This window comes from Lactimicrobium massiliense, from assembly GCF_900343155.1.
Lineage (GTDB): Bacteria > Bacillota_I > Bacilli_A > Erysipelotrichales > Erysipelotrichaceae > Bulleidia > Bulleidia massiliensis.
Map to the genome: position 1 here is coordinate 57,672 of NZ_OUNG01000005.1, position 115,343 is coordinate 173,014.

101 protein-coding genes, 1 tRNA gene, 1 riboswitch and 3 other annotated features (2 of these 106 cut by a window edge) are annotated in these 115,343 nt (G+C 48.5%); of the genes, 50 read left to right on the forward strand and 52 right to left on the reverse strand.

Annotation, left to right across the window (positions count from 1 at the left end; translation table 11 throughout):
• From DHU66_RS09575 to DHU66_RS09640, 13 genes are all read left to right on the forward strand, one after another.
• Window positions 1-271, forward strand: partial view of a tetratricopeptide repeat protein gene (locus DHU66_RS09575; RefSeq protein WP_135358357.1) — the 3' end only. 683 nt of this gene lie to the left of the window's left edge; 271 of the gene's 954 nt are visible here — the last part of the coding sequence; the start codon falls outside the window, past its left edge; it ends in the stop codon at window positions 269-271.
• A gap of 156 nt (window positions 272-427) precedes the next feature.
• A tRNA-Gln gene (locus DHU66_RS09580) sits at window positions 428-500 on the forward strand.
• Window positions 501-1,122: 622 nt separating this feature from the next.
• Entirely contained in the window at window positions 1,123-2,676 is a 1,554-nt protein-coding gene (locus DHU66_RS09590; protein ID WP_108775736.1) for an ATP-binding cassette domain-containing protein, read from the forward strand.
• Window positions 2,677-2,763: 87 nt separating this feature from the next.
• A complete protein-coding gene (locus DHU66_RS09595; RefSeq protein WP_108775737.1) occupies window positions 2,764-7,395 on the forward strand; it encodes an MSCRAMM family protein in 4,632 nt (1,543 codons plus the stop codon).
• A 59-nt stretch (window positions 7,396-7,454) separates the two neighbouring features.
• Window positions 7,455-7,554, forward strand: a riboswitch (purine riboswitch).
• A 72-nt stretch (window positions 7,555-7,626) separates the two neighbouring features.
• The gene (locus tag DHU66_RS09600) at window positions 7,627-8,997 is read left to right on the forward strand and encodes an NCS2 family permease (RefSeq protein ID WP_108775738.1); all 1,371 of its coding nucleotides are present in this window, start codon (window positions 7,627-7,629) and stop codon (window positions 8,995-8,997) included.
• Window positions 8,998-9,100: 103 nt separating this feature from the next.
• Complete coding sequence (locus DHU66_RS09605; RefSeq protein ID WP_167836357.1) at window positions 9,101-10,057, forward strand: HD domain-containing protein; 957 nt, start codon at window positions 9,101-9,103, stop codon at window positions 10,055-10,057.
• Window positions 10,050-10,649 (forward strand): XTP/dITP diphosphatase, encoded by a 600-nt coding sequence (locus DHU66_RS09610; protein WP_108775740.1) that lies wholly within the window; start codon window positions 10,050-10,052, stop codon window positions 10,647-10,649. The genes DHU66_RS09605 and DHU66_RS09610 overlap by 8 nt, the downstream gene beginning before the upstream one ends.
• Window positions 10,633-11,334, forward strand: a complete 702-nt coding sequence (locus tag DHU66_RS09615; RefSeq protein WP_108775741.1) for a TIGR01906 family membrane protein — start codon at window positions 10,633-10,635, stop codon at window positions 11,332-11,334. Before DHU66_RS09610 ends, DHU66_RS09615 begins: the two co-directional genes overlap by 17 nt.
• The gene (locus DHU66_RS09620) at window positions 11,331-11,879 is read left to right on the forward strand and encodes a tRNA (cytidine(34)-2'-O)-methyltransferase (RefSeq protein WP_108775742.1); all 549 of its coding nucleotides are present in this window, start codon (window positions 11,331-11,333) and stop codon (window positions 11,877-11,879) included. Before DHU66_RS09615 ends, DHU66_RS09620 begins: the two co-directional genes overlap by 4 nt.
• A gap of 21 nt (window positions 11,880-11,900) precedes the next feature.
• Window positions 11,901-12,098: a hypothetical protein gene (locus tag DHU66_RS09625; RefSeq protein WP_108775743.1), complete on the forward strand. Its 198-nt coding sequence runs from the start codon at window positions 11,901-11,903 to the stop codon at window positions 12,096-12,098.
• 14 nt (window positions 12,099-12,112) lie between these two features.
• Window positions 12,113-12,571 (forward strand): RidA family protein, encoded by a 459-nt coding sequence (locus DHU66_RS09630; RefSeq protein ID WP_108775744.1) that lies wholly within the window; start codon window positions 12,113-12,115, stop codon window positions 12,569-12,571.
• Entirely contained in the window at window positions 12,540-13,004 is a 465-nt protein-coding gene (locus DHU66_RS09635) for a competence protein ComK (protein ID WP_167836358.1), read from the forward strand. The genes DHU66_RS09630 and DHU66_RS09635 overlap by 32 nt, the downstream gene beginning before the upstream one ends.
• 21 nt (window positions 13,005-13,025) lie before the next feature.
• The gene (locus DHU66_RS09640) at window positions 13,026-13,919 is read left to right on the forward strand and encodes a YitT family protein (RefSeq protein ID WP_245309507.1); all 894 of its coding nucleotides are present in this window, start codon (window positions 13,026-13,028) and stop codon (window positions 13,917-13,919) included.
• Between the two features lie 79 nt (window positions 13,920-13,998).
• Here the strand turns inward: DHU66_RS09640 and DHU66_RS09645 are convergent, their stop codons facing one another.
• Window positions 13,999-15,051, reverse strand: a complete 1,053-nt coding sequence (locus tag DHU66_RS09645; protein WP_108773885.1) for an IS1595 family transposase — start codon at window positions 15,049-15,051, stop codon at window positions 13,999-14,001.
• A 127-nt stretch (window positions 15,052-15,178) separates the two neighbouring features.
• Window positions 15,179-16,177 carry a tryptophan--tRNA ligase gene (gene trpS, locus DHU66_RS09650; protein WP_108775746.1) on the reverse strand — a complete coding sequence of 333 codons (999 nt, stop codon included), beginning with the start codon at window positions 16,175-16,177 and terminating at the stop codon, window positions 15,179-15,181.
• A gap of 328 nt (window positions 16,178-16,505) precedes the next feature.
• On the opposite strand from trpS, the gene DHU66_RS09655 reads away from it, so the two are divergent.
• Genes DHU66_RS09655 through recD2 form a run of 3 tightly spaced genes read left to right on the forward strand, consistent with a single transcriptional unit; the run spans window position 16,506 to window position 20,367 of the window.
• Entirely contained in the window at window positions 16,506-16,955 is a 450-nt protein-coding gene (locus DHU66_RS09655) for a Spx/MgsR family RNA polymerase-binding regulatory protein (RefSeq protein WP_108775747.1), read from the forward strand.
• 21 nt (window positions 16,956-16,976) lie between these two features.
• Window positions 16,977-18,128 (forward strand): tRNA 2-thiouridine(34) synthase MnmA, encoded by a 1,152-nt coding sequence (mnmA, locus tag DHU66_RS09660; RefSeq protein WP_108775748.1) that lies wholly within the window; start codon window positions 16,977-16,979, stop codon window positions 18,126-18,128.
• A complete protein-coding gene (gene recD2, locus DHU66_RS09665) occupies window positions 18,121-20,367 on the forward strand; it encodes an SF1B family DNA helicase RecD2 (RefSeq protein ID WP_108775749.1) in 2,247 nt (748 codons plus the stop codon). Before mnmA ends, recD2 begins: the two co-directional genes overlap by 8 nt.
• Before the next feature lie 72 nt (window positions 20,368-20,439).
• Here recD2 and DHU66_RS09670 read toward each other — a convergent pair whose 3' ends face one another.
• The 3 genes from DHU66_RS09670 to DHU66_RS09680 form a co-directional block, all read right to left on the reverse strand.
• Window positions 20,440-21,246 (reverse strand): ABC transporter ATP-binding protein, encoded by an 807-nt coding sequence (locus DHU66_RS09670; RefSeq protein WP_108775750.1) that lies wholly within the window; start codon window positions 21,244-21,246, stop codon window positions 20,440-20,442.
• Complete coding sequence (locus DHU66_RS09675; RefSeq protein WP_108775923.1) at window positions 21,246-22,184, reverse strand: ABC transporter permease; 939 nt, start codon at window positions 22,182-22,184, stop codon at window positions 21,246-21,248. Before DHU66_RS09675 ends, DHU66_RS09670 begins: the two co-directional genes overlap by 1 nt.
• Window positions 22,185-22,262: 78 nt before the next feature.
• Window positions 22,263-23,267, reverse strand: a complete 1,005-nt coding sequence (locus DHU66_RS09680; protein WP_209451805.1) for an ABC transporter substrate-binding protein — start codon at window positions 23,265-23,267, stop codon at window positions 22,263-22,265.
• A 139-nt stretch (window positions 23,268-23,406) separates the two neighbouring features.
• Window positions 23,407-23,605 (forward strand) — a binding site (T-box leader).
• Window positions 23,606-23,805: 200 nt separating this feature from the next.
• On the opposite strand from DHU66_RS09680, the gene DHU66_RS09685 reads away from it, so the two are divergent.
• The 27 genes from DHU66_RS09685 (at window position 23,806) to DHU66_RS09810 (ending at window position 49,462) form a co-directional block, all read left to right on the forward strand.
• Window positions 23,806-25,500, forward strand: coding sequence for an IS1634 family transposase (locus DHU66_RS09685; RefSeq protein ID WP_108775752.1), 1,695 nt, complete (start codon window positions 23,806-23,808; stop codon window positions 25,498-25,500).
• A gap of 141 nt (window positions 25,501-25,641) precedes the next feature.
• Window positions 25,642-25,841 (forward strand) — a binding site (T-box leader).
• Between the two features lie 38 nt (window positions 25,842-25,879).
• Complete coding sequence (alaS, locus tag DHU66_RS09690; protein WP_108775753.1) at window positions 25,880-28,522, forward strand: alanine--tRNA ligase; 2,643 nt, start codon at window positions 25,880-25,882, stop codon at window positions 28,520-28,522.
• A 136-nt stretch (window positions 28,523-28,658) separates the two neighbouring features.
• On the forward strand, window positions 28,659-28,928 hold the full coding sequence (locus DHU66_RS09695; RefSeq protein ID WP_108775754.1) for an IreB family regulatory phosphoprotein: 270 nt from the start codon (window positions 28,659-28,661) through the stop codon (window positions 28,926-28,928).
• Entirely contained in the window at window positions 28,925-29,344 is a 420-nt protein-coding gene (gene ruvX / locus DHU66_RS09700) for a Holliday junction resolvase RuvX (RefSeq protein WP_108775755.1), read from the forward strand. The genes DHU66_RS09695 and ruvX overlap by 4 nt, the downstream gene beginning before the upstream one ends.
• A gap of 36 nt (window positions 29,345-29,380) precedes the next feature.
• Entirely contained in the window at window positions 29,381-29,644 is a 264-nt protein-coding gene (locus tag DHU66_RS09705) for a DUF1292 domain-containing protein (protein ID WP_108775756.1), read from the forward strand.
• Entirely contained in the window at window positions 29,634-30,767 is a 1,134-nt protein-coding gene (gene mltG, locus DHU66_RS09710) for an endolytic transglycosylase MltG (RefSeq protein ID WP_108775757.1), read from the forward strand. Before DHU66_RS09705 ends, mltG begins: the two co-directional genes overlap by 11 nt.
• Window positions 30,764-31,234: an NUDIX hydrolase gene (locus tag DHU66_RS09715; protein ID WP_108775758.1), complete on the forward strand. Its 471-nt coding sequence runs from the start codon at window positions 30,764-30,766 to the stop codon at window positions 31,232-31,234. The genes mltG and DHU66_RS09715 overlap by 4 nt, the downstream gene beginning before the upstream one ends.
• Window positions 31,234-31,866, forward strand: a complete 633-nt coding sequence (udk, locus tag DHU66_RS09720) for a uridine kinase (protein WP_108775759.1) — start codon at window positions 31,234-31,236, stop codon at window positions 31,864-31,866. Before DHU66_RS09715 ends, udk begins: the two co-directional genes overlap by 1 nt.
• Before the next feature lie 37 nt (window positions 31,867-31,903).
• Window positions 31,904-32,380 carry a transcription elongation factor GreA gene (greA, locus tag DHU66_RS09725; RefSeq protein ID WP_108775760.1) on the forward strand — a complete coding sequence of 159 codons (477 nt, stop codon included), beginning with the start codon at window positions 31,904-31,906 and terminating at the stop codon, window positions 32,378-32,380.
• Window positions 32,381-32,414: 34 nt separating this feature from the next.
• Complete coding sequence (locus DHU66_RS09730) at window positions 32,415-32,678, forward strand: hypothetical protein (RefSeq protein WP_108775761.1); 264 nt, start codon at window positions 32,415-32,417, stop codon at window positions 32,676-32,678.
• 134 nt (window positions 32,679-32,812) lie between these two features.
• Window positions 32,813-33,199 carry a hypothetical protein gene (locus tag DHU66_RS09735; RefSeq protein WP_108775762.1) on the forward strand — a complete coding sequence of 129 codons (387 nt, stop codon included), beginning with the start codon at window positions 32,813-32,815 and terminating at the stop codon, window positions 33,197-33,199.
• 50 nt (window positions 33,200-33,249) lie between these two features.
• Window positions 33,250-33,723, forward strand: a complete 474-nt coding sequence (locus DHU66_RS09740; RefSeq protein ID WP_108775763.1) for a ComEA family DNA-binding protein — start codon at window positions 33,250-33,252, stop codon at window positions 33,721-33,723.
• Between the two features lie 146 nt (window positions 33,724-33,869).
• Window positions 33,870-35,639, forward strand: coding sequence for a ComEC/Rec2 family competence protein (locus DHU66_RS09745; protein ID WP_167836359.1), 1,770 nt, complete (start codon window positions 33,870-33,872; stop codon window positions 35,637-35,639).
• A complete protein-coding gene (holA, locus tag DHU66_RS09750; RefSeq protein ID WP_108775765.1) occupies window positions 35,632-36,642 on the forward strand; it encodes a DNA polymerase III subunit delta in 1,011 nt (336 codons plus the stop codon). Before DHU66_RS09745 ends, holA begins: the two co-directional genes overlap by 8 nt.
• Window positions 36,635-37,126, forward strand: a complete 492-nt coding sequence (locus DHU66_RS09755; protein WP_108775766.1) for a DNA-deoxyinosine glycosylase — start codon at window positions 36,635-36,637, stop codon at window positions 37,124-37,126. The genes holA and DHU66_RS09755 overlap by 8 nt, the downstream gene beginning before the upstream one ends.
• Window positions 37,113-39,290 carry a peptidase U32 family protein gene (locus tag DHU66_RS09760; protein ID WP_167836360.1) on the forward strand — a complete coding sequence of 726 codons (2,178 nt, stop codon included), beginning with the start codon at window positions 37,113-37,115 and terminating at the stop codon, window positions 39,288-39,290. Before DHU66_RS09755 ends, DHU66_RS09760 begins: the two co-directional genes overlap by 14 nt.
• A complete protein-coding gene (mscL, locus tag DHU66_RS09765) occupies window positions 39,265-39,663 on the forward strand; it encodes a large conductance mechanosensitive channel protein MscL (protein ID WP_108775768.1) in 399 nt (132 codons plus the stop codon). Before DHU66_RS09760 ends, mscL begins: the two co-directional genes overlap by 26 nt.
• A gap of 91 nt (window positions 39,664-39,754) precedes the next feature.
• Window positions 39,755-42,700: an AAA family ATPase gene (locus DHU66_RS09770; protein WP_108775769.1), complete on the forward strand. Its 2,946-nt coding sequence runs from the start codon at window positions 39,755-39,757 to the stop codon at window positions 42,698-42,700.
• Window positions 42,697-43,668, forward strand: a complete 972-nt coding sequence (ftsY, locus tag DHU66_RS09775) for a signal recognition particle-docking protein FtsY (RefSeq protein ID WP_108775770.1) — start codon at window positions 42,697-42,699, stop codon at window positions 43,666-43,668. The genes DHU66_RS09770 and ftsY overlap by 4 nt, the downstream gene beginning before the upstream one ends.
• The gene (ylxM, locus tag DHU66_RS09780) at window positions 43,658-43,993 is read left to right on the forward strand and encodes a YlxM family DNA-binding protein (RefSeq protein ID WP_108775771.1); all 336 of its coding nucleotides are present in this window, start codon (window positions 43,658-43,660) and stop codon (window positions 43,991-43,993) included. Before ftsY ends, ylxM begins: the two co-directional genes overlap by 11 nt.
• Window positions 43,986-45,182, forward strand: coding sequence for an acetate kinase (locus DHU66_RS09785; RefSeq protein WP_108775772.1), 1,197 nt, complete (start codon window positions 43,986-43,988; stop codon window positions 45,180-45,182). The genes ylxM and DHU66_RS09785 overlap by 8 nt, the downstream gene beginning before the upstream one ends.
• Before the next feature lies 1 nt (window position 45,183).
• Window positions 45,184-46,140: a DHH family phosphoesterase gene (locus DHU66_RS09790; protein WP_108775773.1), complete on the forward strand. Its 957-nt coding sequence runs from the start codon at window positions 45,184-45,186 to the stop codon at window positions 46,138-46,140.
• 185 nt (window positions 46,141-46,325) lie between these two features.
• Window positions 46,326-46,505, forward strand: coding sequence for a hypothetical protein (locus DHU66_RS09795; RefSeq protein ID WP_108775774.1), 180 nt, complete (start codon window positions 46,326-46,328; stop codon window positions 46,503-46,505).
• Window positions 46,506-46,660: 155 nt separating this feature from the next.
• On the forward strand, window positions 46,661-46,789 hold the full coding sequence (locus DHU66_RS12555; RefSeq protein WP_280952641.1) for a hypothetical protein: 129 nt from the start codon (window positions 46,661-46,663) through the stop codon (window positions 46,787-46,789).
• Window positions 46,790-47,114: 325 nt separating this feature from the next.
• Complete coding sequence (locus DHU66_RS09800; RefSeq protein ID WP_108775775.1) at window positions 47,115-47,624, forward strand: pyridoxamine 5'-phosphate oxidase family protein; 510 nt, start codon at window positions 47,115-47,117, stop codon at window positions 47,622-47,624.
• 11 nt (window positions 47,625-47,635) lie between these two features.
• Window positions 47,636-48,973 carry an aldehyde dehydrogenase family protein gene (locus DHU66_RS09805; protein ID WP_108775776.1) on the forward strand — a complete coding sequence of 446 codons (1,338 nt, stop codon included), beginning with the start codon at window positions 47,636-47,638 and terminating at the stop codon, window positions 48,971-48,973.
• A gap of 243 nt (window positions 48,974-49,216) precedes the next feature.
• Window positions 49,217-49,462: a hypothetical protein gene (locus tag DHU66_RS09810; protein WP_108775777.1), complete on the forward strand. Its 246-nt coding sequence runs from the start codon at window positions 49,217-49,219 to the stop codon at window positions 49,460-49,462.
• 150 nt (window positions 49,463-49,612) lie between these two features.
• Here DHU66_RS09810 and DHU66_RS09815 read toward each other — a convergent pair whose 3' ends face one another.
• Genes DHU66_RS09815 through DHU66_RS09860 form a run of 10 tightly spaced genes read right to left on the reverse strand, consistent with a single transcriptional unit; the run spans window position 49,613 to window position 59,113 of the window.
• A complete protein-coding gene (locus tag DHU66_RS09815; protein ID WP_108775778.1) occupies window positions 49,613-50,038 on the reverse strand; it encodes a hypothetical protein in 426 nt (141 codons plus the stop codon).
• Window positions 50,035-50,610 carry an alpha/beta family hydrolase gene (locus DHU66_RS09820; RefSeq protein ID WP_108775779.1) on the reverse strand — a complete coding sequence of 192 codons (576 nt, stop codon included), beginning with the start codon at window positions 50,608-50,610 and terminating at the stop codon, window positions 50,035-50,037. Before DHU66_RS09820 ends, DHU66_RS09815 begins: the two co-directional genes overlap by 4 nt.
• A gap of 20 nt (window positions 50,611-50,630) precedes the next feature.
• A complete protein-coding gene (locus tag DHU66_RS09825; protein WP_108775780.1) occupies window positions 50,631-51,581 on the reverse strand; it encodes a tyrosine-type recombinase/integrase in 951 nt (316 codons plus the stop codon).
• On the reverse strand, window positions 51,568-52,755 hold the full coding sequence (locus DHU66_RS09830) for a DNA polymerase IV (protein ID WP_108775781.1): 1,188 nt from the start codon (window positions 52,753-52,755) through the stop codon (window positions 51,568-51,570). Before DHU66_RS09830 ends, DHU66_RS09825 begins: the two co-directional genes overlap by 14 nt.
• Window positions 52,756-54,402, reverse strand: coding sequence for a DNA repair protein RecN (gene recN / locus DHU66_RS09835; protein WP_108775782.1), 1,647 nt, complete (start codon window positions 54,400-54,402; stop codon window positions 52,756-52,758). It abuts the gene before it with no gap.
• Window positions 54,399-56,258 carry a 1-deoxy-D-xylulose-5-phosphate synthase gene (gene dxs / locus DHU66_RS09840; RefSeq protein ID WP_108775783.1) on the reverse strand — a complete coding sequence of 620 codons (1,860 nt, stop codon included), beginning with the start codon at window positions 56,256-56,258 and terminating at the stop codon, window positions 54,399-54,401. Before dxs ends, recN begins: the two co-directional genes overlap by 4 nt.
• Before the next feature lie 28 nt (window positions 56,259-56,286).
• Window positions 56,287-57,132: a polyprenyl synthetase family protein gene (locus DHU66_RS09845; RefSeq protein WP_209451810.1), complete on the reverse strand. Its 846-nt coding sequence runs from the start codon at window positions 57,130-57,132 to the stop codon at window positions 56,287-56,289.
• Window positions 57,125-57,337: an exodeoxyribonuclease VII small subunit gene (gene xseB, locus DHU66_RS09850; RefSeq protein ID WP_108775785.1), complete on the reverse strand. Its 213-nt coding sequence runs from the start codon at window positions 57,335-57,337 to the stop codon at window positions 57,125-57,127. Before xseB ends, DHU66_RS09845 begins: the two co-directional genes overlap by 8 nt.
• A 1-nt stretch (window position 57,338) precedes the next feature.
• Window positions 57,339-58,739: an exodeoxyribonuclease VII large subunit gene (gene xseA, locus DHU66_RS09855; protein ID WP_108775786.1), complete on the reverse strand. Its 1,401-nt coding sequence runs from the start codon at window positions 58,737-58,739 to the stop codon at window positions 57,339-57,341.
• On the reverse strand, window positions 58,736-59,113 hold the full coding sequence (locus DHU66_RS09860; RefSeq protein WP_108775787.1) for a transcription antitermination protein NusB: 378 nt from the start codon (window positions 59,111-59,113) through the stop codon (window positions 58,736-58,738). Before DHU66_RS09860 ends, xseA begins: the two co-directional genes overlap by 4 nt.
• A 90-nt stretch (window positions 59,114-59,203) precedes the next feature.
• On the opposite strand from DHU66_RS09860, the gene DHU66_RS09865 reads away from it, so the two are divergent.
• Together DHU66_RS09865 and DHU66_RS09870 are read left to right on the forward strand one after the other, a co-directional pair.
• Entirely contained in the window at window positions 59,204-59,767 is a 564-nt protein-coding gene (locus tag DHU66_RS09865; RefSeq protein WP_108775788.1) for a DUF5662 family protein, read from the forward strand.
• A 10-nt stretch (window positions 59,768-59,777) separates the two neighbouring features.
• Window positions 59,778-60,389: an HD domain-containing protein gene (locus tag DHU66_RS09870; protein WP_108775789.1), complete on the forward strand. Its 612-nt coding sequence runs from the start codon at window positions 59,778-59,780 to the stop codon at window positions 60,387-60,389.
• Window positions 60,390-60,476: 87 nt separating this feature from the next.
• On the opposite strand, the gene DHU66_RS09875 is transcribed toward DHU66_RS09870, so the two are convergent.
• The 4 genes from DHU66_RS09875 to DHU66_RS09890 form a co-directional block, all read right to left on the reverse strand.
• Entirely contained in the window at window positions 60,477-61,985 is a 1,509-nt protein-coding gene (locus DHU66_RS09875) for an IMP dehydrogenase (RefSeq protein WP_108775790.1), read from the reverse strand.
• 99 nt (window positions 61,986-62,084) lie between these two features.
• Window positions 62,085-63,893 (reverse strand): ABC transporter ATP-binding protein, encoded by a 1,809-nt coding sequence (locus DHU66_RS09880; protein WP_108775791.1) that lies wholly within the window; start codon window positions 63,891-63,893, stop codon window positions 62,085-62,087.
• Window positions 63,886-65,640: an ABC transporter ATP-binding protein gene (locus DHU66_RS09885; protein ID WP_108775792.1), complete on the reverse strand. Its 1,755-nt coding sequence runs from the start codon at window positions 65,638-65,640 to the stop codon at window positions 63,886-63,888. Before DHU66_RS09885 ends, DHU66_RS09880 begins: the two co-directional genes overlap by 8 nt.
• Window positions 65,619-66,107 carry a MarR family winged helix-turn-helix transcriptional regulator gene (locus DHU66_RS09890; RefSeq protein ID WP_108775793.1) on the reverse strand — a complete coding sequence of 163 codons (489 nt, stop codon included), beginning with the start codon at window positions 66,105-66,107 and terminating at the stop codon, window positions 65,619-65,621. Before DHU66_RS09890 ends, DHU66_RS09885 begins: the two co-directional genes overlap by 22 nt.
• Window positions 66,108-66,297: 190 nt before the next feature.
• On the opposite strand from DHU66_RS09890, the gene DHU66_RS09895 reads away from it, so the two are divergent.
• A complete protein-coding gene (locus DHU66_RS09895) occupies window positions 66,298-67,989 on the forward strand; it encodes a proline--tRNA ligase (protein WP_108775794.1) in 1,692 nt (563 codons plus the stop codon).
• Between the two features lie 301 nt (window positions 67,990-68,290).
• Here the strand turns inward: DHU66_RS09895 and thrS are convergent, their stop codons facing one another.
• The 11 genes from thrS to gmk form a co-directional block, all read right to left on the reverse strand.
• Window positions 68,291-70,045, reverse strand: a complete 1,755-nt coding sequence (thrS, locus tag DHU66_RS09900) for a threonine--tRNA ligase (RefSeq protein ID WP_108775795.1) — start codon at window positions 70,043-70,045, stop codon at window positions 68,291-68,293.
• A 33-nt stretch (window positions 70,046-70,078) separates the two neighbouring features.
• Window positions 70,079-70,285 (reverse strand) — a binding site (T-box leader).
• 36 nt (window positions 70,286-70,321) lie between these two features.
• Window positions 70,322-74,662, reverse strand: coding sequence for a PolC-type DNA polymerase III (locus DHU66_RS09905; protein WP_245309510.1), 4,341 nt, complete (start codon window positions 74,660-74,662; stop codon window positions 70,322-70,324).
• A gap of 100 nt (window positions 74,663-74,762) precedes the next feature.
• Window positions 74,763-76,040, reverse strand: a complete 1,278-nt coding sequence (locus DHU66_RS09910; RefSeq protein WP_108775797.1) for a galactokinase — start codon at window positions 76,038-76,040, stop codon at window positions 74,763-74,765.
• A gap of 16 nt (window positions 76,041-76,056) precedes the next feature.
• Window positions 76,057-76,731: a ribonuclease III gene (gene rnc, locus DHU66_RS09915; protein WP_108775798.1), complete on the reverse strand. Its 675-nt coding sequence runs from the start codon at window positions 76,729-76,731 to the stop codon at window positions 76,057-76,059.
• A 14-nt stretch (window positions 76,732-76,745) separates the two neighbouring features.
• Entirely contained in the window at window positions 76,746-78,749 is a 2,004-nt protein-coding gene (locus DHU66_RS09920; protein ID WP_108775799.1) for an ATP-dependent DNA helicase RecG, read from the reverse strand.
• A 206-nt stretch (window positions 78,750-78,955) separates the two neighbouring features.
• Entirely contained in the window at window positions 78,956-79,237 is a 282-nt protein-coding gene (locus DHU66_RS09925; RefSeq protein ID WP_108775800.1) for a hypothetical protein, read from the reverse strand.
• A gap of 264 nt (window positions 79,238-79,501) precedes the next feature.
• Window positions 79,502-81,088: a glycoside hydrolase family 36 protein gene (locus DHU66_RS09930; RefSeq protein ID WP_108775801.1), complete on the reverse strand. Its 1,587-nt coding sequence runs from the start codon at window positions 81,086-81,088 to the stop codon at window positions 79,502-79,504.
• Complete coding sequence (locus tag DHU66_RS09935; protein ID WP_108775802.1) at window positions 81,085-82,473, reverse strand: glycoside-pentoside-hexuronide (GPH):cation symporter; 1,389 nt, start codon at window positions 82,471-82,473, stop codon at window positions 81,085-81,087. Before DHU66_RS09935 ends, DHU66_RS09930 begins: the two co-directional genes overlap by 4 nt.
• Before the next feature lie 5 nt (window positions 82,474-82,478).
• Window positions 82,479-84,836, reverse strand: coding sequence for a glycoside hydrolase family 2 protein (locus tag DHU66_RS09940; protein ID WP_108775803.1), 2,358 nt, complete (start codon window positions 84,834-84,836; stop codon window positions 82,479-82,481).
• Window positions 84,820-85,401 (reverse strand): TetR/AcrR family transcriptional regulator, encoded by a 582-nt coding sequence (locus tag DHU66_RS09945; protein WP_108775804.1) that lies wholly within the window; start codon window positions 85,399-85,401, stop codon window positions 84,820-84,822. Before DHU66_RS09945 ends, DHU66_RS09940 begins: the two co-directional genes overlap by 17 nt.
• Window positions 85,402-85,493: 92 nt before the next feature.
• The gene (gene gmk, locus DHU66_RS09950; RefSeq protein WP_108775805.1) at window positions 85,494-86,063 is read right to left on the reverse strand and encodes a guanylate kinase; all 570 of its coding nucleotides are present in this window, start codon (window positions 86,061-86,063) and stop codon (window positions 85,494-85,496) included.
• 82 nt (window positions 86,064-86,145) lie between these two features.
• On the opposite strand from gmk, the gene DHU66_RS09955 reads away from it, so the two are divergent.
• Window positions 86,146-87,789, forward strand: coding sequence for an Rqc2 family fibronectin-binding protein (locus DHU66_RS09955; RefSeq protein ID WP_108775806.1), 1,644 nt, complete (start codon window positions 86,146-86,148; stop codon window positions 87,787-87,789).
• On the opposite strand, the gene DHU66_RS09960 is transcribed toward DHU66_RS09955, so the two are convergent.
• The 6 genes from DHU66_RS09960 to trmD all read right to left on the reverse strand — a co-directional run bounded on the left by DHU66_RS09960 (window position 87,738) and on the right by trmD (window position 92,172).
• A complete protein-coding gene (locus DHU66_RS09960; protein ID WP_108775807.1) occupies window positions 87,738-88,499 on the reverse strand; it encodes a pseudouridine synthase in 762 nt (253 codons plus the stop codon). The genes DHU66_RS09955 and DHU66_RS09960 overlap by 52 nt on opposite strands.
• Window positions 88,500-88,509: 10 nt before the next feature.
• Window positions 88,510-88,785 (reverse strand): ParB N-terminal domain-containing protein, encoded by a 276-nt coding sequence (locus DHU66_RS09965; protein WP_108775808.1) that lies wholly within the window; start codon window positions 88,783-88,785, stop codon window positions 88,510-88,512.
• Window positions 88,782-89,648: a hypothetical protein gene (locus DHU66_RS09970; RefSeq protein ID WP_108775809.1), complete on the reverse strand. Its 867-nt coding sequence runs from the start codon at window positions 89,646-89,648 to the stop codon at window positions 88,782-88,784. The genes DHU66_RS09965 and DHU66_RS09970 overlap by 4 nt, the downstream gene beginning before the upstream one ends.
• The gene (locus DHU66_RS09975) at window positions 89,633-90,079 is read right to left on the reverse strand and encodes a bis(5'-nucleosyl)-tetraphosphatase (RefSeq protein ID WP_167836361.1); all 447 of its coding nucleotides are present in this window, start codon (window positions 90,077-90,079) and stop codon (window positions 89,633-89,635) included. The genes DHU66_RS09970 and DHU66_RS09975 overlap by 16 nt, the downstream gene beginning before the upstream one ends.
• Before the next feature lie 67 nt (window positions 90,080-90,146).
• On the reverse strand, window positions 90,147-91,343 hold the full coding sequence (locus DHU66_RS09980) for an anaerobic nitric oxide reductase flavorubredoxin (RefSeq protein ID WP_108775811.1): 1,197 nt from the start codon (window positions 91,341-91,343) through the stop codon (window positions 90,147-90,149).
• 97 nt (window positions 91,344-91,440) lie between these two features.
• On the reverse strand, window positions 91,441-92,172 hold the full coding sequence (gene trmD, locus DHU66_RS09985) for a tRNA (guanosine(37)-N1)-methyltransferase TrmD (protein WP_108775812.1): 732 nt from the start codon (window positions 92,170-92,172) through the stop codon (window positions 91,441-91,443).
• A 164-nt stretch (window positions 92,173-92,336) separates the two neighbouring features.
• Here trmD and DHU66_RS09990 point away from each other — a divergent pair, with 164 nt between their 5' ends.
• Window positions 92,337-92,726, forward strand: coding sequence for a hypothetical protein (locus DHU66_RS09990; protein WP_108775813.1), 390 nt, complete (start codon window positions 92,337-92,339; stop codon window positions 92,724-92,726).
• A gap of 20 nt (window positions 92,727-92,746) precedes the next feature.
• On the opposite strand, the gene feoB is transcribed toward DHU66_RS09990, so the two are convergent.
• A complete protein-coding gene (gene feoB / locus DHU66_RS09995; RefSeq protein ID WP_108775814.1) occupies window positions 92,747-95,092 on the reverse strand; it encodes a ferrous iron transport protein B in 2,346 nt (781 codons plus the stop codon).
• Window positions 95,093-95,296: 204 nt separating this feature from the next.
• On the opposite strand from feoB, the gene DHU66_RS10000 reads away from it, so the two are divergent.
• Entirely contained in the window at window positions 95,297-95,941 is a 645-nt protein-coding gene (locus DHU66_RS10000; protein WP_108775815.1) for a TlpA family protein disulfide reductase, read from the forward strand.
• 19 nt (window positions 95,942-95,960) lie between these two features.
• Here the strand turns inward: DHU66_RS10000 and DHU66_RS10005 are convergent, their stop codons facing one another.
• From DHU66_RS10005 to DHU66_RS10075, 15 genes are all read right to left on the reverse strand, one after another.
• On the reverse strand, window positions 95,961-96,533 hold the full coding sequence (locus DHU66_RS10005) for a manganese efflux pump MntP (RefSeq protein ID WP_108775816.1): 573 nt from the start codon (window positions 96,531-96,533) through the stop codon (window positions 95,961-95,963).
• A 212-nt stretch (window positions 96,534-96,745) separates the two neighbouring features.
• Window positions 96,746-97,312, reverse strand: coding sequence for a nitroreductase family protein (locus tag DHU66_RS10010; protein ID WP_108775817.1), 567 nt, complete (start codon window positions 97,310-97,312; stop codon window positions 96,746-96,748).
• Window positions 97,309-98,655 carry a replication-associated recombination protein A gene (locus tag DHU66_RS10015; RefSeq protein ID WP_108775818.1) on the reverse strand — a complete coding sequence of 449 codons (1,347 nt, stop codon included), beginning with the start codon at window positions 98,653-98,655 and terminating at the stop codon, window positions 97,309-97,311. Before DHU66_RS10015 ends, DHU66_RS10010 begins: the two co-directional genes overlap by 4 nt.
• A gap of 31 nt (window positions 98,656-98,686) precedes the next feature.
• Window positions 98,687-101,362 (reverse strand): magnesium-translocating P-type ATPase, encoded by a 2,676-nt coding sequence (gene mgtA / locus DHU66_RS10020; RefSeq protein WP_108775819.1) that lies wholly within the window; start codon window positions 101,360-101,362, stop codon window positions 98,687-98,689.
• 72 nt (window positions 101,363-101,434) lie between these two features.
• Window positions 101,435-102,223 carry a TMEM164 family acyltransferase gene (locus tag DHU66_RS10025; protein WP_108775820.1) on the reverse strand — a complete coding sequence of 263 codons (789 nt, stop codon included), beginning with the start codon at window positions 102,221-102,223 and terminating at the stop codon, window positions 101,435-101,437.
• Entirely contained in the window at window positions 102,220-103,428 is a 1,209-nt protein-coding gene (locus DHU66_RS10030; protein ID WP_108775821.1) for a glycosyltransferase family 2 protein, read from the reverse strand. Before DHU66_RS10030 ends, DHU66_RS10025 begins: the two co-directional genes overlap by 4 nt.
• 82 nt (window positions 103,429-103,510) lie before the next feature.
• Complete coding sequence (locus DHU66_RS10035; protein WP_108775822.1) at window positions 103,511-105,025, reverse strand: GGDEF domain-containing protein; 1,515 nt, start codon at window positions 105,023-105,025, stop codon at window positions 103,511-103,513.
• A gap of 211 nt (window positions 105,026-105,236) precedes the next feature.
• Window positions 105,237-106,265 (reverse strand): sugar kinase, encoded by a 1,029-nt coding sequence (locus DHU66_RS10040; protein WP_108775823.1) that lies wholly within the window; start codon window positions 106,263-106,265, stop codon window positions 105,237-105,239.
• Between the two features lies 1 nt (window position 106,266).
• Window positions 106,267-107,238, reverse strand: a complete 972-nt coding sequence (gene eda / locus DHU66_RS10045; protein WP_167836362.1) for a bifunctional 4-hydroxy-2-oxoglutarate aldolase/2-dehydro-3-deoxy-phosphogluconate aldolase — start codon at window positions 107,236-107,238, stop codon at window positions 106,267-106,269.
• A gap of 94 nt (window positions 107,239-107,332) precedes the next feature.
• Window positions 107,333-107,947, reverse strand: coding sequence for a PAS domain-containing protein (locus DHU66_RS10050; RefSeq protein WP_135358358.1), 615 nt, complete (start codon window positions 107,945-107,947; stop codon window positions 107,333-107,335).
• Window positions 107,948-108,036: 89 nt separating this feature from the next.
• On the reverse strand, window positions 108,037-108,273 hold the full coding sequence (locus tag DHU66_RS10055; RefSeq protein ID WP_108775826.1) for a hypothetical protein: 237 nt from the start codon (window positions 108,271-108,273) through the stop codon (window positions 108,037-108,039).
• Window positions 108,274-108,495: 222 nt separating this feature from the next.
• Window positions 108,496-109,623 (reverse strand): 23S rRNA (uracil(1939)-C(5))-methyltransferase RlmD, encoded by a 1,128-nt coding sequence (gene rlmD, locus DHU66_RS10060; protein WP_108775827.1) that lies wholly within the window; start codon window positions 109,621-109,623, stop codon window positions 108,496-108,498.
• Window positions 109,623-110,252, reverse strand: a complete 630-nt coding sequence (locus tag DHU66_RS10065) for an HAD family hydrolase (protein WP_108775828.1) — start codon at window positions 110,250-110,252, stop codon at window positions 109,623-109,625. Before DHU66_RS10065 ends, rlmD begins: the two co-directional genes overlap by 1 nt.
• Window positions 110,249-110,929 carry a beta/alpha barrel domain-containing protein gene (locus DHU66_RS10070; RefSeq protein ID WP_108775829.1) on the reverse strand — a complete coding sequence of 227 codons (681 nt, stop codon included), beginning with the start codon at window positions 110,927-110,929 and terminating at the stop codon, window positions 110,249-110,251. Before DHU66_RS10070 ends, DHU66_RS10065 begins: the two co-directional genes overlap by 4 nt.
• Window positions 110,926-114,540, reverse strand: a complete 3,615-nt coding sequence (locus DHU66_RS10075; protein ID WP_108775830.1) for a DEAD/DEAH box helicase — start codon at window positions 114,538-114,540, stop codon at window positions 110,926-110,928. The genes DHU66_RS10070 and DHU66_RS10075 overlap by 4 nt, the downstream gene beginning before the upstream one ends.
• A 269-nt stretch (window positions 114,541-114,809) precedes the next feature.
• Between DHU66_RS10075 and DHU66_RS10080 the strand changes: the two genes are divergently transcribed.
• Window positions 114,810-115,343, forward strand: partial view of an IS4 family transposase gene (locus DHU66_RS10080; RefSeq protein WP_108773886.1) — the beginning only. The gene runs 771 nt beyond the window's last position; the window shows 534 of its 1,305 coding nt (coding positions 1-534); the start codon lies at window positions 114,810-114,812; its stop codon lies beyond the right edge, outside the window.

The window sequence follows — 115,343 nt, forward strand, 5'->3', positions numbered from 1 at the left end:
TGTCAAAGCAGAAGAAACACTGAGAGAACTGCAGCACAGAAACAAAGATACCCGCCGCTTCTTCAAAGCAATCACAGACCAGAAGCTTGATGATTACCGTACGGATGAAATGTCGTGGGGATATGAACCTGGCACTATATCAGAATTGATCACCATATATGATGAATCATCGTTCTTATGGCAGTCAGAAGGGATCATCTCCTATTATCTATGGGCAGCACAGGAACTTAAGCCGCATAGGAAGACAAAGAAAAAAAGAAACTATAGATGACAGAGAATGATTTCTGCAATGATGGAACTGGGGAAGATGCTTGTATGCAGTATCTTCCTTTCTTTATGTATCAGTGACGGTCTGCCTAGATTTTTGTGAGAATGTAAAATACAGCATTGCATTTTCGAAAACCGATGGTACAATAATATCTGCTGTTGGGATATAGCCAAGCGGTAAGGCAACTGGCTCTGAACCAGTCATTTCGGGAGTTCGAATCTCTCTATCCCAGCCTGAAGATTCCTGAGTTATTGCTCAGGAATTTTTATTTTGCAAAAAAGGCTTAAATAAAGTCTTTTTCAGCTGTTTTGGTGTGAACGTGCTACAGGCGGATTTTGGAAAATTTGCTATTATTTTCTATATTTTGCCGAAAAATTTTGACTTTTTTTGTTTCTCTTTTTTTGCGTTTTGGTTTTTTTTGCTTTTTGTTTAAATAGATTGTCAGCACAAAACACGCATCAAAAAAGGCATCCGTCCGGGATTTCGCCCTGGATCAGATGTCTGATTTTCGTTACTTCCACGCCTGCGCGCAATTTATTCTGATCGGAACCGATGTATTGCTGGCAAGCCCTGCTGACCTCAATCATGTTTCATTCGTCTTCATTGAGCAAGATACCGAAGATGCCAGCCAGTTTCATCATTGGATTGTAAACAGTGTGACATGGATCCGCAGAATCGGAAATTTGACACGGTTCTTTTGGTATGGTATAATCTTCGCCCGTAGAAAGGCCTGAGCAATCAGGAAGTGATAGGCATGCGCAATTAAGTTCTGCTGGTAAATGAATTGACTCCTGGCATTTGCCCGCGTAATCTGCTGTGTTTTCAGCTTATTGTGGGAGTAGAACGGAGTGTGCATGTTACAAATCAATCATCTTACAATTATATGCCGCAGTGATCTGCGCAGTCTGGTCACTGACTTTTCTCTTACCCTGAATGAGGGTGATGTATGTGCCCTGATTGGTGAGGAGGGCAATGGCAAATCAACGCTGCTGAAATGGATGTATGATCCTTCGCTTGTGAAGGATTATGCGGATGTATCAGGATCTTTTTCCTGCTCGTTAAAGAAAGGATATCTGACCCAGATTCGAGAACATGATCCTGGCACTGTGTATGAATATCTGTGTGAGGAACCCCTGTTCTGCTATGCAGCTTCTGATGAGATTGCCTCTGTTGCATCCAGTGTGAATCTGCCGGTAGAGATGTTCTATTCTGATCAGATGATGGATAGCTTATCCGGTGGCGAAAGTATCAAGATCCGCATGAGCCGGCTCTTATTTTCAAAAGCACAGTTATTACTGCTGGATGAGCCTTCCAATGATTTGGACCTTGAAACATTAAACTGGCTGCAGAAATTTCTGGTTTCCTGTCCGGATCGTATCATTGTGTATGTATCGCATGATGAGGTTCTGTTGCGCCATACGGCCAACAAGATCGTGCATATGGAACTGTTAAAGGCAAAGCAGACAGCACGGATCACCGTGGCAGGATGCGGTTATGAAGACTATCTGCAGCAGCGTGCATTGAATCTGCATCATCAGGATGCTCTGGCTGTCAGTGATCAGAAGAACTATACAAAAAAGATGGAGAAGTACCAGCGGGTCCGCCAGCAGGTGGAACATGATCTGCGCAATGTGTCTCGCCAGGATCCCCATACCGGTCAATTGCTGAAAAAGAAGATGCACAGTATCAAGGCACAGGGAAAACGGCTGGATCAGGTAAAAGAGAATATGCATCAGAAGGTGGAAACAGAAGAGGCAATTCTGTTCTGTTTTCCTGCAGACACTGCCATTCCCAATGGCCGCATGGTACTGGATCTGCATCTTTCCCAATTATGCATTGATGGACATGTGCTGGCTCAGGATATCTCTTTGACAGTGCGCGGTCCTGCTCACCTTGCCATCATTGGCCGCAATGGCTGCGGCAAGACAACCCTGATGAAAGAGATTTATACTCAGTTGAAAGCAGATCACCGTCTGCGGATTGGCTGGATGCCGCAGAACTATGATGAGGTTTTAAACGAAGACGACACTGCCATTTCCTTTTTGTGTCCTTCTGGCAAAAAAGAGGAAGTGACACATGCCCGGCAGATGCTTGGAGCGATACGGTATACAAGTGAAGAGATGGAACGTCCGATTCGTACTCTCAGCGGCGGCCAGAAGGGTAAAATCCTTCTGCTGAAGATGCAGCTGGAACATGACAATGTCCTTCTGCTGGATGAGCCTACCCGGAACTTTTCGCCGCTTTCAGCACCTGTGATTGCCTCCACAGTGGCATCCTTTCCCGGCACGGTCATCATGGTCTCTCATGACCGCTCCTTCCTTGCCAAAACAGCCAGTCAGCTGTTCAAGCTGGATCTACATGGTCTGCACCCATGTGATCTGGCGGTACTGGCGGACAGTGACGATTGAAATCTCTTTTGGAATACGTATGATGTAGACATGAGGAATCGGAGAAATACCGGTTCCTTTTCTTGTTGTAGGAAAAAGGAGGGAAGTATGCACAAGAAGTGTAAGGGAATGCTGAAAATGCTTGGTGCATTCCTGCTGCTGGGCAGTGGGATGGCACCCATCCAGGCAGAGGAGAGTCCTGATCCCATCAGCTCTTTTCCAGCTGAGCAAAGTCAGGAACAGACACTAGAACAGAACGAACATATGCTCATCCGTGCGGATGGCATCGGTACGATCCGCATTGTCAGAAGTGATGGCTCTGAAGAAGTTCTTTCTGTTTCGGACGAAGTGCCGCTGGATACTGAAATTGCCGGTGCCATGGATGAGGAAATCACAATTTATGCTGAGGGAGATGAAGGTCTTGTGACTGCCATGTGGGGCATGTTCAATAGCGATGGCAGTACAAAGACCATTGGTGATGGCATGGCTGTCAGTGAAGAGGCATCTGTTGTCTTTGGACATACAAAGATGATGCAGCTTAGCTTTGCCACCAAAGAACAATCGCAGGCATTTCACTATGGCACTTTGCCCAGGCGAAGAAGACTGGCAAGAGCATTAGCACCATCATCGTTTGCCAATGCAAAGCAGGGTGATACCTTCACCGGCAGACTCACACTGTCCAATGAAGATATCTATGCCAACCGCTTCCATGTCAGCTGGCTTGATGGCGGCCTGGCAGAGATTTCTCATCTGTTTACAAACGGCGAAATCATGCTGCACTGTCTGAATCCCGGCGGCATTGGACCAACTAAAGATATTTCCGTCTATGGCATGTATGCACCAGTCTATCACACCTACCATGCCGAGATTACCCGACTGGACCGCAGCACCGGTACCATTGCCATCTCCATGTACACGGATCCGCTGCTCTCTCCGCGCGGCCGTCCGCTTACCGGATACAACAATGGTGTCACCGTAAACTATCAGACCGTTGGCCGTACCGTGCAGTATGGCGGCGAGATTGAGCTGACCATGCCGGAAGGAAGTGCAGAAGTTGTGAAAAAAGATCCTTCTGGTGCCGGTGTTGCCGGGGCAAGACTTGGTCTGTTTCAGAAAGATCGCCTGATAGAAGAATGGATCAGCGATGGCAGTGTGCATGTTGTCAAAACCGCACCCGGGACATATGAACTGCGTGAGCTGGAAGTACCCAGAGGCTACATCAAGGCAAAGCCTGTTACGGTTGTGGTCAATGCTGGTCAGACAGCATCCTGCCAGATGAAAGACGGCCGTTTGAAAGTTGTGAAAACGGATGCTGTGACCGGTGAGCCGTTGATTGGGGCTGTCTTTGAAGTGCGCAGGCAAGATGGCAGTGTGGCAGACAGATGGACTTCCGATGGCAGTGACCACTGGGTGGAAAATCTGGAAGAAGGGAACAGATATACACTTGTGGAGACCAGTGCGCCGCAAGGCTATCAGAGTGCACCACCGGTCACTTTTACAGCTGCTTGTGACAAAGAAATTGTGATTCCCGTTGCCAATCAGCCAAAGCGGATCCGTGTTTCCTTTTCCAAACAGGACCGCTATGATTCATCTGTCAAGCTTGCCGGGGCAGAGTTCACACTGTTCCATGAAAATGGCACGGTTGCCACCATGACAAATGGTCAGCCGGCAAGAGCGCTGACTGATGAAAATGGAAACTGTTCATTTGAACTGTATTACCACCCATCCTATACAAGCTTCTACGCTATGGAAACCAGGGCACCGGATGGCTATCTTGGCGACAATGGTGCCAGGATTGAACTGGGCAGTGCTTTGGAGCGGATTGATCATCCTGTGCACAAAGTGCTGACAAATACAGCAGACACATCCATCCAGATTCATAAGGTGGATGCCATTGCCGGCAGGGCACAGGGAGATGCCACCCTTGCCGGAGCCATCTATGATGTGTATGATGCAAAGACCAATCAGAAAATTGATGCACGCATTACTGGTACCAATCAGTTTGTAATCAAAGCGGATGGCTCATCCAACATCATCCGCGGTCTGCCGTTTGACCGTGACTACTATGCCATTGAGGCAAAAGCACCGGAAGGATATCTGCTTTCCCAAGAAAAGATCATGCTTTCTCTTTCCAAGACGGTGAAAGTTGGCAATCGTCGGTCCATTGATGCCCAGGCCAAAGAGAATCCGGTATCTGGAAAACTTGGCATCTATAAGCATTACAATAAGAAACCGGGTTCTGAGATTGATGACAAACCGGAAGAAGGCGCCGTCTTTGCAGTCGTGCTGAAAAAGTATGTCGAGCAGTATGGTTCAGTGTCAGAAGCGATCCAGCACAAGGATCAGTTTGCAGCGATGGAATATGACATCATGACAACAGGTAAAGACGGCCGTGCCGCTTCAAAGGACCTTGCCTATGGCACCTATCTTGCCGCACAGATTCATGCCGTGGATCAGGAAGCAGAAATCTGCCGGGATGTGTATGAATTCCGTATTTCCGGCACCCAGAACAATCCGATTCAGCATGTATCCTTTACCAATGATGAAAAGGAATATGCCCTGCAATTGATCAAGACAGATGGGAAAACCGGCAGGTATATCACGTACCGTTCGGCTGCCTTCAAGATCAAGCAGATCCAGGATGGCTCCGGCAAACCTATGAATGTCTATGTGACCCAGAAAGTCGGCCTGCGCAATGTGGATACATTCCGAACAGCATCATCGCAGCTGTTTCTGCCAACCGGTACCATCTATGCAAGTTATGAAGAAAAGGGCACAGTCACGACGCCACTGAAAGTCAAAGCAGGCATCTATCTGATTGAGGAAGTGGAAACACCGGCAGGTTTTGTGAAAACCAGCCCGCTGCGCATTGAAGTCAAAGCATCCGGCATCAGTGAAATCAAAGAGGATGGAACCCAGATTGTACGCAGAGAGATTGTCAATCAACCGGTCTATGGTCGTCTGCATCTGCGGAAGAAAATCGAAGAGATCAAGTCGGATGTATCTCTTGTCAAGCCGCAGGATCTTTCCAAAGTCAGATTCGGCATGTACGCTGCAGATACGATCATTGATCCGGCAGATGGCAGTATCCTGCTGCACAAGGGCGAACTGTTCTCTTCGTTCTATCTGAACAGTGATGGCACATACCTTCTGGATCAGATCCCGCTGGGCAGCTACGATCTGAAGGAACTGGAAGCACCGGCAGGCATTCTGCTGGAGAAGAAGTCATTTCCCATTGTCATTTCACAGACGGATGAAACCACAGAGATCTATGATGTGCAGCTCCAGGTAACCAATCAGCTGACATATCTGGAAATTGTCAAAGAAGATATGAATGGCCAGGTCTTAACTGGAGCAAAACTGTCACTGCGGCGGGCATCAGATCATCAGGAGGTTGCTGCATGGGTATCGGGCAGGGATCCCTTTGTCATCACCGGTCTTGATCCTCAGGAAACCTACATCCTGTATGAGCTGGAAGCACCAGAAGGCTATGTCCGCCTGAAAGAATTTGATGTCAGCCAGCCAGGTACGCCAGGCCGTCATCGGCTTGCGGTCAAAAACACACAGGTGACAATCTCCAAGGAAGATCTCGGCGGCCAGGAAGTCAAAGATGCCCATATGAGCGTCATTGAAAAAGATACAGGAAAAACAGTTGATGCATGGATCAGTGACGGCTCTTCCCATGCCATCATCAACCTGGAAGAAGGAAAAGAGTATATTCTGCATGAAAATCTGGCCCCGGCAGGATATGCAAAGGCAAATGACATTCCTTTTACGCCTTGCAAAGAGAATCTGCATCTTTCCATGAAGGATGTAGAGACAACGATTGAGAAGATCGATGATGAAGGCAGTCCTTTGTCTGGCGTCACTTTTGAAATCATGGATGAAGAAGGCAATGTCGTTGATACATTCATCTCGGATGGCACAGAGCAAAAACTTTCCAATCTTATCGTTGGCAAAACCTATACGCTGAAGGAAACAGCAGGCCTGAACGGATACTATGGCATCAAAGAAAAAGTGTTTACGGTTGAAAAAGACAAAGATCTGCATCTGGAGATCGTCAATGCAAAGATCCGGTATGACGTTGAAAAGATTGATGATGAAGGCAGACCGGTCATTGGCGCTGTGCTGCAATTGTATGAACAGGAAACAGGAGAACTGCTGGAAAGCTGGCAAACGGCAAATGAGAACCACCGGATCCAGACCGCACTGCAGGCTGACAAAGATTACCGGATTCATGAAGAGAAGATCATCAATGGTGTGTACCGCGCATCTGACCTTTTGTTCCATGTTGAAACGGAAGGTACGGGTGAGCCAATCTGTCTGCAGATGGTAGATGCAATGGCACCAGTTGAAATCCGTAAATGCGATGAGAATGGAAATCTGCTTGCTGGGGCAAAACTGGCAGTGATGGAAATTGATGATGATGGCAGTGAAAAAGAAGCTGTCCGTTTTGAAACTGACGTGCACAACGCATTCGATCTGACATCCTATGTAAGCACGGAAAAGAAGTATGTGCTGCGGGAACTGGAAGCACCAAAGGGATATCTGAAAGCACAGGATATTCCGTTTGTAGTAATGGGAACAAAGGAGAATCCACAGGTGATTGTCATGACAGATGCCTTGGAACCACGTATTCCGGTGACCACAGGCATTTCTTCCCATACGGCATGGCGGATCCTGATGGCAGGGGCATGTGCAGTGCTTGCCGTGGTATTTGTTACAAAACGCCTACATTAATGCAGTACTTTTCTGAAAATGAAGATGTGATTTTCTTGTGAACAGTGGCATGAATGCTATAATACTTGTGTCCTGCATATCGTATATGCTTTCGGATTGGCGAAAGTGTTTCTACCTGGCTGCCATAACAGCCGGACTACGATGTTCACAAGAAACATGAGCTGCGTTATGGGGATAATAGCGCAGCTTTTTTGTTTTTCACGGTATGTCGGGCAAGGAAAGAGGGGCTATATGCTAGAAAAAATCTTCAAACTCCGTGAGAACAACACAACAGTCCGTACAGAACTCATTGCTGGTCTTACAACCTTCATGACGATGGTTTACATCCTGGCACTCAATCCAACCATTCTGAGTGCTTCAGGCATGGATGCCGGTTCTGTTCTGACTGCTACAGCAGTCGCATCTGCCATTGCCTGCTTCTGCATGGCAGCATTCTCCAACAAGCCGTTTGCACTGTCTGCCGGCCTTGGCCTGAATGCTTACTTTGCGTACACCATCTGCGGCACAATGGGCTATTCCTGGCAGGCTGCATTAACAGCAGTATTGATTGAAGGCATCATCTTCATCATCCTGTCACTGACGAACATCCGTGAGGCAATCTTCAATGCCATCCCTGGTCCGCTGAAGGTCGCTGTCTCTGTTGGTATCGGTATGTTCATCACGTTCATCGGCCTGCAGAATGCACATGTCATTGTAAACAATGATTCCACACTGGTCGGTCTGTTCTCTTTCAAGAGTGCACTGGCTGATGGTACCTTCTCCAGCGAAGGCATCACGATTCTGCTGATGCTGATCGGCACAATCCTGATCTTCTATCTGCTGAAGAAGAACGTCAAAGGCTATATGCTCTGGGGCATTCTTGTCACATGGCTGCTTGGCATCATCTGCCAGCTGTGCGGTCTGTACAAGCCGAATCCGGATGCTGGTTTCTATTCTGTTCTGCCGACTGCAATTGTTTCCGCACCAGCTTCCATGGCACCGACAATGTTCAAGTTTGACTTTGCCTTCATTGCCGAACATCCGATGGATTTCTTTGTTATGATGTTCTCCTTCCTGTTTGTCGATGTATTCGATACGCTGGGAACTGTCATCGGCTGTGCTTCCAAGAGCGGCATGCTCGATGAAAACGGCAAGCTGCCTGGCATCAAGGGCGTTCTGCTGGCAGATGCCGTTGGTACAGTTGTTGGTGCCTGCTGCGGTACTTCTACCATCACAACATTCGTTGAATCTTCCTCCGGTATTGCCGAAGGCGGCCGTACAGGGCTGACATCCGTTACAACCGGTGTTCTCTTCCTGCTGGCACTCTTCCTGAGCCCGCTGTTCCTGACCGTCCCGTCCTTTGCAACAGCACCGGCTCTGATCGTTGTCGGCTTCCTGATGATGCAGCAGGTATCCAAGATTGACTGGAGTGATCTGGTTGATGCAATCCCGTGCTTCATCTGCATCACCATGATGGCCTTTGCGTACAGCATCTCTGAAGGTATTTCCTTCGGTGTCATCTCCTGGGTCATTCTGCACCTGCTTAGCAAGAAGACAGATGAGACATCCGTACTGATGTATGTACTGGCTGTCATCTTCGTGATCAAGTACTTCCTGATCTGAGCGGACAAAACATCTGATTATCCAACAGCGGTGGGACAAAATCCTGCCGCTGTTTTATAATGGTCACACGATGGACGAACTGCTTTCTCTATATGCAAACGTGATGCCGGAAGATCTTTATGAACTGGCGGGAACAAATGCCATGCGCAGACTGCAGCGCATTGATATGAACTGCGGTATGAACTACACATCTTATCCGCTGTTTCAGCATATGCATGCATATTCTCGCTATACCCACAGCCTTGGCACCGCACTGCTCGCAATCCGCTTTCATCAAAGCAAAGAAGCCGTATGTGCCTGTCTGTTTCATGACATCTCTACACCGGTATTTTCTCATGTCATCGACTTTGTCCATCAGGACTATCTGAAGCAGGAATACACCGAACAGGCAGGAGAACGGATCATCCGCAGCGATCCTGACATTCCAGCAATTCTTTCCAGATATGGCATTGCTCTTTCAGGAACACTGGACTATCACCGCTATCCGATCTGCGACAATCCAACCGGCCGTCTCAGCATTGACCGGCTGGAATATACACTTGGCAACATGATCAACTATGGCTTTGGCACCCTGTCTGAGGCACAGTGGATTCTGTCTGATCTTGCGATGGAGAAAGATGAGCTTGTCTTTATCCACAGCCTGCCAGCTATTCTGTTTGCAAAGCGCAGCCTGCAGTGCGGTCAGATCTATGCGTCCGATTTTGACCGCTATGCCATGCAGATCCTGGCCGAAATTGTCCATGACGCTCTGCAGGATGGCATTGTCAAAGAAGAGGATCTGTATACAGATGAGCCGGCATTTATTCAGCTGCTGTGCAAAGATGAAACATACCACCAGCGCTGGATCAATTTCTGCCATCTGTCCGCAGTCTATCCATCTTGTGCAGATGATCCCCATGCCCGGTGCATCCCTGCCAAAAAGCGCTGGATTGATCCCATGGTAAAAAACACGGGAAGAGTCAGTCAGATCGATGCAGGTATCAAGAAGGAGATTGCTGCATTTATGGCAGCAGATCAGAACAAATATTTCAGTGACAGAAAGGAACGAACTCATGAGTGAAGAAAAAGTAATTGTTGTCGCAAGTACAAACAAAGGAAAAATCCGTGAATTTGAACAGATGCTGAATCCAAGAGGCTATATTGTCAAGAGTCTTGCTGATTTTCCGGATATGCCTGAAATCGAAGAAAACGGCACGACTTTTGAAGAAAATGCTGTAATCAAGGCAGATGCTGTAACCAGGCGCTATGGCATCATGGCCATTGCGGATGACAGCGGTCTGTGCATTGATGCCTTTGGCGGTGAACCAGGTGTCCACAGTGCCCGGTATCTTGGCCATGATACGCCCTATGACTATAAGAACAAAGTCATCCTGGAACGCATGGCCAATGAAACCAACCGCGGCTGCCACTATACATGTGCCATTGCCGTGACAAGACCAAACCAGAAGCCGGTTGTCTTCTCAGAAATCTGTGAATGCGAGATTGCCAGAGAGCCGAAGGGTGAAAACGGTTTTGGGTATGATCCGATCGTTTACTATCCGCCGCTCCACAAGACGATGGCAGAAATGACCAAAGAAGAAAAGAATTCCATCTCTCACCGCGGCAAAGCAGTTAGCAAGCTGGAAAAGTGGCTTGATGAAGAAAAACTGTAATATCTTTTGCGGTCTGCTGTTCTTTCTGCTTTCTGTTGTTCTCATCCTGAGTGCTGTGCAGATGTGCTGTTTCAGCAGAAGCTTTTATGCCAAAGAGCTGAACAGCGAAGAAGTGGAAGAGAATACAGGCATGGCCAGCAAAGATGTCATTGCCGCTGCTGATGTTCTTCTGGACTATCTTCAAAACAAGCGGGATGACATCATCATTGAAGCACAGGTTAATGGCAGTACGCAGGAAGTCTTTAACGATCGGGAAACAGCCCACATGGTCGATGTGAAAGACCTGTATCAGAAAACACTGCTGGTGCGCAATATCCTTGCTCTCGGTACTGCCGCAGGCTTTGCCATCCTGCTGATCAAGGCAAAGAATGGCCGTCAGAAACTGCTGCAGAAAGGTTATCAGGCAGGCATTTCCCTGACATTGCTTGTGATTGTCTTCCTTGCGATCTGGATCATGGGTGACTTTTCAGATTTCTGGTATGATTTCCATGAACTGCTGTTTACAAAGAATGATTACTGGCTGCTGAATCCCAATTCTTCCATCATGATCAATATGTTTCCGCAGGACTTCTTTGAACACCTTGTCCTGCGCATCTGCGTCTTCAGCAGCGGTCTGCTGGCGCTGCTTGGCATTCTGCTGTGGATGCCATGGCACACACTGTATACAAAGAAGGTGAAAGCATGATCCACGTCGTCCTCTATGAACCGGAAATCCCGCAGAACACAGGCAATATCATGCGTACATGCAGTGCTTTTGGCATCTGCCTGCACCTGATCGAACCGCTTGGCTTCTATATGGATGACAAGCATCTGAAAAGAGCAGGCATGGATTACATCAAAGATCTGCAGTGGGATATCTGGCATGACTGGCCATCGTTTATCCAAAGCCATCAAGGTGCCATGTACTATGTCACCCGCTATGGCTCTCACAGGCCTGACAGTTTTGATTATCGGAAAGATCAGGCGGATGGAAAAGATATTTATCTTGTCTTTGGCAAAGAAAGCACTGGTATCGACAAGCAGATTCTGAGAGAAAATCTGGATCACTGCATCCGCATTCCGATGGTCCCCAATGCGAGAAGCCTGAATCTTGCCAATTGTGTTGCTCTGATGGTATATGCGGTAGAGGAGCAGCTGGATTTCCCGGGCTGTTCACAGACGGAAGTTATCAAGGGAGCAGATTTCCTTGAAAAGCACTCTGATGGACAGCATCACAGTGGTTGGCTATGATGGAAAGGCAGTGAAGGAAATATGCTGGAATCGCTGAATGACTATTTGTCGCTTGCCGTCATGGTGATATTCTGTGTGATCGGCTTTGTACTTCTGGTTTCTTTCCTGCATGGCAGTCATACAAGCAAGTCTAAGAAAAAGAAAGACCGCTATTATGCATTCTGGAAAGATATCAGTGATGGCCGGAATGAGAACGATGACGATCTTTTCTTCTTCTGATCAGGAGGAAACCTATGATATTTGAAACGCTGCAGACCCAGGAGGCACCGCATGTTCAGGGAGCCTATTCACCGGCTCTTTCTGTCTGTGATTACATCTTTCTTTCCGGGCAGCTGCCGCTGGACAATGATGGCGCGATGAGCACGGGTGATATCAGCAGCCAGACCAGACGCTGTATCGAAAACCTGCAGCATCTTCTCGCCCTGCGGGGGCTGGATCTTTCCTATACCGTACAGGTACGTGTGTATCTTGCGGATATGAATGACTATGCTGCGATGGATCAGGTTTACCAGCAGATGTTTAAGGATCCCTATCCTGCCCGTACCGTGATCGGCGTCAATGCGCTGCCCATGGGCGCAAAGATTCAGATTGACGCCAGCGCAATGGACACAAGAGCCATGGAGATTCTGTGTGCGCAGGATGAACAGGAGACCAGCTGTCATGATGGCTATTGCAGCTGCAGGGAGAAGTAATATGGGACTTCCGGTCATGATGCAGTATGATCCTGAGACACAGCGGACATCGTTATTGTTTGAAGATGGAAACAAAGAGACAGTCACTGACAAGCCTCAGGTTTTTTTAGACCATCTGTGCATTCAGTATGGCAGCACCCGCAAGGGCAGGGAAGATGCCTACCGGGCATTGACAGGCTTTCATTGCAAAGCACCGGTTCTGCTGTCAGAGCGCCTCAATACCATTTATTTTCCAACTACATCTCCATCCAATCCGGACTGCGTCTGGCTGGATGCCTCCCGGCTCATTTCCGTCCACACCAAAAATCAGATATCTTCTCTTGTCCTTTTTTCATCAGGACTTAAAATAGAAGTCGGCGTTGATGTCAGAGTGATCCGGAACCAGGTAAAACGATGTGAAATCTTCCTGTCCAGCCTCTATCAGAAACGCTGAAGAATCTGGAAAGGAACCACTATGCGTCAAAATCCGATCGCTGCCGAAATTGACAGAATGCACTTTACCAAGAAGGATATCCAGTACATCGCTGTGATTATTGCCTCCAGCCTGCTGTATGCCTTTGGCATGAATTCCTTCGTCAAAAGCGGCAATCTGTTCCCAGGCGGCTTTGCCGGACTGTCTCGTCTCTTGTCTGCCGTATGCAATACATTTCTGCATATCAATATCAGTTTCTCTGTATTCTACTTCGTACTGAACTTCCTTGTTACCATTCTTGTCTTCCGCAGGATTGGCCACAAGTTCATTCTGTACTCCGTCATCTGGTATACACTGACATCTTTTTTCACCAGTGTACTCAAGCTGCCAGTCATCACCCATGAAATCCTGCTGATTGCGGTGTTTGGCGGACTGATCAACGGTTTTGCCATCGGCCTTGCCCTGCAGTCAAATGCCTCCAGCGGCGGCACTGACTTCATCGCGATCTGGCTGTCCATGAAATTCAACAAGGAAACATGGAACTACATGCTGGCAGCCAATGCGGTGATTCTGGTCATTGCAGGATGTCTGTATGGATGGTCGGTTGCCCTATATTCCATCATCTTCCAGTATGTTTCCACACAGGTCGTCAATATCATGCACCAGCGCTATAAGCTGACCACACTGGATATTGTGACCAATATGCCGGATGAAGTCTGCACTGCGATCTTCCATACATGCCGCCATGGCATCACCAAGATCAAGTGCGAAGGCGGCTTTACCGATCAGGTACACTGGATGCTGATCACGACGATCAATACCTATCAGCTCAAGGAAGTTGTCGAGAATGTACGCAAGGCGGATGAACATGCCTTCATTGCCATCAACAGTGTGGAAAAGATCTACGGCAACTACTACCAGAAGCCAATCGATTGATATTTACCGGCACTGCCGGTTTTTATTTACAAACGCTATTTTCAAAGATTTAGTTGATGAGGCTGTAAACACCAAAATATCATGAGCTATATGCCTCATAGAGGTTAATTGGCATTTTAAGCTTTGGGATCTCCGCACAGGTAAATGGAATCTGTTCAAACATTGTTTCCATGTATGCTTCTGATTTCCATTTGCGCATGTCCAGCCTGTACTTTAAATATTTCTTCATGACGATCCAATTCAAATAACCCTGGAGATGTCTTGTGCTGATACCATGTTTCTGCCTGATCATGTTTTTTAGCTCAGAGTGAAGCTCGTTTACTTCAGATACTGTATTGCCCTTTGGTGTTAAATAACCGTTAGATGGAATAATGTCACTGTTGAAGTGATTATCGCCCACGAAAGTTTGAATGCTATGGCTGTCATCACTGATAATTGTTGAATGCGCTGCGAAGTGAGAGCTGTATTGATTCAGAATTTCTGCACTCTCTCTGCCTAATCCTCCAATTTTAAAGAGAATATTGTCATGCTCATCAATAGCTGTTACCAGGCAGATCTTGTGATGGCTGGTGCCAGGTAAAGCACGCTTGGTTGAATGACGGCGATGCTTTCCACGCTGTTTGCTGAATCTTGGCATTTTATCCTTCCTGGTCCCTTTCAGGTTGATTTTGGTATAAGTAGGATCCAATTCAACATTTCCACTTAAGACCACATTATTCTGAATCTTTGCTGCAGCCTGATATAACTTGTGACGCATGTTGAAGCAGGTAGTAACTGATAAGCCTGTAGCTACACTCTGCTGAGTCAGAGTCATTCCGTTAAGCTCGCCAGAGATAAAAGTAGTCCAGATATCAAAGCTTGTTCTGGAATGAGTAAACATCGTACCTGTTGTTGCCATAAAAACAGATTTGCATTTTTTACATCTGTATTTCTGACGATTATGTGGGTTAAAGCCATTCTTAACAAAGTGAGTTGAACCACAATGAGGACATTTCTCAACATGCAAAGAGAGATTCTCGTAATTTGTTGTCGTACAGTTTACTTTCTCTCTGAATAGCTTTTCTAAACCAACACGAATGAATTCAATTTCGACAGGAGATAAAGAATTCAGGAAATTCTGATTAACGAGCATATCATCACCTCAACTGAAGTCATGATAAGTTATAGATATTAACTTGATGTACTTGTTCGGGTACATCAACTATTTATTTGAAAATAGCGTTTACAAAAAAAAGATCCCCGCAGGGATCTCAGTATGATTACTTGTCAATGATTTCCATGCCGATGGCACGCTGTACCTGATCCAGCTTCTTATTGGCAATCACATTTGCCTTGGCAGCGCCATCACGCAGGGTTGTCTCCAGAATATCCGAAGAAATGATGTCATTGTACTTTGCCTGAATGTTTTCCAGCAGGGCACATACATCATCCGCTACCGCACGCTTGAAGTCGCCATAGCCTTTGCCTTCAAACTGTGCCTCAATCTCACCAAACGGCCTGTCATTTTCCAACGATGACATAATCTGCATCAAGTTGGAGATACCTGGCTGATAGTCCGGATCATAGTGGACATGGGCCTCATTGTCTGTAACAGCACCCATGATCTTCTTTCTGGCTTTCTTGGGATCATCCAGCAGATAGACACAGCCCTTGGCGTTATTGTCTGACTTGGACATCTTCTTGCTTGGATCGTTCAGTGACATGATGCGGGCACCAACCTTACCGATCAGCGGTTCCGGAAGCTTGAACAGCTCGCCATAGCGGTGATTCATTCTGGCAGCCACATCACGGGTCAGCTCGACATGCTGTTTCTGGTCATCGCCAACCGGTACATAGTCAGGATCATACAGCAGGATATCCGCAGCCATCAAAGCAGGGTAGGTATACAGACCGCCGGACAGGTTCTTTTCACCCTTGGCCTGCTTGTCCTTGAACTGGGTCATACGGGAAAGCTCACCCATGTATGTATGGCAGCACATGATATAGCCAAGCTGGGCATGGGCTTTGACATCTGTCTGCAGGAAGATCGTTGCTTTCTTCGGATCCAGACCACACGCCAGATACAGGGCAACACAATCCTTCAGGTTCTTCTGCAGGGTCTTTGGATCCTGCGGAACCGTAATGCAGTGCAGATTGGCAATGAATGCATACATATCATAGTCATCCTGATAATCCACAAAGTGCTTCAATGCACCGATATACGAGCCCAGATGCAGCTGGCCTGTCGGCTTAATGCCGGAAAGCATTCTTTTCTTCATATGATTTACCTCTTTTCCAAAAGAAAAACGTCTCTTCAATGAAGGGACGCAGGAGACTTCTGATGCGCGGTACCACCCGTTCTTATCCACACAATCTGGATCACTCTTGGGATAACGGAACCGCCGTGTCAATATGACAATGCTCCAAGGCTCCAATGTCCGTATGATTGCCATGGCAGCTTTCACCAGTTCTGCCTCGCTGAACAAGGTTCCTATACGGACTGCACCTTTTCATAGCTCCTCAATTATTTCATATTTTTCAACTGTTTTCAATGGGCACGGATTTTCTTGACGCTCATGCTATAATACACGCATAGGGAGAAATGCCATGATTGTTGTATATACATCTCCGGGATGCGCCAGCTGCCGCAAGGTCAAGCAGTGGCTGAAAGACCGCAATATCCCGTTCATAGAAAAGAATATCTTCAAGATCCTGCTGAATGACAGCGAGATCAAGCATTTGTTGATGCGCAGTGAAAATGGAACGGATGATCTGATTTCCAAACGCTCCAAGATTATTCAGGAACAGCGCATCGACGTTGATTCGATGACGCTGGATGAACTGGTACAGTTTGTCCGGAAGAATCCAAGTGTTATGAAGCGGCCGATCATCATTTCCGAGAATAACTTCCAGGTTGGCTATGACGATGAAGAGATCGGTGTCTTTCTGCCGAAGGAGCTTCGTTCGATTGCCGCGCATCAATGTACACCGGACTGCCCGAATTACAAAGCATGCGGACAGGTCAGAGAGGGGAAGGAGTGCGAAAAGAGGCCGTGATGGCTTCTTTTGTTTTTGGATATGAAGAAAGTACTTGTTGGCCTTTCAGGCGGCGTAGACAGTGCCGTTGCTGCCTATCTTCTGCAGCAGCAGGGCTATGATGTCACCTGTGCCTTTATGCGCAACTGGGATTCTGCAGCCGAGGATGACTTTGCCGGCAATCCCACCATCAATGATCCCGTATGCCCGCAGGAAAGCGACTATAAAGATGCCCAGAGTGTCGCCGATGCCCTGGGACTGCCGCTGTTAAGAATTGATTTCATCAAAGAATACTGGGATGATGTCTTCAAGGAATTTCTCTCAGAATACCGTAAAGGCAGAACGCCCAATCCTGATATCCTGTGCAACCGCTATATCAAGTTTGACAGCTTTATGAAATTCGGCCAGAAACAGGGTTTTGATACCGTCGCTACAGGCCATTACGCAAAAAACGGCATCGAAAACGGACACGGCGTCATCCTGAAAGCCGATGACCGCAACAAGGACCAGTCCTACTTTCTCTGTGAAGTACACAGAGAAGTACTGGACCATGTTCTGTTCCCGCTTGGTGGCATTACCAAGCCGGAAGTGCGTGAGATCGCCGCAAAACTGAACCTGTCGATTGCCAAAAAGAAGGACAGCACCGGCATCTGCTTTATCGGAGAACGCCATTTCCGCCAGTTTCTGTCCAATTACCTGCCGATGAAACCAGGTCCGATTATCAATATTGTGACGGGTGAAAAGGTCGGTACTCATCAGGGTGTCCTGTATTACACGATTGGCCAGCGCAAGGGATTGGATATCGGCGGCATCGGTCCGTTCTATGTCATTGGCAAAAATGTTACTACCAATGAACTGTATGTCACAGATGAAGAACATCAGGACTGGCTGTACAGCGATGCCTGCATCGTCACCGGTGTCAATGTGCTGGCTGATCGCACACTGCCAATGGACTGTACTGCCAAGTTCCGCTACAGGCAGAGTGATAACGATGTCCATATCGAATGGCTTGATGACAGCACATTGAAAGTAACCTACCCGGAAACGATCCGTTCTGTTACGCCAGGTCAGGAAGCTGTCTTCTATGATCATGATGTCATGATCATGGGCGGCAAGATTGATGCAGTGTACCGGAATCAAGAAGACCTGATGGCAAAGATCCAGCAGAAGGCTGCAGGATACCACCATGGATGATTCCCTTGAAAAACTCAACGGGAAGCCCGTGCGCATCCTGTTCCGCAACAGTTCCAACTTCTATACGGTCATGCTGTTTCGCACCAGTGATGAAGAAGACAGAACATTGACGGTTACCGGTATCTGTCCCTCGATCCAGACCGATGTCATGTACAACATCTATGGCCGCTATGTCGAGCATCCCCGCTATGGCATCCAGTTTGCCCTGGAACATTACGAAGTCTCTTTGCCAAGTGAAGAGGAAGGGGTGATCCGCTTTCTGAGCGGGCCGTCGTTTCCTGGTATCGGCAAAAAGACCGCTGCTTCCATTGTTGAAGCACTTGGCCCTGACTGTCTGGAAGAAATCCGCCGGAATCCGGAAATTCTGCATCTCAAGACAAATCTCAATGACAAACAGATCAGTGCCATTGAAAGCGGGATGTCACAGTCTGATGAAGGGCTGTCTGAACTGTCACGTTTCCTGAATGTCTATGGCATTGGCTCCCGCAGCATCATCCGCCTCAACCAGGCATATGGCAAAGAAGCACTGCAAGTATTGAAAAATAATCCCTATCAGGCAGCGGAGGAATGCGACGGCTTTGGCTTTGCCACAGCGGATAAGATCGCAGCCTATCTTGGCTTTGCGCAGAATGATGACAGACGTCTGGAAGCACTGCTGATTGCATTAACGATGGATCTGTGTGTACGCAGCGGTGACAGCTATGTCGACAGTGATGATCTTGAACAGGCATTTGCAAAGAGTACAAAAGGGTTTGATGCAGACTATCCCAAATACCTGGATGCGGCAGTGGCACGTCATAAACTGGTCAATGCGGATGGCCATATCTATCCCATCACCCAGTATGAAGCTGAAACCGGCATCACCAATTTTCTCAATCATTTCCCGCTGGAAAATATCGATCCCGCAGATCCGCATACCGTAGAATCCGATCTGCAGTCGATCCAGGATAACTTCGGTATCGAATATGATGCAGTCCAGAAAGAAGCGATTCTTTCCATTCTTGACCATCCGGTACAAATTGTGACCGGCGGTCCAGGCACTGGCAAGACAACAGTGGTACGGGCAATGGTGAAGCTGTTTCATCTGCTGTATCCCGATGCCGCCATTGTCTGTGCCGCCCCAACCGGCAGGGCAGCCAAGCGGCTTTCTGAGCTTACCGGCACACCTGCGGCAACCATCCATTCCCTTTTGCAATGGGATCTCGATTCCAATACCTTTGGCAAAGATGAAGATGATCCCATCCAGGCAGATCTGCTTGTCATTGATGAGTTTTCCATGGTTGATGCATGGCTGTTCTATCATCTGCTCAAAGCAAGTGCACATGTGAAAAGGCTGTGCATCATCGGTGATGAAGACCAGCTGCCAAGTGTCGGACCAGGCTGTGTGCTGCGTGATCTGATTGCCAGTGAACGTTTTCCTTTGCTGCGGCTGGATCACATCTACCGTCAGAAGGAAGGCTCGGATGTGATTGCCCTGGCGCATCAGATCAAGACGGGCCATCCGGATTTCTCATCCCTGCAGCATGATATCGTCTTTTATCCATGCCGGGATGAAGAGATCAAAGACAATGTACTGGCAGTCGTGCGCAATGCCCTGGAGAAAAACTATACGGTCAATGATATTCAGGTGCTTTCACCAATGTACAAAGGAGCAGCCGGCATCAGCACATTAAATAATGCGCTGCAGATGGAACTGAATCCATATGCCCCTGAGAAAAAGGAACTGCGCCATGGCTACCAGATCTTCCGGGTAGGTGACAAGATCCTGCAGCTTAAAAATCAGCCGGATGACAATGTCTACAATGGCGATATCGGTATTCTTACGGATATCCTGGATGCAAAGCAGGTGGAAAGCCACCGCACTACGGTAGTGGTCAGCTTTGGTGATCATGAAGTGGAATACAGTGAAGAAAGTCTGGACCATATCACACTAGCCTACTGTATCTCTGTGCATAAGGCACAGGGCTCCGAATATCCGATTGTGATCCTGCCGATCAGCCGTCAGCATCAGTTCATGCTGCAAAGAAAGCTCATCTATACAGCGGTCACCCGTGCCAGAAGAAGCCTGGTCATCCTGGGTGATGAGGATGCCTTCATGAAAGGAGCGGCGACGCTGGAATACCATCCCCGTAAGACAGGCCTTGCCCAAAGACTGAAAAATGATGAAACAAGTGATGACAATCCATTTTTCACAGATGGCGATGGGGATGATCCCTTTGCAGGTGAGGATATTGCATAGTAATTAAAACAAATGAACGCATCAAAAAAACAGCGGTGAGACAAAGCTCATCGCTGTTTTCATTATGAAGAATTACTGCTGTGTTAACAATGCTTCATCACTGGCAAAGACCGTACCGGAAACTTCCTCAAACTTGGCCAGCAGTGTTTCGACGGTCAGTTTTTTCTTCTCTTCACCGGCAATATCGACAATGATATGACCCTCATGCATCATGATCAGACGGTTGCCGTTCTTGATGGCATCCATCATGTTGTGGGTGACCATCATCGCAGTCAGATGATCCTTTTCAATGACACTGTTTGTCAAAGCCAGGACCTTCTCAGCCGTCTTTGGATCCAGGGCAGCAGTATGTTCATCCAGCAGCAGAATCTTTGGCTTCTGCAAAGATGCCATCAGCAGGGTAACGGCCTGTCTCTGGCCGCCGGACAATAAGCCAACCTTGGAAGTCAGCCGGTCTTCCAGACCAAGATTCAGCGGCTTCAGCAGCTTCTGGTATTCATTCTGTTCCTGCTTGGTAACACCCCAGGAAAGCCCGCGGCGCTTGCCGCGTCTTGCTGCCAGGGCCAGGTTTTCATCAATCTGCATGGTCGCGGCAGTACCGGTCATGGGATCCTGGAATACACGGCCGACATAGGCAGCACGCTTGAAATCCGGCAGACCTGTCACATCATGGCCATCGATCACGATCTGGCCGTCATCAATCGGCCACACACCGGCAACCGCATTCAGCAGGGTGGATTTGCCGGCACCATTGGAGCCGATCACGGTCACAAAATCACCATCGTGCAGCGTAAGACTGACATCAATCAATGCTTTCTTCTCATTGATCGTGCCTTTGTTAAAGGTTTTGGAAATATGTCTGAGAACAAGAGAGTCCATTATTTGTCCTCCTTCTGAAAGCGGGCAGCATTGCGTCCTGCTCTGGCAAAGGAATTACGCTGCTTTGCCTGCAGGTAAGGAACAGCAAGGAAGATGGCAACGATGATGGCTGTAAACATCTTGAGCCAGTTGGAATCCAGCTTGAGCCACAGCACAATCGTCACAACGATATAGTAGATGACACCACCCAGTACGACAAAGACCAGCCGGCCGGCAAAGTTGAGATGTCTGCCGCACAGGGCATTGCCAATCACTTCGCCAATGATGACAGCAGCCAGGCCGATGACGATGGAGCCGCGTCCCATATTGATATCAGAGAAGCCCTGCAGCTGTGCCATCAGGGCGCCGGAGAAGGCAACAATACCATTGGAGAAGGCAAGCCCGAGTACGGTCATGCGGTCAATGTTAATGCCCTGTGCCTTGGCCATTGTCGGGTTGCAGCCGGTAGCACGCATGGCGGATCCGGCTTCAGTACCAAAGTACCAGTACATGATGGCAATCAGAACGGCAGCAATGACCGCTCCGATGGCAATGGTTGGCGGAATGACACGGGATGTCACAACCAGTGCGTATTTATCAGCGGACACTGCTTTGTTGGCTGCCATTCCCATGATAGCAAGGTTAATGGAATACAGTGAGAACTGAGTCAGAATGCCTGCCAGAATGGTCGGAATGCCCAGCTTTGTATGTAATAAACCTGTTACTGCCCCGGCAGCCATGCCGGCAAGGAAGGCGACCAGCATTGCCAGCCATGGATTCCATCCTGCCAGAATTAACATAACGCATGTCGCACCTCCGGTTGTGAAGGTACCGTCTACGGTCAGATCTGCTACATCAAGAAGACGGAAAGTAATATAAACTCCCAGGGCCATAATGCCCCAAATGATGCCCTGGGCAATACCGCCCGGCAGAGCACCAATCAGATTTCCAATACTCATTTTAATTTTGCTCCCAATTGATAAACGCATGACATGGGTGCAGTTGTCTGCACCCATGTAGTTGTCTGCTGTGCTTAATCAGTTTTCAGCAGTATATGCCTGATAGCCATCAGGAACTGTAATGCCAAGCTTTGCGCACCTGTCCGCATCATATTCTTTGACCGGATTATCATAGTATTCAACAGGCATATCACTGATCTTTTCTTCTCCGGTCAGAATCTTCACAGCCATCTTCCCGGTTGTCTGACCAAGTTTGTAATAGTCAATGGACATGGTTGCGATGCCACAGCCGCTCATGATACCTTCCTCACCGGTAATGATCGGTACCCCAGCAGGCTCAGCCACGTTATTGATCGCTTCGGCGCAGCTTGCTGCTGTATTATCGGTCGGAATATAAAGCGCATCACAGTCATTGCAGGCACTCTGGGTAACACTTGCCACATCGTTTGAATCGGAGAAGGTGTATACCTTTACAGTCTTGCCTTCATCTTCCAGATATTTCTGTACCTGCTGAGCCTGATAAACACTGTTGGCTTCGGCGGAGCAATAGAGAATGCCGATGGTTTTTGCATCTGGCAGCAGCTCATCAAACATAGCAGCCTGCTGATCCAGCGGAGCAAGATCAGAAGTTCCGGAAATATTGCCTCCTACTGTGCCGTTGAAATCATCCAGTGAAAGGGCAACACCATATTCTGTAATAGCTGTGCCCAGAATCGGGATTGTGCTTGTAGCAGAAGCCGCAGCCTGCAGAGATGGCGTTGCATTGGCCAGAATCAGGTCCACGCCCTGGGTGACAAACTGATTGGCAATTGTTGTACACTGGGCAGAATCATTTGAGGCATTCTTCAGTGTGACGGTCACTTTGTCACCAAGCTCCGCCTTCAGCTCATCCTCAAAACCCTGACTGGCAGCATCCAGAGCCGGATGCTGGACCAGCTGGATGATGCCAACTGTGTAAGTGCCATCATCAGAGGCTTTGGCATCGGCTGAGGATACAGAGGCAGATGCAGTCGGACTGGATGCACAGCCTGCCAGGGCTGCAGCAAGAACACCTGCTGTCATCATTTTGCAAATATTTTTCATAGTTTTCATCTCCCTGAAATATATTACAGTATGGATGAATTTTATTACAATTAGGGGAAACAGGCAATACCATCCGCTATCGATTTGACTTCAAACCGTATTTTTTTTACGTTAAAGGCAACATTGTGCTAACATAATAAAGAAATCGCTGAAGGGGAAAAGTAGCATTTCTGTTCAGGCTGAAAGAGAGTAGACGGCAGGTGCAAGTCTATAGCCGGCAATGTGTGAAGCTGCCCGTGAGAGCATGTTAATCCATGCCGTATCCTGCGTTAAAGGATGAATTAAGGTGCACACACATGTGTGAACCAGGATGGTACCGCGTTGACAGCGTTCCTGGAAATCTGGAACGCTTTTTTATATTCATCAGGAGGTCCCGTCTTTAGAGCATAGCACCATGAATCTTTAGGAGTCCTTATTAGTCAAATCATTCATTCAGCCCTATTTCATGGGATTTTTTTGATGCGTGAAAATTTGACAAATTTATTTTTTAACTATTCTATATATGGTGTTATGGTGCTATAATATAAGAGGGTGCTTTATGGCCTACTTTCTTAAGAAATCTAACCTGAAAAAAGGTGTCTATCTGCAGATCTACGAGTCTTTCTACAACCCGGAAAGGAGACAGACCTGCCATCGTTCTTACAAGGCTTTGGGCTATGTAAATGATTTGAAGACTGATGAAATTCCGGATCCTGTCACTCACTACAAACAAGTTGTTGAAGAGATGAATCAGGAACGCAAGAAAGAGAAAGTCAAACGCATCTCTACTTCTTCTCCGATGCGCTCTTTAGGCTACTTTCCCCTGCATGCAATTCTCGAAAAGCTGCAGGTGAAAAGATTTATCGATCTGTATCAGCTTACTAATGACTTTCAGTTCAAGATTACGGATGTTCTCTTTTCGTTGATCTATGCGCGTGCTATCAATCCATGCAGTAAATTACGCACTTTCCACGAGGTGCTGCCATTCCTGTTTCAGGAATATGATTACTCCTATAATCAGATGCTCAAAGGAATAGAGTTTCTTGGAAGTAATTATGAAAAAATTGTTGAATTATTTACTGCTCAGGTTTCCGAAAAGTACAGTCTTTCCACTTCGACAACATATTTTGACTGCACAAACTTCTATTTTGAAATTGACCGTGAAGACGATTTCAGAAGAAAAGGGCCAAGTAAGGAAAACAGGAAAGATCCTATCATTGGGCTTGGCCTTCTGCTGGATGCCAACCAGATTCCGATTGGGATGAGAATGTATCCAGGGAACGAATCCGAGAAACCAGTTCTCAGGGATATTATTGCCTCTATGAAAAACAGACAAGGCATTAAAGGGAAAACCATACAGGTAGCTGACAAGGGACTCAACTGCTCTGAAAATATCATTAACGCGGTAAGCAATGGTGATGGCTATCTCTTTTCTAAATCTGTAAAGACACTTCCTGAAAAGGAAAAAGTATGGGTTCTTCTGGAAAACGGATATCAGAATGTTACGAACCCAGATGGAAGCCTTAAATACAAATGGAAGGCATGTGTCGACAAATTCCCATATACCTATACAGACAAAGACGGCAAAAAGCATACAGTCAATTTAAAAGAAAAACGGGTTGTAACATACAATCCGCAGCTGGCTAAAAAGAAGAAATTTGAAATCATGAAAATGGTTGATAAAGCCACCAGATTATCTCAGTCTATGGCCAAGAAAAATGAATATGGTGAATCTTCAAAATACGTCACATTCAAGTCAACCAGTAAAGGCGAAAAGACAGATGACAAGGTGGTTACAGAGATAAATGAAGCGCAAATCGAGAAAGACCTTAAGCTGGCAGGTTATAACCTGCTGGTAACTTCAGAAGTTAATATGGCTCCCAAAGACATCTACAGCACCTATCACAATCTCTGGCGTATTGAAGAATCCTTCCGGATCATGAAATCCGACCTGGATGCACGCCCTGTATTCTTGCAGAAAGAGGACACAATCAAAGGACATTTTCTGGTCTGTTATCTGACAGTTCTTCTGGGCAGGATCCTTCAATTTAAGATTTTGGAAAATAAATACTCTTCATCAGAAATATTCAATTTCATGAAGGAATTCAATGTAGTAGAAGCAGATGGAAAATACATCAATCTGGCAACCAACAGTCCCTTTATAAAGGAGTTTGCAGAGATGACAAAGCTGCCTCTGGATCACTATATATTGAACTCCAGAAAAATAGAAAAAATGCTGAACTTCCGATTCTGATATCGGAGGTTTAGCACCATTTTTTAACGTTAACTTCTAAAGTCAGGTACAATTATGGGAAACAGGCAATACCATCCGCTATCGATTTGACTTCAAACCGTATTTTTTTTACGTTAAAGGCAACATTGTGATAACATAATAAAGAAATCGCTGAAGGGGAAAAGTAGCATTTCTGTTCAGGCTGAAAGAGAGTAGACGGCAGGTGCAAGTCTATAGCCGGCAATGATGTGAAGCTGCCCGTGAGAGCATGTTAATCCATGCCGTATCCTGCGTTAAAGGATGAATTAAGGTGCACACACATGTGTGAACCAGGATGGTACCGCGTTGACAGCGTTCCTGGAAATCTGGAACGCTTTTTTATATTCATCAGGAGGTCATCATGACAAACAAACAGCTGACTGGCAATCAGGTACGCCAGATGTTCCTGGACTTCTTTGCGTCCAAAGGATGCATGGTAGAGCCAAGTGCCAGCCTCATTCCTCACAACGATCCAACTCTGCTTTGGATCAATGCCGGTGTTTCTGCTTTGAAGAAGTACTTCGATGGCAGTGAAAAGCCGGCTTCCAACCGCATCTGCAATGCCCAGAAGTCCATCCGGACAAACGACATTGAAAATGTCGGCAAGACAGCCAGACACCACACCTTCTTTGAGATGCTTGGCAATTTCTCAATCGGCGACTACTTCAAGACCGAAGCCATCACCTGGGCATGGGAGTTTCTGACCAGCCCGAAATGGATCGGCTTTGATCCCAAGCGCCTGTATGTCACCGTTTATCCAGATGATACCGACGCCTACAATCTGTGGGTAAAGGTCGGCATGGATCCCAAGCATATCCACAAGACGATGGATAACTTCTGGGAAATCGGCAGAGGCCCGGGCGGACCGGATACCGAGATCTATTATGACCGTGGTGAAAAGTATGATCCGCAGCACCTGGGCGAGAAACTGTTCTTTGAAGACATGGAGAATGACCGCTACATCGAAGTCTGGAATATCGTCTTCTCCCAGTACGACTGCCGTCCGGGTGAAGTGCCGCGCAGTGAGTATAAGGAACTGCCGCAGAAGAACATTGATACCGGCATGGGTCTGGAAAGGCTTGTCGCTCTGATTCAGGATGGTGAGACTAACTTCGATACCGATCTCTTCCTGCCGATCATTCATGCCACAGAGAAGTATGCTGCTCATCCGTATTCTGATCCTGAATACAAGATGGCATACCGTGTCATTGCCGATCATATACGTACCGTGACATTTGCCATTGCCGATGGCGCCATGTTCTCCAATGAGGGCAGAGGCTATGTCCTGCGCAGAGTATTGCGCAGAGCGGTGCGCTATGGCCGCAAGCTGGGCATTAACGGAGCTTTCATGTATAAGCTTGTCCAGGTTGTCGCTGACAATATGAAAGACTACTATCCGTATCTGGAAGACAAGGTGACCCTGATCAGCCGCCTGGTCAAGCAGGAGGAAGAATCCTTTGCCAGGACGCTGGACAAGGGTGAGGATCTGCTCAATGCTGCCATGAAGGAACATGAAAAGGAAAAGGCACTGCCTGGTGATGTCGTGTTCCGTCTGTATGATACGTATGGCTTCCCGAAGGAACTGACGACTGAAATTGCCCAGGATGCCGGCTATACGGTGGATGAAAAGGGCTTTGAGAAGGAAATGGAGCTGCAGAAGCAGAGAGCCAGAGATGCCCGTGCCAATGTGCAGTCCATGCATGGCCAGTCCAAGGATCTGATGGACTTTACAAAGGAAAGTGTGTTCACCGGCTATACCGATAAGACCTGCAAGGGTGAAGTCATCGGCCTGTTCCATGATGGCGTGGCTGTCAATGAACTGTCTGATGAAGGTGATGTGATTCTTTCCAGCACCTGCTTCTATGCCGAAAGCGGCGGTCAGTGCGCAGATACCGGCAAGCTGTGGAATGATACATTCAAGGCAGATGTCGTTGACGTGCAGAAAGCACCGCACAAGCAGCATATGCATCATATCGACCATGTCGAGGGTATTGTCCACATCGGCGATGTACTGGAAGGTGCTTATGACTATGCAGCAAGACAGAGAACCCGTGCCAACCATTCTTCCCTGCATCTTTTACAGGCAGCTCTGCGTCAGGTACTGGGCGATCACATTGCCCAGGCAGGTTCCTACAATGGACCTGACTACGGCCGTTTCGACTTCACGCATTTTGAAAAGCCGACGGCTGAGCAGCTCAAGGAAGTAGAGCGCATTGTCAACGAGAAGATCAATGAAGATCTGCCTGTTACAACCCAGGTTCTGCCGATTGAAGAAGCAAAGAAGACAGGTGCTACAGCCCTGTTTGATGAAAAGTACGGCGATACGGTCAGAGTCGTATCCATGGGTGATTTCTCCAAGGAATTCTGCGCCGGTACACATGTCAATAACACAGGTGATCTGGGCAGCTTCCATATCCTGTCCGAAGAGTCTGTCGGTTCCGGTGTACGCCGTATTACTTCTGTCACCAAGATGAAGTCGTATGACAGCTTCAAGCAGGAAGAAGAAACACTGAATGACCTGGCTGCTCTGCTGAAGCTGAAGAAGGCAGACGGCCTGCATGAGCGGATTGCAAAGCTTCTGGAAGAAAATAATGAACTCAAGAAGGAAGTCGCAGCTGCCAATGAGAAGGCACTGCAGTCTGATGCAGAAAGCAAGCTGGCTGTGGCAGTGGAAGTCAATGGCCTGCATGTCCTTGTGCTCAAGCTCAAAGACTTTGAGGCTGGTGAGCTCAAGAAGTATGCCGAACTGCTGCGCAACAAAATGAAGGATGGCTTTGTGTTTATGGCTGATGAGACAAATGGAAAAGTTGTCTTTGTGGCCGCAAGTTCCAAGGCGGCAATTGCCAAGGGTCTCAAAGCTGGCGATATCGTCAAGAAGGCAGCCCAGATCTGCGGCGGCAATGGCGGCGGCAGACCGGATATGGCTCAGGCCGGCGGCCGTGATGTAGCCAAGATTGATGAAGCAATCGCTGCTGTCAAACAAACCATTGAGCAGTTATCATGACAAACAGAGAAAACCGGGAAACCGGTTTTTCTTTTTGGCTTCAAATGTGAAAATTCACTAAAGTTTGGCATAGCCTGCATGCACACTTATATACTTTTTTTGCATTTTGTCCTAAAATATGAAAAAGGAGGCTCGTATGAATAAGAATAATCAGGATGTTACGGAAACTGTCAGCTTTAATGCCGAAGAGATCCGCCGTTCTAATATCTGTGAGATTTTAAAGCATGTTTCACAGGCACTTGAGGAAAGAGGCTATAACTCGATCAATCAGCTTGCGGGCTATCTGATTTCCAATGACCCGGCTTACATTTCCAGTCATAATAATGCCAGAAGCATCATTCAGTCTGTTGAGCGTCATGAGATCATTGAGGAGCTTGTCAGATTTTACCTTGAGGAGCACAAGTGAAGTATTTAGGCCTGGACCTTGGCAGTGTGACCTGCGGCGTTTCGATCAGCCAGACCGGTCTGATTGCCGGTACGTATGAAACAATCCGCTTTAAGCCGGATGATTATGATTCCGCCCTGGATCAGGTGCTGGAAGTGATCGCCAAAGAGAAGCCAGATGAGATTGTGCTTGGCATGCCGTATATGCTCAATGATGATATTGGACCGCGTGCACAGATCTGTCTGGAGTTTGGCAGACAGCTTGAGAAGGAGAGCGGTCTGCCGGTGCATATGCAGGATGAGAGGATGACGACGGTGGAGTCGGAGGATATTCTTCTGCAGGCGGATGTTTCCAGGAAAAAGAGAAAGAAAGTCATCGATCAGATGGCTGCTGTTGCCATCCTGCAGAGATGGCTTGATAGTGGCAGAAGGGGCTGAGGCCGCCTTTTGCTTTTAGGGGAAAGGAATACTTGTATGACTGATGACAACCGCATGACGATCACCGACGACAATGGCCAGGAACGGGAGGTGCATATCCTCTCCAACTTCGATGCCCCGGATGGACGCCACTTTGTGCTGTTTGAGGATCCTGCTAATCCGGATGCCGGCGTGTATGCCTACCAGTACGATGGTGATGGCAACATGGATGTCGTAACGGATGAGAAGGATCTAGAAATGTGCGAAGAAGTGCTTGGTGCAATCAGCGATCAGCTGGAAGGAGGATGCGATGGCAACTGAAGATACTGCCAGCCTGAACAATGAGGAAGAAGCGCAGCCAAAGAAAAAGAAGAAGCACAGCATTGTCTTTCGGATTGTTTCAGTCATTGTGCTGCTTGGCATCGTGATTCTGGTGTCTGAGGGATACTACTATTATCGATGCACACAGCCGATGTCTTCCCAGAGTGAAACGGTGGAATTCGCCGTTCCGGATGGGGCTACGATTGCGTCTGTATCAGAAGATCTGCAGTCAGCAGGCCTGATCCGCAATGCAAAAATCGGCTATTACTTTGCCAAGCTGAATGGCTACAGCAATCTGTATGCCGGTAAATTCAACCTGGACAAGTCTATGACCTTGGATACGATCTACCAGACATTGAATGACCAGAGTGCTGCCATTTCGGATGCCTCGGTCACCATCATTGAAGGTGACTGGGCCAAGGATGTGGCTGCCAAGATTGCAGCAGTTACAGATGTATCTGCGGATGATCTGATGAATCTCTGGAACAATGCGGACTGGATCCGATCCGAAATGAGCAAATATCCATTCCTGACAGAAGATATGTTTGCGGATGGTGTCAGATGTTATCTGGAAGGCTATCTTGCCCCGGATACATATTCTTTCAAGCAGGACAGCACAGCAGAAGAAATCACGGAGAAGATCCTGGATCAGACCAATGCCGTCTACAACCAGTACAAAGATCAGTTTGCCGCATCAGGCTATACGATTCATCAGATCTATACGCTGGCTTCCATTGTGCAGTATGAGGGCGGCTCTCAGGATGAGGAAGTACTCAAGAATATTGCCTCGGTATTCTACAACCGTCTCAATGCAGATATGCCGCTGCAGTCATCGGTCACGGTCTGCTATGCTATTGACTATGACAAGCAGACTGACAACTGGCAGTCCTGTGAGGTCAACAGTGATTTTGATTCACCATACAATACCTATCAGCATGATGGCCTGCCTCCCGGGGCAATTGAAAATGCCGGTACAGCAGCACTGGAAGCGGTCCTGAATCCGAATCAGACTGATTATTACTACTTCATGGCAGATGTCTACGGTGATGGCACGGTTTATTTTGCCAGAACACTGGATGAGCACAATGCCAATGTAAACAAGTATCTCTACGGCAACTCATGATCCATTCTGTCTGTGTCTATCTGCATGATGGCAGTGCATGGCTGCTGATGTACCGCAACAAAAAACCACATGATGTCAATCATGGCAAATGGATCGGCGTTGGCGGCAAGATGGAAAAGGATGAAACACCACTTACGTGTGCCATCCGTGAAACGCGGGAAGAAACCGGTTATGAATTGGTACCAGATTCTTTACAGCTGCAGGGAGAAGTCCTGTTTGATTCGCCGCTTGCAGAAACAGAGAAGATCTGGATCTATACAGCACAAGTGCAAAAGCATGATCTGTCTATATGCAATGAAGGCACGCTTGCATGGGTGAAGGAAGAGGATATCTTTTCACTGTCTATGTGGGATGCGGACAGAATCTTTCTGAAAGAAGTACTTGCAGGGATCCAGCAGCCGTTTTACTATCGTGCACGGTATGATGAGGCAGGCCGGCTGACAGGCTTGTCAAAGGGAGATGAATGATGAGTAAACCAATCATTATTGGCATTGCCGGAGGCAGTGCATCTGGAAAGACAACGATTGCAGAAGAAATCCGCAATGCATTCTCAGATGAAAAGAGTGTATTGATCATCCGTCAGGATGACTATTACAAGGATCAGTCAGATATGCCGATGGAAGAGCGCCGCAAAACAAACTACGACCATCCGCTTGCATTTGACAATGACCTGCTGATCTCCCAGATTCATGATCTTCAGCATGGCAAGCCGATTGAAAAGCCAAACTATGACTTTGTCAATCACACCAGGGCAAAGGAAACAACAACCCTCTATCCATGCGACGTGCTGATTCTGGAAGGTCTGTTTGTACTGGAAGTCAAAGAGATTCGTGATCTTCTGGACATCAAGGTATTTGTGGATACGGAACCAGATATCCGGTTTATCCGCCGTTTGATCCGTGATGTCAAGGAAAGAGGCAGAACCCTGGATTCAGTTGTGAGCCAGTATGTGACAACGGTCAGAGTCATGCATGATTCCTTTGTGGAGCCAAGCAAGAAATATGCCAATATCATCATTCCGGAAGGTGGTTCCAACACAGTTGCAGTCGACCTTCTGATCACAAAAATCAGTAGCATCATCCACCATGGAATGCTATAATTACCGCGCAAATTTAATCAAATAAAAGGAGTCGTTCATGTCTGAAGATAAAATTTATGTCACTGAAGAAGGCTTGAAAAAGTTACAGGATGAGTATGATAATCTTGTCCATGTTGTTCGTGAAGAAGTAAAAGCAGAACTGGCAGAAGCACGTTCCCTTGGCGACTTGTCCGAAAACGCCGACTATGATGCCGCACGTGACAAGCAGTCTCAGGTTGAAAGCAGAATCGCACAGCTGGAACAGATGCTGCAGCCGGGTCACTATGAGATCATCAATAAGAAGACCGGCCGTTCCAAGACCGTATCCATCGGTTCTACGGTTACCATCCGTTTCCTGGATACCAAGGAAGAAGGAACTTACACCATTGTTGGTTCCACCGAAGCAGACCCGCTCAATGGCAAACTCTCCAATGAAACAGCACTGGCAAAGGCCATCCTGGATCACAAGGTTGGAGAAACAGTGGATGTCAATGCCAAGCAGCCATACTCTGTTGAGATCCTGAAGACCAAGTAATCACTACATCATATTTCAACTTAAAACAGGTGATATGTTTCGCATCGAAACGCATCACCTGTTTTTATTCCTGCATTGTCCAAAGGCAGATCATCAGGAGACAATGGCAGCATCCACCACCACACCATTGGAAACGGTGATGGAAAGCCCAGGCCGGAATCCATATGATGCTGGGGCTGCAGTTGGTGTAACAGCAGGAAAGGTGCTTATTACAGCAGAAGATGGGGAAGCGGCTGCCGTACCGGAAGCATATGCCGCTGCCAGAGCGGCCCAGCAGCAGGCAGAAAATGAAGCATAGGATTATCTGGGCGTAATTGATGATGACATCAAACAACTCCAGAACCGTGTCCAGGAGCTGACCCGTGTCAATGAATCCCTGCAGGCAGAAAACCAGGGACTGCGGGAAAACTGAACAGTCAGGACGTACAGCCGGTGTTATTCCTTGGTGATGAAGAGGAATTCTTCCCGGATGAAATCAAGGAGATCATCCTGAGCATCCTTGATGAGGCATTGTCCAGCTGTAAAGAACAATCAAGAAGAAATGATGTCGTGAAAGATCTGCTGGATCATAACAGCTATGGACATGAATGCCAGAAACATCAGAAACAGATCATGGAACTGATGACCGGCTATTCCGTGATGTCTTCTGCATTACGTGGGGCCTTGATGGATCTGGGCATCCATATCCAGGACGATGGCAAACATTACAAGCTTGTCTATTATGGCGACCATCGCTACCAGACCACCATGTCCAAGACCGGCAGTGATGTCCGGGAAGGCAGAAATATCGCCAGCAAGATTATCAAGACGATGTTTTAAACAGGGAATTCATCATTTTCAAGGACATAAGATCAGTGGAGGTTTCCTGTATGAAACAGACACTGATTTTGATTGCCATGATTGCCCTGGCCCTGTGCATCGATCTTTCTCCTGTGGATCTTGCCAATCTGCAGAATGAAAGCATTCATGTTTCGATTGATGGTGAAGTACAGAATCCTGGTGAGTATGAACTCCCGTTGTATTCGCAATTGACATCTTTGCTGGAAATGGCGGGAACAAAGGAAAGTTCTGATCTTTCCAGCCTGAATCCTGATACGATCCTGAAAGATCATGACCGCATTATCATACCGGCAGTTTCCGCACAATCCAAAGCCAAAGTATCCATCAATGCGGCAAGCCAGGAGGATCTGACAGCACTGCCTGGCATCGGACCTTCCACCGCTGCCCGCATCATTGCTTACCGGGAAGAAAATGGCTTCTTCCAGCAGCTGGAAGATCTGATGAACGTCAAAGGCATTGGGCCAGCCAAGTTTGACAAGGTGAAAGATCACATTTCTCTATGAAGACAATCTGGAACAGAATCCTGCTGCTGGCACTATGTGTTTTTGTGTTTCGATGTCTCTCATCAAGGTGGCCGTATCTTTTCCTTGTCCTGCTTTGTGCATATTGGTTTTTACGAAACAGAGATTACTCGTTTGTACTTGCCGGCATGATTCTTCTATGCACCATGATTCCCATCTATTCATCATCCATGCCATCGTTTTCTCAAGGCAGGGTAGTTTCTGTTTCTTCAGGCTATGGCATCATCCAGAACGGCAGAGAACGCATTGTACTGTACAGCCAGGAAGAACTGCCGTTTGATGCCGTGGTTTCCTTTACGGGTGAATACAAGGAGCTTGTCTCTTCACCAGCGTTTTACCGCAGTGATTTTGCCAAAACCATGCAGGCAAAAGGAATTCATTATTCTTTGTCCTGTAAAGATTTCCAGATCCTCACTCAGTATCCATCTTTCCGCCGCTTTCTGCAGAAACAGTGTGCTGCCATTGAAGATCCTGTAATCTCTGCCTTTGCCAGGAAAGTACTGCTTGGCATATCTGACAAAGAGCAGGACAGCTATCTTTTTCGGCATGGCTTTTCTTTAACCGGTCTGCTTGCTTTCTGCAATCTCATCCTGAAATATATCCTGGATCAAAAACAAAGAGAGAAGGTGCTTCTAAGCATTGGCGGTTTACTGTTTCTGCTGTATGGCTTTCCGCTTGTGCTTGCCCAGTATCTGCTTGTCCATCTTTTCAAACGATCCAGTATGCGCAAGGATCAGGCACTTGGCCTGAGCTTTCTGATCCTGCTGTTTGTTTACCCGGAAAGCTGCATCTCTGTCTCGTTTCTGATTCCGGCTGCGTTCCGTCTCTGCTTCCATTTCTATCCGCGCAGAAAATCTGTTTCTTTACTGACATCTTTGTTGCTGCAGGGATGGTTCTTTCATGGCATGGATCCCATTGTTTCCCTGGTCTATCTGTTTGTCAGGCCATTGCTTGGCTTTGTCTATGTTCTGTGCTTTCTGTATGTATTTGTCCAGTCTTCTTTTCCTGCTTTGCTGGTAATCCATATTGACCGCTTTTTATCTTTGTTTTCGCTGTTTCATCTGCCGGGATCGATCCTTGGCTTTGGCCTGTTTTTCTATGTCCTGATGGCAGTATGCATGATGCATCTCAAACATGCCTCCCTCTGGCTGCTCGGTTCTTTATTGCTGTTTCAGCTGACTGGCCTGTTTCATCCATTTGCGTCTGTTTCGTTTATCAATGTCGGCCAGGGCGATGCCATTTTGATCAAAGGACCGTTACGCTCGTTCAGTATTCTTGTCGATACAGGCAAGCCAGAGCAGTGGCGTACATTGTCGGCGTTTCTGGAAGGAGAGGGGATACGGAAACTGGATGGTTTGATCATTACCCATGGTGACAACGACCATTCCGGCAATATAGATTCTGTCATTGCAAAGTATCAGCCGGATACGGTATTGACTTCACATGTGAAAAGCATATGTGCCGGAAAGCTGTGTCTGTATGATCTTAATGATCTTGAAACAGAGGATGAAAATGAGAGCTCTCTCTGCATGTATTTCCAGATCAACGGGCTGAGGTATCTTCTGACAGGTGATATCAATGCCAATGCAGAGGAACGCATTGCCCGCCGCTATGGGCAGCTGAAAGTGGATGTATTGAAGCTGAGCCATCATGGCTCTGCCACTGGTTCCAGTGCCATCTTTCTTGACACCGTGCAGCCTTCTCTGGCTGTGGTCTCAGCCGGTGCCTACTCTTTGTACCACCATCCATCCCAGGAAGTTCTGCAGCGTCTTTTGCAAAGGCACATTGCCTGGTTCAATACCAGAGAGGAAGGAGATATTCAGATCCAGGCCATCGGCCCATGGAATTGTGTGCTGACGGCTGGTGACAGGATTGGTATAATACGGACTGATGAGTGAATATGCAGTATATGGTAAAAATGAATACCGGGAAACGGTCCAGATCCAGCGGATTCTGAAGGAAGAGCGCGTAGAAAAGGCGCAGGTTGTAGAGATCGATGCTTCCAATGCTTCACAGTTTCGCATGGAGGATGCTTTGACCCAGTGCAATATGATGACATTGTTTTCTGATGAAGGCCGCAGAGCAGTGATTTTGAAAAACCCATATTTTCTGAAAAGCTCTGACAAAACAAAGGTAGATGGCAAAACCAAGGACACAAAGCGGGAACGCATGCTCTCTCTTTTGGCCGAATATCTTGCCCATCCCAATCCCGATACGGCATTGATCTTTGATTTGCAGGGAAATGATCTTGATACCCGCCGCAAAGAGACAAAACTGCTGGAGAAATACCATGTGAAGATGATTGCCTGCAATCTGATCAAGCCATGGGAATTTCCTGACCATATTGCAGAGCTGTTAAAGCAGGGCGGCTTCGTGCTGACACCAAAGGCCAGAGCAGAGTTTGACCTGCGGGTAGGTACGGATGAATTCCAGCTGCATCATGCGATTGAGAAACTTTCTCTGTATGGAGAAAAAAACTACGATGAAGATACGATCCGCCAGCTGATTCCGGAAAATGCCAATCTGGATATGTGGCAGCTTGGCAATGCCTTTATGAAAGGGGATATGGCCGGGGTTGTACGGGCCAAGGAACAGATGTTCGCCAAAGGCATGGATGTCAATGCCATGATTCCTTTGCTTGCCAGCCAGCTGCGGCGTGCCTATGATATAGCTGCTTTGCGGGATCTTGGCTATGACGCTGCCCGGATTGCCATCCGCCTGCATGCCAAGGAAAGCGGCATCCGCATGACGCTGAAGAACATTTCAAACCGCTCGGCCAGAACACTCTTGCATCTGGAAAGTGAGCTTGCCAGTGTGGAACAGGGCATCAAAGCCGGGACACTTGTACCCAAAGATGCCTTTGAGACATATCTTCTCAAATACGGAGGCAGACATGGCTGAGACACAGAAAGTTGTCCATCCCTTTGCCCCAATTGTTGATGCCAACAGCAGGGTATTGATTCTTGGCTCGTTTCCTTCCGTGATTTCCAGACAGCAGTCTTTTTACTATGCCAATCCGCATAACCGCTTCTGGCCGGTGCTGTTTGCGTTGTTTGAAGAACAGCCTTGTGAGCGCACAGAGTTCTGCCACCGGCATCATATCGCCTTATGGGATGTAATCCACAGCTGCACGATTACCGGTTCTTCAGATGCCTCGATCAAAGATGTCAAAGTCAATGATATTAACGGCCTGCTGAAAGACAGTGAGGTCCGCGCTGTATTTACCACGGGTACAAGGGCATCTTCTTTGTATGAAAAGTACATTGACTGTAAGCTTGTGCATATTGCATTGCCAAGTACGTCCAGTGCCAATGCAAGAATGAAGATGGATGATCTTTTGAATGCCTACAGGATCATCAGGGAGTATTGCGATGAAAAAGATTGAACTGCTGGCTCCGGCCGGCAATATGGAAAGCCTGAAGGCTGCCGTGCAGGCAGGCTGTGATGCCGTCTATCTAGGCATGACAAACTATTCTGCCCGTGCCTTTGCCGGAAATTTTGACAGGGAGCAGCTTGTGGAAGCGGTGCACTATTGCCATGTGCGCAATGTGCGTGTCTATGTGACGATGAACACGATGCTGTATGAAACCGAGATCGAGCGGGCTAAAGAAACTGTCGATTTCCTGTATCACAGCGACGTCGATGCACTGTTAATCCAGGACCTTGGCCTGTTCCATCTTGTCCATACCATGTATCCTGACTTTGAGATTCACTGCTCCACCCAGATGCATATTCATAATCTGGCTGGTGTACAGGTGATGAAAAACGAAGGCGCATCCCGGGTTGTCATGGCAAGGGAATCCCCAATTGAACTGATTGAGAAGGCATGCCAGATGGGCATTGATATTGAAGTGTTTGTCTATGGTGCCATCTGTATCTCTTATTCCGGTCAGTGCCTGTTTTCTGCATCGATGAAAAACCGCAGTGCCAACCGCGGCATGTGTGCCCAGTGCTGCCGGCTGAAATACTTCCCGGATGGCACCCATCACTTCCAGGAAGGTGACTATATCCTTTCCCCGCGTGATCTCAATGTCATCGATGAAATCCCCCAGCTGATCAAAGCGGGTGTTGCTTCCCTGAAGATTGAAGGCCGCATGAAGCGCCCTGAATACGTGTATCTTGTCATCAGGACATTCCGGGAAGCCATTGATGCCTGCCAGCAGGGCAGAGAATATCATGTTTCAAGAAAGAGACAGGAAGAACTGCTGGAAATGTTCAACCGCGGCTTTTCCAAAGGACATCTGTTCCATGATGATGTCAAAGAACGCATGAGCCAGTACCGCCCGAATCACCGCGGCATCCAGATCGGCACCGTCGAATCCTTTAACCATGGCGAAGTTACGGTAAAGCTGTCTGCACCGCTCCATCAGCATGACGGCCTGCGCATCCTGCATACACCTGCCGACATTGGCCTGACCGCAGTCAAAATCTTCCGCAAAGGAAAACTTGTCAGCTCTGCTGACAAAGGAGACATTGTCTCGCTGCCACTGCATGGCAAAGACAGACCAAAGCCCGGTGAGCCTCTGCAGAAGACTAGTGATACGGTTCTGCTGGCAGAGATTGATGAAGAAATTGCCCATAACAGCCGCAAGGTTCCTCTTTCTGCAGAGTATCATGCCATGCCTGGTGAACCGATGAAACTATGCTTGAAAGATGCGGATAGTCATGAAGTAACGGTCGAGACGGATACGGCCCTGGAAATGGCAAAGAAGGCACCGATGCAGAAAGCACAGATCGAGAGCTCTCTTGCTAAAACCGGTGATACCTGCTTTGTGATCGATTCCTTCAGTGGTGAGGCAGGCAATGTGTTTATTGCGGTATCACAGCTCAATGCCTTGCGGCGAAATGCACTTGCCAAGATGGAAGCAGCGCGTGCCGTCCTGCACAAGCGCACGCAGGCAAGACCGTACGATTTCCATCTGGATCCCTCACCGGCACCAAAGCAGCGCATCCTGATTGAAGAAGATGATTTTGCCAGAGAGAGTAAACCATACGATGATGCCTGCTTCATCACCCAGGGCCATGGCCTGACACCGGTCATCAACCAGGAACAGATGCCTGGCGGTTTCCTTGCCGATACCGTCATTTCCCAGATGGGGGATTTCTCCTGTGAGATGAAAGACTGCATTGCCGGCATGACACTGAATCTTGCCAACAGCTATGCACTTGCCTTTGTATTGTCGCATCCTGGCATTGTGGGGGCAGTGTTCTCCAGTGAATGCTCCAATGAACAGATTCATCAGACACTGACTGCCTTTGCATCGCGCTATGGCTTTGTGCCATATACGTATGCACTTGTTTATGGCCGCCGTGTATTGATGCATATCAAAGACCGCTTTACATCTGAAAAAATCACATCGATGCAGGATTTGCATGGCTCTGTGTATCCGGTGCGCTATAATGGTTCCAGCACAGAAATCGTGGAAAATGAGCCGGTTCACCGTGCCAATCCATACTGCTATGGCAGCTATGTGATTCTGGATGAATGGACAAAGGATCCATCGTCTGTACAGGAGGAAGTCAATGAAGAAATTTTGGGAAGAATTTAAGGCTTTTGCATTAAAGGGAAATGTCATGGATATGGCCATTGGTGTCATCATGGCATCTGCATTCGGCACTGTTGTATCATCTCTGACTGACAACATCATCAATCCGATCATCGGTCTGCTGTTCCAGCTGGATTTCAGCAATGTTGTCATTCACATGGGAAGTGTGGATCTCAAGATCGGTGCCTTCATTTCATCCGTCATCAATTTCCTGTTGATGGCACTGGTGCTGTTCATCATGGTCAAAGCCGTCAACAAAGCTGTCAACCTGCATCCCAAGAAGGAAGAAGAACCGGCAGCACCTGCCAAGAGCCCGGAACTGCTTGAATTGGAAAAGATTACAGCTCTGCTGGAAAAGCAGAACGAAAACAAGTAAGCTTTTGGCTTTTCGCAATCTGAAAATGGACTGTTCTCCTGTGAGAGAGCAGTCTTTTTGCTATAATAGCAAAGCGTTTAAGGAGAAATAAATGTTTCTGAAACAAATCCAAATGCAGGGATTCAAGTCCTTTGCCGACAGGACGGTCATCAACTTCTCTGACCCGATTACCGGCATCGTGGGTCCCAACGGCTGCGGAAAGTCAAATATATCAGATGCGGTGCGCTGGGTGCTTGGTGAGCAGAGTGCCAAAAGCATGCGCGGCGACAAGATGAATGATGTCATTTTCGCCGGCAGTGCCGACCGGCGTAAACTCAACATGGCAGAAGTCACCCTCATCTTTGACAATACCAGCCGGGTACTCAACATGGATCAGGATGAAATTGAAGTCACCAGAAGACTTTACCGTGACTCCGGTGATGCTGCATACCTCATCAATAACCAGAATGTCCGCCTCAAGGATGTCGTTGACCTGTTCCTTGACACAGGTCTTGGCCGTGATTCTTTAAGCATCATTTCACAGGGCAACGTTGTCAGCTTTGCCCAGGCCAAGCCGACAGAGCGCCGCGGCGTGTTTGAAGAAGCCGCCGGTGTCTCCAAATACAAAAAAAGAAGAATGGAATCACTGTCCCGCCTGGAGCGCACCAAGGACAATCTCGACCGTTCCACTGACATCCTCAATGAGCTGGAAAAACAGGTCTCCCCATTAAAGCGGCAGGCACATAAAGCTGAAATCTACCGGCAGAAGAAAGCACGTCTGGAAGAGATTGAAATCTCTGTGCTTGTCTCGGAGATTGATGAGATCAATGCCGGCATTGAATCTGCCCGCAAGACATTATTTGATATTGATGCAAAGACGACGATGCTGCAGACAAATATCCAGGTTGCAGAAAACCAGATCCAGCAGGACCGCTCAGCTGCTTCCAGGCTGGATCAGGAAGTCAACAGCATGCAGGAAGAGCTCATGTCTTTGCTCAACAGCATTCAGGCTTTGGAAGCACGGCGTACAGAGCTGGATGAAAAGGCCAAGTACCTGATTGAAAGCGGCAATACCCAGCAGAAGATTGAACAGACGCGGCAGCTGCTTTCGGCGGCCAAAGCGGAATATGAAGACCGTAAGGCACGTGTGGATGCTTTGCACAATGAGATATCACTGTTGCGTGAAAAGCTGACTCTGGCAGCCACAAAGATTGCGGATACAAGCGGTGCCTATGAAGCAGCCCAGGGTATGCTACGGTCATTGGAAAACCGGCATAACGTCATTGAACAATTGATGCGCAATCCTTTCAATAACCAGGCCGGCATCCGTTCCATCATGGATCACCAGCATGATCTGCGCGGCATTCTTGGTGTCATCGGGCAGGTGCTCAAAGCCAAAAGCGGCTATGAAGAAGCGATCTCCACAGCCCTTGGCGGTGCCTTGAACAACATCGTTACGGCTGATGATGCCTGTGCCAGAGAAGCCATCCGCTTTCTGACCAGAAACCAGAGCGGCCGGGCAACCTTCCTGCCTATTACGGTATGCACACCGCGCTATGTCTCACGTGATGCACAGATCATCTGCAACAACACCAAAGGCTACCTTGGCAATGCCAGTGCCTTTGTCGAATGTGATGCCCGCTTTGATCCGATCGTTGCCTCACTGCTCAATAACGTCCTTGTATGTGACACGATGGAATCCGGCAATAATCTGTCTGCGTTAACCAACCGCCAGTACAAGATCGTTACGCTGGATGGTGAAGTCATCCACCGCGGCGGATCCATGACCGGCGGCAAGACACGCCACAATGCCAACATCATGACGATGCAGAAAGAGGCCAATCAGATTCAGCACTCACTCGATGCGCAGAGGGCCAGAGCCCAGCTGGCAAAGAAGGCGCTGGATGAAGCCAATACGCAAAGAGAACAGATCGGCCGCCAGCTGCGTGAAAAGCAGATTGCCCTGGCAGGTTTGGAACCGGTGCTGGATGCCAAGCAGGCAAAGTATGAAAAGCTGCGCAATGAAATGGCACTGCTTTCTCCCCGGCAGGATGAGACTTCTGAAACAAAGCCTGAGGATGATCTGATTGCCAGATTGAATCAGGCTTACCAGCGGCGGGATACGCTGACCGGCATGATCAAGACCAAACGGGAAGAGCGCATGTCAATCGGGCAGAATGCAGACCGCAGAGAGAACCAGCTGCGCCAGATGCGCAAAGATTTATCGACGGCACAGGCAAGTGCCAGTGCGATAAAGGTTGATCAGGGCAAGCTGGAAACAAAACTGGAAGCCAATCTTTCAAGACTTGTGTCTGAGTATCAATTGACTTATGAATCGGCTTCCCAGCGCAAAGAGGAAGCGGAGATTGAGGATCTGGTGAAGGCACGTGAGGAAGTTGCACAGCTGCGTTCTGAGATTCAGCGGCTTGGCAATGTCAATATGAATGCACCGGAAGAATATGCCGAGGTCAACCAGCGCTATGAAACCATGAAGAAGCAGATTGAAGATCTGACAGCTTCCCGTGACAAGATTCTGGCTGCCATTGATGAGATGGATGAAGTCATGAAGAAACAGTTCCGGGAAACCTTTGATCAGATCAATCTGGCTTTCAATGATATCTTTGTCTCTCTCTATGGCGGCGGCAAGGCCAACCTGTATCTGCTGGATCCCGATGACATTCTCAATACCGGCATTGATATCGATGCCCAGCCGCCGGGCAAGGCAGTCCAGAACAACATGCTGTTCTCCGGCGGTGAAAAGAGTCTGATTGCACTGTGCGTGCTGTTTGCCATCCTGAAGGTCAAACCGGTTCCGCTGGTCATCCTGGATGAGGTGGAAGCAGCCCTGGATCCGGGCAACGTGGAGCGTTTTGCCCAGTATCTGCACCGCTATACAGACAAGACACAGTTCATTGTTGTCACGCACAGAGTCGGCACCATGGAAAACTGTGATGTGCTGTATGGCGTCACCATGCAGCATCAGGGTGTTTCCCAGATGCTGAAAGTCACACTCAAAGATGCGGTATCATTAGCCGATACAAGCAAGGAGGCTGTATGAGTTTTTTCTCAAAACTGAAAGAAAAATTTGCCGGCAAACAGGATAAAGCCGTCTATCTCAGCGGCTTTGAAAAGTCCAAGAACACATTCTCGGATGCCCTCAACCAGATGGGATCCAGCTTCCATGGCGTCGATGATGACTTCCTGGAACAGCTGACCATTGTCTTATTGGAAAGTGATGTCGGCATTGAACTGGCTGATCTGATCTGTGAGCGGCTGAAGAAGAAATGCGATGAATATCCCGGTATCACATTCCACTGGGCCATGAACTTCCTTCTGGAAATCATGAAAGAAATCTATGATGAAATCCCGGATGCACCGATTGTCTTTAATGACAATGGTCCTACGGTGATTCTTCTTGAAGGTGTCAATGGTTCTGGCAAGACAACAACGGCTGCCAAGCTGGCCAGCATGTATACTGACCAGGGCAAGAAGGTTGCTCTTGTAGCAGCGGATACGTTCCGGGCTGGTGCCATTGATCAGCTGGCGGAATGGGGTGAGCGGCTGAACTGCCCGGTCATCAAGGGCAGAGAGAATGGGGATCCCAGTGCTGCTATCGTCGATGGCTGCCGCTTTGCCAAGGAAAAGGGTGCTGACATTCTGCTTTGCGATACGGCTGGCAGACTGCAGAACAAGGCAAACCTGATGCAGGAACTTGCCAAAATGAACCGTGTGTCTTCCAGAGAGATCGAAGGGGCCCCGCATGATACATGGCTGGTTCTGGATGCGACAACCGGCCAGAACGGTCTGACCCAGGCACAGGTGTTTGCCGAAAGCACCAAGCTGACCGGCATTATCCTGTCCAAGATGGATGGCACTGCCAAGGGCGGCATCATCCTGGCCATCAAGTACAAACTGCATCTGCCGGTGTACTTCATTGGTCTTGGTGAACATCCTGAAGACCTGCGTCCATTTGATCTGGACAGCTATCTCTACAGTATTTCCGAAGGTCTCAAAGATGTCCAGTGAGCGTGAAACGTACAACCGTCTGTATGACTTCTATGGTGTCCTGCTGACCAACCGGCAGCAGAATATCTTCACACTGTATTACCAGGAAGATCTTTCACTGATGGAGATTGCTGAGAATGAAGGCATCTCGCGGGCAGCGGTGAGTGATACGCTGCGCCACTGCCGTGATGAGCTCAATGGCTATGAAGATCAACTGCATCTTCTTTCCTCTTTTGAGAAAAGAATGCAATACTATGAACAGATTCGTAAACTCTCGTCCAAAGAGGTAAGCAAGCTTCTGGACGCATGTATTAATACTGAAATCGAAGGAGGAAAAAATGAGTAAGATTATTTCAGTCAATTCCGGCTCCTCATCTTTAAAGTTCCAACTGTATGAAATGCCGCAGGAAAAGGTACTGTGCTCTGGCCAGGCAGAACGCATCGGCCAGCAGCTTGGTACGTTTACCATCAAGTACAATGGTGAAAAGAAAGTCACCAACATGCCGATTCCGGACCACAAGACCGCTGTCCAGAAACTGCTGTCTTCTCTGACAGAATGCGGCATCATCAAATCTCTGGATGAGATTGACGCAGCCGGACACCGCATTGTCCAGGGCGGCCCGTATTTCGGCAAGTCTGTGATCGTCGATCAGGATGTTGTCGACAAGGTACAGGAACTGGCAGAGCTGGCTCCGCTGCACAACCCGGCCCATCTTGTCTGCTATGAAGCATTCAAGGAAGCACTGCCGAAGATCGGCCATGTCTTTGTCTTTGATACTGCGTTCCATCAGACCATGGGACCAGAATCTTATCTTTTCCCGGTGCCTTACAACTGGTACAAGGAATACAAGATCAGAAGATACGGTGCTCACGGCACATCTCACAAATATGTCAACAGACGTGCTGCCGAACTGATGAACAAGGACTATCACAAGCTGAACATGATTACCTGTCATCTTGGCAATGGTGCTTCCATCACCGCCATCCGCAATGGCATGGTGATCAATACATCCATGGGTCTGACACCGCTGGGCGGCATCATGATGGGCACCAGATGCGGTGATATTGATCCTACGGTTGTCTTCTATATGATGAAGAAGCTGAATCTGACTCCGGATCAGATGGATGTTATCCTGAACAAGGAAAGCGGCATGCTTGGCGTTTCCGGCATTTCCTCTGATGCAAGAGATATCCAGAATGCTGTAAACAAAGGTGATGAAAGAGCAATTCTTACTGTCAATCTGTATGCCAACAGAGCCATCAATGTCATTGGAGGCTACTTCATGCAGTTAGGCCACTGCGATGCCATGGTATTTACTGCCGGACTTGGAGAAAATGACTGGCACACAAGAGAGAGAATCCTGAAGGGACTGGAAGAGGGTATGCATCTGGATATCGACTACGACCTCAACATGCAGGCTGTAGGAAAGGAATGCTGCATCTCCAGACCGGATTCTGCTGTGCAGGTATGGGTCATCCCGACAGATGAGGAGCTCATGATTGCCAGGGATACTGCAGCACTGCTGCACCTTTGATATGCACTTCGATTTTCAGAATCTGCGGTCTGTCATTGCGGACAGTCCCATCATCACCGTCTTCCGCCATGAGCACCCGGACTGTGATGCCATGGGATCACAGAGTGCCCTGGTGACCTGGCTCAAAGAAAACTTCCCGGACAAGAAAGTCTATGCCTTGGGCTATGAGACATGCGACCAGGCGCCATTCCCGGCCAGTGACCGTGTCAATGATGATACGATTGCAAAGTCCACGGCCATTGTCCTGGATACGGCCAATCAGGACCGTGTCGATGACAAGCGTTTCAAGGATGCCCGCTTCCTGATCAAGATTGACCACCATCCCAACCGGGAACCCTTTGGCAATCTGTGCCTGGTGTTTGATCAGGCAGCCGCAACCTGTGAGATCCTGACTGCCTTCTTTGAACAGAACAGTGATCTGTTGATCTCCGGAAAGACAGCCAGATATCTGTATGAAGGCTTACTGACGGATACGCTTTGTTTCAGAACAAGCAATACGACTGCTCACACGCTGCATACAGCCAGCTTTCTGGCATCGTTCCAACTGGATATTCCAAGCCTCAACAGAATGCTGTTCGATACGGATCTGGAAGGGTTCCGGTTTGCAACGTATCTGCGTTCCAGAGTGCAGCTGATTGATGGGCATCTGGCCTATGTGATTCTGCGCCGCAAGGATTTGCAGGAGTGGCACCTTTCCGCATCAAGTGCAAGAAACCGGATTGATGAACTCGGCCATGTCAAGGAATTTGCCGTATGGGCACTGTTTACCCAGCATGATGACGGCCAGGAACTGTTTGACGGGTCATTGCGCTCCAAGACCGTGACGATCAATGACATAGCCGAGAAGTATCACGGCGGCGGTCATAAAAATGCTTCTGGCGTCAAGAATCTCAGCGAAGCAGATATCAATCAGATCCTGCAGGATCTGGATGCACGCATCCAGGAAGAGCATCACTGAAAACAATTTCGGATGTAAGTAAGCGGACAGGCAGAATACCTGTCCGCTTTCATGCGTTTCTTCTCTGAAACCTTGTAAAATCCTTTGATTCTGCCATCATTCTTTCAATAAATCTTTCCAAAGATTCATCTTCCGTTTCCTGTTTACATGATTAATACTGATGATGAAAGGGGAGGTATAGAAACATGATGACCGAACTTAATCGCAATCTTCCGAAGGATCATTTTGATGCAAACATGCTCGGTGCCTTCAGTACTTCGGATGAACCGCACCGCCTGATCAAGGACGACAAGGTAGAATTCCGCTGGCTGCGGCGCAAAGAGACAAACGATGTGCTGCTGTCCATGGCACCATTCATGCATTAAGAAACAGGAGTAATCATACTCCTTTTCTTTATGCGTACACCCGACATGGGTGATAACGCGAGGGTGAAAGTGCCTTGCGCATGTATAGCGGCATGATTCAAAGCGCTAGCCAAAGGCAACGTGGACATCGTGAGGTGTCAACGGAAGGATGCCGGATGAAGGAACATACTAACCGTGTGGCAAAATCCCGGGGCGACACACAGAAACCGGATATAAGGCTGTCAGCCTGGACGATCTTCCACAACAAAGAGAAGTCCAAGCTGCTGAATATGGCGAAGCAGTAAATCCGGAGGCTGGATGGGAGGAAAGTTATCACGCCTTCTTCGGGGAGGTCTCATCGACGAAAGCCGAGGTGAAGAACATCATGCAGGTAAGTAGCAGTAACAACGAACGATGAGAAGCCCATGCATTCATGAAGATTCACCTACCATGAGTACAGAAGAGCCAAGATTTCTTAGGCTTGAATTATTATTCAATCATATAAGCTTCACATAGATGGTAAAAAAATAATCATTCCATTTGATAATTTGAATGATATCATCTGAATGTCAGAAAAATATGTAGCAGGAAATACATTCAAAGATTATCAGACAATTTAGGAGGCACATAATGACTAACGATCAGTATAACGCTGCTTCATCCTTCTGGATCAAGAAGGATGCTGAATCAAAACATATGGATGATCAGGAACTGTATCAACGAATTGATCATTTTCTGTCTGCGCATAAGGTGCTTGCATTAGCTTGTGGTGATGCTTCCTTTATCCGTTGTACTCCACTGGAATATACATGGCATGATGGTGCTTTATGGATCTTTAGTGAAGGTGGATTAAAGTTTCGTGCTTTGCAGAATCATCTTCATGTTTCTGCAGCAGTGTTTGAAAGCAACATGTCGTTTGGTTCTCTGTTATCTTGTCAGATTCAAGGAAATGCAGAGATTGTGGATCTGTATAGCAGGGAGTATATTGCGGAAGCTTCTTTCCGTCATATTCCTGCTGAAATGCTGCAGAAGCTGCCTTCGCCTATGTGGCTGATACGAATTGTTCCTGATGAGATGACCTTGCTTGATTCTTCACTGAAGAAAGAAGGATATGGGTCACGACAGACCTGGAAAAGATAAGAGATATTTGTATGTTAGGACGCAACTCTTGCAGCATCGTGGCCAAAGGCACCACAGCCCCATGCACCGGTACATTTTGCAAAGACAATTCCGATGCTGACATCATTGATGCCAACACAGAACTGCTTGCCAGAGTTGAGACAATGGATAACGGCAAGCCGATCCGTGAGACGATGGCAGTAGACATTCCGTTATCTGCCAAGCACTTCCGTTACTTTGCAAGTGCAGTCAGAACCCAGAAGGGATCTGCAACCGTATTGGATGGCGGCATGCTCTCCATTGAGCTGCGTGAGCCGATTGGTGTTGTCGGACAGATTGTGCCCTGGAACTTCCCATTCCTGATGGCAGCCTGGAAGCTGGCACCGGTATTGGCTGCTGGTGACTGCACTGTCTTCAAGACATCGTCTTCCACACCGTTATCCGTCAATGTCCTGATGGATCTGATCAAGGATGTTGTCCCGGCTGGTGTCATCAATGTCATCTCCGGCAAGGGCAGCAAGGCTGGTCAGTACCTGCTGGATCATCCGGATCTCAGAAAGCTTGCCTTCACAGGTTCTACCGAAGTTGGCTACAGCGTTGCCAAGGCAGCCGCTGACAAGCTCATTCCGGCAACCCTGGAACTGGGCGGCAAGAGTGCCAACATCTTCTTCGATGACATGAACTGGGATCAGGCACTCGATGGCGCAATGCTTGGCATTCTGTTCAACCAGGGCCAGGTATGCTGCGCAGGATCCAGAATCTTCGTTCAGGATACCATCTATGACAAGTTCGTCGCTGCCCTGGCTGATCAGTTCAGCAAGGTAAAGCAGGGTGATCCTCTCGATCCGGAAACACAGATCGGTTCTCAGATCAACGCCGGCCAGGTCAAGAAGATTCTCTCCTACATTGACATTGCCAAGGAAGAAGGGGCAGTCATTGCTGCAGGCGGCGTCAAGAACAACGACGGCGATCTTGCCAAGGGTAACTTCGTTAAGCCTACGCTGATTACCAATGTCACCAATGACATGCGTGTTGCCAGAGAAGAAATCTTCGGACCGGTGGCTGTTGTCATTAAGTTCCATGATGAAGACGAAGTCATTGCGATGGCAAATGACAGTGAATACGGCCTTGGCGGCGGTGTCTTCACAAAGGATATCACCAAGGCACTCAGAGTTTCCCGCAAGGTAGAAACCGGCAGAATGTGGGTCAATACCTACAACCAGATTCCGGAAGGTGCACCATTCGGCGGTGTCAAGAAGTCCGGTATCGGCAGAGAGACAGATCTTGCCATCCTCGATGCTTACACAGCCAAGAAGAACATCATGATCAATCTCTCTGATGCGCCATCCGGATTCTTCCCGACAAAGTAACACATTAACTTATTAACTAACTTCATGACTCGTTCATAAATATCTCTTATCCCATTGAAAGCAGCTTCTGCATGGCCAGCCAACTGGCAGCAGGGGCTGTTTTCGTTTGCATGCAATAAAGACTAAGTTGTTTTCAGGTTATCAAAAGTAAGAATAGATTCTGTGCCTGACAGGAAAGCTGTGGGATAATTAAGGCATAGAGATGCGATCATCAACTTTCTAAAAGAAATGAGGTTAATTCTGATGAAACATGAAAATGATTTAATTGATTTGTTTGTAAAATGCAAAGATGTAGAAACGAAAAAAAAGGTATTAGAAGCTATAAAAAAATATGCAAAATGGGAAAATTATACTTCTGTTGCACTGAGAGGTTGGAGTTCTTTAAATAGAGAGCAACTAGAAAATGTACTTTATGATGAAAATAACTTTTCAAAAAATGAAGTACAAGTCATTAACGCAAATTTGGGATTGTTTAGGATAAGTTTATGATTAGGATTTGAATGATTCACATCATTGCATGCAATAAGTAAAACCAGCAGATATCTGATGATATCCGCCGGTACGCTTTATATATACATATTCGCATAATGTATGTTATACGACATTTCTAATTATAGAAAAATTCTTTGTAAAGTTATCTTAATTGAGTTCTTCTTCTGCCGGGATCCTGCTGAGCTGTTCGATCAGTCTTGTGAAGTATCCTGATTTCAAGGCATCAATCAGATCATCGTTGAATGACAGACTGTCGATCAGATATAACAATGCTGCACGGATCGCTTGTTCATCCATATCTTCTGGTTTGAAATCTTTCTGCAGATTTTCCGGCTGCTTGTTCTGCTGGCTGAACCAGTCCTCCCAGGACTCTCCATTCTGCAGATCAGCACCGATCGTCTCACACATCTCATTGCATTCCTGTGAGATCACCAGATGATTGCCATGTTCATCCTCAGCATCATATTCATCATAGAATGCATCTGCAGGTTCACCATAGTATGCAAACTTGTCAGCGTGGTCCTGTAAGCCCGGCAGATATGCCAGAATTTCCTGTAGTGTTTTTTTATTCATTTCAAATCCTCAATGAATGTCTTTGTTGTCATCATGATCTTTTTGAGGTTATCCAGATCTGTTTCAAGATTTCCGGTTTCCAGTGAGTGGTTGCCATCCTGGATCAGATGCAGATCAATATCTGCTTTTTTCGCTGCTGTCTCAATTTCGTTTACATCAATCCAGCTGTCATTTGTGCCATTAAATGCAATACATCTGCCAATCAGTTCCTGATTATCTTTGAAGAGATCCAAAGCTTGAGGAAACGGCGTATACAGGATCTGATCAACGCAGGCAGATGTCATTGTAGCAGCCTGAGTAGCAATGAAAGAACCAATGGATTTAGAGATAAACAACAGCCGGTCATACTGAGCGAGATTGTTTTCTTCCAGCTGGATAGCTGCCTGATGAAGGCATTCTTTCAGTGTATCCTGCATCTTTTCAGGCGATCCCTTGACACTCTTTGGATCCTGGCTGTATTGGACCTTCAGCAGGTCATACCCCTCTTTTCTTGCTAGTTTGCCGGCATAATACAGCAGCGGCCTGTCATTGGTATAGCCAATACCTGGAAACAGCACAGCAGCTTTTTTCATCGTCATCCCTCCTCACTTTATCAGTGGTTGTGTTTCGTCTTATTGTTATTGTGCAGCTTTGTCACATCAATATCAATCTGCTGATCCAGCTCACCTGGATGAAATTTCTGATAGGCATCAAAAATCTGCTTGTTCTGCACATGCGTGTAGATCTCTGTTGTCGCTAAGTCCGCATGGCCAAGCATCTCCTGGATGCTTCTGAGGTCCGCACCGCCCATCATCATATGAGTCGCATAGCTGTGGCGCAGCTTGTGCGGCGTAATATGCTTCGTAAAGCCAAGCTCCAGACACTTCTGATGCAGTAAGCGCTGGATATATCTTGCATTATACGGCCTGCCAAAGTGATTGACAAAGAAGTATGGCGAACTGCCTTTGACAAACAATGGCCGCACCGTTGTAAAGTATTTCTTCAAGACGGCACAGGAACCTGAAGCAATTGGTACAATCCGCTCTTTGTTGCCTTTGCCTAATACTCTTACCTTTTCACTTTCCAGATCCACCCGGTTGACTTCCATATTGACGGCTTCGGAAATTCTCAAGCCGCAGGCATAGATCATTTCCAGCATGGCATGATCAGCGAGCTGTGATGGCATTGTATCATCAAAGGATCCCATCAGACGGTCAATTTCTTCTTTGCTGCAATAGATGGGCAGACGTTTCTCATTGCGGTGCACCTGCAGGTTGAGGCTGGGATCTTTCTCACTGTGCATGAAGGCAAGATAGTGATGAAAAGAATGAATGGCGGCTGCCATCCGTGTCAAAGACGAGGATGCTTTGCTTTCAGCCTGCACATTCATAAAGTCATCAATAGTGCTGTAGGTGATCTCGGTTGTATCTGCGATCCCCTCTTCTTTCACAAAGGCAAGATACTGCTTTAAATCTTCCTTGTAGGAAGTCACCGTATGCATGCTTTTGCCTTCATTGATCATCTGATTGCTCAGATACTCCTGCAATGCCTCAGTGAGTTCCATTTGCCTTATCCTTCAAAAGATCACTTGCCCGCACAAACAGATGCGAACTGTTTGCCATCTTGTTCAGATCATACAGGATCGCACTGGTTGCTTCCTTATTGGCCGCATCCTGATTAAACAGATCCAGCTGGGATACCATCTCATCCGCACGTTTCAGATCGGAAAGAGAAATACCAACCAGACGTACCGGCTGAGAATCCCAGTTGGCATCAAACAGCGTCATGGCATAGTGGAAGATATCCTCACTCTTCCAGATCGGCCTGGCAATCTTCATCGAACGGTCTGCGTTGCGGAAATCAAAGTACTTGATCCGGATCGAAACACTCGTGCCAAGCTTGCGTTCTTCCTTCATCCGCTGCGACAGCCTTCTGCTCAAAGAACGGAACAAACCTCTGATCTCATCATAGTCTGTCACATCTTCCAGCATGGTCTCGGAAACACCCATGGACCTGGCATCCCATGCCTTGACGATCGTACGGTCATCATAGCCATGCGTCCTTGCCAGCATGGCATCCGTATTCCTGCCAAAGATCGGCACCAGCGCATTCTTATTGGGATATCTGGCAAGATCACCAATAGTCATAATACCAAGCTCTTTTAACAATGGTTCTGTCTTCTTGCCAACCCCGCGCATATCACCAATCGGCAATGGCCACATCTTCTGCTCAACATCCCGGATGCGCAATACCGTAATTCCCATCGGCTTTTTCATATCCGATGCCATCTTGGCCAGAAACATATTTGGCGCAACACCAATCGAACAAGGCAGTCCTGTTTCCTTTAAGATTCTCTGCTGCAGCTGCACAGCCAGATCCAGAGGATGCTGGAAATGAGAGATCGGTTCTGTCATGTCCACATAGCATTCATCAATACTGGCCTGCTCTACTTCATCCGTATAGCTGCGCACAATAGACATAAACTGAGATGATAACTGTTCATAGAAGGCATAATGCCCCGGCAGCACCAGCAGATCCGGGCACAGCTTGATCGCTTCCTGGATAGGCATGGCAGAGTGGACACCATAGGCTCTTGCCTCATAGGATGCCGTTGATACCACACTGCGCCTTGTATTGCCGCTGACAGCAGCCGGTTTGCCTTTGATGCTGGGATCCAGCAGAATCTCAGCATTGATGAAGAAGGCATTCAGATCAACATGAAAATATACATGAGCCATTTATGCATGGCTCCTTTCCAGCAGCTCCTTTGCGGCCTGCCGCGATGCATCACTCAGGGAACCGCTGGCAATCAATGCAAGCTGATCAATGCGCTGAGCTTCATCCAGCAAAGATACCGTCGTACGTGTCACATCATTCTTCACATGCTTGGCAACAAGGTACTGACGATCTGCCCAGGCAGCTACCGGGGCAAGATGGGTCACAGCAAATACCTGGCAGTCATTTGACAATGCTTTCATCTCTTTGCCGATACTGCCTGCTACCTTGCCGGATACACCAGTATCAATCTCATCAAAGATCACTGTTTCAATGCCCTGCAGGTGTGTAAAAATGACCTTCAGGCCCAGCATCAAACGGGCAAGTTCACCACCGGATGCCGTCTTGGCAAGCGGCTTGAGATCCTCACCGGCATTCATGGCAACCATGAACTGCACATGGTCGCTGCCAATGTTAGTGGGTGCACCTGTGATCATCTCCACCTGGAAGCGTGCATTTGGCAGCATCAGCTCCTTCAGTCTGGCATTGACCTGTGCATTCAGATGCGGGATACCCTTGAGTCGGATATCATGCAGAATATGATCTTCTTTGTCGTAGGCCTGCTTTGCTTTCCTGATCTTTGCATTGATCTCTTCCAGGAATTCCTGTCTGTGCTCAAAGCGGTCCACCTGTTTCTGCAGCTCATCCTTCTTTGCAAGAATGGCAGGGATGTCATGGCCGTATTTGCGCTTGAGCTTCTGTATCGTAAACAGACGCTCCTCCATGGCATTGATGTCATCCTCAGACATGTTCATCTCATCCTTCATCTGGCGCAAAGACTCCAAAGCATCCGTCATGCTGTAATACGCATCCGAAAACTGGTTCTGGATCTCATCCAGATGCTGATCATCACCAGGCAGAGCGCTGATCCACTTACGCATGTCATAAAGATTGTTTGAAACGCTGTCATCATACAGCGTGAAAATCTGATTCAGCTTCTCAAAGGAATCCTGGATGGCATGGTACTGCTTTTCCTTTGCCTCCAGCTCTTCCTCTTCCCCCTCTTTCAGATCCGCCTCTTCAATCTCCTGAATCTCATAGCGGAAATATTCAAGATCATTCTCATTGTAGGTATCTGATAAAGCCTGCTCTTTTTCAGTTTCCAGCGCTTTCCAGGCATCCCATGCCTGCATGACTTTCTGCAGCTGTGCATCATCCTGAAGGAAACGATCCAGCAGATGAATATGCAGACTCGTATTGAGCAGATAGGCGTTGTCACGCTGGCCATGAATATCGATCTCATTTGCCAGCACATCCTTTAACAAGGCTAATGTTACGATACGGTGGTCAATGCGGGCAGTGCTTTTGCCATTTGCGGCAATATCACGTGTAAACGTCACATCATGATCGCTGTCAAAGCCGGCTTCCTGCAGCACGCGGCAGGCATGCTCGTCATGGCTTAGATCAAACGTGCCTTCCACAATTGCCTTATCTTTTCCTTTCATAACCAGCGAAGCACTGGCACGCTCTGCTTTCAGCAAAGAGATCGCATCAATCAGGATCGATTTGCCAGCACCGGTTTCACCAGTAAAAGCACTGAATCCGGATGTGAAATCCAGATTCAGCTCATCGATGAGAACAAAGTTTTGAATATAGAGGTTTTTAATCATAAAAGTTTGTTCAGTCTGTCAAGAAATGCATTCAGGTCAATGCCAAGATCATGGCGCAGCCGTGTCTCTGCACCCTGCGGCACATAGACATCACCAATGCCCATCTGCTCAATATGAACGTCCAGATCATGATCCACAAACCAGGCAATGATGCTTTCTCCCAGTCCTCCTGCCTTCATATCCGTCTCATAGACCAATACCGGCAGATGACTGTCCGCAATCTTTTGCAGCATGTCCTCATCCATCGGCTTGAAGAAGCGGCAGTTGACAACAGTAGCAGGAATCTGGTTGACCCTGAGCTTGTCAAAGATGACATCTACACTTGTTCCATAGGTCAATACCCATGCTTTGTCATGGTCCGTTGCCGAAAAACTGGTCCAGCTGCCAATGGCAATCGGCGGCACATTTTCCTGCTTTTCTTCTTTGACAACACCCTTTGGATAGCGAATGGCAAATGGATGGTTCTGGCCAAATGCCAGCCGGATCAAGGCTCTGGATTCCGGGGCATCCTTGCCCTGGGCATAAATCAGATGCGGCAGGGATTTCAGAATCGAGATGTCATAGATACCATGATGGGTTTCACCATCTGAGCCAACAAGACCCGCATGATCAATACCGATCACTACCGGCAGATCCATGCGGCAGATATCGTGGTTGATCTGGTCGTAGGCTCTTTGCAGAAAGGAACTGTAAATGGCAAGATAAGGCCGCTTGCCTGAGATGGCCAGACCTGCCGCAAAGGTTGCTGCATGTTCTTCGGCAATGCCGCAGTCAAAGGCACGGTCCGGATGGCGGGCAAAAAACCTCTGCAAAAAGCTCCCCTGTATCATAGCAGGTGTGATGGCTACAATGCGATCGTCACTGTCCGCCAGATCACATACCGTATCAGAGAACAGCCTGCCCCACGGCACCCAGCCAGCCGGTACATCATGCAGTGGCTTGCCGGTATCCGGATTGAACGGGCCGACACCATGCCATTTGCCTTCATGGTCATTCTCACAGGGCAGATAGCCTTTGCCCTTTTTGGTAATGACATGAACGACTACCGGCCCGTCATATTTCTTAGCCACATTGAGCACCTGAATCAGATCATGAATGTTGTGGCCGTCCACCGGACCCATATATTCCAGATTGAACTGACCGAAGATACCCGCATCGACAATGTTCTCTTTGATCGAGTTCTTCATGTTCTTCAAAGAGCGGTAAATGCCGCGGCCGAATTCATTCCTGTTCAGGTTTTCCTTGAGGGAATCCTTGAAGTTGTTATAGCCATCGCTGGCTCTGAGTCTGGCAAAGTTATACGTCATGGCACCGACATTGCGGGAGATCGACATGTTGTTGTCATTGAAAACAATGACCATCTTGCGCTTCTCATAGCCGATCTCATTCAGCGCTTCAAAAGCCATGCCGGATCCCATCGAGCCATCACCGATCACCGGCACCACAGCATAGTCGTCATGATTCAGATCACGGGCAACAGCCATGCCAAGGGCAGCAGACAGCGATGTCGAGCTGTGTCCTGCTTCCCAGACATCATGAATGCTTTCTGAGCGCTTCTGGAAGCCGGAAAGGCCATTGTACTGCCGCAGGGTTGCAAACTGCGATGCCCGCCCGGTCAGGATTTTATGCGTATAGGACTGATGGCCGACATCAAAGAATACCTTGTCGCGCGGTGTATTGAACACATAATCCAGGGCAATGGTCAGTTCCACGACGCCCAGATTGCTGGCCAGATGGCCGCCGGTATGCGAAATGCTCTCAATCAGGAAGCGGCGTATTTGGGCCGCAAGCTCATTGAGCTCATCAATTGACATGTCTTTAATATCAGCAGGACTTTTAATATCGTACAGATTCATTGATTACTCCAATATGTTCAATGCGATGTTACTTGTTCCGCTTTTGAACTGAATGAATCAGTGTGATCAGTTCCTTGGCGTCAAACCCCTTAAATGTTTCTGCCTTTTTGCAGCTGTCATCATACAGCATATTCATCACTTCTTCTGCTTTCTCAATGCCAAGCAGCGTCACGCTTGTAACCTTGTCATTGCGCGCATCCGAATTGGATTTGCCAAGCTGTTCACTGGTCAGCTCAACATCGAAGATGTCATCCTGAATCTGGAAGGCAAGCCCCATCTCATCTCCCAGATCATGCCAGGATGCGACAACCTCTTCACTTTGGTCGGCTAAAACAGCCGCAATCATCAGCGGTGCTGACAGCAGGCATCCTGTTTTCTTGTGATGAATGTTCTGCAGCGCTTCCCAATCCGGCTTGGCAATGGGCTCTTCTGTATCCAGACACTGGCCCAGCACCATGCCGGCAGGTCCGGCCATCTTGGCAAGAATGGAAATGCTGCGCTGCACTTTCTCAGCCGATACCGGTGCACCGGCTGCCACTTCAAAGGCATAAGTCAGAAGACCATCACCGGCCAGAATGGCTGTTGCTTCATCAAACTGCTTGTGGCAGGTTGGTCTGCCCCTTCGCAGATCATCATTGTCCATTGCCGGCAGATCATCATGAATCAAAGAATAGGTATGAATCATCTCCAGCGCAGCCGCAAATGCCTGTGCATCTTTTTCCGGCACATCATATCCTTTTGCTGCAGCAAACAATAATCTCGGACGGATCCGCTTGCCGCCAGCAAGCAGAGAATAGCGCATCGCTTCCTGCACACGGGAAGCAGGCAGCGCATTCATGTATCTGTTTAACACATCATCAAACGATTCATTCATTCTGCTCACCGCCATTCTCTTTGACAATCTCATTCACTTTGCTTTCAAACTGCTTCAAAGACGCGTCACAGGACTTCACCAGCTTGAGACCTTCCTCAAACATGGCAACCGTCTGATCCAGTGGTGCATCATTCTGCTCCAGAGCACTCACAATTTCCTCAAGTCTTGCCATGCTCTCTTCAAAAGTTAATTTCTTCGCTGCCATATCAAGGCTCCTTTCGTGTATCACGGATCGCGGCAGATGCACTGCCCACGCCAAACCGTATCTTGACCATATCACCAGTCTGCAATTGTGAAACATCATGCACGGCACTGCCATCTTTACTGACAACCGCATAGCCCCTGTCCAGTATCTTCAATGGAGAATAGGCATCCAGCAGCCGCATCTGTTTCTCCAGATCACTGCGTCTGCGCTCCAGCGCCATTTTCTCATCTGTTGACAGACGTGTATGCAGATTGCGCAGTTCGGACTGTTCCTGATGAATGCGGCCAAGGCAGGCCATCATCATACGGCTGCGGTAATCCATGCTCTTCTGCATCAGCAGACTCTCTTTGGTATGAATCTGCTGTGACAAGCTATGTGATAACTGTTCAAAGCGATTCCGCTCTTCCTTGAGCACAGATGTATAGCCAAGAATTCTCTCCCGCAGATAATCCAGCTTCATCTGTCTCTGGTTATACAGATTCTCCGGCCTGCTTAATACCGGCGAAGAAGAAAGATGCACAAGCTGTTTCTCTGCATTGTCCAGCCGCACCTGCATCTGATGAATCATGCGGGTCTGATACGTATGCAGCAGATCTTCCACTTCGTGAATATCCGGTGTCGCTGCTTCCACGGCACCGGTTGGCGTATTGGCACGGTGATCAGATACATAATCTACCAGTGTTGTATCAATCTCATGGCCGACACCGGTCACAACCGGTGTATGCATGGCAAAGACGACACGGGCAAGCTGTTCATCATTGAAACACCAAAGATCTTCCAGAGATCCACCGCCACGTACCAGCAGGATGATATCATGACCTGCTGCATCTGCTTTGTGCAAAGCATCTATGATCTGAGCAGCAGCGCCTTCTCCCTGCACCGCGGCTGGATACACAACTGCTTTGGCAATCGGCCAGCGCTTCTTCAATGTAATCAATACATCAGAAAGCGCAGCGGTATGATTGCCGGTCACAATACCAATTGACATCGGATACAGCGGCAATGGCTTTTTATAGATGTCCTGAAACAGTCCCTCAGCAGAGAGCTTTTTCTTTAATGCTTCCAGCTGCAGATACAAATCACCGATGCCGCTTGGCTTCATGGCATCGACCATCATCTGCATCCGGCCTTCACTCTCATACACCGTCACATCTGCCCGAACGATAACCTTGTCACCATTTTTGGGATCAAATCTGACATTGCGGTTGCGTGAGGAAAACATCACACAAGCCATGGAAGCTGTATCATCTTTCAAAGAAAAGTACCAGTGTCCGCTGTAAGGTTTTCTCAGATTGGAAATCTCGCCTTCAATCAGAACACCATGCAGGACGGGATTTCCTTCCAGCTGGCCCTTGAGATAGCGGACCAGAGTGCTGACCGGAACAATCCTTCTCCCGCTCATATGACATCAAGTACCCGGTTAATCAGCTTATAGGCATCCTTGTCACAGTATTTGCGTGCCATTTCCACCGATTCATCAATGATGACGGCAGCAGAGAGCTGCTTGAGATCAAACTCTGCACAGCCATTCAGCAGAATAGCCTTTTCAATCATGCCAAGACGGTCAAACGTCCAGTCATTGAGCACTTCATTGATATAGCCCGCATAGCGGTCCTTGTTCTTGATGGCAGTGCGAATCACATCCACAAAATATGGATCCACCTCTTCCACTTTCATCTGATACGTATCTTCAATCAGCTCATCCAGATCCCGCTCGGCAAGCAGATCCTCATAGACGGTGATCATCGCCTTTTCTCGTTCTTCATGTCGGTTCATATTGCAATCTCCTGCGTCCTATTTTAGCATCGTTTCCTACTGAATAACAGGCAACTTGACCAGCGCGGCATTTGCTTTAAAATCGTATCTATGCAAACCAATCCCGCACAGAAATCACTTGCCTGGCGTTTCATCCACCACCTGCATACCATTGACAGCCACCGCTTCCAGGTCATGAAGAACTGCTTTGCCTGCGGCCTGTACCATCAGGGCCTCACCCATGATCTTTCCAAGTATTCCCCCAGTGAATTCTGGGTATCCGTCAAGTACTTCCAGGGTGATAAGTCCCCTTACATGAAGGAAAAGCAGATCAAAGGCTATTCGCTTGGCTGGCTGCACCACAAGGGCAGAAACAGACACCATTGGGAATATTGGTACGATATGATTGATGGCAGATGGCAGCCGATCAGGATGCCTTACAACTATGTTGTTGAAATGGTATGCGACCGTGTGGCGGCCTGCAAGGTATATCAGAAGGAAAAGTATACGGATGCCAGCCCCCTTGCCTATTACCTTTCCCGCAATGATCAGAAGTATATGCATCCGGAAACAGCAAAGGCTCTGGAAGAGGCTTTGACAATGATACAGAACAAGGGCGAAAAAGCAACCTTTGCCGCATTGAAAAAGAGAATCAAAGAACATTACACATACTAGGAGAGAAGATATGGAAAACAAGCGTCTGCAGAAACAACTGTCATTCATTCTGGAACTGGACAAAGAGAAGAATATTCTCAGACAAACCCATCTGAGTAATCATGGCAGAAGAGAAGATGATGCCGAGCATGCCTGGCATATGGCTGTGATGGCTTATCTTCTGCAGGAATACAGCAATGAGCCGGTTGATATCGCCCATGTCATGATCATGTGTTTACTGCATGATGTCGTGGAAATTGATGCCGGTGATACATATGCCTATGACGATCAGGGCAAAAAGACCCAGCATGAGCGGGAAGAAAAGGCAGCTGAAAGAATCTATGGCATTCTGCCGGAAGATCAGAAGATCCAGCTGCGTGCTCTGTTTGAAGAGTTTGAGGAAAACAGGACACCCGAGGCAAAGTTTGCCCATGCCATGGACAATCTGCAGCCCCTTCTGCTCAATGACAGCAACGGCGGCGGTGACTGGAAAGAACATCATGTTTCCTATAACACCGTCATGCAGAGACAGGGCAGGACCAAAGAAGGATCGACTGCCCTGTTTGAAGTCATCAAGGAAAAGATGGACAAGCACGCAGATGCAGGCAATCTCATTGATGACAGAGAAAAAGAAGATCAGTAATTGCCAGCCGGTTCATTGGCGATTGCCAGTGAACCGCTTTTTTGCGCAAAAAAACACTGCCGCAGCGGACAGTGTTTCAATCGAACATTACTTGTTGTAGCTCTTGTCTTCGTTCTTGACGATGACGTCGTGTGCGCCGCCTTCGACGATGGATGTGGAAGAGACAAGTGTCAGGCGTGCCTTATCCTGCAGTTCCTTGATGGTCAGAGCACCGCAGTTGCACATGGTGGAGCGGATCTTGTAGGTAGTCATATAGACGTTGTCATGCAGGAAGCCGGCATATGGTACATAGGAGTCGACACCCTCTTCAAATGACAGCTTGCCTTTGCCGCCAAGATCATATCTCTGCCAGTTCTTGGCACGGTTGGAACCTTCACCCCAGTATTCCTTGACATAGGCACCATTGACAGTGAGCTTTTCACCCGGTGCTTCTTCAAAGCGTGAGAAGTATCTGCCAAGCATCACAAAGTCTGCACCCATGGCCAGTGCCAGGACGATGTGATAGTCATAGACGATGCCGCCATCGGAGCAGATCGGAATGTATTCACCGGTTCTTTCAAACCATTCATCACGTGCCTTGGCAACTTCAATGACAGCCGTTGCCTGTCCTCTGCCGATACCCTTTGTCTCACGGGTAATGCAGATGGAACCGCCGCCGATGCCGACTTTGACAAAGTCAGCACCATGTTCTGCCAGGTAGTTGAAGCCGTCTCTGTCAACGACATTGCCAGCGCCAACCTTGACCGTATCACCATACTTTTCTCTGATCCATTCCAGGGCATCTGCCTGCCACTCAGAGAAACCATCAGAGGAATCCAGGACCAGGCAGTCTGCCCCGGCATTGACCAGCGCCGGAACCCGCTCCTTGTAGTCACGTGTATTGATGCCGGCACCTACCATGAAGCGCTTTTCATCATCCAGCAGTTCCAGCGGATTTTCCTTGTGGGAGGCATAGTCCTTACGGAAGACCAGATAGCACAGATGATCCGCATCATCGACGATCGGCAGTGTATTGAGCTTATGTTCCCAGATGAGGTCATTGCACTCAGACAGCGTTGCACTGGCATTGGCTGTAACCAGCTTTTCACGCGGTGTCATGAAGCTGGAAGCCTTCTCGCTTCCATTCATGCGGGAGACACGGTAGTCACGGCTTGTGACAAGACCTACCAGCTTACCATTCGGTGTGCCGTCTTCCGTGACCGGCATCGTGCTGTGTCCTGTCTTTTTGACAAGCTCGAGAACCTCAGACAGGGTTGTGTCCGGGGTGATATTGGAATCACTGACGACAAAGCCAGCCTTGGCATTTTTGACCTTGGCGACCATAGCGGCCTCTGAGGCGATCGACTGCGACTGGAAGATGAAGGACATGCCGCCTTCCTTGGCCAGTGCAACACCAAGACGGTCACCGGATACGGACTGCATAACGGCAGAAACCATCGGGATGTTCAAAGACAGAGCAGGCTCTTCTCCCTTCTTGAACTTTACAAGCGGGGTGCGCAGGCTTACCTTATCCGGAACATTCTCTTTTCTTGTCAGTCCCGGTACCAGAAGATACTCACTGAACGTATGACTCACACTGTCATAGTATGTTGCCATGAATGAATTTTCCTCCTTAAATTGTACCTATTATACAATGCAAAAATGCAAAGTAAACAGGCCGTCCGGATAACCTTGAACGGCCTGGAGTAACAGATCTTACGTATTCATGCCGGAGAACTGTGTCTCGTAGAGTTTCCAGTACTCCTTCTTTGCGGCGAGCAGCTGTTCATGGCTGCCTCTTTCCACGATCCTGCCATCGCGCATGACAATAATCTGATCGACATTGCGGATAGTTGAAAGACGGTGGGCAATCACAAAGCTTGTCCGGTTCTCCATCAGGCTGATCATGGCATTCTGAATGCGCATCTCGGTTCTTGTATCCACAGATGAAGTCGCCTCATCCAGAATCAGAATCTCTGGATCTGAAAGCCTTGCCCTGGCAATGGCAAGCAATTGCCGCTGTCCCTGTGACAAAGAACCGCCCGAGGCATCAATCACGGTATCATAGCCATCCTTGAGGGCTGTGATCATCGTATCCGCATTGGCAAAGGCAGCAGCCTGCTTGATTCTGGCATCATCGGCACTGCCGTCCGCATAGGTCAGATTGTTACGGATCGTATCGGTGAACAAAGATGTATCCTGCAGCACAATGCCGATCGTGCGGCGCAGATCATACAGATTCAATTTGCGGATATCTCTGCCATCCAGCAGGATTTCACCACTGTCAATCGGATAAAAGCGCAGCAGCAGATTGATGATCGTCGTCTTGCCTGAACCGGTTGCGCCAACCAGAGCAATCTTACTGCCGGCAGGCACATCCAGCGAAAAGTCAGTGATAACCTGCTTGCCAGGCAGATATGAGAAGTTGACATGACGGAACTCGACATGTCCCTGAATGTCTGTAACGGCTTCTCCTTCCGGATTTTCAACCTGCTGATCCAGTACGGCAAAGATTCTTTCCGCACCGGCAATGGCTGTCTGCACCTGCCCGATCAGTTCGGAAAGCTCGGTGATCGGCCGTGAGAACTGCTTGGAGTAGACAATAAAGGCAGAGATGATGCCGACTGTGATCTGTCCTTTGATGGCCAGCCAGGCACCTGCCACCGCGACAATCAGAAAGCCGATATTGTTCAGCACATTCATGCACGGTCCCATGGATCCGGAGATATTATCCGCGGTAATGCAGGCAGCAGTCAGATCATCCGCCGTCTTGATAAACTGTGCATCCAGGTCATCTTCCAGCTGGAAAGCTGCAATCGTCTGGCTGTTGGAAATATACTCCTCGGTTTTGCCAGACAGCTCACCAAGCAGATTCTGGCGCAGCAGGTAGTACTTAGCCATATAGCGGGACAGAAATGCGGTCAGCAGGATTGTACCGATGACCGTACATGAAGAAAGCAGAGCCAGCGGTACGCTGCATATAAACATCATGACAAGCGTTCCTGCCAGCATCAGGACACCTGAGAAGATCGAAGATGTCGATGTCGAAATTACCGTAGAAATCTGATCGGCATCATTGGTCATGCGGCTCATCAGATCACCATGGGACGTGCGATCAAAGTATGGCACCGGCAGATGAATCATATGGGCAAACAGATCCGCACGAATCCTCTGTACGACTTTCTGTGACAGTCTGGTCGAGAGATATCCCTGCAGCAGCAGGGAAAAGCCATAGATGACATACAGAACTGCCATGATGGCAAGATACGGATTGACGCTGCCAAAGCTGCCAGCCACGATCTGGTCAATAGCTTTGCTTTGATACGATGGTGCCAGAACTGCAGCCACCACACCAATGCCGGAAACAATCGTCATGAGCAGTACCGAAGGCATTTCTGCCTTGAAATAGTGCAGCAGACGATGCAGTGTTCCGCGTGCATCCTTCGCCTTTTCAACTGGTGCACCACGCTCTGGACGGCGGCTGAACCCCTTCTCAGCAACCTGCGAACGATAACTTTCAGCCATTGCGCGCATCTCCTTTCATACGCTGGGAACTGCAGATATCTGCATATACCGGACAGCCTGCCAGCAGATCCTCATGTCTGCCAACGCCCACAAGGCAGCCATGATCCAGCACGACAATACGGTCACAGCGTCTTGCAGTCGCAATACGCTGGGTAATGACGAGCGTTGTCATTTCATGCATCTGTTTGCGCAGGGCATTGTAAAGTGCAGCCTCTGTTTCCAGATCCAGCGCACTGGTCGCATCATCCAGAATCAGAATCTCAGCTTTCTTCACAAGCGCTCTGGCAATGGAAAGACGCTGCTTCTGGCCGCCGGACAGCGATGTACCGCCCTCTGCCACCATCGTGTCATAGCCATCCCTCTGGGCACGGATATAGTCATCAGCCTGGGCTGTCTTTGCGGCTTCCATGATGTCCTGTTCACTTGCGGCAGGATTGCCCATGGCAATGTTCTGGCGCAGTGATACAGAGAACAGTTCACTCTTCTGCATGACCACCGATATCCTCTTTCGCAAAGCAGTAAGATCCCAATCCCGCACATCGACGCCGTCCACTTTCACCGTACCATGGGTGACATCATAGAAACGCGGAATCAGATTGATCATTGAGGACTTGCCGCTGCCGGTAGATCCAATGATGGCAATTGACTCACCAGCATGAATCTCCAGACTCAGATCAGAAAGCACATCAGAGCTCATCTTCTGATAGCGGAAACAAACATGGTCAAAGGCAATGGTGCCTTTGCTGGTGCCCTGGGTCACTGTGCCTGAGACCACATCCGGTCTGGTATCAAGAATCTCTTTGAGGCGGGTTGAAGATGAGATGCCGCGGGAGAGATTCTGGAAGATCGTTGCCAGCATGCGCAGGCCATTGAGAATTAAACTGATGTAGGTGACTGCTGCCATGACGGTACCAGGCTCAATAGAGCCGGCCTGCACATCAATGGCACCGGTACGGATGATAGCCGCTGCTGCCAGGTTGAACACCAGATTCATAACCGGCTGCAGATACGAGATCCGCAGCAGTACTTCAAACTGGTTCTTTGCAAGATCATGATTGGCTTTCTGGAAGCGGGCGTTTTCACGCTCTTCCTGGGCAAATGCCTTGACGACACGCACACCGCTGATGTTTTCACGCATCACCGTATTCACACGGTCCAGCTTTTCCTGCAGGCTCATGAACATCGGGTTAGTCTTCCAGACAGTCCAGATGATTTCAAGCAGTACCAGGACAATCGCAATCGTCAGGATTGTACGGAAATTGAGATCCAGAGACAGCAGGAACCACGTGCCTGCTACCAGGAAGACAAGGGAGCGCATGCAGCCGCGCACCATGTCGGAAAGCATCAGCTGCACCTGTGTGACATCTGAACTGACTCTTGTAATCAAGGAGCCTGGCGTAAATCTGTCCACCTGCGAAAATGAGAAGTGCAGCACTTTCTGGAAACAGTCCTTGCGGATATCATTGCCGGAGCGCTGGCCATAGTTGTTTGAGAAAACGCCGCCGATCCAGCCGGCAAAGCCGCCTGCCGCAATGATCACAAGCATCTTGAGACCGAGTGATTTGACAATGGAGAGATCTGCCGTACCGCCATTGCCAATGCCAAGGATGCCTTCATCGACAATACTGGCCATTAAGGCAGGCTGCACAAGATCAGCCATTACTTCCAGCCCCTTGCACAGCATTGCCAGCAAGGCAAGCCACCAATAGCGCAGATAGTATTTCTTCATCTCTTTTTCATCTGCCAATGATCCTCCGGGAATGCGTCCGGATGTTTTTCTTTCCAATCTGTAATCAATGCATTCAGCATTCGTTCCAGCTCCTTCTGTTCCTGTTTACTGAGCACGGAAAACATTTCATTGTTCTCGGCCATCACCTGATCATGATTGGCATGCTCAACGGCAATGCCCTTCTCACTGAGCTGCAGGATGACCTGCCGTTTGTCTTTGGGATCACGGGATCTGGTAATCAGGCCGCTGGCTTCCATCTTGCCAAGCAGCTCAGACAGCGATCCCTGCTGGATCTGCATGTGCTGCTGAAGCTGCTTCTGGGTAATGGCACCATAGCGGTGCAGCAGAAACAATACCCGGTTCTGAGCCGGCCGCTGACCGCGCCGATCGTTCAGGATACCAGCGTACATCCGGATCTCATGAATCAGCCGATGTGCCTGTTCATCGATACACGGGTGAACGTCTTTTTCCTTTTCTTCTTTCATATATCCTCCTTATTCATAGGTACCTATCAATTGACAAGGCAGATCATACAGCAAGCATCTTGATAATTCAATAGGTACCTAATGATTATTTTGATTTCCTATGGACCGCATGTGCCATAAAGCGCCAAACGCAGGCCAAAGAATGCAGTGTCTATGCTATAATTGCCGAGGTTATAAGAGGATAAGAATTATGCGTTTAAAGAACAGTTATTTTTTTACTCTGCGTGAAGATGCCAAGGATGAAGATTCGATCTCTTCGAATCTGCTTGTCCGCGGCGGCTTCATCAAGAAGAGCTCGGCTGGCATTTATATGATGCTGCCGATGGGATGGCGGATCATGCAGAAGATCATGAACATCATCCGGGATGAAATGGACAAGACCGGCTGTCAGGAACTGCTGATGCCGGCGCTGATCCCGGAAGATATCTATATTGCCTCCGGCAGACGTGCAGGCTTTGGCCATGACATGTTCTCGCTGAAAGACCGCAAGGGGCAGAACTACGTATTGGGTCCGACCCATGAAGAGCTGTTTGCCATTGCTGCCAAGATGCAGATCCGCTCCTATAAGGACATGCCCTTCTCCCTGTATCAGTTTGAGACAAAGTTCCGTGATGAGCCAAGACCGCGCTATGGCCTGATCCGTGTGCGTGAATTCATCATGAAGGATGCCTATACATTCGACAAGGATGAAGCAGGTCTGGATGTGGCATATCAGAAACAGTTCAATGCATACAAGAACATCATGAACCGTCTGCATCTCAACTATGTCATTGTCCGTGCTGACACCGGCGTCATGGGCGGCCTGCTCTCCGAAGAATTCCAGGCCCTTGCACCGATGGGTGAAGATACACTGGTGCTGTGTGATTCCTGTGACTTTGCGTCCAACATTGAAGTGGCTCCATGCAAGCCAGAAATTCCTGCGGAAAGAGAAGAAGAAAAAGAGCTTGTACTGGAAGCCACACCGCATTCCCGCACAATTGAAGAAGTTGCGGACCACTTCCATCTGCCGGCCAAGAAGTTTGTCAAGACACTGATCTATTCAGTGGATGGCAAGCCGGTGGCTGTGATGGTACGCGGTGACCGTGATGTCAATGAGACCAAGCTGAGAAAGTTCCTGAAAGCCACAGAAGTAGAACTGGCCTCCCCTTCTGTTGTGGAAGAAGTCACACATGCGGAAGTTGGCTTTGCCGGCCCGATCGGCATTGACTGCCCGGTCTATGCTGATGAAGAAGTCAAATACATGCAGAACTTCATCGTTGGTGCTAACAAGACCGGCTATCATTACTGCAATGTCAATCTCAAGGACTTCAAGGCAGAAGCCTTTGCGGATCTGCGCAATATCATGGAAGGTGACATCTGCCCGAACTGCGGCGGCCGTATCCACTTCGCCCACGGCATTGAAGTCGGCAATACCTTCAAGCTTGGTACCAAATATTCCAAGGCCCTGGATCTGCAGTATCTGGATGCCAATAACCAGCTGCAGTATGTCTGGATGGGATCCTATGGCATCGGTCCGGCCCGTGCCATGGCTGCCCTGGCTGAACAGAATTCGGATGAAAACGGCATTAACTGGCCGAAGGATCTTGCCCCTTATCAGGCAGCAATCATCATCATCTCAACCAAGGATGAAGCTCAGAATGAGGCTGCTGAAAAGCTTTATGAGCAGTTGGAAAAAGCCGGTGTGGAAGTACTGCTGGATGACCGTGACACAAGACCCGGTGTCAAGTTCAAGGACATGGATCTGATCGGTATTCCTTACCGCATCACGGTTGGCCGCGGCATCAAGGACGGCATGGTTGAGCTCAAGCCAAGAACCGGTGAAAAGGTCGATGTACCGGTAGACAAGGCTGCCGAGATGCTGATCGAAGAGCTCAAGAAGTAAACATCATGATCAAAAAGAAAAACTTCAGGAGATTGGTTTCCTGAAGTTTTCTTATACAGCGGTTGTACGATTTCTGCTGTCATTTGCAGAATGCTTTTCACTGGTATTGTGCTGAGCAGTCAGACTTTCTTCTTCATGATATATGCAAGTATAAATTCACCAAATCCTGCAGCTTGAATTCACCAGTTTATGTACCTGGCTTATCATTCATTTGAGACTGCTTTTTTACCAGATACGGATGATTGTGCGCTTACTATGCAAGTTAAAAAAACATGCACTCTTTCGAATGCATGTCTGATCCTCAGTGCTTCTTTGTCTTGATCTCTTCATCCAGATCCGCAATGAACTGATCCAGAGACTTCTTGACTTCTTCCTTGGAGCCATAGCGTCTGACGGTGACACCATGATCCTTGATCTCACCATCACCGACAACAACTTCCACCGGAATGCGGCTTGTCTGTGCTTCACGGATACGATAGCCAAGCTTCTCATTGCGGTCATCCAGCTCTGCATGGATGCCATGGCTGCGCAGTGTCTTGACAATCTCTGCAGCATAGTCGCCATGTGCCTCTGGAGATACCGGGATCACAACAACCTGTCTTGGTGCCAGCCACAGAGGCAGGTTGCCCTTTGTCTCTTCCAGCAGGAAGGCAATGAAACGATCCAGGGAACCAAGGATGGCACGGTGGATGACAACCGGTCTCTTTCTGGAGCCGTCCTTATCGACATACTCCAGCTCAAAGCGCTCCGGCAGCTGGTAGTCCAGCTGAATCGTAGAAAGCGTGACCTCATGGCCGATGGCACTGTGTACCTGAACATCAATCTTCGGTCCATAGAAGGCAGCCTCGCCAATGGCTTCATAGTACTTGACGCCCATTTCCTTCAGCACTTCTCTCAGCTGGGCTTCACTCTTCTCCCAGAGCTCGTCATTGCCGAAGTACTTATCCTTGTTATTGACATCGCGCAGGGACAGACGGAAGGAATAGTCATCAAAGCCGAAGTCCTTGTATACATCCAGAATCAGGTGGGTGATGTTCTTGATTTCATCAGCGATCTGATCCGGACGGCAGAAGATATGGGAGTCATTCTGGGTGAAGGATCTTGCTCTTTCAATACCTGTCAAAGCACCGGAGGCCTCATAGCGGAAATCATCCGCAATCTCAGCAATTCTGACCGGCAGCTCACGATAGGAATGCAGGGTGCTCTTATAGATGATCATGTGCTCCGGGCAGTTCATCGGACGCAGCACATACTCATCACCATCTCTGGACATGATCGGGAACATATCATCCTTGTAGTGTGCCAGATGGCCGGAGATCTTATACAGCTTCGTGCTGGCAACAGACGGCGTCTTGACATGGATATAACCCTGAGCGAGCTCCTTGTCCATGATGTAGTCAGACAGCGTTCTTCTGACCGTGAAGCCATTTGGCAGCCACATCGGCATGCCGGCACCAACAGTCTCGGAGAACATGAACATCTGCAGTTCCTTGCCAAGCTTTCTGTGATCACGCTGCTTGGCATCTTCCAGCTGGGCCAGATAGTCATCCAGCTCTTCCTGCGTCGGGAAGCAGACACCATAGATACGCTGCAGAACCTTGTTGTTCTTATCGCCCTTCCAATAGGCACCGCTGTGCTTGATCAGCTTGAAATAGCGGCACTGCTTGGTGCTCTTGACATGCGGCCCACGGCACAGATCCGTATAGTCACCCTGGGTATACATCGAGATGTTGGTACCCTGCGGCATTCTCTTGATCAGATCGATCTTGTACGGATCATCCTTGAACTGCTCTAGAGCTTCTTCTCTTGTGATCTCATGACGCACAATGAGCTTGTCAGCCTTGCAGCACTTCTTCATTTCCTTTTCGATCTTAGGCAGATCCTCATCACGGATGACATCATTGCCCAGATCCATATCATAGTAGAAGCCCTCTTCCACAACCGGTCCTACCCAGAACTTGGCCTGCGGATACAGGTGCTTGACAGCCTGTGCCATCACATGGGCACAGGAATGGTTCAATGTGTTCAGCTCTTCATTTTCCTTGAAATTGATCATATTCTCCTCCTGCATAAAAAAACAGCATCCCAATGAAAGGACGCTGTGATCTGCGCGGTACCACCTAACTTCCCGTGTTGTACACGGACTCTTTGTATAGCGTTAACGCCGCTGTACGGCCTCCCCTTTCGGGTGCTGCTTGCAGGTAGTAATCACACCAGCTCTGCACTGCCTTGCACCAGATGGCAGCTCTCTTTGGCAGAACGTTTGATGCGACCATGTCCTGGTCATCACATTTCGCGACTATTATCGGCCGCACCTGTTTGTTTGTCAAGCTTAGAACAAGGACATCTGATTGGACTCAGACAGATCGCCGACGGCCCCAAGCTGTTCCAGCTTCTTCAGCATGGTCGCTGACAGCTGGGTGCGCTTGAGAATATCTTCCTTGGACAAAAACGGATTTTCTTCCCTGGCTTCCACAATACTTTTGGCAACGTTGGCACCAAGGCCATCCACGACGGTAAACGGCGGAATGATCGTATGCTTGTCTTCCGGCTGCACACTGAAGTGCGTTGCCTGTGACTTATTGATATCGACATTGGAAATACGATACCCGCGCGCATACATCTCTTCACATACTTCCAGCGTGGAATACAGTGCCTTCTCCTTGTTGGAAACCGGCGGATCCGCAAACTTGTCATTGGAGCGGTCCATGATATCTTTCATTCTGGCCTGGATCGCCTCAAAGCCTTTCGTCATTGTTTCAATCTCATAGGCATCGCAGCGCAGTGAGAGATACTGGATATAGAACGACCATGGCTCATGGACCTTATACCAGGCAATGCGAAGTGCCATCATAACGTAGGCAACCGCATGTGCCTTCGGGAACATGTACTTGATCTTCTTGCAGGAATCGATATACCACTGCGGCACATTATGTGCCTTCATATTCTCTTCCTGATCTGGCCGCAGCCCGCGCCCTTTACGCACATCCTCCATCGTCTTGAATGCATCGATCGGCTTGAGATTCTTCTCCAGCAGATACGTCATGATATCATCACGGCATCCAATGACTTCAGACAGCGGATGGCCAGCCCGGACAAGATCCTGGGCATTGCCCGCCCAGACATCGGTACCATGGGACAGACCGGAGATGATGACCAGATCAGAGAACTTCTTGGGACGTGTCTCTTCCAGTACTTTTCGGGTTGTCCGGGTACCAAACTCCGGCAGGCCCAATGCACCGGTTTCACGCGTATAGATACGCGGGTCTGCTTTTAAAGCTTTGTCAGAAGAAAACAGTGACAGTGTTTCCGGATCATTCATCGGCAGCGTCAATGGCTTGCGGTCGGCAATTGTCTGCAGCAGTCTCATGGCAGTCGGATCGACGTGGCCGAGAATATCAAATTTCAGTACGTTATCATGAATATCATGGAAGTCGTAGTGGGTCGTCATCCAGGATGAGTTTGGATCATTGGCCGGATACTGGACAGGTGTGAAGTCTTCGGCTTCATGGTCTTCCGGAATGATGATAATGCCGCCTGGATGCTGGCCGGTGGTGCGCTTAACGTTCTGACAGTGCGCCGCCAGATATTCCTTCATCGGCCGGCGCATCGTGATATTCATCTTCTCACAATAGCCTGACACATAGCCAAAGGCTGTCTTTTCCGCCACGGTGCCAATCGTACCGGCACGGAAGGCATGGTCTTCACCAAAGATTTCACGGATAAAGGCATGGGCACGCCACTGGTACTCGTTCGAGAAGTTCAGATCGATATCAGGGACCTTGTCGGCATTGAAGCCAAGGAAGGTCTGGAACGGAATGTTATGGCCATTGCCCTTCATTATGTGACCGCACTTTGGACATGTCTTGTCCGGCAGATCAAAGCCGGATTTGACTTCCGGATCATCGATCCACTCGGAATAGTGGCAGTGCGGGCACAGGTAATGGGGCTCCAGGGCATTGACTTCGGTGATGCCGGCCATGGTCGCTGTAAAGGAAGAACCAACGGAACCACGGGATCCTACGACATAGCCGTCCTCATTGCTCTTTTTAACAAGCAGATGGGCGATGTAATAGTGCACGCCGAAACCATTGCGGATGATATTGTCCAGCTCACCATCCAGCCGGTCTGTGACGATTTTGGGAATCTTGCCATCGTATTCATACATCTTCTTTGCCGTGGCATGACAGATCTGACGCAGTTTCTCATCGGATCCCTCAATGCTTGGCGGGAACGTGCCATCCGGCACCGGCCGGAAGTCTTCCAGTGTATCAAACAGTTTGTTTGGATTCTGCACGACGATTTCATCGATCAGCTCTGGATCTTCGAGCCATGCAAATTCATCCTTCATCTCCTGGGTCATGCGGATATGCTGCTCAGGATTGGGCGTTCTTCTGCGCAGCGCATCATCACGGATATACAGCGGATGGGCGACACCGCCGACTCCCTGGGCCATGATATACACATCCCGGAAGATCTTCTGGTCCTTTGTGCAGTAGTGGGCATCACTGTCCGCAATGACCGGTTTGCCAAGCTTCTTTGCCATTTTGATGATACGGCGGATGACATCCTTGAGACGGTCTTTGCTGGGCACATTGCCCATGGCAAGAAATACCGAGAAGTTGGAAAGCGGCTGTACTTCCACATAGTCATAGAAGGACATTGCTTCTTCCAATCGCTTGTCATCGCCATTGCAGGCAAGCTCAAAGACATCGCTGTTGTAGCAGGCGGTGCCAAACAGCAGATTCTTGTGGCGTTTCTCCAGAGAAGAGCGCAGAATGCGCGGCTCAGCAGCGACATCGCCGCCGCCTTCCTTACCGCCCTTGCCCATCACAGCAAGCGTCTTGATGTTGGATTCGGTAATCAGCTTGTACAGATCCTTGATGCCGGCATGATTTTTGGCAACAACACAGATGTGGCTGCGGCGCATCTTCTTGAAATCCTCGGGTCCGGCAAGTTTGTCCTGCAGGTCGCGGATCGTGGCACAGCCATGCTTTTCACGGGCATCGGTCATCAGACACATGAAGACACCAGCCAGTGCCTCGGCATCATAGTCCGCGCGGTGGGCCACTTCTTCATCGTATTCCACGTGATAGTAGCGTGAAATATTGCCAAGCTTATAGGCTCTTCTTTCACGCAGGATGGCACGGGCCATATCCAAAGTATCAATGACGGGATTCATTAGCGGCGGCTGGCCGATGCGGCGCAGTTCTTCATTCAGGAAGTAGTAGTCGAAAGTCGCATTATGGGCAACCATCACATCATCACCGATCCAGTCAATGATCTTCTTCCAGCATTCTTTAAATGGCAGTGCATCAGCGACCATGCCATTGGTGATGTTGGTTTTCGCCGTGATATAGGCAGGAATCGGATGCGGCGGCTTGACAAACATCTGCAGGCGGTCCACAACCGTACTGTTTTTCAGCTTGACCGCGCCAAATTCAATGATCGAATCATAATAGCAGGAAAGACCTGTTGTCTCCAGGTCAAAGGAGACATATTCGACATCATCGATCGGGGCATCAATGGCATTGCGCACAATGGTCAGCCGGTCCGCTGCCATGTTGAACTCACAGCCAAAGCCGATGCGGAAATTGCGGTCAGGATCCTTCTTGCGGTTGTCCAGCACCTGATCATATGCCTTCTTGAAAGACTGGCAGTCCGCATGGTCAGTGATGACAATACCATCCTGGCCGATGTCAAACACATATTTGACGATGGACTTGGGATCACAGACACCATCCATTTCGGACATGTTGGTATGCATATGCCATTCGATTCTCTTCTTCGGGGCATCATCCACGGCCATCTTCGGCTTTTCCAGCTTGGTGATATTGGATGCCATCACACAAAGATCTCTGGCAAAGTTATCCATTTCGATGCGGCCATAGATGCGCACCCGGTCGCCATTGGCTATTTCATGCATCTCATCACGGTCCAGACCGCGGCCTTCAAACCGCTTGACCAGAATCGCATCTGTGCCGTCATACACCTTCATTGTCTGGATCAGTTTCTTGGTCTTGGTTTCAATTTCTTCCAGAGAGAAGATATCCGCATCAAACTGGATATCCTGCATCGGCCCTTCCACATCCTTCAGCGCAATGTGATCATAGTTTTCCGGCTTGACATGGTAATACTTCTTCTTTGGCACAACAGCCGGCTTAGGCGCTTCCGGAATGATATCCAGGTTGACCTTTTTGATCTCTTCGGCCTCGGCATGATGCACATCACAGGACAGATCCAGAGACGGCAGTCCGCATGTTTCCAGAAAGTCATGCAGAGGTGTCAGATAGGAAGACACCAGTTTTCTTTCATTTTCGCTTGCACACAAAAACGACACTCTGCCTGCGTCTTTGTCATACGTCATGTTGGATAAAGATATGACTGCACTGCAGTGCTGGCAGTACCAGTCGATATAGCTGCTCACACAGCTGCGGTCGGCTTCATGGCTGTCCGCATGGATGGTAAGTGTAATGGCGGATCCGGTCAGCTCTTGCAGCTGGTGAATCAGCCGGTCATAAGACTCTTCTTTCAAAATTGCACTCGTATGCAGGACAACTTCCACCCTGTTTTCAGCCCGGTAAAAACGTACATTGGTAACACCGGCATCCGCCAGTACAGGATCATCCTGTACCAGGAAGCCGTGATCGATTTCATTCAGCTTTTCTGACATTCGTATTTCCTTTGCGCCCATTATGATAGCACACACTCACGCTGCAAAGAAAAACACTTCCCATCTGGAAGTGCTTTTCAAAACAATGATCCTTACTCACTCAGCCAATCTGACAGCCGCCGATGCTGCGGATGCGCAATACATGGGCACTGCCTTTACCAAACACACCATCCAGTGTTTCCAGATACTTACCTGTCAGATGCTTTGGCACAAAGGCCTGAATCGTACCGGCAAAACCGCCGCCATGGACACGGAAGGCACCTTCCTTCCCCAGTACTTCCTCACTTAAAGCAAGACCGACAGCCAGTGCCTGATGCTTTGCATCGCCGTTGACTTTGACATTCTGCAGATACATGAAACTGGAACGGCCGGATTCATTGACAAGATCCAGGAATCTCTGCACATCCTTTGCCTGCAGTGCTTCCTTTTCTTCTTTGGCACGCGCAGTTTCATTCAGGAAGTGATACGCACGCAGGAAGGCACGGTCACCGCATTTTTCACGGATTTCAACGGCATGAGACAAAAGATCTGCCATACTGACACGGCTGAGCACTTCCTGTCCCATGACGGCAGCAGCTTTTTTCATCTCAGCCGGGATCAAAGAATACTCATCGGAAAGATCGGCATGGGATGCCTTGCAGTCTGTGATGACAAGATCATATCCCATGGCATCCAGATCCAGGTCCAGATGTTCAATGACCGGATTTTCTCTGTCATAGAAGTCAATCGCAACAAAGCCGCCGGTTGCACATGCCATCTGGTCCATCAGACCGCTGGCTTTCATAAAATATGTATTTTCTGCATACTGACCATACTTGGCAACCTCTGTGGAGCCGATGGCTCCGTCATTAAACAGGTCGGAGAAAATGGTGCCGATCAGCACTTCAAAGGCAGCCGAGGATGACATGCCGGATCCTGGCAGAACATCACTTTCGGCATAGCAGCCAAAGCCGGATACCTTGTGGCCATGATTGACAAAGGCAGCCGCAATGCCGCGGATCAAAGACTCGGTTGTGTTCTTTTCTTCCGGATGAATGGCAAGATCCGAGATATCAACCGGCTTGGCCTTGAATTCATCAGCAGTATACGTGACAACATTGTCATGACTCGGTACAACAACAGCCGCAATATCGAGGTTGAGGCTGGCCGCCAGTACACGGCCAAGCTGGTGGTCGGTATGGTTGCCGCCGATTTCGGTTCTGCCCGGTGCCGAGAAAAATACAGCTTCTTTGTCACCGAAGCGGGCTTTGCCTTCATCGCACAGATGGCTGTACCGGTTTCTTGCATACATGATTCCTTCGGTGCCATACAGCTTTGCAAAGCTTTCATCAAATACGCCATTGATTACATCTTGTTTGAGCTCACTGATTGCTTTCATCTTTTCCTCCAATTATTTATCTGCTCAGTTTTTCAAATGCATTGCGGGCAGCATTCTGCTCCGCCTGCTTTTTGCTTGATCCTTTTCCTGTCCCCATGACAAGATCATCGACCATACAGTTCATTTCAAACACAGGATTATTCGGTGTGCCGCTTTCATGCACCAGCACATAGTGCACCTGCCGGCTGCTGTCAGCCTGCACATATTCCTGTAATTTTGTCTTATAGTCATGAATCACGCCGACATCTTCCGGATGGGCAAGGCGCGGTGTAATCACTTCATTGAGAATGTTGTCTACAGCAGGCATGCCCTGATCCAGAAACAAAGCACCAAGAAATGCTTCCATCATATCGGCAATAATCGCATCCTTGTCACGGCCGCCGCTCTTCTCTTCACCACTGCCCAGCAGCAGGAAATCATTCAGATGCAATTGTCTTGCATAGATCGCCAGCGCCTTTTCACATACAAGCTGGGCACGCAGCCGTGTCATCTGCCCTTCGGAAATATTCAATGGCCAGATGGCATTGGAACTCCAAAGCTGCAGTACCGCATCACCCATGAATTCCAGACGCTCATTATCATGATGACTGCGATGTTCATGGGCATAGGAAGAATGCATAAACGCCTGATGAATCATCTCTGTATTCTTCACGGTAATGCCTCTGTTTTTCAGCCAGTCAATAATATCCATGTGTGTACCCCCTCCTAATCCGCAACAGATGAATTCTGATTTTCTGCATATGCCAGCAGCCTTGCAAAGTCAGGATCATCCTGATGTTCCATGACATAGGCTGCATCTTTGCGGGCTGTTTCAATCACCGCCTGATCGGTAACCGGATTGCCAAGAATGAAATCCGGCACGCCGCTCTGTCTTGTTCCAAGTATATCACCTGGTCCGCGCAGCCGTAAATCTTCCCAGGAGATCTCAAAGCCGTTGTTGGAATGAACAAGGACATTGAGCCGTTTCGCCACTTCCGGATCCTTTGATCCCGACAGCAGATAGAAATAGCCCTGTGCTGAGCCCCGCTGCACACGGCCGCGCAGCTGATGCAATTGCGACAGGCCGAAGCGGTCGGCATCATACACAATCATGCCGGTCGCATTGACCACATTCATGCCAACCTCCACCACCGTCGTAGAAACAAGCACCTGGATCTTGTTGCTGGCAAAATCATGCATCACATCCTGCTTTTCCTGCGAAGACATGCGGCCATGCAGGATACCAACCTGATAGTCTTTGAATAACTTTGTGAGATTCTTTGCCACATCCATCACATTGCGGGCATCATAGCCATCTGTCTTTTCCACGGCTGCACAGATGACATACAGCTGATGTCCGCTCTTTAAAAGTGACATAATCTGCGGCAGCACAGAACGGAAACTGTTTTCCTGGATGTATACCGTCTTTGGAATCTTACGGCCGGCAGGCATCGTTTCAATCGTAGAGATCGACATATCACCAAACAGCGTTGCGGCAAGTGTGCGCGGGATCGGTGTGGCACTCATCAACAGGAAATCACACTTGTCTCCCTTTTCAAACAAAGCACGCCGCTGCCGCACCCCAAAGCGCTGCTGTTCATCCGCCACGACCATGCCAAGACGATGGAATGATACATTTTCCTGCAGAATGGCATGGGTGCCGATCAGGATATCGATCCTTCCATCCGCTGTATCTTCCAGCACCTGCTGCTTTTCCTTTGGCTCCATGCCGCTGTAGATGACAGCAATGCGGGTGCCTGTTCCTTTTAGCAGTTCCCCAATGGAAGAAAGATGCTGGCGGGCAAGGATTTCCGTCGGGGCAAGCAGTGCTGCCTGATAGCCGCTTGTCACACATGCATACATACCCAGGGCTGCCACTGCTGTCTTGCCGCAGCCTACATCTCCCTGCACCAGCCGGTACATCAGGTGATCACTGGAGAGATCTTCCAGGATCTCATGGAGTACTTTATCCTGATCCGGTGTCAAAGCATATGGCAGACGTGAAATCACCTGCTTCAGTTTCGTTTCATCATAGAACCGAGGCTGCTTGAATACACCGTTTGCATTTTTGTTATGCAGCATGGCCACAGCTGTCAGATACTTCAGGAATTCTTCGTACTTCAAAGTGCGCACCGCACTTTGTACATCATGCATGCTTTCTGGAAAATGAATGCGCTGCAGAGCATCATAGCGCCGCAGCAGACGATAGCGCGTCATAAACTGCTGGGGCACATCATCCTGGATCTCATTCTCCACAGCCTCAAACACATGACGCACAAGCGTGCGCACACTTCTCTGCTGGATGCCTGCATGCAGCGCATAAACCGGCACAAGAGCAGGATGGGCAGACAATGGCTTTGTATCATAGCTCATCGCGGTTACCTTGCCGCTTCCCATATAGATGCCCTGAATGGTCAATACCTGTTCCAAAGCAAGCCTGGATGCCCAAGGCCGGTTGAAGATCGTAATCTTTAACAACTGTTCCCCCATCATCACCTGAAAGTTTGTTGTGACAAGATGGCCATGACGCCAAGAGCGCGGCAAAGAGGCAACCCGTGCCTCAAAAGTCACATGTTCCTTGATGGCCCAGGAAGTAAAGGGTGTCTCCTGAAAAGAATCATAGCGGATCGGATAATAGGAAAGCACCGCATCGGTATCATCCAGTCCCAGTGCCTCACATAATTCAATCTGTTTTTTACTCAGCCGGAGGCTGTGATCATGCAGGTCCATAACAAAGAAATTATACCATTGAATGCAGATACGATACACGTACACAGCCTTTGTACTTTTTCTTAGAAGCAATGATTTTTTTCGCAAATTCACGCATGTCAGGATATATCAAACGAAAAGGCAGCAGTATATTGCTGCACTGCCTTATTTGCCTTATTGAGTCTATACATATGCTGCACATGTGTGCGCCATTTGTATGAACTGGCTCAATTACAAAAGCCGCCTATTTCCAGTACTGCTGCACTTGCTTTTTCAATATTAAAAACATTTGAAGTAAACCAGACAGGATAATCTTTACTATGCAGAGCATCGATATCCAGTTCTGTATCTGCATTGCTTAAATCCAGTTCATATGATGATAACGGCGCTTCTATATCTTTACCATGGATTCGATAAACTTCCACATGCAGATAAGGATCATCATAAATGATATTGGAAGTGTCAGGAATCTGGCAGCTGCCGTCATCACTTGAACAGCCTGCACACATAAAAATAAGAGAATAGAGCAAAGACCAAGAATCATTGTTTTTTTGTTCAATCTAAATGTCTTCTGGTTGAATTTCATAGCTTATCCTCAACTTCTGCTAAAACTTCAATAAGGAAAGTCCTGTCCTTCAAGGGTGTTATGGCGGTGCTTTACAGGTGCGGAAAAGCAAGCCCACAGTGGGTGCTGTGCGATTGTGATCATGAAAGGAAATATATGAAAAAACTGGCTCAGGTACTGCCTGAAGCCAGTCAGATTCATACGAAGTTTATCTTCCCTTTACTGAGACATTCATGACGGTTGGGCTGCCATCCACGAGCAGATTGGCTGTGATTTCATCTTTGCCTGTGGCAAGGGAGATGATCTTTGCCTCACTGAGCTGGCGCAGCTGCTGATACTGCTGCTGCATTTCCGGTGTGTAAGAAGATGGATTGTCACTGGTGAGGAAGACGCCGCCATAGATGGCATTGATCCTTGCCAGGTCCATCTTCTGTTTTTCATTCATTTTGATGTTGTCTTTTCTTAACAGGAAGACATCCGGATCATTGCGCCATGCTCTGCCGTCAATGCCATGGCGTACCACCGTATTGATAATGGTATGCGCTGAGGAAATTCTTTCTTTGTGCAGCGGCTTCATGTACCACACATCATCCCATGACAAAGACATATCCGGGCCGATCCGGCAATAGTCAACAAGTCCAAAGGCAGGAAACAGCGGTACGCCGCAGCCAAGGATCAGATGATCTTTACATAAAGAGCGCAGATAGATCATGGCCCTGTGCATGCGGGCAGCTCTTGTTTCATTGGCTGTCGGCTTCATTGCAGCCGCAAACAGGAAATCCAGCTTAACAAGATCAAAGCCCCATTCATTGAAGATCCTGTCAAAGACCTGTTTCAGATAGGCTCTGACTTCCTGGTTGTCAAAATCCAGGGCATAGTAGCCCGACCAGTTGCTGCCGGCAGACAGCGGATGGCCGTCTTCCTGCAGGAACCAGTCAGGATGGTTCTGATACAGGCTGGATTTGGTCTCAGCCACATATGGCGCCAGCCACAGACCGGCAAGATAGCCATCTTTATGAATCCGGTCAGCCTGGTCCTTCATGCCGCCTGGAAATTTGTTCTTATCTGCTTCCAGCCAGTCCCCAACATACGGCTCCCAGCCATCATCAATCTGGAACAGATCGCCCTGTTTCAAAATCGTATTGCAGCCGGCAAGATCATTCTGGATTGCATCCGCATTGATATCCTGATAGCGGTTGTACCAGGAAGAGTAGCCATACAGCTTTGCTGCTGCCCGGCTGGTAATGCCAAGCTCCTTGAACCAGCCGTCAAACACTTCCTTCTCACTGCCGGATGCCTGGAAAAGATCCAGCACATGATAGCGGCCATCCATCGTGACACCGCTGACATCCCGCTCCATGGTCAAAACCTGCTTGTTGGCATCATAGATGAATCTTGTATAGCCAGGATCCTCATCCAGTGAGCCAAACAGATGGTAGACATTGTTCAGCCGGAAATATGCCCAGCTGTAACCCGTAAAGATGCCGTGCTTATGGCCATAGTGTGTAAATGCTTCATCACCGGACTTGTCCAGTCCATACTTGCGGATAACAAAGGACGGTACACCCTGCATACTGCGGTCTAAGTCATGGGGATCATGCTCAGGACAGTACGTCCATGACTGAAAGCCATTGACAAAAATCTTCTCACCTGTCTGCAGCGGAAAGTTCACACGGCAGACGCATGACGCAATGGTTTCATGGCTTAAATTGACGGCAATCTCGGTCTTTTCCTGCGCTTCCACTTCACCTTGATACGTATTCTGCTCTGTTTTCAAATACCAGCTGATTTTCATTTTGTCTCTTCTTTCTTCGCAGCAAGAACAGCCGCAATTTCAGCGACCTTCTCATCTGTAAGAATAAATTTTCTGGCAAACAGAATCAAGGCAATGATCAGTCCTGCCATCGGCATGATGGTCATTAACAGACGCAGACCCGTAATGGTAGAAGCAGACTGCACAGCCGGTACTGCGGCATCAGAATTCCCCTTGAGATGAATCAGATCCAGACCAACGCCAGTTACAAATACAGCCAGGCCGCTGGCCAGCTTATAGACAAATGTCTGCATGGAGAAGATCACCGATTCCTGGCGCAGACCGCTCTTGACTTCACCATAGTCCACCGAGTTGGCCAGGAAGACAGTTGTCAGCACGGTCATCATGCCATTGGCACAGAATACCAGTAAGCCGATTGCACACAGCAGAATCATGTTATGGGCAACATTGGCCATGCATACAGTCAGCAGTAAGGCATAACCTGTGATTGCCATGACAAGACATGTCCGGAAGATGCCGGTGTTTGTCATCTTCTTGCGCAGCAATGGATACAGCACCATCATGCCAAGAATCTGGGCAACGCCGCCTACCATCGTAAAGATCGTATAGCTGTTCTGCCAGGAAGCACCGCCAAGATCATACTTGAAGAAGTAGATGATCAGATTGGACGTGATATACAAGGCAAAGTTGACAAGCACAATGACAAGCACGGTAATCATTGCCTGATCATTGTTAAATAATGCCTTGAACATCTCTTTAACGGAGCTTGTCTTCATCTCCTGCTTGGTGCGTGTTTCCTTTAATGCCACGCATAACAGGATTTCATTGATGGCAAACAATACGGCAACAATCAGCGCAATGATAGCAAAGCCTGTTCTTTCCACGCCATGGCCCAGCATAGAAACAGCCTTGACGGTAAAGACGGTGATGATCGCACTGCCGATACCCGAGCAGGTTCTGCCGATGACAGACAGCTTTTCTCTGTCTTTTGGCTGGGTGGTGACAGCCGGGATCATACTCCAGAATGGAATATCCATCATGGTATAGGTCACACCCCAGAGGATATAGATGATCGGGAAGTAAACCATCAGGCCTGCTTTGGATAATGATGGTGCCGCAAACAGTGCATACAGAACAAAGGCATTCAGTACGCTGCCGCTAAAGATCCAGGGACGGAATCTGCCCCAGCGGCTGTTTGTCTTGGCGACAATGACACCCATGAACGGATCATTGGCAGCGTCAAACACTCTGGCAATCAGCAGGATCAAACCGACAAAGGATGCCGATAGACCAAGTACATCCTGATAGTAATACATCACGTAGCTGGAACTCAGGGCATATACCATGTCCTTGCCAATGGCACCAAAGCCATAGGCAGCAGCCTGCTTCTTCTCAAATTGTTTCATGTGTTTCAGTTCCCCTTTTCACAAATTGTAAAATTGATTTCCACCGGTTCACACTGCTCACATACAATGCGCAGCTTTGCATTTCCTGTTTGCCCGGTTGTCTTGACATAGGTGCCGCTCATGCCGCCTTCCAGGGTGGCAAGGTGCGGTCCCACAATTTCCAGCGGTCCTTCTGTGGATAGTGCAATGGGCAGCTGGATATAAGAAGCGATGTCATCACAGGCATCCATCAGTTGAATGCGAACAGAAGCCATATCATACACGTCACCTTCATACAATGTATTGGCAGAGACGGTTGTATGCAGGTGCAGCTTTGTTCCCGGTGCACGCTTCACACGGATCACGGCTTTGCCATCCTTGATGCCATCTGCCCGCCAGACAACCGTACTGCCGCCCCAGCCGCCAACGTACTTAGAGAACAGCTTCACGCCATCCTGAAAGCTCATGTGATAGCGCATCATCACCCAGACAAGCTTTGCTTTGATATGCGCTGGAAGATGGTCATACCCATCATGCTGCGCTGCCAGCAGACAGTCATGAATCAGTTCCTCCTGCTTTGGTGCAAAATGTTCCTGCTTTAAAAGATCACCGATAAAGTCATCCATGCGGATCGGCGGATGTTCCAGTGCTTCATACTCTGTCGGTTTGAATTCTTTCACAAACACATCATTCTGGTACAGACGCACACTGTCACAGTTGGTAAAGGCATAGACATGATCGATGCGGCCAGCCGGATAGTCACCGATATCCATGGAAGAAGACAGTGCCAGCACTGGATGGTCATCCTGTTGTGAAGCATACAGCCAGGCAGCCGTCTTAGGATTGCGGAAGGCATCCATCACACCGTGATAGCAGATGCGGTCTCCTGAGCCAAAGTCTTTATGGGTCGCATAGTCAAACATGCACCACTGGAACACACCGGCATGCTGGTGATCTGCCTTGGCATCATTCAATACCCGCGCATGGCGCAGGGCCTGCTCTTCCCGCCTGCTTTGAGGATCAAAGGCCTTCGTTGGAAACATGTGGCCATTGGCCTCAGAAATAAGCAAGGCATGATCTGCATGCTTGGTAACATCCTTCTTCTTACAGCAGCCGGCATCACTGCCATCATGTGAGAAATCATTGAATGCATACACATCTTCCAACAGCGAGCTGTTCTGCAGATAGCGCACACCGGATGTCGGCCGGTAAGGATCCAGCGCATGGGCAGCCGCATTGGTGCGCTGATAGAAGTCATCATCATCCTGGGATTCATTGATGCGCACACCCCACAGGAAAATCGACGGATGATTGCGGTACTGTACAACCATGTCTTCTGTATTGGTGATGGCCTGCTGCTTCCACTTCTCATCACCAATGTGCTGCCAGCCCGGTATTTCCGTAAATACCAGCAGGCCAAGCCGGTCACAGGCATCCATGAAATCCTGACTCTGGGGATAATGCGAAGTACGCACAGCATTGCAGCCAAGCTCTTCTTTCAGAATTCTGGCATCTTCCTTCTGCAGGGAAGCTGTACCGGCATAGCCAAGATACGGCCAGCACTGATGACGGTTCAATCCGCGCAGGAAGACTTTTTCGCCATTGAGATAGAAGCTGTCAGAATCAAAATGTACGGTGCGGAAACCAACTGAGATGCATTTGGTATCAATGATATCTTCCCCTTTGATCAAAGAGAATACAGCTGTATACAGATTGGGATGGTCTAAATCCCATGGCTTTACCGGCAGATCTTCATAGCGGAAATGTCCATTTCCTGCCGGTGCTTTCTTTGCAAAGATTTCTTCATCTTTGTCATTGCGCAAAGACAAAGACAGCTCCATATCCTGCGTATTGCCATCAATCTGTACCAGTGCATCCATGCTTGTCAGATCCGGTGTGGCGCAATAGATATCCTTGAGATATGTCTTTGCACGCACATCCAGCCACACATCACGATAGATACCGCCATAGGTCAGATAATCAATGACAAAACCAAACGGCGGCACAGATGGATTTTCTGTGGCATCCAGCTTTACCGTCAGTGTATTCTCGCTGCCATAGTGCAGGACATCTGTCAGTTCAATGCAGAAGGCAGTATAGCCGCAGGCATGATGGCCGACGGGTTTGCCATTGCAGTACACATCCGCAATATGGGCAGCCCCGTCAAACTGTACAAAGACACGCTGCTTCTGCCAGCTTTCTTCTGCCATAAATGTTTTCTGATAGCCATAGATGCCTTCATAGTCATCCGGACTGGCATCATGCAGCGGAATCTGTTTTGGACAGTGCGGCAGGCGTACCTTGATGCCATCCCGCTCAAAAGCATCTTCATCATCCTGCCACGGGTTCAAAAACAGCCAGTCATTGTCAATGCGTTCCATCATCTTGTACCTGCATTCCTTTCATCAGAATATCCATCATTTCTGCCAGTGCATCATCATACGCGATCTGGTTCTGGCTGAGATAGTCATTGGATAAGAAAGATTCAATGGATGCTGTCACGATATTTTTGAGAATAGATATATTGATGGGACGGATCACCCCATCAGAAATTCCTTCTTCAATCAGATCGATCGTTGGCTCCCAGTTTTTCTCCAGATGTTCCTTCAGATGCTGGGCAACCCTGGGATACATCGCATCCAGGCCATCCAGCTGTGACCAGTCAACACCGAGAAAATCAGATGGCAGTGCAACCATTTCCTGCTGCAGCTTTTCAGGAATCGTCAGATTTTCATTGGCTATAATCTCCTGCTTATGCGCATGAATCTTCTCAAATCCGGCATCAATCAAGGCAATCAGAAGTGCTTCCTTGCCATCGTAACTCTTATAGATTGTCTTTTTCGCAATATGCATCGTATCCGCAATATCCTGCATCGTAAAATGCAGTCCTTTTCTGGAGAACTGAACAATGGCAGCCTGCAGAATGCGGTCCTGTAAATGATCTTCCATAAGAAACCGTTCCTTTCTTTACGGTTTCCATTATAGATTTATGAAAGCGTTTGCACAAGTGCCAGATCCAAAAAAAATGAGACTCTTCAGTCTCATTCCTGTTCCATATGACGTTTGATAATGACACGGATAATATCTGCAGCCAGACGTGGATCATCGTTGCACACAACATACTTGTACTCACCGATCATATCCATCTCACGGCTGGCCTTGGCCAGACGCTGCTGGACAATCTCCTCCGGTTCCGTGCCTCTGCCCCGGATTCTTCTTTCCAGCTCTTCCATGCTGGGCGGCACAATGAAGATCGTTAACGCATCCGGACACTTCTGCCGGATCTGCCGTGCACCCTGCACTTCAATCTCCAGCAAGACATTTCTGCCCTTGTTGCGCAGCTCTTCCACACCGGCAACCGGTGTTCCATAATAATTTCCTACAAATTCAGCACTTTCCAGCAGACCGCCGGCATCACGCACCTTCAGGAATTCTTCCTTGCTCACAAAGTGATAATTGACGCCGTCCTTTTCACCCGGCCGCATCTTGCGTGTGGTCAGGGAAACACTGTAAGAAAGCTTCAGATCCGGATCATTGATGAACTCTTTCAGTACTGTTCCTTTGCCTACCCCGGAAGGTCCGCTCAGAACAATCAGCAATCCCTTTTTCATTTCAAGTCTCCTTAGCCATAAAGGTACTCAAAAAAGATGGTTTCGTCAATGTGATATAATCGCTTGCGAAAGGAATTATGTTATGGCATTAGATGGCATTCTTTTAAGCAGGATTGTCAGTCAGATCGCACCCGTCCTGCCCGCACGCATTCAGAAAATCTACCAGATTTCCAATACCGAAGTTCTGTTTCAGATTCATGGGAAAAGCGGCAAACAGCAGCTGCTTGTCAGCTGCCATTCTGTCTACAATCGGCTGCTGATCACAAAGCGCAGCTATCCGACCCCATCCGAGCCGGATAATTTTGTCATGGTGCTGCGCAAATACCTTGAAGGTGCTTCCATGGAAAGCATTACACAGGCCGGCCTTGACCGCTGGTGCACACTGATGATCAAGCGGCGCAACAATCTTGGTGACCTGGAAAGTGTCAGGCTTGTCATTGAACTGATGGGCAAGTATGCCAATCTGATCCTGGTTGGGTCTGATGGCCGCATTATTGATGCTCTCAAGCGCATTCCGCCTTTTGAAAACAGCAAGCGCATCATCATGGCATCTGCCCCCTTTACCCCGATGCCGCCCCAGGACAAAAAAGATCCTTTTGTTACAGAATGCGTCGATCCCGATATTCCCTTAACAAAGCAGTTTGCCGGCTTCTCTCCTTTTTTAAGCAAAGAAGTTGAATACCGTATGGCCCATGGCCAGTCCTTTTCGGCCATCATGAAAGAAGTAGCCGCCAGCAATGATCTTTACATTGCCAGCAATGGCGACAATCCCGAATTCCACTGTATAGCCCTCACCCATCTGTCAGATTGCCGGAAGTATCCGCTGTTTGACGGCTTTGATGTGCTCTATTATCACCGTGAAGAAAAAGAACGGATCAAACAGATTACCGGTGATTTGTATCATTTTGTGCGCCGTGAGCTGAAACATCAGAAGACAAAGCTTCCCCGCTTGTTAAATGAATATGATCAGGCACTGGATTGTGATAAGTGGAAGAAATGGGGTGATCTGCTGTATACATTGAATATCAGTGATACCAAGGGCAAAAAGCAGATTCAGCTGCAGGATTATGAATCGGATGATGTCATTACGGTGCCGCTGGATGAAAAGCTGGATGGCCGCGGCAATGCCCGCCGCTGCTTTAACAAGTACAGCAAGCTGAAGAAAGGACAGGTATATCTGCAGGAACAGATTGCCATCTGTGAAAATGAGATCAGCTACTTTGAAGGACTGCTGGAACAGCTGGATCAGGCAGATTTTGAGACAGCTGGCGAGATCAAGAAAGAACTGATCAAGCTTGGCTATATGAAAGAAAAAAAGAATGTCCGGAAAAAGAAGAAACAGGATGATACACCCAGAGTATCGACGATTGTCTCTCCTTCCGGCATCTCCATTTCCTATGGCCGCAACAACCTCCAGAATGATGCTTTGACATGGCATATGGCCAGAAAGAATGAGATCTGGCTGCATGCCAAGGATTATCATGGTGCCCATGTGATCATCCATTCAGACAGCCCGGATGAAGAGACGATTCGGCTGGCTGCGATGATTGCGGCATATTTCTCCGGAGGAAGGCAGTCTTCCTCTGTGCCGGTCAACTGGTGTCCAGTCAAAAACCTCAAAAAAATACCAGGCGCAAAGCCTGGTATGGTGCAGCTTGGCAGCTACCGTACGATTTACATTGATCCAGATCCGGATGTACTGTCTTCTGCCGGCATTCCACTTTGAGCCATGTGCATCAGTTTGCGCACCTCATAGCGGCGCAGACGCCGGTACTGCCCCTGGCGCAATGAACCAAGGTCAAGAAAACCATAGCCAATCCGGTTCAGCCTTGTCACCTCACAGTGGAAGTACTCCATCATGCGGCGGATTTCTCTGTTTCTGCCCTCAAAGATCGTGATCAAAAACACGGTCTTTTTCTTTCCTTCTAACCTGGAAAGCAATTGCACCTGGGCAGGCAGGGTCATGCCGTCATCCAGCTGGATCCCCCTTTCCAGCATATGAATCATCTGATCCGTTAAGATCCCATTGATGGCAACCTCATAGGTCTTGGGCAGATGATATCTTGGATGCATGAGACAGTTGGCAAATTCCCCATCATTGGTCATGATCAAAAGACCTGTGGATTCATAGTCCAGCCGTCCAACCGGAAAAATGCGTTCCTTTACATCCGGCAGACAGTCCACGACCGTCTGTCTGCCGCGGTCATCTGATACGGCACAAATCACCTGCTTTGGCTTATTCAGCAGGAAATACACCTTCTCTTCCTGATTCAGAATCACGCCATCCACACTGACTTCATCCTGCGGTCCTACCTGCACACCCATTTCCGTAACGACTTTGCCATTGACCTTGACATGGCCATCCGCAATCAGCTGTTCTGCCTTGCGGCGGGAGGCCACCCCGGCTGCCGCAATTACTTTCTGCAATCTTTCCATATTCTTTTCCTCAATGTAGATTCTGTGTATTTCCCCAGAAACTGCTGCCAGCTCTGGAATAATCGTTCATCAGCACAACCGGAATCCGGCTGAACTTTGGATCCTGCTTTGCCAGAATCGCACAAGCACTTAAGCGTCTTCTGCCATCCACACATACATAGCCGTGTTCTGTCACATTGACCTGCACGGCAATGGCCATCCCATGCATTCGGATACTCTCTGTCAGATTTCCGGGATCCTGATATTCATACTGGATTTCATCCAGATTCACAATCGTATTAATCATTTTCTGCTTTCCATCAAAAACTGTGCATAAGGCACATCCTTCCTGCTGACATACAGCAGTGCCGCAAGAGGCAGGATACTGGCCCGCCTGAAGAATGCATCGGCAGCAGTGATATCATTCCTTCTGCCATAGATATCATTGTAAAAGTGATACTGCCCATTGCCAAGGGCAATATAGAACGCATAATGGGTGCCTGCCTGATGGGCATACAGGATGATGCCGGCACCGCTACCAGCCATTCTGTTTTGGATCATACCCGTTGTACCAGGACACCATCTGGCAGAAATCTTTTTGCTTTTCAGAAAGCTTTGCAGTGCAAACAGATTTTCACCATAGCGCTCATGAAACAGATTGGCACGGGCAAGGGTATCGGCCGTTTCCTGCATGAACTGCTCTTTGCCGCAGGCTTTGCACAGGTTGTACGCCGCGATCCAGCCGCAGCCTTTCTCACTTGTTGGATAATTGCCAAAGGGCAGATCCTGCATGCGTCCCTGGCTGATAATAAAGCCGTACGGATCAAAGATACTGCTGGCACATGCACGCCGCCAGTCTTCCATCATCCACTGCATGCCCTGTCCTTTGGGAAAGAACAGGTTGGCAGCCAGTGCCTTTCTTTCCAGCCTGTTAACATGTTTTACTTCAATATAGGCAGGGCTGTTGAGAGAAATGATACAGTGCACAGCATAGGCTGTCAGACAAATCGCCTGCGGCAGCGGCATGGGATCCAGTTCCAGCATCATCTCTGCTTTGTCCTTTTCCCTGTTCCAGGCAAAATGTCCCACTGTCCCGCCATGAAATAAAATGGCTCTGCCGCTGGCAAAGCCATCAATTGGCACAATTTTCAGAATCAGTTCAGAGGCCATCTTACTCCATCCGGATCTTCTTTACGCAAAAAGGCAATGGCCTTGTGAAACAGTTCCGCATCATTCGGATAGGAAAGCAGTGCCTCGGTATCAATCACCGATGCCCAGTGCATCTCCAGCAGTTCTTCTTCCTGGATCTTTTCGCTGCCTCCGGTCATCTCAGCAAGGAAGTAGACAACCTTCTTTTCAACACCTGGTTCCGGGGAATAATACGTGCATTCCCGGAAGCCATCCAGAAAGCGCACATCTAGCCCGGTTTCCTCCTTGATCTCACGGGTGGCAGTTTCATGTTCTGTCTCACTGCCTTCCACATGTCCCTTTGGAAAGCACCAGTGTCCCTGCTTCTGACGGATCACGAGCACCTGCAGCTTCCCATGATTGACTCGGATGATCACAGCACCGCATGATATTTCTTTTCTGGTTTCGGTCATGATGTTCATATCCTCCATCCAGTTGTAGATTATACCAGCGAAAAGAAAAACCGGAGAATCCGGTTTCTCATGCGTCTACTTTTTCAGCGAACTGTCTGCCCCAGTCTTCTGCCTGCTTCAAAGCATCCTCATCCGGGATCCAGATCTGCTTGAGGCCAGCCTCATCCACAACATCAAAGCCGGAAGCCTTCAGTTCTTCACCGATCTTCTTCGGTGCTTCACCGCTCCAGCCATAGCTGCCAAAGCCGGCTGCCTTCTTGTTCTTGAAGCCAGAACCCTTGATCAGCTCAAGAATACCGCCGATGGAATACAGCACGCCATGGTTATAGGTCGGTGAACCAACCAGAATTGCCTTGGAGCGGAATACATCGGTAATGATGTCACTCTTGTCACGCTTGGAGGCATTCAGCAGAACAACCTCGGTTTCCGGATCATGATCACGAATGCCGGCTGCCAGTGCCTCGGCCATCTTGCGGGTAGAATCCCACATGGTGTCATAGATGATGGAAATACGGTTTTCCTGATAGTCAGCGGCCCACTTTGCGTATGTCTCCACGATCTTTTCAGGATGTTCACGCCAGATGACGCCATGGCTCGGTGCAATCATGCGGATATCCAGGTTCATCGCAGCCAGATCCTTGATCTTCTTGGTCACGAATGTGCTGTAAGGCACGATGATATTGGCATAGTACTTGATTGCCTCATCAAAGATTGCCTTTTCGCAGTTCTTGTCATTGAACAATGACTCGGTCGCATAATGCTGACCAAAGGCATCGTTGGAGAACAGAATGTGATCTGTATCCAGATATGTGAACATCGTATCCGGCCAATGCAGGAACGGTGCCTGAATGAACGTCAGGGTGGACTTGCCGATGTTCAGGGTATCACCTGTTTTCACATTGACAAAGTTCCAGTTCTGATGATAGTGTCCGCGCAGGATCTTCTCACCTGCCACCGTGCAGTAAATCGGTGTATCCGGAATTTCACGCATCAGTTCCGGCAGTGCACCGGAATGATCGATTTCGTTATGATTCATGACAATGTAATCAATGTCATGCAGATCAATCTCCTGCTTCAGTCTCGCTACAAATTCCTTGTCATACGGCTGCCATACCGTATCAATCAATACTGTCTTCTCATCTCTGATTAGATAGCTGTTATAGGAAGAGCCATCGAATGTGGAAAGCTCATCGCCGTGAAATGTCTTCAGCTGCCAGTCGACTTTGCCAACCCAGTCGACCCGTTCAGAAATCTTCTTGCCCATGCTTGAGATATCTCCTTTTTCCATGTGATATTTTTGCATAATATGCCGTCATGTCAACTCAGACACACCAATTTTGACCATGCAGAGAAGAACTTGTTCAGTTTTTCTCATTTTTTGCCAAAAAAAGCCGTAATGCTTTTTCTTCCGCTTTCGTCATAGGCTTTTTTGCGATCAGATCCGGCCGCATCTGTGCCGTGCGCAGATAAGCTTTGGCAAGCCGCCAGTTTTTGATCATCGCATGATTGCCGCTCAGCAGCACATCCGGTACCTTTCTGCCTTCAAAGTCAACCGGCCGGGTGTACTGCGGATATTCCAGCCGGTCTGTTTCAAAAGATTCCTCAACCGTACTGTCATTGGCAAGCACCCCTTCCTGCAGGCGGATGATGCTGTCAATGATGACCTGGGCAGCCAGTTCACCGCCGGAAAGAATATAGTCACCAATTGAGAGACAGCCGTCACATTCTTCATAGATGCGCTCATCCAGTCCCTCATAGTGTCCGGCCAGCAGTAAAAGATCATCCTCTTTGGAAAGATCATGGACAAGTTTCTGGCTCAGCGTCTGTCCGCCCGGATCCATGATATAGCTTCTTGTCTGTTCTGTTTTGTTTGCCCGCAGTGCCGCAATGACCGGCTCACACTTCATGATCATGCCCGGTCCCCCGCCGCATGGGGAATCATCCAGATGACGGTAGCTGCCATCTGCATAGTCACGGATATCAACCACCCTGATCTGGCAGATGCCCTTGGTCCTGGCCCGCTGGACAAGCACGCCATTGAGAAAACTGTCAAAATATTCCGGAAACATTGTCAGTACGGTAATCTGTTTCATCTTTTATCCTCTTTTGTTCATTGTGGCAATGTGTAAAAGTATACACTTTTTCAGATTCGCAATATGGATGAAATATAAAATTCTTTGTTCATAAACATGTACTGTATTTCTCTGCCTGCAGAAACTGCTATAATAAAAGCAGATATTTACCCGGGGGATTTCTGATGAGAGCAGAAGAACTGATACCATACCTGACAAAATTTGTGACTGTCACACTGGATGATTTTTCTGAAGTCTCCGGGTATATTTCCAATCCGAATGACTTCAAAACACTGGATGATTCGATCAATATGGTGCTGGTTAATGGTCTGCAGAATTCGCAGGTGCCGATTTCACGCATCATTGATATCTGTGAAGCAGTGCGTGAAGATACAACCCAGATTCCGATTGTGCAGGAATCCAGTGATCTTGTCAGCCGCACGAACAAAAAGAAAAAGGCAGCTGCCTTCAATGACCGGCTGGATGAGCTCCTTGACAAGAGTCTGTCCGATACATTGGAAGTACGGCTGCCAAATGGCAAAGTGATTGATAACTCAGGCAGAGACGGGAAGTGATTTTCCCGTTTTTCTTCTGGCTAGATGGCAAGTGTGATGAGATGGGTAATGAAGCTTGCTGCCCAGGCAATGGCACAGGTACCTCCTACCATCGCCAGTGCCCATTTCATGCCTAGCTCCTTGCGCACGGATGTAATGGCGGCAATGCATGGTGTATACAGCAGGCAGAAGATCAGCAGTGCAAAGGCATTGCCTGGTGTAAGAATGGAGGTAATGGCTGCGGTAGAGCCAAACAGGACGGACAGTGTTGCGGCAACACTCTCTTTTGCCATGAAGCCGACAATCAATGCCGTTGCGACACGCCAGTCGCCAAAGCCGCACGGCTTGAAGATCGGGGCAATCAGACCGCCGATCGCTGCCAGCATGGAATTTTCCTCTTCGACAAGATTGAACGAGAAATCAAAGGAGCGAAGGAACCAGACGATGATGGTCGCAATCAGAATGATGGAGAATGCTCTCTGCAGGAAGTCTTTTGCCTTGTCCCACATCAGCTGCAGTACGTTCTTCATGGCCGGCATGCGGTAGTTCGGCAGTTCCATGACAAACGGAACAGCTTCCCCTTTGAACAAAGTATTCTTGAATACCAATGCGGCCAGAATGCCAATGGCAATATCAATGACGTACAGTGCAACCATGATCAAGCCAGCCTGTTTCGGGAAAAAGGCATTGCAGAAATAGCCATAGATCGGCAGTTTTGCGGAGCATGACATAAACGGCAGCAGGATCACGGTCATGCGGCGGTCACGCTCAGATGGCAGTGTACGGCTGGACATGACAGCAGGCACTGTGCAGCCAAAGCCTATCAGCATGGGGACAATACTGCGTCCAGACAAGCCGATCCTTCTGAGAAGCTTATCCATGACAAAGGCAACTCTTGCCATATAGCCGGAATCTTCCAGCAGTGACAGGAAGAAGAACAGTGTGACAATGATCGGCACAAAGCTCAATACCGAACCGACACCGGTGAAGATGCCATCAATGACAAGTGAGCGGATGACCGGGTTGACATTCGCTGCCACAAGGCCATTGGAGACAACAATCGTCAGGGCATCAATTCCCTTCTGCAAAAGATCCTGCAGGAACGCGCCGATGACATTGAAGGTCAGATAGAAAACCAGGCCCATGATGACAATGAAGGCCGGAATACCGGTATATTTGCCTGTTAAGAAGCGGTCAATCTTGTTTGAGCGCATCGATTCTTTGGATTGTTTTGGCTTGATGACAGTGGCATCACAGACGCGCTGGATGAAGCTGTAGCGCATATCGGCAATGGCTGCGGCATGGTCAAGGCCGCGCTCCTCTTCCATCTGTTTGATGATGTGGCCAAGCATCTCCTTCTCATTCTCTTCCAGCTTCAATGCGTCAAGAACGTGGGGATCTCCTTCTACCACTTTGGTGGCCGCAAAACGCAGCGGGATGCCTGCCTTGGCCGCATGGTCCTCAATCAGATGCATTATGCCATGCAGTGCTCTGTGTACAGCACCATTGTGATCCTGGGGACGGCAGAAGTCCTGTACCATTGGTGTTTCCTGATAGCGCGCCACATGGATGGCATGATCGATCAGTTCCTGAATGCCTTCACCCTTGGCAGCGGAGATGGCGACTACCGGAATGCCGAGCATCTTCTCCATCTCATTGATGCGGATGGAGCCGCCGTTATTGCGCATTTCATCCATCATGTTCAACGCAAGCACCATCGGCCTGCCCAGCTCCATCAGCTGCAGGGTCAGATACAGATTGCGCTCAATATTGGTCGCATCCACGATATTGATGATCGCACGCGGCTTGGCTTCCAGAATAAACTGGCGGGACACAATCTCCTCAGAGCTGTAGGGAGACAATGAATAAATACCAGGCAGATCTGTTACTTCCGTCTCCGGATGTCCCTTGATCTTACCGGTTTTACCTTCCACTGTGACGCCCGGGAAGTTGCCGACATGCTGGTTGGAACCTGTCAGGGCATTAAACAAGGTCGTCTTGCCGCAGTTCTGATTGCCGGCAAGAGCAAAGGTCAGTGTGGTGCCTTCCGGCAGCGGATGTTCCGTGCTTTTATCGTGATATCGGCCGCCTTCACCAAGACCCGGATGGTCAACCAGCTCATCATCATCACGCTCAATGTTCTGCTTTTCAGACGCCACATGTTTGACCGTATGGCATGTAATGTTGGCAGCATCCGCCACCCGCAGAGTCAGCTGATAGCCATGAATCACAAAATCAATGGGATCCCCCATTGGTGCAAACTTCTCCAGTGTAATCTCAGCGCCAGGAATCAGGCCCATATCCAGGAAATGCTGGCGCAGTTCACCACTGCCTCCGACAATCTCAATCTGTCCTGTCTGTCCCGGCTTCAATTCATTCAGTTTCATGATAGTCCCTCAATCCGGCTCCATTATACCTGCTGCCAGATAGGATTTGTTGCGATCACAGTACAATTTAAACCATGTGTCACAATGACAGCGGTTTCAGGGCAAAAAATGACATGTTATTCATGACATGTTAGGATGTGAAAGTTTTCCTCACATACTCTCCATGTAATTCTGAGTATAATAACAGCCATCAGGAGGTAACAAATGAAGAAAACAATCATTGGCTGTGCCCTGCTGGCATCTCTTGTGCTGACAGGCTGCGGCCAGAGTAAAACCATACAGGCATCTGCCTCTGCATCCGCCTCTGGCAACAACGCAGGTGCCATCAACCTGAATGCATCCAAGCCAGATCTTTCAGCCTATGTGTTTCTGAAGGATGATGATCCTGCCTTCCTTGAAATCTCAACGGAAGAAAGCCTGAAGCTGTTTGAAAATGGCACCGGCATCGTCTTCTACAGTTATGAGACATGTCCCTGGTGCAACCGTGTGATTCCGGTGCTGGATGAAGCAGCCAAGGAAGCCGGCATTACTGTTTTATATGTCAATATCTACTCGGATGATTTCATGTCAAAGCCAGATACAGAAAAGAGTGACATCATTCAGTCACTCTATACATGTCTGGATCCGATTCTGAAAAAGGAAAAAGATTCTGAAACAGGCGAAGAAAAACCGGTCATGGAGGTACCGGAGGTTGTTGCTGTCAAGGATGGCAAGATTGTCGGCCATCATCTTGGCGTTGTGGATGATTTTACGCTGGATACCAATAACCTTTCGGAATATCAGGTTACCGATGACCAGGTGAAAGAGCTGAAAAATATCTATCTTGACTTGTTCAAGGAGATTCAATGACCGGTGAATACCGGTTTTTTTATAAGATGCTGGAAAGCAGAATCTTCAGACCAATCGCAATCAGCAGGAAACCTCCGAAGATGGTTGCCTTGTCGGCCAGCCTGAGGCCAAACTTCTTGCCCAGCTGAACGCCGGCTGCACAGATCGCGAATGTCACGATCCCAATCAAAGTACTGGCAAACAGCGCAGATCCGATGCCATAGGAGGCAATCGTAAAGCCGACGGACAGGGCATCAATCGATGTGGCAAGCCCCTGCACCATCAGTTTGCCGGAAGATACTTCCTTTTCCGCATCTGTTTCTTCCTTTTTTGAGAACCCTTCTTTCAGCATTCCGCCGCCGATGTACATCAGCAGAATAAAGCCGATCCATGGCACCATGACCTGGAAGGAAGAAAATAATTGTACGATGGTATGGACACAGATCCAGCCGATCATTGGCATGACAAACTGGAACGCGCCGAATGTGCCGGCAATCTTCAGCATCTTTTTCTTCTGCATATGCGGCTCTTTGAGCCCATTGGCAAGTGAGACAGAAAAGGCATCCATGGCCAGGCCGATGCCAAGCAGGATGTTATCCAGGATAAAGTGCATATGTGTGTCCTCCCAAACAAAAAAGCTGCAGGCGATTGCTGCAGCATATTTGTGTCATGTATGACATTACGCACAGCAAAAAGCCAGTGCGTAAGTCTCGCGTATTAAAGCAGGCCAGGCAAATTGCCAGTATGTTGGCAGGCTGCGCATATGCGCTCGCTACTCCCTTACGGCTCTGCGATTGTCACACATCACTTCTGTGTTAGTCAAGGCTATTTCCGTGTCACAAGCGTATCAACAGACAGCTTCGGCACATGGTAGTTCCCCTGGGCATCCACCCAGTATGCAAGATCCTCACCAGCCTCTTCCACTGTGCTTTCAAGAAGCGGATAGCCAAGTGAAACAACCAGCCGTGCACTTAAGGAAGGAGCCACACCAAGCAGCGCATTCATCGCATCACGCCTGAAATTCATCAGAATACAGGCACCAATGCCCTTTTCCGCCGCACTTGCGGTGATCACTTCCGCGGCAATGCCGGCATCAATGTCAGCTGTGGCGGCATTTTCAACCGGTACAAGGATGACAATATACGCCATTGGCTCTTCATCCTTCTTTGGCTGTCCTGCGCCCTTGAGTAAAGCCGCATAGTGCAGCTGCGCGGCAACCTGATCACACAGATCACGGCTGGTAACCAGGACATACCGCAGCCGCTGCTTGTTATTGCCGCAATGGGCAAGACGCACATTTTCCAGAATCTCATTCAGATCATTATCCGGAATCGCTTTCTGCTGAAACTTGCGGATCGAACGGTCCTTGCGCATCAATGCATGCATATTCATTTGTTCTTATCCTCCTCAGCATGGAAATGTCTGCCAATATAGGCAAACCACTTGCGCAGACGGCTTTCATAGCCGATATCTGACACATAATAGAATCCTTCGTTTTTCACACCATCCGGCAGATACTGCTGGTCAACATAATGGCGTGGATAATCATGGGCATACTTGTAGCCAATGCCCCTCTCCAGCTTTGAAGCAGATTTATAATGGGCATCCTGCAGATAGGGCGGAATCTTAAGATTGCCGGTTTTCTTCACGACATCCATCGCCTTGAAGATGCCCTGGCTTGCCGCATTGCTCTTGGGTGCTGTAGCAATATAGACAGCTGCCTCAGCCAGAATGATCTGTCCCTCCGGCATGCCGACTCTTTCAACAGCCAATGCACAGTCAGTCGCAATCTCAATAGCTCTTGGATCGGCAAGACCGACGTCCTCAGCAGCACAGATCATGATGCGTCTGGCAATAAAGCGCACATCTTCCCCTGCTTCCAGCATGCGGGCAAGATAGTACAATGCAGCATCAGGATCAGACCCCCGCATCGATTTGATGAAAGCAGAGATCGTATCGTAATGATTGTCGCCATCTTTGTCATAGCGGATGGATTTCTTCTGGATGCATTCCTGCATGATGGGCAGCGTGATATGAAGATACCCATCATCACTGCGCTCGGTTGTTAATACCGCAATCTCCAGTCCATTCAATGCTGCCCGGGCATCCCCGTCCGCTGCCTCGGCCAGAAAGTCACAGGCATCCTCATCCATCTGCACCATGTCGGCAGCAACACCTTTGAAAGGATCCTGCAGGGCGCGGTGAATCAGGACAAGAAGATCATCTTTTGACAACGGCTTGAGCTCCAGTACGGTCGAGCGTGATAACAGCGCACTGTTGACCTCAAAGTAAGGATTCTCCGTTGTGGCACCAATCAGGATGACAGTGCCGCTTTCCACAAAAGGCAGCAGATAATCCTGCTGTGCCTTGTTAAAACGGTGAATCTCATCGATAAACAGGATTGTCTTCTTATGTTCAGCTTTCAGCCGGTACTGGGCTTCCTGGACAACGGCTTCCAGATCCTTTTTGCCGGCTGTGGTTGCATTGACCTGGGCAAAGTACGCACTGGTTGTATTGGCAATGACTTCTGCCAGGGTTGTCTTGCCAGTGCCTGGCGGCCCATAGAAAATCAAAGAACTGAGCCTGTCAGCCTGGATGGCACGGTACAGGATACGGCCTTTGCCAATGATGTGCTGCTGACCGACAACTTCCTTCAGTTTTTCAGGACGCATTCTGGCTGCCAGCGGCTGTCGCGTTCTGGCATCATCGCTGCCAGCTGCTTCAAACAGGTCCATGCCATCACCTCCTGCGTATTATTTTACAATGTTATAACCAGCTGCCAAACTTCCTGATATAGAATTTTTTGACAACTTCAATCGTGGCACTGTAAAGAATGAGAATGATCACCAGATAGATATAGTACTGATATGGCAGTGCGACAAAGACGGAATTCGGAAGCGAACAGAACATGTATGGAATCAGAATCGCGGCAATGACGCCAAGAATGCTGGCAAAGGCAAGCCGCACGTCGCAATGGGAGTCAATGATCGGCCGCTTGGCAGTACGGATAAACTGCACGATCATGATCTGTGAAATCAAACCTTCCACAAACCAGCCGGTCTGGAAGTATGACTGCATGGAGATGGAATTGAAGCCAAGCACAAACCACAAGCACAGGAATGTCAGCACATCAAAGCAGGATGAAACACCGCCCATGACATTCATGAACGAAGTCAAAGAGCGCATCGTCCACTGATGGGGCTGTTTCAGGAATTCCGGATCCACGTTATCCCATGGAATGGCAATCTGGGTGAAATCATAAACAAGATTCTGAATCAGGATCTGCAATGGCATCATCGGCAGAAATGGCAGGAATAAAGAAGCAATCAGCACTGAGAAGACATTGCCGAAGTTGGAGGACAGTGCCATCTTGATGTATTTGATGATGTTGCCGGAAATTCTTCTGCCTTCCTTGACGCCGTCCAGGATGACATCCAGACTCTTTTCCAGCAGGATGATATCGCTGCTGGCCTTGGCAACATCGGTGGCATTATCCACGGAAATGCCAACATCCGCACTGTGCAGGCTTGGGGCATCATTGACGCCATCTCCCATGTAGCCGACCACGTGCCCGTTTTTCCGCAGCATATCGACAACCCGCTTCTTCTGCATCGGAGAAAGACGGGCGAAGATATTCGTATTCTCCACGGCTTTGGAAAGACCTGCATCATCCATGCCATCCAGCATGGTGCCGTCAATGACATCCCCCTCTTTCTTCAGACCTACCTCATGACAGATATGCTGGACAACCACCGGTGCATCACCGGAGATGACCTTGACATCCACACCGGCTTCATACAGTCCTTCAATAGCATCCTTTGCGTCTGGCTTGGGCGGATCAAGGAACGCTACCGTGCCAAGGAACGTCATGTTATGTTCATCCTCAGCGGTAAACTGATCATCATCCGTGACGCCCGGCACCGACTTTCTTGCCGCAACAGCAATGATATGCAGACCGTCTTTGTTCAGCTCTTCGGCCTGCTGCTTGATCTTTTCAATATCCACATCATCAATGTCGATGTACTGCTTGTCAATGCGCACCTTATCACAGCATGCCAGCACCGATTCCAATGCCCCTTTGGTAATCAATACACGCTCACCATGATGGGGCAGCACACCCTCATCACCATGCGATACCTGGGATCCGCCCGGATTATAGACAAGCACGGACATTCTGCGGCGCTCAAAATCATATGGAATCTCGTCAATCTTCTCATAGCCGCCGGCAAACTCAGGCACATCATGACTCTTGCCATATTCCAGAATGGCTCGGTCAATCAGGTTTTTGACACCGGTGGAATAATAGGAATTCATCCAGGCATAGTTCAGCACAAGATGGCTGTTTTTGCCGTTGATATCCAGATACCGCTGCAGCACGATATGATCTGCTGTCAGTGTACCGGTTTTATCGGTACACAGCGTATCCATGGCACCAAAGTTCTGGATCGCCGACATATTCTTGACGATTGTTTTCTTCTTTGCCAGGAACTGGGCACCTTTGGCAAGTGTGCCATTGACGATCATCGGCAGCATATTCGGTGTGATGCCAACTGCAACTGAGATGGCAAACAGGAATGCCTCCAGCCAATTGTGTTTGATCATGCCGTTGACAAACAGGACAAAGATGACAACGACCACCATGTATGTGATCAGAATCTTCGTGATCTTCTGCAAAGAGCGGTCAAACTCGGTCATCTGTTTGCCGGTATCCACGGTGGCAGAGATGTGGCCAAGGTAGGAATTGCGGCCGGTTTTGATGATGACGCCAAAGCCGGTGCCGGAAGCTACGGTACTGCCGGAAAGACAGATATTGTCAAGCTGCGCTGCATTGACGTTCCTTGCATCTGTGCCTGCTTTCTTTTCTACCGGCACTGCTTCGCCGGTAAAAGCAGCCTCTGATAAAAAGAGATCCTTGCTTGCCAGAAGATACAGATCGCCAGAGACAATGTCACCGGAGCCGATCATTTCAATATCACCCGGTACCAGTTCTTCAACCGGCATTTCGGTTTCCTTCCAGCTGGAGCCATCCGGTACGCGTACACGGACGGTATCATGTTCCATATTCCTCAGCTTCTCAACATCGAGATAAGAACGATAGTCCTGCACAAAGCGGATCCCCGCACTCATGCATGCAAGCAGATAGATGATGCCGGCTGAAAGTGCATCATGTTCGACGATCACGGTTACCGTGCCAAGAAGCAAAAGGACGATAATAAACGCATCCGTAAATGACTGCAGCAGAAAGTTCCACCAGTGCATCTTTGTCGAGGCATGCAGGTCATTGGATCCGTAGGTATCCAGACGTTCTTCACGTGCATCCTGGCTGATGCCATTTTCATCTGCTTTCAATTCCTGCAGCACATCCGATGCCTGCCGGCGTGCATAAGCCTGATATTCTTCTTCCAGGGACTGCACCTTTGCTTTGGTAATCTTTTTCTCCATCACTGCATCTCCCGTTTCCAACTCACTAGTATAGTTTCCAAAAGAAAAATCCGCATCAAAATCTGAAGAAATTCAGAGATGCGGATACCATAGCGGCCTCGTCAATAAAGGCGTCCATGTTTTAAACATCATGATGACAACATATGGCACAATCATCTGCACAAGACACAGCACAACTGTATACGATTTACCAAGAATTTTGTACACCGTATCGAGGAAGGTGCCATGAAATGGTGCCGAGATAAACATCAGATTGCAGCCGCGGCGGTGGTTGATGATCAGCGCAATGATGCAGAACATCAGGACATACAGCGCATAATACCATAGATCATGCCAGGTCAGATTGACCAGGCCTGTGCGGTTCATCAGAATGCCAAGATACGTCATGGTACCGTGGTAGATGAAGCTGTGCACGGAAAGAAAATGGAATGTGGGATAGATCAGCAGTGAGCTGGATGGATACAGCATGAAGCAGATGCCAGCAATCAGTCCGCCGGAAGCAAGAAATACATCGCCGATATGCTGGATGATGCCCCTGCCAAAGCCGCTGGCAATGCCGGCATATAAGGTGATGGAGCAGAAATACAGCGGCACCCATGTATCATAGTCTGCTTCTGAACCAGTCCGGATGCGGAAATGAATCTTGATGCATTCCAGCCCCCAGAGCACAATGATGATTTTGCGAATCAGACTGCGCAGGGCCGCTTCTGGCAGCAGCAGTGTATGCGTCAGACCTTCATAGATGCCAAATACTGCCATACCTGCCAGCAGAAAATGTCCCGGGCTTAAAATACCAGCTGGCTTGTACTCACCAGGGTCTGCAAAGAAATAATGCATGAATTTCCTGCCAAACTGCTTCATTTCTTCATATCCTCGATCCTGACATTACGATTATGTTCAATGGGCTTCCAGGCCACATTCTTTTTAAACAGACACACGATCATCAGAGGTATCCAGATGCACATGAAGATCGGAAATAAAAAGCCCTGCACAGTGCAGTGTGCAATCTCTGCCTTATAGAGGCATCCCTGCAGCAGAGCATCAAAGCAGATATATAAAAGCAGAATCAGCACAAGCATCAAAAGCAGTGCTTTATGGAGCGGCATCGTTGCAAAGGACAGCACCAGGCCGATTCCACCGATCATGACTGCCGCGGGCATGGCAAATACCATCGCCAGATCCTGTGCCGCTGCACTGTGTGCAGCAACCCACTTCTTCAAAAGTTTTCCTGTATAGACACGCATGCACTGCACCTGGCCAAAGATCCACCGGAATAACTGGCGCAGTGACATCTTTGCATTCATCGGATACTCGTCATAACATCTGGCATCATGTACATAGGTGATCGAAACACCCCACAGGGCGCACTGGGCACTGAGTTCAAGATCTTCCGTGATTGTGACCGTATCAAAAGGATGCGCCTGCAGTATGGAAGATCTGATTACCCAGCCGGTGCCGTTGAGCACAGCCGAGCGGCTGTTATGCTGGGCACCATTGTTAAAGAGCACGTTCTGCATCTGGTAGAACACTTCGTAAAAGCCACAGAGAAACGCATCATACGTATTCTTGCCGATCCGCCTGCCCTGTGCCACCTGCACGCCGTGCTGCAAAGCGCTGTTCATAGCCGTAAAAAAACCGGCATCGACAAGATTGTCGGCATCAAAAATGGCAAAGGCATCCAGTTCCTTGTGCTTTGTCAGCTCAGCAAACGCATGGCCGAGCACATCGCCTTTGCTGTGGACCGTATTGCCATAATCGATCACATGCGCACCATAGGAACGGGCAATATCCGGCGTATGATCGATTGTGTTATTGACAAGCACATACACATCCAGAAGATCATGGGGATAATCGGCTTTGCCAATGCTGTCCAGCAGACTGCCAATCACATGTTCTTCATTGCGGACCGGAATCAAAATGGCAAAATGATGTTTTTTCTCTGTATCATGATACCGGGCAAAAGGCTTGATTAAGCCGCCGAATGCAATCAAAGCAAAATGCATTGTATATAAACCGGCAAAAACAAGCAGGACCCATCTCAGGACAGTCAGAAAAGCATTCCCCATCACGAACCACCTTTCGCATTAATGATACGTGTTTTTTCACGATCGGGGATTTACATATTTCAGAATCTGTCGTGATTCATCATCAGTCCAGGCGTTCCGCCTTCATCTGTACCTTCATCTCATACATTCTGGCATCAGCCATACTCTCCAGCATTTCCATCGTGACAGGCTTTTCCTTTCTGGAGATGGCAAAGCCCCAGGAAAGAGAGACAGGCGGCTTTTTGGCATCAGGTGTCTGCTTTGCCAGCAGATCCAGCAGTGCCAGTTCACCCTTATCATAATCCGCAAAGACATCCTCTCCATCCAGCACCGCCATGAACTCATCACCACCCAGACGGAACAGTCTGCCATAGCGGCCAAAAGAATCCTGCAGCATATGTGCACAGCGGATAATATAATCATCCCCTGCCTGATGGCCATAGTGGTCATTGACCCGCTTGAGAAAATTCAAATCTGCATAGACAATGATCAGATCTCTGACTTTGCCGGATGTCATTTCCTTATCAAGATTTTCCTGCACTTCCAATAATGCAGAGCGGTTGTAGAAACCCGTCATGACATCCTTGTATGCCATCATATGATACACATCGGCTTCCAGGGATTTCTTCATGTGGATGATCATTTCACTCTTGTACACCATGATTAATACAAGCATGAGCATCAAAAAGCCGATCCGCGAATAGCGGGCGGCATCTTCAGGCGCCCCATAGCCGGCATAGCGGACAAGGTCAACAACCATGCATGCAAAGTCAAGCAGAATGATCACCCAGAGTATTTCTCTTCTCGGGTTATGAATATGATTGCGCTTATATTGCACGATCTGATCAACACTCATGATGCACATGACAGCAATGGACAGTATCAGTGCTGCATGAATCAGCAGCCTGCACTGCCAGAGATCCAGATGGAACAGGATATAAGCACCTGTACAGACAACAACATTAAAGATCACAACTGCAAGAAAGAAATGGTCAATCTTCGGATTTGGCCTGATCATCCAGGCATTGGCTGCCCTGACGGCAGGATAAGGCACAATCATCAGCATCGTAAAGGTAAAGCAGCGCCCTAGATCCGGGCATGGGGTCAGGACAATGGGAACCCGGGATTCCACCAGGCTCCACGTACCAAAAAGGATTGCTGTCAGCGAAAACATGCGGAATGAATCCACCAGCGGCGTTTTGAGATTACTGGTGCCATAAGAGATATACAGCATTGTCACACCAAGCGTAATGATCAGAATACTGGTCAGAAAAGCCGGCAGAAATCTGGCAACCAGGTGGGTCATATACGTACCGAAGCTGCCGACACTGATCTCACTGATTCCACCGGCACCCTTATAGGCAGGATATACGGTAATTTCAACACGCACCCCAGATTGCCTTCTGCTTAAGCCAATGTTATGAAACGCATAGCCATAGCTGCGCCCGGCCAGTACAAACGGTTTCTCTGTGTAGTTATACACTTCATCACCGCCAATCTTCACTTTAAAGAAGATGTTGTCACTTTCAAAGATCAGGTTTTCACCATAGCTCAGCGTATCCGGAAGATAATTGTAAATCTTCACTTCTCCATGCAGCCAGACTTCCTGACCATGCATAACATGCTAGCACAATCACGACATAGACAGTGAGGCATACTGCAAGAAAAAGAGGTCCAGACGATCTCAGTCTGCTCGCCTTATTTTGTTTCACACTTTTTTTCATCGCGTGTCCTATTATGCACATGTTTGTCAGATGGAAAAGTAAAACAATTGAGTATTCATAATATTACGAATGATATTCACAATAATATGACACAAAATGCAGCTTTCAGCGTACGATCCTGCCATTTCCAGTGCCCTGTGCAAGAGTGAGAGCTTCCTGCTCTGAAACACAGTTGAAATCGCCAGGAAGCGTATGTTTCAGCGCACTGGCCGCAATCGCAAAATCAAGAGACTTCTGCAGACTGTCATAATGCAGGATGCCATGAATCAAGCCTGCCGAGAAACTGTCACCTGCCCCGGTCCTGTCTACAATCGGATCAATTTCATAGTGGCGGGATACGTAGAACTGTTTTCCATCATAAAGCAGTGCCTTCCAGCCATTGTCTGAGGCACTGTGAGATTCACGCAGCGTTGTGGCAATCATCTTGAAATGGTATTCTGCCTCCATCTGCCTGAAGATGGCCTTATATGCCTCAACATCGGTATTGCCGCTTTCAATGTCACAATCCGGCACAAAGCCAAGCATCTTAGCCGCATCTTCTTCATTGCCAATGCAAACGTCCACATGCTGCATCAGCGGCTTCATGACAATCTGGGCCTGCTCTGGTGTCCAGAGCTTTTTGCGATAGTTCAGATCGCAGGATACCGTCACACCATGGCGCTTTGCGGCCTGACATGCAAGCAAAGTCAGCTTCGCAGCTTTGTCAGACAGAGCTGGTGTGATGCCGGACCAATGGAACCAGATGGCATCTTCAAAAATGGCATCAAAGTCAAAGTCAGCTGGATCCGCGGTGGCAATGGCAGAACCAGCACGGTCATAGATCACTTTGCCCCCACGTACAGAAGCACCTGTTTCAGCATAATAGATGCCAAGGCGGTCTCCGCCTCTTGCAATCTTGTCAGTATGGACACCATAGCGGCGCAGTGCATTGACAGCAGCCTGGCCGATTTCATGGGTTGGAACCTTGGTGACAAACCAGGCATCATCGCCATAGTTGGCAAGGGATACGGCCACATTAGCCTCAGCCCCGCCAAAGATGATGTCAAACTGGCTGGCCTGCAGAAAACGGGTATGATCACCAGATGGCGTCAGGCGCATCATGATCTCACCAAACGTTACAATCTTTTTGCTCATGTTATGCCTCCTGTACAAGATGAATAGCAAAACCGGCAATGCACTCTTTGAAGTAGATCAGCCTGATTCTGCCCTTTTCATCTTTCACAATAGAACTTTCATCAAAGTCATAGCCCTTTCTTTGGAAAAAGGCAATAGCACGGGAAACAGAAGATACACCAATGGCGATATGTCCATAGGTGCCTCTGGCTCTGGCAGTGGTCATCACTTCCACAAGTTCAGAGCCAAAATAACTGATCTTTGCATCACGAACACTGCCATCCAGCAGGTCTGCAAAGGCAGTGGCGATCTCTTTGCCATGTGCAGTATCACTGTTGATGCCAATATGGACAATATGAATCTGCAGCATCTTTCTGAGGGCATCATGTGCCATCTCAGAAATCTTGTCATACTGCCCGCTTTCAAGCAGTTCCTTCTTCACCATCCATGTTCCGCTGATTGCAAAGATCCTTTCATCATGAAGATATGCCTGCATGTTATGATCATCGATACCGCCGCTGGGCAGAAAATACATATCATTCCAGACCGCAGATAACGCATGAATGGTGCGCAGCCCTCCCAAAGGTTCTGCAGGGAAAAACTTAACGACATGCAGGCCAAGTCTTCTGGCCAGATCCAGCTCTGATGCCGAAGAGATGCCAGGGATGACTGGCATATTTTCCTGCTGGCAGAATCTGACCACATCCGGGTTGAGTCCCGGGGTCACAATAAACGATGCACCGGCATTTCTGGCATCAATGACCTGCTGGATGCTGAATACCGTTCCGGCACCTAATAACATTTCCGGACACGCTTTATGCATTGCCGATAAGCAGGCAAGCGCAGCTGGTGTGCGCAGCATCACTTCTGCCAGCGGCAATGATCCTTTGCATAATGCTCCGGCAAGCGGCCCCGCATGAGATGCATCGTCCAGCACAACCGCGGGTAATAAGCCGATATCATGGATCGACTGCATGATTTCCTGGTGATTCATAGATAATCCTTCTTTCCTGCGTAAACGATAGACATATACAGGCAGTTTCGTCAATACCTCCAGGAAAATGAAAAACTCTGGCATACACCAGAGATCATCTAGACGATTTCTTCAGGAAATCCTCTTTCATCGCTTCCTTTTCATGGATAAATACAAAGAACACACCGCCATAGGAAGAATCTTCGACAAGTCTGCCAACATCTATGACCGGGATCACTTTGCCGCCTTTGACAATGATGCTGTATTCAACATAGTCTTCATAGTATGGTCTCTTTGTCGTTTCAATTTCCTTCTGGTGGTTGATCTGTTCCCAGATGGAATCTTCCACTCTCTGCCGGTCTTCCGGCACGATGATATTCGTAAACCTGCCGCCGGTATAGGCGCAGAAATCATCATAGTTGTCACAGCCCAGCAAATGAACCAAAGAGTCATTGGCAAACAGAATTTCTTCATCTTCAGGATCCGACTTATAGATCAGGAAGGAGCCCGGGATGCCGGAGGCCAGTGCCTTGGTGCTGAAGCCAAGCTGTTCCTGCTTGATATCCGCCATGGAAGGATCATAATGTCTGGCTTCATGCTTGCCGGAAATCTTGGCCGCATAGAGTGCTTCATCTGCCAGAATCATCAAAGCAGAACGGCTCTGGGCCTGCTCCGGTGCATCCACGTAACCTGCAGAGATCGTATAGCGGATGGATATGCAAACAAGCATTGCCAAGAACCAGCAGAACAAATGATTCATGCGGTTTTTGATCATACATGCAATCCCCCACCACGATCATCAGCACATACTGATGATGCCTATGGTTCAGCAGATACGTTAACAGCTGCGTTCTCTGAGATACTGATGGATGAGACCATTCCAGCTTTGACAGAGAACTGCCTGTTTTTGCTGCAGTAGATCTGATAGACAGATGCAGCAATCATGAATGCAGCACAGATGGCACAGAGAATCATAATTGCCCTTGTGCGGTCAATCTGACGGATTCCAGATGTGTACGTGTCTGCCTTTTTTCCATTTTTGTTATACCCCCTCATAGATTCTTTCTCAATGCCTCCCTTATCTATGCGGGTATACCTTACATCAATGCCTTGAAGCTGCTGTGCCTGTTCACGTACAGCAAGTGATTTATCCAGAATATTGATGTTCTTCTTACATCATTTACTGATTTTGCTTTCCACCAGCATATGAAACAGAATACCTGTGGCATAGGATTTCCCTTCCCTGGCATGTCCTGTTATGCAATACATGATCTGCTGTTATTTTCGAACAATCAAGGCAATAGTTTCAATGTTTGGCGTAAATGGGAACTGATCAACCGGAATCATGGTACGGATCCTGTAGCCATACCTGCGCAGGATCTTTGTATCTCTGGCCTGTGTTTCCGGGTTGCAGGAGACATAGATCATCCTGTCCGGCTGCAGACTGCCCAGTGTGTGCAGGAAGTTTTCGGAAAGTCCCGCTCTGACCGGATCCAGAAAGACAACATCCGGTCTTTCTCCCAGATGGCGGATGAATTCTTCGGCATCCATCGCGATGAACTCGACATTGCTGATATGGTTGATCTTCGCATTTCTCTTTGCATCACGGATAGCCTGCGGATTGATCTCCACGCCCAGGACAAAAGATGCCTGTCTGGCAGCTAACAGTGAAATGGTCCCAATGCCGCAGCAGGCATCCAGTACTGTTTCATTCTTTTTCAGATCTGCCAGATCCAGAGCTGTCTGATACAACACTGCTGTCATGACAGGATTGACCTGGAAAAAGGACTTTGAGGAGATGGAGAAGGTCAGGCCGTCTATGGTATCCGTGATGGATCCTGGGCCATAGATCACCTTCTCATTTGGTCCCAGCACCATGGAATCTGTACCATGGTTATAGTTGAGAATGACAGTCTTGATTTCCGGATGTGCTTTGCGCAGCAATGAGAGAAATGCCTTTTCTCTGGGCAGGAAGTGAGATCCGATGATAATGGTCAGCAGGACATCACCGCTTTGATGAGAAACTCTGAGATAGCCATAGCGCAGAACACCCGTGCCGGCATCTTCATCATAGGGTTCAATGTGCAGCTGATCGGCAATCCTGCACAAATCATGAATGATGGCATTTGCCCTGCTGTTTTGGATCAGGCAGGCATCTGTATAAACAATCTTATGGCTGTGTTCCTGATACAGACCTGCTTTGACATGACCATTGCGGTCATAGCCAAAGGCACAGTAAATCTTGCAGCGGTAATGGTAAGGATCCTCCATGCCCAGCACAGGTTCCACATTGACGCCAGGAAACAATTCCCGCACCCTATTTCTTTTCTGAATCAGCTGCTGGCTGTAAGGTATTGCAAGATAGCGGCATGCGCCGCACTTTTGATCGACTTTGCAGCGCTTCATCACAGCTCTACCTCCATCAAAGAATCTGCCACATGGTCACAGCCGCTTTCCAGCACACTTCTGGACTGATGACCCTGGGCAACCAGAACGACATCATTGATGCCGATTGCATTGGCACATTCCTGATCATGCAGAGTGTCACCAATGAAGCGGCAGTTTGTAGGATCAATCTTCTGTTTCTGCATAAATGCTATGGCCATATCGATCTTGGAGCCGCCATAGAGATTATCCGTACCAAGCAGATAGGAAAAGTACTGATCAATGCCAAGCTCCCGGCACTGCTGTTTGAGATTGTCTTTCTGCGATGCGGAGAGAATGATATTCTCATACCCCTTCTGAATTGCTTCCTGAATCTTTGTAAGAAATCCCGGCATCAGACGGCAGGAAGAGAATCCTCTGGCATAGGCATCATTGAATTCCACGGAAACATCATCATATGTTTCGTTCTCAAACGTATAACCCATCCTGTAGTAGTAATTAATCACCGGAAAGCAGAACATGTCTTTGTATTCTTCCAGTGTGTAAGTGCGCATATGGCGCTCCTGCAGCATCCTTGTTTCAATCTGCCATGTCAGATGCACATCATCCAGAATGGTGCCGTTGAAGTCCCAGAACAGGATCGGCTTCATTGTGCATCACCCCGGTATTTGTCCATCATGGACGCAAACAGCTGTGCGGTGCTTGGCGGTGTATATGTAATGGCATTGGCACCTGCCTCCACGGTTGCAATGATCGTTTCCGGCTTACTGCCTCCGCTGGCAATGATCGGGACATCCGGAAAATACTCACGAATATGCCGGATCACTTCCGGTGTCTTTGGCCCACAGGCCACATTGAGAATCGATGCACCGGCCTCCAGGCGTTTCTGAATATCCGTATCCATGCTGGTAACGGTGATCACAACCGGAATATCTACTGCTTTGGCAACCGCAGCCAGGTTCAGGTTTGTGATCGGACTGTTGAGGACAACGCCCATGGCACCACTGCTTTCCATATCCCTGGCCAGGCCGATGGTTCTGACACCATGCGTGGTACCGCCGCCTACCCCGCAGAAAACCGGAATGTAGGAATACTTGATGACGGAATCGCCAATGGCAGTCTGGGGTGTAAAAGGATACACCGCAAAGACGGCATCAGCATCACAGTTGCGGATAATCGCCACATCGGTTGTAAATACGAGTGTCTTGATTCTTCTGCCAAAGACGACAATACCGGAGGCTCTTCGGGCCTCTTCGGGAATACTGAGAATATTGTGCCGCAGCTTTGTTTCAATCACCGGGCGTGTTGTTGTTTTCTTTTCACTCATCCGATTAACTCCATCAGTTCTTCCGCAGACAGCGATGCAAGACTTGCCGTCTCACCATTCAGGATCGCATCTGCCAGATCTTTCTTTGTATTCTGCAGTTCCATGATACGCTCTTCAATCGTCCCCTGGGCAATCAGCTTATACACAGTCACGTTATGTTCCTGGCCAATCCGGTGGGCACGGTCAGTTGCCTGATTCTGGGCTGCCAGATTCCACCATGGATCATAGTGGATGACCACATCTGCCCCGGTCAGATTCAAACCTGTTCCGCCTGCTTTTAAGGAAATCAGGAAGACCGGCGTATCATCATTGTTAAAGCTGTGGCACAGACGCTGCCGTTCCAGCTTTGGCGTTGCTCCAGTGATCAGATCATAGGTAATTTGTCTGCTCTGCAGCTCTTCCTCAATCAATGCAAGCATGCTTGTAAACTGCGAGAATACAAGCATCTTGTGGCCGCCATCCATCGCACTTTCAATGAGTTCCATGCATGTATCAAGCTTGGCAGAGCCCTTGGTATAATCCGTGGCAATCAGTCTTGGATCACAGCAGATCTCCCGCAGCTTTGTCAGCTCGGCAAGAATCTGCAGCTTGTTCTTACTGTCACCATTCTGTAATGCCAGCAAAGAATGCTTCATATGCACCGTCTGGGCATCATATAATTTCTGCTGGTCCGCATCAAACTTTGCAAAGACCGTCTCTTCCATCTTATCCGGCAGATCCTTGAGCACATCTTTCTTCAGACGCCGCAGGATCAGCGGCGATACCATTCGGCGCAGATGCTGGGTCACTGCTTCATCCTTATTGCGGGCAATCGGCGTTTCAAAGCGTGACTTGAACGTATCATACGTAAACAGGAAGCCTGGCATCAGATAATCAAAGATACTCCAGAGCTCTGACAGCCGGTTTTCAATCGGTGTACCAGTCAAAGCAAAGCGGTGGTCACTCGGGATGATCTTGACACTCTTGGCAGCTGCAGAGCCAGGATTCTTGATATTCTGCGCCTCATCAATCACTTCCACATCAAAGCTGTACTGCTGGTAGCTCTTGATATCGTGCTTGAGCAGATCATAGCTTGTCACAAACACATCTGCCTTCTGGTTCAGCAGCTGGTTTCTTGTTTTTGCGGTACCAACTACCGGAAGCACCTTCATCTGCGGTGCAAAACGCTTGAACTCTTCCATCCAGTTATAGACAACAGATGCCGGTGTGATCACCAGGGAAGGCTTTTGGATCCCTTCTTCCCTGCGTGATAGCAGTAAGGCAATGGTTTCCAGTGTTTTGCCAAGGCCCATGTCATCGGCCAGAATGCCGCCAAATCCGCATGTCAAAAGGGTATGCATCCACTCGGTGCCATAGATCTGATAGGAGCGCATCGTATCCTGCAGACTGGATGGCACTTCATAGTCGGAATTACGCACATTTTCAAAGTTGCGGATCAGATTGCGGAATGTGCGGTCACGGTCTGCCGCGACGCTGTCATGTTCCTCCAGAAGCTTATTGATATACAGGGCACGGTACAGCGGCAGCTGCATCTTGCCATTGGTGAATTCATCCAGTGAGATGTTCATCGTATCAAACAAGGCAGACAGCACATCCAGAGAATCATTCTGGTCCAGTTCAATGAAATCACCATTGCTTAGCCGGTGATACTTTTTCTTCTGCTTATAGCTGTCAAGCAGAGCCAGCAGATCTTCCTCACTCATGTCATGGGTGGCAATGGAAAGATCCAGCAGGTTGTTTTCGGTGCGAACACCGATGGAGACAACTGGTGTTCTGCGGATGCGCAGTTTGTCAAAGGCATCTGTCACATGTACTTCACCAAGCATCATCAGTGCTTTGATGCCTTCACTGAGAATGCTGTAGACCGTATCATCATCCGCATCAGCCGTAAACTGATGATGATCTCTGTCATAATCAGGATAATACAGCTGTACGGTATCCAGGATCTCACGCTCATACGTATGATCACGCAGCGGTGAGTTTTCATAATCATTCCAATGATCATCGATGATCCGATAGCTGACATCCCCAAAGGATACCTGCGCTGACAGGGTCAGCACATCATCATGGCGGTCCAGATAGAAATCATAGGTACCTTCCTGCGGGACAATCTCTGCCACTTTGTCATCTTCCTGGATATCAAAATAGCCGGACTGCTGCAGAATCGGCAGGATGTGATAATAGAATTCGGAAAGACGGCGCATGCCGATGCGGATCGAATCCGCGCCATTGCTGCCAAGCCCCATCGTATCCAGCATTTCTGCTTCTTTTTCCGGCAGACGGTATAGTGTGGAGCCGCTGATCGCATAGTAATAGCGTGAGCCATGGAAGACCTCGCTTCTTGGCAGATACAGCTGCACGGACTGGACATTGCGGTCGGCATCAATATCTGTCTCAATGGATAGTTTCAGCTTTGCCTGGCCGTCCTTCAGCTGCAATGAGCTGGCAGAACTGCCGTTTTTCCGCTTGTCTGCAAATTCAATAACATCCCCTTCTGCTGTATCAAAAAAGACATCCAGCGTATGATCAGACAGCTCCATTCTGTTTTTGATGCCTGGAAACGCCGGCCGTGAGTATGTATAGGCATCATAGTACCGCCGTGTAAAACGGGCAAATTCTGCCCTGGATTCCTGGATCTGGGTGCGCAGGAAATTGAAATACTTCTCATCTTCGCTGACAAAATCCTGCATGCCGAAATTAATTTCATTGTTCTTGCCCAGTTTGACCGTCTCGCCGCTGTCTTTCTGATCCAGCAGTGCCGACATATCCTTGACAAGATACAGTTTGCCCGTACCGATCTTCATGCCAAGTTCCAGATTGCCATCTTCTGTGACAGTCAGTCTTGGCTTAAACTGGATCACATTGTTCTTTGTACCGATTTCCTTGAGGCGGCGTGATGTACGCTTCTCGGCAAAGGCAGTCAGAAACTGATCAGCACCATAGTCGGTCGCATCGCCAAGATTGAAATGCTGGATCGTTTCCTCCGCCAGTAACAGCAGGGCAAGCTGATGGGCACATATACGGCTGGCATATGTTGAATAAATGTAATCCTCATCACATGTACCACCCACATAATGATCATGCGTCACAACGACCTGAATTTTTCTGGGATAATCATCAGTACCGATGTGGCCGTCAATGATCAGCGACTGCTCACTGCTGTCACGCAGGCCATAATGACTCCAGTAGGAAGTTTGAACACCGTCAAAAATGACCGTCTTATCCATGACCAGGATGCGGGCCTGACGGACCATCTCGGATGGAAACCGAACATCTTTGAAAATACGTGCAAGATCAAAGTAGCACCTGGCATCCTTTCTGGCATCAAACAGAGGCTTATGCACATCAATCTGCTTATGTAACTGGGCATCGCGGGCATACAGCAGCGCTGCCATATGGGCACAGCGCATCCCCATTGCGGCATTGCGGCAGGAGCAGGACGCATGAAAACCCTCACTCAAATTGACAGAGGTCATATAGACCCTGCCGGATTCTTTGACTCTGCCGGTCACAAGATCTCCCGTCGCATTGCAGCTGATGACAGACTTTGCTTTCCATAAAGCAAGGCCCTTATGCAGACTGCGCTCATTAAAATATGTCTTCCATTCCATTGTCACACCTCATTGTCCCATTATATCTGTCAAAACATCATTCGAAAACAAATGATTCCCTAGGGAACAAAAAAGCACAGGTCAAGCCCAATGTCATTAAGTTAGGGCTTGATGATTGAAACGCTTTGTATTTTGTAAGAATACAAGGCGTTTTTTTTGATGGCCAAAAGGTCCGTATTTTTTTGGATGATTTTCTAAAAAACACTTGACAGCCAAAAATCAGCCTTTTTTACACAATCCGAAGGAAATTGTAGGAGGAAAAATTCACTATGATTTCCATTGATTCTGTTAAGTGCGTAGATGACATTTTAGCCAAGGCCATTGATATGGTCGAGCAAAATATAAGCTGCTATTGTACGCAGCCAGGTGTTGACTTCACTCGGATACGTGCACTGCCCGCTGGTATTCTGATTCGCTTCCTTATCCAGAAACAGGCCAAGGCATTAAACCAGGAACTCTCTGATTTCTTTGTTTCCAAAGTCCCGCCGTCTGCTTCGGCTTTCTGCCAGCAGCGTTCAAAGCTCGATCCCGAAGCTCTTGAAAGAGTAATGCACTTAATGACTGAAAACATTCCTGGAACCAGATTCTTCAAAGGCTATCGTGTATTCGCTTGTGATGGATCAGATGTACGTATCCCTTATAACCCTGATGATCCAGAGACATTTCTGAAGAATGATGAGAACAGCCAGGGCTATAATCAGCTTCATCTCAATGCTCTGTATGACGTTCTGAATCGCGTATATACAGACGCTATGATAGATACGAAACAGAAGTCTCATGAGAAAGGCGCTCTGCTTGATATG

Excerpts from the sequence above, each read along its gene's own strand:
- DHU66_RS09590 (WP_108775736.1), top strand. The coding sequence starts at position 1,123 with ATGTTACAAATCAATCATCTTACAATTATATGCCGCAGTGATCTGCGC.
- DHU66_RS09595 (WP_108775737.1), top strand. The coding sequence starts at position 2,764 with ATGCACAAGAAGTGTAAGGGAATGCTGAAAATGCTTGGTGCATTCCTG.
- DHU66_RS09600 (WP_108775738.1), top strand. The coding sequence starts at position 7,627 with ATGCTAGAAAAAATCTTCAAACTCCGTGAGAACAACACAACAGTCCGT.
- DHU66_RS09605 (WP_167836357.1), top strand. The coding sequence starts at position 9,101 with ATGCCGGAAGATCTTTATGAACTGGCGGGAACAAATGCCATGCGCAGA.
- DHU66_RS09610 (WP_108775740.1), top strand. The coding sequence starts at position 10,050 with ATGAGTGAAGAAAAAGTAATTGTTGTCGCAAGTACAAACAAAGGAAAA.
- DHU66_RS09615 (WP_108775741.1), top strand. The coding sequence starts at position 10,633 with ATGAAGAAAAACTGTAATATCTTTTGCGGTCTGCTGTTCTTTCTGCTT.
- DHU66_RS09620 (WP_108775742.1), top strand. The coding sequence starts at position 11,331 with ATGATCCACGTCGTCCTCTATGAACCGGAAATCCCGCAGAACACAGGC.
- DHU66_RS09625 (WP_108775743.1), top strand. The coding sequence starts at position 11,901 with ATGCTGGAATCGCTGAATGACTATTTGTCGCTTGCCGTCATGGTGATA.
- DHU66_RS09630 (WP_108775744.1), top strand. The coding sequence starts at position 12,113 with ATGATATTTGAAACGCTGCAGACCCAGGAGGCACCGCATGTTCAGGGA.
- DHU66_RS09635 (WP_167836358.1), top strand. The coding sequence starts at position 12,540 with ATGATGGCTATTGCAGCTGCAGGGAGAAGTAATATGGGACTTCCGGTC.
- DHU66_RS09640 (WP_245309507.1), top strand. The coding sequence starts at position 13,026 with ATGCGTCAAAATCCGATCGCTGCCGAAATTGACAGAATGCACTTTACC.
- DHU66_RS09645 (WP_108773885.1), bottom strand. The coding sequence starts at position 15,051 with ATGCTCGTTAATCAGAATTTCCTGAATTCTTTATCTCCTGTCGAAATT.
- trpS (WP_108775746.1), bottom strand. The coding sequence starts at position 16,177 with ATGAAGAAAAGAATGCTTTCCGGCATTAAGCCGACAGGCCAGCTGCAT.
- DHU66_RS09655 (WP_108775747.1), top strand. The coding sequence starts at position 16,506 with ATGATTGTTGTATATACATCTCCGGGATGCGCCAGCTGCCGCAAGGTC.
- mnmA (WP_108775748.1), top strand. The coding sequence starts at position 16,977 with ATGAAGAAAGTACTTGTTGGCCTTTCAGGCGGCGTAGACAGTGCCGTT.
- recD2 (WP_108775749.1), top strand. The coding sequence starts at position 18,121 with ATGGATGATTCCCTTGAAAAACTCAACGGGAAGCCCGTGCGCATCCTG.
- DHU66_RS09670 (WP_108775750.1), bottom strand. The coding sequence starts at position 21,246 with ATGGACTCTCTTGTTCTCAGACATATTTCCAAAACCTTTAACAAAGGC.
- DHU66_RS09675 (WP_108775923.1), bottom strand. The coding sequence starts at position 22,184 with ATGAGTATTGGAAATCTGATTGGTGCTCTGCCGGGCGGTATTGCCCAG.
- DHU66_RS09680 (WP_209451805.1), bottom strand. The coding sequence starts at position 23,267 with ATGAAAAATATTTGCAAAATGATGACAGCAGGTGTTCTTGCTGCAGCC.
- DHU66_RS09685 (WP_108775752.1), top strand. The coding sequence starts at position 23,806 with ATGGCCTACTTTCTTAAGAAATCTAACCTGAAAAAAGGTGTCTATCTG.
- alaS (WP_108775753.1), top strand. The coding sequence starts at position 25,880 with ATGACAAACAAACAGCTGACTGGCAATCAGGTACGCCAGATGTTCCTG.
- DHU66_RS09695 (WP_108775754.1), top strand. The coding sequence starts at position 28,659 with ATGAATAAGAATAATCAGGATGTTACGGAAACTGTCAGCTTTAATGCC.
- DHU66_RS09705 (WP_108775756.1), top strand. The coding sequence starts at position 29,381 with ATGACTGATGACAACCGCATGACGATCACCGACGACAATGGCCAGGAA.
- mltG (WP_108775757.1), top strand. The coding sequence starts at position 29,634 with ATGGCAACTGAAGATACTGCCAGCCTGAACAATGAGGAAGAAGCGCAG.
- DHU66_RS09715 (WP_108775758.1), top strand. The coding sequence starts at position 30,764 with ATGATCCATTCTGTCTGTGTCTATCTGCATGATGGCAGTGCATGGCTG.
- udk (WP_108775759.1), top strand. The coding sequence starts at position 31,234 with ATGAGTAAACCAATCATTATTGGCATTGCCGGAGGCAGTGCATCTGGA.
- greA (WP_108775760.1), top strand. The coding sequence starts at position 31,904 with ATGTCTGAAGATAAAATTTATGTCACTGAAGAAGGCTTGAAAAAGTTA.
- DHU66_RS09730 (WP_108775761.1), top strand. The coding sequence starts at position 32,415 with ATGTTTCGCATCGAAACGCATCACCTGTTTTTATTCCTGCATTGTCCA.
- DHU66_RS09740 (WP_108775763.1), top strand. The coding sequence starts at position 33,250 with ATGAAACAGACACTGATTTTGATTGCCATGATTGCCCTGGCCCTGTGC.
- DHU66_RS09745 (WP_167836359.1), top strand. The coding sequence starts at position 33,870 with ATGATTCTTCTATGCACCATGATTCCCATCTATTCATCATCCATGCCA.
- holA (WP_108775765.1), top strand. The coding sequence starts at position 35,632 with ATGAGTGAATATGCAGTATATGGTAAAAATGAATACCGGGAAACGGTC.
- DHU66_RS09755 (WP_108775766.1), top strand. The coding sequence starts at position 36,635 with ATGGCTGAGACACAGAAAGTTGTCCATCCCTTTGCCCCAATTGTTGAT.
- DHU66_RS09760 (WP_167836360.1), top strand. The coding sequence starts at position 37,113 with ATGAAAAAGATTGAACTGCTGGCTCCGGCCGGCAATATGGAAAGCCTG.
- mscL (WP_108775768.1), top strand. The coding sequence starts at position 39,265 with ATGAAGAAATTTTGGGAAGAATTTAAGGCTTTTGCATTAAAGGGAAAT.
- DHU66_RS09770 (WP_108775769.1), top strand. The coding sequence starts at position 39,755 with ATGTTTCTGAAACAAATCCAAATGCAGGGATTCAAGTCCTTTGCCGAC.
- ftsY (WP_108775770.1), top strand. The coding sequence starts at position 42,697 with ATGAGTTTTTTCTCAAAACTGAAAGAAAAATTTGCCGGCAAACAGGAT.
- ylxM (WP_108775771.1), top strand. The coding sequence starts at position 43,658 with ATGTCCAGTGAGCGTGAAACGTACAACCGTCTGTATGACTTCTATGGT.
- DHU66_RS09785 (WP_108775772.1), top strand. The coding sequence starts at position 43,986 with ATGAGTAAGATTATTTCAGTCAATTCCGGCTCCTCATCTTTAAAGTTC.
- DHU66_RS09790 (WP_108775773.1), top strand. The coding sequence starts at position 45,184 with ATGCACTTCGATTTTCAGAATCTGCGGTCTGTCATTGCGGACAGTCCC.
- DHU66_RS09795 (WP_108775774.1), top strand. The coding sequence starts at position 46,326 with ATGATGACCGAACTTAATCGCAATCTTCCGAAGGATCATTTTGATGCA.
- DHU66_RS12555 (WP_280952641.1), top strand. The coding sequence starts at position 46,661 with ATGAAGGAACATACTAACCGTGTGGCAAAATCCCGGGGCGACACACAG.
- DHU66_RS09800 (WP_108775775.1), top strand. The coding sequence starts at position 47,115 with ATGACTAACGATCAGTATAACGCTGCTTCATCCTTCTGGATCAAGAAG.
- DHU66_RS09805 (WP_108775776.1), top strand. The coding sequence starts at position 47,636 with ATGTTAGGACGCAACTCTTGCAGCATCGTGGCCAAAGGCACCACAGCC.
- DHU66_RS09810 (WP_108775777.1), top strand. The coding sequence starts at position 49,217 with ATGAAACATGAAAATGATTTAATTGATTTGTTTGTAAAATGCAAAGAT.
- DHU66_RS09815 (WP_108775778.1), bottom strand. The coding sequence starts at position 50,038 with ATGAATAAAAAAACACTACAGGAAATTCTGGCATATCTGCCGGGCTTA.
- DHU66_RS09820 (WP_108775779.1), bottom strand. The coding sequence starts at position 50,610 with ATGAAAAAAGCTGCTGTGCTGTTTCCAGGTATTGGCTATACCAATGAC.
- DHU66_RS09825 (WP_108775780.1), bottom strand. The coding sequence starts at position 51,581 with ATGGAACTCACTGAGGCATTGCAGGAGTATCTGAGCAATCAGATGATC.
- DHU66_RS09830 (WP_108775781.1), bottom strand. The coding sequence starts at position 52,755 with ATGGCTCATGTATATTTTCATGTTGATCTGAATGCCTTCTTCATCAAT.
- recN (WP_108775782.1), bottom strand. The coding sequence starts at position 54,402 with ATGATTAAAAACCTCTATATTCAAAACTTTGTTCTCATCGATGAGCTG.
- dxs (WP_108775783.1), bottom strand. The coding sequence starts at position 56,258 with ATGAATCTGTACGATATTAAAAGTCCTGCTGATATTAAAGACATGTCA.
- DHU66_RS09845 (WP_209451810.1), bottom strand. The coding sequence starts at position 57,132 with ATGAATGAATCGTTTGATGATGTGTTAAACAGATACATGAATGCGCTG.
- xseB (WP_108775785.1), bottom strand. The coding sequence starts at position 57,337 with ATGGCAGCGAAGAAATTAACTTTTGAAGAGAGCATGGCAAGACTTGAG.
- xseA (WP_108775786.1), bottom strand. The coding sequence starts at position 58,739 with ATGAGCGGGAGAAGGATTGTTCCGGTCAGCACTCTGGTCCGCTATCTC.
- DHU66_RS09860 (WP_108775787.1), bottom strand. The coding sequence starts at position 59,113 with ATGAACCGACATGAAGAACGAGAAAAGGCGATGATCACCGTCTATGAG.
- DHU66_RS09865 (WP_108775788.1), top strand. The coding sequence starts at position 59,204 with ATGCAAACCAATCCCGCACAGAAATCACTTGCCTGGCGTTTCATCCAC.
- DHU66_RS09870 (WP_108775789.1), top strand. The coding sequence starts at position 59,778 with ATGGAAAACAAGCGTCTGCAGAAACAACTGTCATTCATTCTGGAACTG.
- DHU66_RS09875 (WP_108775790.1), bottom strand. The coding sequence starts at position 61,985 with ATGGCAACATACTATGACAGTGTGAGTCATACGTTCAGTGAGTATCTT.
- DHU66_RS09880 (WP_108775791.1), bottom strand. The coding sequence starts at position 63,893 with ATGGCTGAAAGTTATCGTTCGCAGGTTGCTGAGAAGGGGTTCAGCCGC.
- DHU66_RS09890 (WP_108775793.1), bottom strand. The coding sequence starts at position 66,107 with ATGAAAGAAGAAAAGGAAAAAGACGTTCACCCGTGTATCGATGAACAG.
- DHU66_RS09895 (WP_108775794.1), top strand. The coding sequence starts at position 66,298 with ATGCGTTTAAAGAACAGTTATTTTTTTACTCTGCGTGAAGATGCCAAG.
- thrS (WP_108775795.1), bottom strand. The coding sequence starts at position 70,045 with ATGATCAATTTCAAGGAAAATGAAGAGCTGAACACATTGAACCATTCC.
- DHU66_RS09905 (WP_245309510.1), bottom strand. The coding sequence starts at position 74,662 with ATGTCAGAAAAGCTGAATGAAATCGATCACGGCTTCCTGGTACAGGAT.
- DHU66_RS09910 (WP_108775797.1), bottom strand. The coding sequence starts at position 76,040 with ATGAAAGCAATCAGTGAGCTCAAACAAGATGTAATCAATGGCGTATTT.
- rnc (WP_108775798.1), bottom strand. The coding sequence starts at position 76,731 with ATGGATATTATTGACTGGCTGAAAAACAGAGGCATTACCGTGAAGAAT.
- DHU66_RS09920 (WP_108775799.1), bottom strand. The coding sequence starts at position 78,749 with ATGGACCTGCATGATCACAGCCTCCGGCTGAGTAAAAAACAGATTGAA.
- DHU66_RS09925 (WP_108775800.1), bottom strand. The coding sequence starts at position 79,237 with ATGTGTGCAGGCTGTTCAAGTGATGACGGCAGCTGCCAGATTCCTGAC.
- DHU66_RS09930 (WP_108775801.1), bottom strand. The coding sequence starts at position 81,088 with ATGAAAATCAGCTGGTATTTGAAAACAGAGCAGAATACGTATCAAGGT.
- DHU66_RS09935 (WP_108775802.1), bottom strand. The coding sequence starts at position 82,473 with ATGAAACAATTTGAGAAGAAGCAGGCTGCTGCCTATGGCTTTGGTGCC.
- DHU66_RS09940 (WP_108775803.1), bottom strand. The coding sequence starts at position 84,836 with ATGATGGAACGCATTGACAATGACTGGCTGTTTTTGAACCCGTGGCAG.
- DHU66_RS09945 (WP_108775804.1), bottom strand. The coding sequence starts at position 85,401 with ATGGAAGATCATTTACAGGACCGCATTCTGCAGGCTGCCATTGTTCAG.
- gmk (WP_108775805.1), bottom strand. The coding sequence starts at position 86,063 with ATGAAAAAGGGATTGCTGATTGTTCTGAGCGGACCTTCCGGGGTAGGC.
- DHU66_RS09955 (WP_108775806.1), top strand. The coding sequence starts at position 86,146 with ATGGCATTAGATGGCATTCTTTTAAGCAGGATTGTCAGTCAGATCGCA.
- DHU66_RS09960 (WP_108775807.1), bottom strand. The coding sequence starts at position 88,499 with ATGGAAAGATTGCAGAAAGTAATTGCGGCAGCCGGGGTGGCCTCCCGC.
- DHU66_RS09965 (WP_108775808.1), bottom strand. The coding sequence starts at position 88,785 with ATGATTAATACGATTGTGAATCTGGATGAAATCCAGTATGAATATCAG.
- DHU66_RS09970 (WP_108775809.1), bottom strand. The coding sequence starts at position 89,648 with ATGGCCTCTGAACTGATTCTGAAAATTGTGCCAATTGATGGCTTTGCC.
- DHU66_RS09975 (WP_167836361.1), bottom strand. The coding sequence starts at position 90,079 with ATGACCGAAACCAGAAAAGAAATATCATGCGGTGCTGTGATCATCCGA.
- DHU66_RS09980 (WP_108775811.1), bottom strand. The coding sequence starts at position 91,343 with ATGGGCAAGAAGATTTCTGAACGGGTCGACTGGGTTGGCAAAGTCGAC.
- trmD (WP_108775812.1), bottom strand. The coding sequence starts at position 92,172 with ATGAAACAGATTACCGTACTGACAATGTTTCCGGAATATTTTGACAGT.
- DHU66_RS09990 (WP_108775813.1), top strand. The coding sequence starts at position 92,337 with ATGAGAGCAGAAGAACTGATACCATACCTGACAAAATTTGTGACTGTC.
- feoB (WP_108775814.1), bottom strand. The coding sequence starts at position 95,092 with ATGAAACTGAATGAATTGAAGCCGGGACAGACAGGACAGATTGAGATT.
- DHU66_RS10000 (WP_108775815.1), top strand. The coding sequence starts at position 95,297 with ATGAAGAAAACAATCATTGGCTGTGCCCTGCTGGCATCTCTTGTGCTG.
- DHU66_RS10005 (WP_108775816.1), bottom strand. The coding sequence starts at position 96,533 with ATGCACTTTATCCTGGATAACATCCTGCTTGGCATCGGCCTGGCCATG.
- DHU66_RS10010 (WP_108775817.1), bottom strand. The coding sequence starts at position 97,312 with ATGAATATGCATGCATTGATGCGCAAGGACCGTTCGATCCGCAAGTTT.
- DHU66_RS10015 (WP_108775818.1), bottom strand. The coding sequence starts at position 98,655 with ATGGACCTGTTTGAAGCAGCTGGCAGCGATGATGCCAGAACGCGACAG.
- mgtA (WP_108775819.1), bottom strand. The coding sequence starts at position 101,362 with ATGGAGAAAAAGATTACCAAAGCAAAGGTGCAGTCCCTGGAAGAAGAA.
- DHU66_RS10025 (WP_108775820.1), bottom strand. The coding sequence starts at position 102,223 with ATGAAGCAGTTTGGCAGGAAATTCATGCATTATTTCTTTGCAGACCCT.
- DHU66_RS10030 (WP_108775821.1), bottom strand. The coding sequence starts at position 103,428 with ATGGGGAATGCTTTTCTGACTGTCCTGAGATGGGTCCTGCTTGTTTTT.
- DHU66_RS10035 (WP_108775822.1), bottom strand. The coding sequence starts at position 105,025 with ATGCATGGTCAGGAAGTCTGGCTGCATGGAGAAGTGAAGATTTACAAT.
- DHU66_RS10040 (WP_108775823.1), bottom strand. The coding sequence starts at position 106,265 with ATGAGCAAAAAGATTGTAACGTTTGGTGAGATCATGATGCGCCTGACG.
- eda (WP_167836362.1), bottom strand. The coding sequence starts at position 107,238 with ATGAATCACCAGGAAATCATGCAGTCGATCCATGATATCGGCTTATTA.
- DHU66_RS10050 (WP_135358358.1), bottom strand. The coding sequence starts at position 107,947 with ATGCTTGTTTGCATATCCATCCGCTATACGATCTCTGCAGGTTACGTG.
- DHU66_RS10055 (WP_108775826.1), bottom strand. The coding sequence starts at position 108,273 with ATGAGGGGGTATAACAAAAATGGAAAAAAGGCAGACACGTACACATCT.
- rlmD (WP_108775827.1), bottom strand. The coding sequence starts at position 109,623 with ATGAAGCGCTGCAAAGTCGATCAAAAGTGCGGCGCATGCCGCTATCTT.
- DHU66_RS10065 (WP_108775828.1), bottom strand. The coding sequence starts at position 110,252 with ATGAAGCCGATCCTGTTCTGGGACTTCAACGGCACCATTCTGGATGAT.
- DHU66_RS10070 (WP_108775829.1), bottom strand. The coding sequence starts at position 110,929 with ATGAGTGAAAAGAAAACAACAACACGCCCGGTGATTGAAACAAAGCTG.
- DHU66_RS10075 (WP_108775830.1), bottom strand. The coding sequence starts at position 114,540 with ATGGAATGGAAGACATATTTTAATGAGCGCAGTCTGCATAAGGGCCTT.